This is a genomic window from Laspinema sp. D2d, from assembly GCF_025370755.1.
Taxonomy (GTDB): Bacteria; Cyanobacteriota; Cyanobacteriia; order Cyanobacteriales; family Laspinemataceae; genus Laspinema.
In genome coordinates this window covers 57,672-173,014 of record NZ_JAMXFC010000003.1, presented here as the reverse complement: position 1 = coordinate 173,014, position 115,343 = coordinate 57,672, and the positions used below count along the sequence as shown (strand labels likewise).

Sequence of the window (115,343 nt, the reverse complement as noted above, 5' to 3'; positions counted from 1 at the left end):
TTCGGGTAAAAGTACCTTGATGAAGCTGTTGCAGAGGCTTTATGAACCGACGGGGGGTCGGATTTTACTCGATGGCTATGATGTTTCTAAGGTGGAATTGTATTCCCTGCGGAGTCAAATCGGCGTGGTCCTTCAGGATACCCTCCTGTTTAATGGGACCGTTCAGGACAATATTGCCTTGACTAATCCCGATGCCGCCACCAATGACATTATTGAAGCGGCCAAAATTGGGGTTGCCCATGAGTTTATTATGACCCTGCCTAATGGGTATAACTCCATTGTCGGAGAAAGGGGTTCCTCGTTATCTGGGGGTCAGCGCCAACGGATTGCGATCGCCCGGACGGTCCTCCAAAATCCCCATCTGCTCATTTTGGATGAAGCCACCAGCGCCCTGGACTACAATTCCGAGCGTCTAGTTTGTGAAAACCTAGCCGAAGCCTTTAAGGGTCGCACGGTCTTTTTCATCACCCACCGTCTGACGACTGTTAAAAAAGCTGATGTCATCCTCATGATGGACCAAGGCGCGGTAGTAGAACAAGGCACCCACGATGAATTAATGGCCCTCAAAGGTCTCTACTATTGCCTGTATCAACAACAGGAATCCCAAGTCTAGGAGAAAGGGGCAAAATCAGAGATGAGGGCCAAATCCCCCATCTCCCCCATCCCCCAATTCTCCCCAATCCTCCCCATCCCCATCCCCCAATTCTCCCCATCCCCCATCCTTCGTAAAACCTAGCTCCTAAAACCCATGAAATCAGCAGTTTTCGACCAACCTGTTATTTTAGAACGCCCCCCGATTTGGTCTAGTGTCTTCATCTGGTTAATTATGGGGATGACCGCTTCGGGCGTCGCTTGGGCTGCTTGGGCGCAAATCGATCAATCTGTTCCCACCTCGGGTAAATTAGAACCCCAAGGTGCTGTCGTTGAAGTGAAACCCCCTACCAGTGGTGTGGTGCGCGAAATTCACGTTAAAGGCGGCCAGTTGGTAAAAAAAGGCCAACTCTTGGTAACCTTGGACCCGACCAGTCCAGAAGCGGATGTTGAGTCTCTCAAGCAACAACGAGATGCCTTGATGCGAGAAAACCAGTTTTTTACAGCGGCACTCAGTGGGAATACCGTGGGTGAATCGGGTTCAGAACTGGAAAATCTGACCAAACTCCGAGCCAATTTAATTTCTGAAACTCAATTTTTACAAGCACAACTCAATGGGGCCGCTGTCGCCAGCAATGGAGGGGATTTCGACCTCAATCAACAGCAATTGCTGATCGCTTCTCGAAATGAATCTCAGTCTCGGGAACAATCAGTTTCCTTGCGAGTAGATGAGTTGGAAAAACAACTCAACCAGGTGAACAATCAAATTCCTAACGTTCAAGGTCAAATTGCCATCTCCCAAGGACAATTAGAAACCGCCCGCAGACAATTAGATACTGCGCAGCGGCAATTGCCTAATGTGATTGACCAACTACAGAATGCTAGACAACAATATGTAGCCTCGCAACAACGGCTAGAAAATGCTAAACAAGACCTGCCGAAGGCGCGGGAACGGTTAGAAAATGCCCGTCGCCAATTACCCAGGGCCCTGGAACAACTCGAAACCGCCCGTCGCCAAATTCCTACGGCTCTAGCACAACTGGAAACCGCAAAACAGGGTCTGGCAGTCAATCAAAGTATTATGGGCCGGATTCAACCTGTGGTGGCAGAAGGGGCATTGTCTGAACTGCAAGAAGAGCGCCAGGAACAAGAAATTTTGCGCTCTCAAGCGGAAGTCTCTAACCGGGAAGCGGAATTATTGAGTCGTCAGCAACAACTCGCCGCCCAGGAAGCCCAAATTCTAACCCAGCAAAATGAAATTTCCTCGCGGGAAGCGGAGGTCCTGCGAAGTGAAGATGAGATTGCCCGCCGGGAAGAGGAACTGTTGCGATTTCAAAATGAAATTGGGTCGCGGGAATCAGAAATTTTACGGGCTGAAAATGAGATTGCCGCAAGGGAAGGAGAAATTTTGCGCCTGCAAAATGAAGTGCTGTCTCGTTCTGGAGAGGTCGATCGCCTCTTGAGTGAACAAGAACGGCTGAATGTGGCGATGTCGCGATCGCGTCAAGAGGTCCAAAATACCCGCGCCATTTCCCAGCGCGATGTGTTAACCCGCATCGCCGACAATCAAAAACGAATTGCGGATATCAATGGACAACTCAGCCGCTTAAAACTAGAAAATGACAAGCGAATTTCCCAAATTGATGGACAGTTAGCTAAGGCTAATCTGGAACTCCAATATCAAGAACTCAAGGCTCCGGTTGATGGGTATGTGTTTGATTTGAAACCCAATTCTCCTGGATATGTCACCCTTGCTCAATCCCCGGAAGCGATCTTAAAAATTGTTCCAAATAATGAGTTGGAAGCATCGGTTTACATCCAAAACCAAGATATTGCGATGGTGTTAGATGCTCTGCGGAAGAGTCAAGAAGATGGTCAAGCGGGAGTGCCGGTTGAGATTAGTATTGAAGCCTTCCCAGCTACGGAATATGGTACGGTTCGGGGTGTCCTCACCTCGATTGGTTCGGATGTGTTGCCTCCCGATGAAACTCGACGCTTTTATGCCTTCCCGGCAACGATTACTTTAGATAGTGAAAAGTTTTTGTTGGATAATGGACTGCAAGTCAGTCTCCAGTCTGGTATGGCAGTGCAAGGTAATATTAAAATTGGCAAACGCAGTGTGCTCCAGATTTTCTTGAGCCGGATGACGAATAAGACCCGCAGTATTGAGACGGTTAAATAATGTTCCGTCTAGGAGAAGAAGTGTCAAGTTGAACGGAAGCGGGTGGATGCTTGACACTTCTATTTCGGTTTTTTTTAGGATAACTGTTCTTGGGTGCGATCGCGATAAATCTGGGCGACTTTATCCTCGGGATTTTTGCACAAACACCGTTCAAAGAGTTCCTGAGCTTCCTCCGGTGAGTTCTGGTTGTAATAAAATAAGGCCGTTTCAAAGTCTTGTTTTGTCTCTAGCTTGGAAACTTTCAGGTCTGGGGGGTCGGCATCAAATACTTCATAGACGGTGACTAATTCTGATTTCCCTTTGACTTGCACCGTATCAATTTTACGAATTCCGTAGTGATTAGGATTTTTTAACCGGGAAAAGGTGCGGTCAGAAATTAATAAGGAAACCTGATATTTTTTGGTCAGTCCTTCGATTCGGGAGGCTAAGTTGACGGCATCTCCGATCGCCGTTCCATCCATGCGAGTTTTTCCGCCAACGGTTCCTAACATTAAATCGCCGGTATTGATGCCAATGCCAATTTTAATCGGCTGTTCTCCCAAGGCGAGGCGATCGCGGTTATATTCCCCGAGACTGCGGATCATGGCAATTCCCGCTTGTACGGCATCATCAGCTTCCCCATTAAATAAAGCCATAATTGCATCGCCAATATATTTATCAATAAACCCATTATTGGCGGCGATCGCCGGTTCCATCCGCGACAAATAAGCATTAATAAACTTAAATGTCTCTTCCGGTGTCATTCGTTCACTTAAGGGGGTAAAATCTCGAATATCTGAAAATAAAATTGACATGGATTGATTCACACTATCGCTCAATTTGACATCAATAATGCTTTCTTTATTCAACATTTGTAAGAATTCTCGGGGAACAAATCGACTATAAGCTAAGTTGATATGTGAAAGTCTTAAATGAGTCTTAATCCGGGCCAATAATTCATTTTTGGAAATGGGTTTGGTCAAATAATCATTTGCCCCAGATCCAAACCCTTCAACCAGGACATCAATTTGAGTCTTAGCCGTTAACATCAAAATCGGGACTTCAGTCGCGGGAAACACATCCCGCAATTTTTGACAGACTTCTAACCCCGTCATTTTGGGCATCATCACATCCAGTAATATCAAATCCGGCTTAAACCCACGCTCAATCACCTCTAAGGCATCCAAGCCGTTAGAAGCTTGAGTAATGGCATAATTGTGGAGAGAAAGATGATTGACCAAAACTTGCAAATTAATCGGCTCATCATCCACGATTAAAATTTTAAATTGTTCTGAATTTTCTTCTCCATTTAAGAGAGTTAAAGTCCCCATTGATTCCTCGGGTGAAATCGGTGCTTTACCGGAAGAATCAAAGGCGACTACCTGCCGTTCTTCCTTGATAATTGGAGTGGTAACTGATGGGGAATGGTTGAGTTTCTCATCGGTTGTCTCAACGGGTGCGATCGGTAACGTGAAGGTAAATCGCGACCCCACTCCCACCGTGGATTCTACGGTAATTTCTCCGCAATGTAACTCGACAAGTTGCTTCGTAATCGATAAACCCAATCCCGTGCCCCCATATTCCCGGGCTGTAGAACCATCCGCTTGTTCAAAGGACTCAAAAATTCGCTCTAACTTGTCCGAGGCAATCCCAATTCCCGTATCTGAAACCGTAATCGCTAAATAGTTAGAAGGCTCGGGAGTATCGGCGAGAGATTCGCGTAACTGAGCCGAGACTTCAATGACACCAATGGAGGTAAATTTAATTCCATTGGCAATTAAATTTTGTAAAATTTGCTGCACCCGATTTTCATCCGCTAGAACTAACGGAACATCGGCAGGAATTCCATTGATTAATTGTAAATTTTTTGCTCCAATTAAAGGCTGACAGATAGAGAGGGTAATTTCTGCAATTTCTCTCATGCCAATGGGCTTGAGTTGCAGTTCAATGGTTTTATGTTTTAATTTGGAAAAATCAAGCAGATCATTCACCAGATGGACGAGGCGATATCCACAGTAGACAATCATCCCTAAATTTTTCTCTTGGAGGGACGTAACGGCTCCTGCGGCCCCATCAATGAGGGATTCAGCTAACCCAATAATGCCATTGAGCGGGGTTCGTAATTCGTGAGACGTATTGGCGAGAAACTCATCTTTGAGGCGATCGAGGTGTTTTAAGTCCAAATTCGCTTGTTTGAGGGCCTCTTCACTATTTCTCAGGGCTGTAGTGGCTCGATTGACGGCATCCTGAAGTCTTGCCGGTGCACTAACCAAAATAAACACTAAACCCCCGGCCAACAGCGCTAATATGGAGCCTCCCGTCCATAACCAGCGGGAAAATGGGGCGATCGCAGGCCATCCTTCAGCGGGGATTGCTGCCAACTGCCAGGATCCATTGGGCAGAATTACTGATAACAACACCGGATTTTGCTTAAAAATTTTGGGGTCTCCGAAAAACACCCCGCCAGCAGCCCCTAATCCATCATTCCCCCGGATAGCATACTTCAGTCGGGAATCTGCATCGAACAATCCGGCTTCAGTAAACAGAATATCGCGATCGATAATAATCCCCACCATGCCCCAGTAAGCTCCGCTGCCCGGTTCTCCACCGGGAGGGGTCAAAAATATTGGAGTGCGACTAATAAATGCCAGCCCTTGCGGAACCAGGTCCACAGGTCCCGCCAAAACCGTGCTGCGGGTATTAATCGCCCGCAAAATCGCCTCCCGTTCCGAGGGAATACTCATGGGTTCAAACCCGATCGCCGCCTCATTCCCCGCTAGGGGATACATATGGCTAACAATGGTGTTTTCATACAGGGCAATACTGCGAATTCCCGCTTGTTTGGCGACAATCACCCGCGCTAGGTTGTCAAATTGCTCGGGGTCAATGTTGGAATTGAGGGCGCTAATATAAGCGACTAAACCTCGTTCCAGAAACAACCGCTGGTTTAATCCCTGTTCTAACCGGGCACGGATGGCGCTCACTTCATTCAGGACATTGGCGCGATGTTGCTCTTTCCAGCGCTGTTGTTCAGAATAGTCCAGAAGTCCAACCCCAGCTAACAGCAACGTCACCGTGACTGATGCGGCAAGATAGGGCAGCAGACGAGCTTTCACAGCCAGATTCACAGGTCCTCTACTTAAAAAGGTGTTTGCGAAATATTGATGAAATAATTCCATGAACATACAGGATAAACGCGAAAGCGTTTATGGAAACTACCGACTAGAGGAACGTACACGATCTTGATCCTTGACCCCTTGGGATCAGGAACGCCAATGGCTACCCTGAACCTTCAATTCGATAGCGCCCTCCCTCCAGGTCCCTCTGTGTCCTTGAAAATGACCGGGTTAACACAGTCCCTGGATGGGTCTTTTGAGCCACTCCACCTTAGAGTTTAACGAACTGGAAAATAACTGCTAATTTTTAAACCGCGCGGTTTAAAGGTGAGCAATTCTGATAAATTGACTAACGGCTGAGTTTAAACCAGAAAACTCCCGGTTGCTATCCCTGAGAATTTTTAATGAACATAATTCCCACTGATATTGCTGATGTCGTGATTATCGAACCGAAAGTTTTCGGCGACGATCGCGGTTTTTTCTTGGAAAGTTATAACCAACGCACCTTTGCGGAAAAAACTGGCATCACCGCAGAGTTTGTCCAAGATAACCATTCGCGATCGCGTCAAAATGTCCTGCGCGGTCTACATTACCAAATTCAACAGCCCCAAGGAAAACTACTGCGCGTCGTGGTGGGTGCCGTGTTTGATGTGGCGGTGGACATTCGCAAAGACTCTCCCACCTTTGGACAATGGGCCGGTTGTCTCCTCACTGGCGAAAACCACCGCCAGTTCTGGATTCCACCCGGATTTGCTCACGGTTTTCTGGTGGTGTCGGAAATGGCGGAAGTGTTGTACAAAACCACGGAATATTACGCCCCACAGCATGAACGTTGTATTCTGTGGAATGATCCAGATTTGGGCATCGATTGGCCCTTGAATGGTGCCACGCCGATTTTATCGGAAAAAGATCAAGCGGGTCTGCGTTTGAAAGATGCGGAAGTGTTTGCATGACCCAGATTTTATTAACCGGGATTACGGGTCAATTGGGACAGGAATTGTCTCCCATTCTTCAGGCGGTGGGAGAGGTGACGGGGTGCGATCGCCAAACTCTGGATTTAGCCAACCCCAACTCGATCCGTCAAGTCATGGCAGCGGTTAAACCTCAAGTGGTTGTCAATTGTGCTGCCTATACAGCGGTGGATAAAGCGGAAAGTGAACCGGAACTGGCAATGGCGATTAATGGCACTGGGGTGGGAATTCTGGCGGATGAGTGCCATCAATTGGGGGCGCGGTTGATTCATGTGTCCACGGATTATGTGTTTGATGGTACTCAGTCTCATCCCTATCGCGAAACCGATGCCACCCATGCGATCGGACAATATGGCGCATCCAAACTCGCTGGGGAGGAAGCAATTCGACAGGTGGGAGGAGATGCGATTATCCTCAGAACCGCTTGGGTTTATGGTACCGGGGGTTCTGGTAATTTTGTGAAGACGATGCTGCGCTTGGGGTCCCAACGGGAGGAATTAGGGGTGGTAACGGATCAAGTGGGGAGTCCGACTTGGACTGGGGATTTAGCAGCGGCGATCGCCTCTATGATTCAGTTGGCAATTCCCTCGGGTACTTACCATTACACCAATAGCGGGGTTGCCAGTTGGTACGATTTTGCGATCGCCATCTTTGAAGAAGCCCAGGCCCTGGGTTTTCCCCTACAAATCCAGCGGGTGAAGCCTATTTCTACCGCAGAGTATCCCACTCCCGCCCGTCGTCCTGCCTATTCGGTCCTCTCCCTGGCTAAAATCGCCGCAACTTTGGGAACTTATCCCCCTCACTGGCGACAGGGACTCCGACAAATGCTGCGAGATTTCAGCCGTTAAATTCCCCCTGGGAATTGCACTTTAAACCGCCATTTATCCCCTTCCCTCTGTCTATATTTACCCCTCTTCCCCGAGGGGTTGGATGGGTTGAGAGGGAACTTCTTGCCAGAACAGCAGAACAGCAATCAAACCGGCAATCAACTGAATGCCACCAAAAATGGTCAGAGACACCTCAAATCCAAAGTTGAGTAACTCTCCAAAAATTAAGCTGCCGATCCCAAATCCAGTAAACAAAGTAAAGACTTTGAGTCCCATTGTTTGACCCAAATTATTGTCATCCCCTAAGTCTGTCACAATTCCAACAAATAAAGGATGAGTCAGGTCATAACCCAAGGATAAAACCAAAACCGCTACGGTGGTTACATTGGCAGGAATTTCAAAAATCATGACAATTCCAGCTAAGGCAGACATGACTAACCCTGACGGAATCAGCCAACGACGCCCCCACCGATCCACCGCATGACCAATCAAGGAACTCAATAGCAACCCGGGAATACCGTAGCCTAAAATCGTCAAACCAATGGTTAAAGCATCCATTTGATAGCGTTGGGACAAGTACAATCCCAACCAGGTATAAACACCGGAATGATAGATGCCATTCCACAACACATAAGCATAAGTCCGCTGTCCCCGAAAACTGCTTAAAATCTGACGATATCCCCCAAATATTTGGCGAATAGAGGGGAGGTTTTTTGGGGGGGAAGTGTCAAATAAGTCACCGTAACGATTCATCCGCCAGAGTACGAAAGCGGCTAAAATAGCGGTTCCCACAAAGAGCGATCGCCACCCCACAAACGGTTCCAAAATGGCACCCCCGGCAGAACCGGCGGCCATTCCGCCTTCCATTGCTGCAAAGACTAATCCGAGTTTACTGCCCCTTTGTTCAAAGGGGAATAAATCAGCAATTAATGCAAAAGTCAGGGGAATCACACCACTTGCTCCAATTCCGGTGAGCAACCGCCACATTGCCATTTGTGATGAGGTTTGAGCTGTAGCGGTTAAGGCGGTGCAAATCACAAAAATTGCCAAGGACAAACGAATAACAGGCCATCGTCCAAAGCGATCAGAAATCACCCCGTAGAATAATGCCATCAGGGCGTAAGATAGCATATAAGTGGGGACAATAAACCCGATTTCCTGAACCGGAACATTAAAGACTTCTGCTAAACGGGGAATCAGGGGAGCGATCATGTATCCCTGAAGAAAAATTAAACCCGCAGCGATCGATAATAAGGTAAACAGATTTTTATGCTGTTTCAGACGAATTGTGCGATCGGCTGCTTCAGTATGAGGCCGTTGCTCAAAATTTGGTGGGCGATTTGGCATGAATTTTAGCTCTTTTAACTTCACTACAAGCCCTGAGTATTTGAATTAAAACGTTGAAAAAATAGGCTCACTCCCTCCATGATGGAAGCAGCCGTATTGCACCCGCTCTCACCGGGTTTGACGTCTAAAAGTTAGCAGGGCTTTCAGAAAATTTTGACGATAAAATCGGGTTTTTATGGGAAAGGGTGCAATTTCTTCGAGAAAGGATTCTAAAAGAGTCAAGAAACTATGACAATAATTTTACCATCCGTTGCTTGGCTCTGAAGGGTGCTGGTAATCAGAAATCTTAATATCTTTTATTAGAAAATCTTGTTAAGTTCTAGTTTTAGATTGAAAATTACTTCTTGATTTAGTTTTTATCAATAAGTTTTCTAAGAATAGAAAATTATAATTATCACTCATGATTAAGAGGGTTGAAGTTGGCGATAGGAGCCGATTTCCGCTCTATAGGGCCAATCGCTATCCGAGTTCTGGGGCGATCGCTCCTGAATTGGCTCTTTCCAGCCGAATAACATAAGCCATTCGGTGATATCCTGATGCAGAATAGCCTCAGTGTAGGGAACTTATCCCCCGCACTGGCGACAGGAACTCCGAGACAGACCGCGAGATTTGAGGCGTTTGAGATGAAAGCACTAATTCTTTCTGGTGGAAAAGGTACCCGCCTGCGACCCCTAACCTACTCCGGTGCTAAACAGCTCGTGCCGGTTGCCAATAAGCCGATTCTATGGTATGGCATTGAAGGAATTGTGGCCGCTGGAATTACGGATATTGGCATTATTATCAGTCCAGAAACCGGGGAAGAGGTGAAATCCCTGACCGGAAATGGCGATCGCTTCGGTGCGAAGATTACTTATATTTTGCAGGAACAACCCGCCGGTTTAGCTCATGCGGTAAAAATCGCTCGGCCATTTTTAGGGGATGTTCCGTTTATTATGTATCTCGGAGATAACCTGATCCAAAGGCCCCTGAATCCGTTTTTGGACAAGTTTAAAGAAGAACAATTAGATGCTTTAATCCTACTACGTCCCGTCTTAAATCCCAGCGCATTTGGGGTGGCAAAGGTGGATGAAAAAGGGAAGGTTTTACAATTAGTTGAAAAACCTAAAGACCCGCCGTCTAATTTAGCTTTAGTCGGGATTTACTTTTTTTCGCCCCAGATTCACGAGGCGATCGCCAATATCCAACCCTCCGCCCGAGGAGAGTTGGAAATTACCGATGCCATTCAACGTTTGATCGACTGGGAAACCTTGGTGGAATCCTGTACCCTAGAGGGTTGGTGGTTGGATACCGGGAAAAAAGATGACCTACTTGAAGCCAATCGCATCATTCTGGATACGCAATTAGTGGCCCAAAATCATGCCGAAGTAGATGACCATAGTCACATTATTGGGCGGGTCCAAATAGGGGCGGGAACGAAAGTGATTAACAGTTCCATTCGCGGTCCCGTGATTATTGGCGAAAATTGTTATTTGGAAAATTGCTTCATTGGTCCTTATAGCAGCATCGCCGATCATGTGAAGTTAATCGAAGCGGATTTAGAACATAGTGTGGTGTTGCATAGCGCTCAAATCATGGGCATTCATCAACGATTGGTGGATAGTGTGATTGGAAGACGAGCACAATTGACCGTCGCCCCCCGGCGTCCCAAAGCCCTCCGGTTTATGATTGGTGATGATTCTCAAATTGAATTACCCTAATCGGTCCGGATGAAGGATAAAAGATAAATCAAAATTTGGATAGGTTATCCTTCCTCCCAGTTCAATTGGTCAATCACTCGATGGAATCTCAATCCAGGTGCTTTATTTTGTAACGGTTAATTATTATTCTACCGAGTTAGTTGAGCAATTAATTCAATCCATTGAGGACAGTTCCACCCTGGACTATCAGGTGATTATTGTTAATAATTCACCGGAAGATGACTCAATTTACCAGGTGGAACGCGAGTCTACGGTGATTTTGGAGTCTGGGGAGAATGTCGGATTTGGGGCGGGGTGCAATCTGGGACTGGATTGGGTGTATCAGCAAAACTCCCAAGGGATTGTCTGGTTAATCAATCCGGATACCCTCCTGGGATCAGCAGGATGGGAAAAAGTCCCCAATTTATTTGCCGCGAATCCCGAAGTGTCCATTTTAGGTACAATTGTTTATGAACCCACCGGAACCCTGTGGTTTGCAGGTGGGGTATTTATTCCGAGTCAGGGTGCAATTCTGGAAAAAAACCTGTTGAGTCTGGAGGCGGATCTTGATTATGTCCCTTGTGATTGGGTAACGGGTTGCAGTTTATTAATTAATTTGGGACAGTTTTCGGAATGTCCGACTTTTGACCCCGATTACTTTCTCTATTATGAAGATTTTGATTTTTGCAGACGCTATGCCGCCCAAGGCCATATTATTGGGGTGACGCCCAAATTAAGCCTGATTCATTCTCCGTCTTCCATTGCAGATACCCAGGTTAAACAGAAGTTCAAACACAGCACCTACAGTTATTTAAGAACAATGGAAAAATACAGTCCAAAACGAGTTTTAATGGGTCGATTGTTCCGCTTAATTGCCCATGCCTTCATTCTAATTTTTATTAAGCCGGAGATTGCCTGGGGAAAGTTTGCGGGATTGGCCCAATATTGTCAGCGATCGCCCCTAGTCCAATCTGCACTCTCTGCCCTAAAACTGAGAGGTTCGGATGTTTACTTTGGATAAAACACTCGTGTTCGCTCTTGACCTGTAGTTGGACGTCACGCAAAAAATCCGAGGTGTACGCTCTTGTCTTCCCTGTCCATTAATCTATCATTTTTGATTCCCCAACCCACGGGAATTACCACTTATGCGAATCAAATTGTCCCTTATCTGACCCCTTTGGAGCCGACTTTATTAATCGGGCGGGAATTAGCTCCTTATAATTGTTATTTAGTTCCAGAAGATTTAACCCCAGATTATGGAAAGAAAGGGCATCTAAAGCGGTTGTGGTGGACTCAACAACATCTCCCTAAAATTTATAAAAGCCTGCGATCGCAACTGCTGTTCTCCCCAGTGCCCGAAGCCCCCTTGTTTTCAAGCTGTCGGTCGGTGGTGATGGTTCATGATTTTATTCCCCTGCGCTTTCCCAACAAACGCTCTCCCTTAACCTATTATCATCGCTATTATATTCCCCTAGTCTTGCAGCAAGCGACTCACATTGTCTGCAACTCCATTTCCACGGCCCGGGATATTAGTAATTTTTGTAAAATATCGCCCGATAAAATTACCCCGATTCCCTTGGGATATGATGCGGATAATTTTAAATTTTTAAACTTACCTGTGAGTAATTATTTCCTCTATGTCGGTCGCTGTGACCCTTATAAAAATCTGCATCGATTAATAGAAGCCTTTGCGAGTCTCGCCGAGGGTTCAGAGTATGAATTATGGTTAGCCGGTTCTCCTGATCCGCGCTATACTCCCGCCCTCCAGGAACAGGTCAAAGAGTTAGGATTATCTGAACGAGTGAAATTTCTGGAATATGTCCCTTATGAGAAATTGCCGGTATTGATGAATCAGGCGATCGCCTTGGTCTTTCCTTCCCTGTGGGAGGGATTTGGTTTGCCTGTTTTAGAAGCAATGGCCTGTGGGACCCCGGTAATCACCTCAAATCGGTCTTCGCTGCCGGAAGTAACCGGGGATGCAGGAATCTTAGTTGATCCGTACAATATTCGAGAAATTTCCAGTGCCATGCTGGCAGTGGCCCTGGGTGCAACTACGCGATCGCGCCTCCGGGAACTGGGTCTAGCCCGTGCCAGTCAATTTAGTTGGTCTAAAACCGGAATCTCCACAGGAGAAATTTTAAAAGACTATCTTTAAAAGGATGAATGTCAAGGATGAACAAAATCCCGACAATTCATCCTTGATCATTCATCCGTGATCCTTACTATCTTGAGACTCTTAACCGGCTTAACTCCGGATTTCAGCTTTTTACTCTTGTTTAGTAGGATATTTCTGTGGAAATGCTATTCTCCACAGTGAATCTATATATTGGTGTGTGTGTGGAGTCAATAAATTTATGGTAACAACTCCAGCCTGGACGCAAGGCTCGGGATCAAACGGCTCATCCTTAACCCTCGCCGGGGTGAATGGGTCTAAATCAGTACAAAACCCCAAACCTATTGTGGGTAAAGAGGTCATCAATCGCCTCAGCGTGGTAGAAACGGGAATTTATCTGCCCAATACTCCCTTATTTGGGACCGATGGAATTCGCGGACGAGTGGGAGATTTTCTGAATGCACCCCTCGCCTTGCAGGTCGGATTTTGGGCAGGTCAGGTCCTGAAAGCCCAAAGTGGGACAACGGGTCCAATTATTTTAGGACAAGATTCTCGAAATTCTAGCGATATGTTAGCAATGGCCCTCACTGCGGGGCTAACCTCGGCAGGATTAGAAGTGTGGAATTTGGGCTTATGTCCGACCCCCTGCGTTGCTTACTTAACGAGCGTTTCTGAAGCCATTGGCGGGGTGATGATTTCCGCCAGTCACAATCCCCCGGGGGATAATGGAATTAAGTTTTTTGGATCCGACGGGACGAAACTACCGGCTGTAGTGCAAAAACTGATTGAAGCCGGTATCCGAGGGCAGATGGACTCCGGGAATGGAACTGGGGCCTGGGGACATCAATATTATCGGCCCGAGTTAGTGGCGGATTATGCCAAAGCCTTACAACTCCCGTTGATTTATGGCAATGGAACTGAGGAATTGCCATTACAGGGAATGCGGATTGTTTTAGATTTGGCCTGGGGTGCGGCGGCGATGTTGGCCCCGGAAGTGTTTCAGGCATTGGGGGCGGAAATTATCTGCTTGCACGATCGCCCCGATGGCGATCGGATTAATGTCGGCTGCGGTTCCACCCATCTGGATGTTCTGCAATCCTCGGTCAAGGCTTACAATGCCGATATGGGATTTGCTTTTGATGGTGATGCCGATCGCGTCTTAGGGGTGGATGATAGAGGCCGCCCAATTGATGGGGATTATATTCTATATTTGTGGGGACATACCCTAGAGCAGTCCGGTCAACTCCCGGATTCAACCATTGTTGCTACGGTAATGTCTAACTTAGGCTTTGAACGCGCCTGGGAAAAATTGGGCGGTAAACTCCTGCGAACTCCCGTCGGCGATCAGCACGTCCATGCAGAAATGCTGCGTACCGGGTCCATGTTAGGCGGTGAACAATCGGGTCACATCCTCTGTCGCCACTATGGAGTAACAGGAGATGGCGTCATGACCGCGATTCATCTAGCAACGGTGGTGAGACAAAATGGCGGTTCCCTGGCGCAGATGGTGGATGAAAGTTTTCAAACCTATCCACAACTGTTACGGAATGTGCGGGTAGAAGACCGCGATCGCCGCATGGATTGGGAAAGTTGCGAACCCGTACAAATTGCGATTGATCGCGCAACTACAGCAATGGGGGATCAGGGTCGGATTTTAGTTCGCGCTTCCGGTACGGAACCCTTGATTCGGGTGATGGTGGAAGCCGCAACGGCGGAACTAGCGAATTATTGGACCGACAATTTAGTTCGAGTTGTTGAGCAACATTTGGCCGCTTAGAGTCAAATTATACGGCTAAGTTATATCCTTAAATCGGAATAAATTTAGAAAAGAAGGCGCGAGCGATCGGGTCTTCTTTTCTTTGTTTGGGGAGAATATCGCAGCCGTTGACCCGTTAAAAATAGGTGCTTTGGCAGGCTGTAGGGGCTAGAACACCCAAGGGAAGGGGTGAGTCAGCAGGGGTGCAATTTCTGGCGGAGTAGTTCTGTGATCTGCCAGGTGAGCAGAGCGATCGCCACCCCATGAACCACGATATAGCCGCCTGGGTGGATTTGATGTTATCAATAAGAAGTGATGAGTCGGGTGTGTGTGACTGTCCGTAGAAAGGCCCGCTGGTTCGAGGGTCTAATTCCTGGGGAAGATTCACCATCGGAATATGTTAAAAAGCAAGCAAAAATCTAAGAAAAAGTCCCCAACCAATAAAGAGGCACAAGCGCCTTCTCTAAGCAAAAAAGAACTGGCTGCCCAACAAAAGAAGATTGATTCCGAACGCAAAGCTATGATTCAATCGTTTCAGATCTATGGAGGTCTGGGTGCGGCGATCGGGATCCTACTTTTTTTTGTGGCAGACTTCAAGTTAGCGATCGCTGGGGGAGCTGGGGTTACCGTGTTATTACTGTCCTACAAATACCCCCGTTTAGCAATCTGGGGCTTCCTCCTCTATATGCCATTCTCCGGGACCATTACCTACTGGGTTGGCGGGGGAAATGCCATCTTTCAACTGGCTAAAGATGGGTTTTACATTCCCGGGGCGATCGCCCTGTACCAAGAAGTCAAGCGCAAAAAACTCCCCTTCCTAATTCCCCCCCAACTGGGTCCAGCGCTGAACATTCTATTGTTGGTCTGCCTGATGACTCTGTTGTTTGTCAACAGTGCTCAGCAGTTTGGCCCTCGTCCCGATGGCAAGCCCCTTCCAATGGGACTACTGGGACTGAAAGTCTTCCTCGGCTATATTCCCTTGATCGGGTGCAGTTACTATCTCATCCGTAACAAAAAAGAATTTCTGTGGCTGACGCGCACCCATGTCATTCTGGCCGTGATCTGCTGTGGACTGGGTGTTGTTCAGTATTGGCTCCTCTTCTCGGGTCGTTGCCCGGGTACAAGAGGCTATGTGGGCGCAGATTTATTTAAAGCCACCCTCGATGCTAAATGCTTGGTGGGAGGTTCTCTGGTGTTTAGTCCCGAGGTGAATATGATTCGCTTACCCGGGACCTTTGTCGCCCCCTGGCAGTGGGCTTGGTTCCTCATTGCCAATATCTTTTTTACCTTTGCTTCAGCCTTTAACGAGCCTTCCTTAATCTGGAAGATGCTCAGTTTCCTGGGAATGGTCTTAGTTTTTGTCAATTCAGTGATCTCCGGTCAACGAATTGCTCTAGCGGTTGTCCCCCTTATGACCGTTATTCTGCTGGTCCTCACGGGTCAAATCACCAATCTGAAACGATTTGTTCCCATCGCCATCGGACTCTCAATCATGGGATTTGGAGCGATGGCACTGTTCCCGGATGTAGTTACGGAACGGATCGATAGTTTTGTCAGCCGCTGGAATGCCTCTCCACCCACAGATTTTATCGCCCACCAAGCAGAATTCACCTCAAAAGGACAGGCTGGATTTTTTGGGAATGGTTTAGGCAGAGCCACCAACTCCGCTCGGATGTTCGGAGAGACAAAGCTCATCGAAACCTACTATCCTAAATTACTGTATGAAATTGGCCCGGTGGGAGTCATCGGGTTTCTAATTTTCGTGACGACTCTGACCTATCTTGCCTTTAAAACTTATCGGTCTGTAAAAGATAAAAATCTCCGAGGTTATGGCGCATCCTATTGGGTGTTTATCTTGTTTATCAGCTATAACACTTACTATTATCCTCTCGATGTAGACCCGGTTGCTGTCTATTACTGGGTGTTTGCCGGGTTGCTGTTCAAGTTGCCCGAGCTTGATCGAGAGGTGGCTCAAGAAAAACTCGAAGCTGAGGAACTTGGGTTGCTTGGGGAAAAAGGGTTATCTAAAAAGAAACCGAAAAAGAAATAAACCCCACCCCTAAACCGCCCGTTTCCCTTGCCGATCGCCTTCCACTCCTCTAAACTCTAAACTTTCAACCCTGAACTCCATGTCTTTGCCCTCGATTTCTGTAATTGTTCCAACCTACAACCGGGAAAAGGTCCTCAGAGAGACTCTCACTGATGTCCTCCAACAAGACTACCCGGATTTTGAGGTGCTGGTGGTCGATCAAACCCCCACCCATGAACCGGAAACAGATGCTTATCTGCAATCCCTCGCTGAATCTCATCGCATTCAGTGGTTGCGCCTGGATTGGGCGAGTTTACCCGGTGCGCGCAATTATGCGGTGCGCCGATCGCACGGAGCAATTATTCTATTTCTCGATGATGATGTCCAACTTCCCCCAGGTTTTCTGCACGCTCATGCTCGCAATTATCTGGATAAACCGGAAATTGGGGCGATCGCGGGACGGGTTTTTGATCGCATGAAACTCGCTGACTCTGGTGGCGGTTTAACCATCGAAGATTTACCCCCAGAAGCAATGGATCCGGGAATTGCCTGGTATTATATTGACCTGGTGCATACGGTCAAACCCCAGCAAGTCCTTTCTGTTCGCGGTTGCAATATGTCCTTCCGTCGGGAGATTTTCGACAAGTACGGATTACACTTTGATGAACGTTTCCGAGGTAGCGCCGTGCGGGAAGAGTCAGATTTTTGCTTACGATTACGACAAACCGGATACAAAATCTGGTATGAACCCGAGGCTCACTTAATTCATTTAGGAGAAGAAACCGGCGGCTGTCATGATATTAGCACTCGCTCAATTAGTTATCAAATCACCTTTTATCACAACCATTTTCTCCTGGGATTAAAAAATCTCACCCTCTCCCAATGTCTACGCTTTTTCGCTCGTCTGTTCGACTGTCATGTTCTGGGTCATCCTCCCTGCAATAAAAGTGGTTCGCCCATTAAAACCCTGGTGCGCGGATGGTTTTATACCCTGGGATTTTTCAATGCTGTGGGTACGGTTCTGCAATCCAGTTTTGAGGATGGACAAATTTACAGCCAACAAGATGAACTCGCCCATTCTCAAAAAAACTGACCTATTAATTTATTGTAGATGCTGTGAAAATTCTAGTTGCCAGCCATACTTATATTGTTGATTTAAACCGGGAAAAGTTACGAAAACTGGCCCAACTTGCGCCGGATATTGAGGTGACTGTAGTCGTTCCTCGGCGATGGCGTCCCGGTGGGGTTCAAAATAAACTTATCGAAACCCAATTTCTTGAAGAAGGGTCGTTTCGAGTAATGCCAATTTCTAATTTTAGCCAGAACAATCAAGGACTATTGACCTTTGGTGCTGATTTGATTTCCTTGTTGCGCCAGTGGCGTCCTAATATTATCCAAGTGGAACAGGGTGCAAAGGCGATCGCCTACTCAGAATTTATCACTTTAAATCGATTATTAGGATTAAAAGCTAAAAATCTCTTCTTTACTTGGTGGAATCTACCCTACCAATTAAAATGGCCGGTTTCTGTTTTAGAATCGTATAATTTACGCCATACCGATGGCATTATTGTGGGCAATCAAGATGGGGCAGAAATTTTGCGCGATCGCGGCTATTCTGGTCCCCTGAAAATCATGCCTCAACTTGGGGTCGATGAAACCCTCTTTCGTCCCCATACGCAACCGGAACTCAGGACCAAACTCGCCATTCATCCCGATGAATTTGTCGTGGGTTTTGTCGGTCGGTTTGTGGAAGAAAAAGGATTACTAACCTTACTCCAGTCTTTATCCCATTTAGCGGATAAGCCTTGGAAATTGCTATTATTAGGGCGCGGTCCTTTAAAAGAAACCTTGTTGCAAAAAGCCACAGAATTTAACCTGCAAAACCGGCTCATTTGGATTGAAAGTGTTCCTCATGATGAGGTTCAGCGTTATATTAATTTAATGAATGTTTTGGTTCTTCCATCAGAAACAACCGATAAGTTTAAAACCCTCACTTCTGCGGGCTGGAAAGAACAATTTGGTCATGTGTTAATTGAAGCAATGGCTTGTCAAGTTGCGGTAATTGGCTCAGATTCTGGGGAAATTTCCAATGTGATTCAAGATGCTGGATTAGTTTTTCCCGAAGGAAATGCTGAAGCATTGCAAGATTGCCTATTTCAACTCATGGATAACCCTAGATTTACAGAAGAATTGGCTCATCGGGGTTATCAAAGGGTAATGGAACAGTACACGAATCAGGCGCTTGCTCAACAGCAATTTAAATTTTATCAGACAATTTTAAAAGAGTAAAAATTAGAAAAAGAGTATTTTTATTTTTTGTGCGAAGTTCTTCCGGAAAATGTCAATAATAACTATCAATTTTTATTTATTTTAATTGATGAAAATTTTACAAATTATTCCGTCTATTTCCCTGGTTTATGGAGGGCCGAGTCAAATGGTGTTGGGGTTGTCCTCAGCCCTGGCGCGACAAGGTGCAGAAGTGACGGTATTAACAACTAATTCTAATGGAGATGTAGGACAAGCACCCCTAGATGTTCCCCTAAACTGTCCCGTAGAACAAGATGGGTATCAAATCCGCTATTTTCCTTGTTCTCCCTTTCGGCGTTATAAATTTTCTGTGGATTTATTACGGTGGTTATATCGACAAGGAAATGAGTATGATATTGCTCATTTACACGCCCTATTTTCTCCTGTGATTTCCGGGGCGGCAACTGTGGCAAAATGGCGGAAGATTCCTTATATTTTGCGTCCGTTAGGAACCCTAGATCCGGCAGATTTGCGTAAGAAAAAACAACTTAAGCAGATTTATACAGCCCTATGGGAACGGGGAAATTTATCCGGGGCGGCAGGGATTCATTTTACGAGTGCAGAAGAGGCTAAGATTTCAGAACGGTTTGGAGTGAAAACAAGGGATTTAATCATTCCTTTGGGGGTGAGTTTACCGGGGATGGATGGGAATTTAACAGGGGAGGAACGCCAGCAACGAGGGAAAAAGATTCGAGAGGAATTGGGACTATCCGGTGAACGCCCTTTGGTTTTGTTTTTATCAAGAATTGAACCCAAAAAGGGGTTAGATTTATTGTTACCGGCATTAGAAAAGTTACTCACCGCAGGGTTAGAGTTCGATTTTGTGTTAGCGGGAAGTAATCCCCAAGATCCAGAGTATGAGGAAAAAATTAGAGCCCAAATTGCTGCCTCCCCTTTAGGTGCTTGTACAAGTTTGCCGGGGTTTGTGCGGGGAGATTTTAAAGTATCATTGCTGCAAGCAGCGGATATTTTTGTACTACCCTCTTATTATGAAAACTTTGGGATTGCAGTAGCAGAAGCAATGGCAGCAGGAACGGCAGTTTGTATTTCTCGGGGGGTTTATATCTGGGAAGATGTGCTGGAAGCGGGTGCAGGTTGGGTGGGAGAGGGGACAGTAGAGGAAATCGCGCAATTGCTTTCAGAGGCAGTCTCCAATCCCGAGGAGTGTCAGAAGCGCGGAGAGAAGGGTCAGGCGTATGCGGCGACTCATTACGATTGGGATGCGATCGCCCAACAAACTCTAGCGGCATACAGGGAGATTCTCACCCCAGAATAAGGCGATCGCCCTATTTCGGGGATAAATACCCTCGATAGCTGAAATTTCAGAACGATTGCATTTATTCGCTACACTTGAAAATAAAGAGATTGATCTACAGTCGAGGGTTTGGGGAATGATTCATGTGGAGTAACACTGATTACAGGCAAGCTTTAGGGGTGGCAATTTTGCTGAGTCTCGGGGTAACTCCCCAGGTACAAGCGATCGCACCATCCATGAGAGAGAATTTGGAGATCTCTCAAATCCCAGGGGTAGTTTGGGTGGCGCAGGGAATGGACGAATTCCCGGAAGCTGAACGGTATTATACCGAAGGCGCAAGACTTCAAGATGAGGGGAATTTAGAAGGGGCAGTTGCGTCTTATCAGCAAGCGATTCGCCTAAATCCTAATTTTACTGAAGCGCAAATCAATATGGGAGTTGCCTTAGTCAATCTGGGGCGAATTTCTGAGGCGATCGCCGCTTACCGAAATGCCATTGCTACGAATTCCCAATTACCTGCTGCTCATTATAATTTAGCCAATGCCTTGGCACAACAACAGGAGTTCGATGAGGCGATCGCAGCCTATCGAGAAGCAATTCGTCTCCAGCCTCGGTATGATAAAGCTTATTATAATATGGGCAATATTTTAGTCAATCGCGGCGAACTCCAATCAGCCATATCCGCCTACCAAGAAGCCATTGAAATTAATCCCAATTTTGCCGAAGCTTACGGAAATTTAGGCATGGTTTTATCGGAAGGAGGCAATAAAACTGAAGCAAGTCAAGCTTTACAAACTGCCCGAGATTTATTCCAGAGACAGGGCAATTTTTCCGGAGTGAGTCGCATTGATCGCTTGTTACAACAACTGGGTACTCGTTCTAATTAATTTCAGAGTTGGGGATTTCCTCGCCCAAGGTTGAGCAACCGGGTTTCTTTCCTAAATGGGGGATATAGCGGGTTTCAACGGGATGAAATCCGAACGATCCCCCTAAATCCCCCTTGTCAAGGGGGACTTTGACCGGATAAGTGAACCTCACCTTTGAGAACCGCTATAATCGCAACAAGGGTTGCAGAAATCCGGTTTCTTGATACAGATAAAGGGTGGAGAACCCGGGTTGCTTTCGACCCTCTCGGTGAGTTAGGGAAAATGGGTGCAAAAACCCGGTTTCTTACCGTTGAATTGCTTTTTATTTAATAGCGAATTCGTGGATCGATATAAGCATTCAGCAAATCAATTCCAATACTGGCAATGACCACAATCCCCGCAAAAAAGACGACAATTCCTTGAACCGTTGGATAATCCCGTAAGGAAATTGCTTCATAGAGTCGATTGGCTAATCCCGGCCAAGAAAAGGTCACTTCTGTTAAAATTGCTCCTCCTAAAAGAGCCGCTAAGGTTAATCCCATCACCGTCACTACAGGAATCATGGCATTTTTTAAGGCATGAGCGATCGCAATTCTTGTTTCCGGTATCCCTCTTGCTCTAGCCGCTTCTACATAATCCGCCTGTAACGTTTGCTTCAAATTCACCCGCACAATGCGCTCAAAAATCCCACTAATTAGAATTCCCAAGGTCAACGATGGTAGGGCCAAATAGTGTAAGGTGGTGAAAAAATTCCCTAGATTTCCACTAAATAAACTATCAATCAGGTACAATCCTGTCGGTCCCGAGGGTGGGGTTTGGGTACTGGGAAAACGTGCGCCTACGGGAAACCATCCCAGTTGTACACTAAAAATTAACTGCATAATCATCCCTACCCAAAATGCGGGGAGAGAATAGGTGATGATACCAAACATTCGTCCTCCAACATCCCATCCAGTATTGGGATTAGAGGCGGAAAGTACCCCGACCCCAATGCCGACAATTAAAGCTACAGCCATACTTACCACGGCAATTTCCAAGGTAGCGGGGAAATATTGACCGACGATTTCCCACACGGTTTGTCCTCGGGTGGTGAGGGATGTGCCTAAGTCTAGCCTGAGCAAATCTCCCATGAAACGGATGTATTGTACCCACAAAGGTGCACCTAAGCCGAGTTGTTCTCGCAACCGGATTTTTTCAATTTCCGGCGCTTTTGGGCCTAAAATTGCATCGATGGGGTCGCCTGGGGTGGCACGCAACAGCAAAAAAACTAAGGTGGCGATCGTCCATAGCATCAAGGGTGCTAATAGCAACCGCAAGAGAATATAGGATTGAAGCGCTTTTGAACGGGACATGGGCGATATGTGAGATGCTAGGGTTTAGTAGGGGGTGGAGGGATGAGAAGTTTAGGGAAACTCCAGCATCCCAGCATCCCAGAATGGACGTTATTTTTTCAAGGTTCCAAATGGCACCGCTTGAGTTGATTCGAGGGTCGCGCCTTGGATTCCCTTACGCGCAAAGAGATATTCTTTCCCTTGCCATAGGGGAATAAAGGGCACATCTTCGGAGATAATTTGTTGGAGTTCCGTAAAAATTTGGCGGCGAGTTTCGGGGTTTTGTTCTTGGCGTTCACGCGCAATTAATTGATTGACGCGATCGCTATAGTAAAACGAACCCCACAATTTAGTTTCTCCTTCTTCACATCCGGTTTCAACTGACCCTTTGGCACAAGAAAGAAACGGGTTAATGTAGTTATCCGGGTCGAAAAAGTCCGGCGTCCAATCGAGGATAAACATGGAATAAACCCCTTTATCCAAATTATTGTAAGCGGTAGCCGCTTCAACGCTTTGCAATTGGATTTGAAGTGCTCCCCCTAATTCCTGTTCAGCGACGGCTTTGATGGTAGCGGCGACATCAGCATTAGTCCGGAGATTGGACCGATACCAAAGCTGAAGTTGCAGGGGATTTTCTGGGGTGTAACCGGCTTGGGTGAGGAGTTGTTTGGCTTGGGCAAAATTGCCATCCCCATACTTTTCTTTAAAAACCGGCTGATAATACCGTTCTAAGGTGGTGGGGATTAAGCTATAAAGCGGTTCCATTTGCCCTTGGAAAATCCGCTGTTGTAAGAGGGGACGGTCAATGATTGAGGCGATCGCCTGTCGCACTTCTGGTTTTTTTAATGCCTCATCTTTCATATTCAAAGTTAAGACATAAACCCCATTACTGCGATTAGAAATGACTTGCCAGCCTTCGCCGGGGGCTTGCTTTTCTAAACTGGTAATTTGATCCAGGTCTAATGTGCCATAGGTGAGGTCTACGGCCCCTCGACGGAAGGAGTTATAAACGTTTGCCGGACTGGAAAACTGTTGAATATCAATCCCAGTATTTATGGGTTTTTCTCCCCAGTAATCCTCAAATACATCTAATTTGATAGAATCAGTTCCATAGCTAACCAATTTATAAGGTCCGGTTCCTACAAAGGTATCCGGTTTAAATTGCCCCGCCCCAATTTGATAGGCAGTGGGAGAGACGGCAACTAAACCGGAAAAGGTTAACAAATCACTAAAGGCAGCAAAGGGCTGTTTTAACTTGAGGGTTAATTCATACTCACCACTGGCTGCTACCGATTCAACGATATTAGATAATAAAGATGAGGGAGAACCCCCATTTTCCATGAATCGTTGCAGGGAAAATTTCATGGTTTCGGCATTGAAGGGAGTGCCGTCATGATAAAGCACGCCAGAACGCAGAGGAATGGTATAGGTGACTCCATCAGGGCTGATTTGGGGGAGTGCCGTGGCGAGTTGAGGTTTGAGGGTGGTAGTACCGCTTTCGTAGGTATAGAGGCGATCGCCTAGGTTGTACAGCAACATTCCCGCAGCATTTTCGTAGGCATCCGCAGGGTCGATGGTTCTAATTTTGGCGGTGGTTCCAATGGAGATCCGATTGGGGTCACTACTCTGATTCATTCCCGGGCGATCGCCACAGCTAATCGCCAGAAGACAGCACATCGAAAACAATCCCACAAATTTAGCCCATTTGCGCCAGTGGCGATCGAAGATCGCCCCACGGATGGATCCGGTAATACTGCGATAATTTACTCTAGTGGTCTGATTCGGCTTCAATTTTTCTTCCCCTACAATTGATCAGCTAAAATTAGAAAGTTTCTCAAGTGACAAAAGCGATCGCCCATTAGTTTATTTGCTTTCGGTCAGATTTAAGGGTTCACCGGACAACTTCCCGGTTGCCACCCTCTCTCCTATTTGTTTTCACCTCTGAATAGACTTGAAGTTTAGCATGGATTCTACAATAAACTGGCAGGACAATTTTTCGCCCTAGAGTACCACCCCCATTGGAAAATCCAGGCAACTACCTCAAGAAAAAATCCGGATTTCCTCAGAAGATTGTGGACCCCTCGATTAGGACGGGTTCCCCACCAGCCAATAGGTCAGCATTTCTCCTTTGCCTTTTACAGAAATCAGTCCCCGTTGTTCAAATTCAAATCGGTCTTTTAAGCGTTCATAAACCGCCTCAGTCACCTGAATTTTCCCCGGCAATCCGCTGGATTCCATTCTTGAAGCGGTATTCACCGTATCTCCCCATAAGTCATAGATGAATTTGCTCATGCCAATCACTCCCGCAATGGCAGGACCAATATGAATCCCAATTCTCAGTTCAAAGGTTTGTCCTGTATGCTGATTTAACTGCGCTAACTCCCGTTGCATATCCAGGGCCATTTGAGCCACTTCAAAAATAGCATCCGCACAGGGAACAGGTAATCCCCCGACCACCATATAAGCATCCCCAATGGTTTTAATTTTTTCTAAGTTATGGTGTTTGGCTAACTTGTCAAACTGAGAAAAAATTTTATTTAATAATTCTAATAATTTTTTAGGAGACATATTAGCAGCAAACTCGGTAAATCCGACTAAATCTGCAAAAATGACACTCACTTCTTCAAAATGATCCGCAATGGGATTTTCTCCTTTTTGCAGCCGAGTCGCTATCGGTTGAGGTAAAATATTGAGCAGCAAGGCTTCGGTTTGATTTTGTTGAAACTTCAGCGCTTCCTGGGCTAACTTCCGTTCCGTAATATCGGAAACAATGCCTTCATAATAGAGAATATTTCCGGTACTATCTCTAACGGCACGGGCGGTTTCAGAAATCCAAATAATACTTTTATCTTTACAAAAAACCATTGATTCAAATCCCGACAGTGAATTTTGAGCCGCAATTGACTCGATAAATTCTTGGCGTCGGTCGGGATTAACATAGAGTTGAGTGTTGATGTTTTTAATACTCTGTTGTAATTCCTCCGCAGAAGCATAGCCATAGATTTTTGCCAAGGCCGGATTGACGCTCAAATACTGTCCATCTACCGTGGATTGAAATATCCCAGCTATGGCATTTTCTACGATACTATGATAGCGTTCTTCTGCTATGATTAAGGCTTCTTCTGCTTGCTTGCGATCGCTAATATCTCGGGCTACCACAATTACCGTATCTTCCCGTACCGGCGACACTGCCGCAGAAAACCACATCTCTTGTCCGCGATCGCTTAGACAGTAATCAAAATGCAAAGTTTCTCGCGTCTCTAAGACTTGACCAATCACATTTAACCAGGTTTCTGCTGTATCTGAGTCAAATAATTGTTCAATAGTTTGGCCCACAATATCGGAATCGGGTTGATATAATCGCATCCAATTACTGGGTAAAATATCCAAATTGCTAATATTTCCGTCTGATATACTCACCAGGGTGACAATATCAGTCATCGCCTCAAAAACGGCCCGCATTTTTTCCTCAGCAGACCGCAGTTTTTCTTCTAATAATTTTCGTTCATTAATTTCCGCTTGAAGTTGCAGATTTTGATGAGCCAGGAGTTCAGTCTGTTCTTGCAGTTGCTTTTGCAGTGCCCGTTGAGACAGGTGGGTTTCTAGTCGCGCCAGAATTTCTTCGACTTGGAAGGGTTTGCTAATGTAGTCAATTGCCCCAAATTTAAAAGCTTTTGCTTTATCAAATCCTTCAGTGAGCGCACTTAAAAAGATAATCGGAATATCCTGGGTTTGCGGATTTTCTTTTAAAATTTGGCAGACTTCATATCCATCCATTTCTGGCATCATGATGTCTAGCAAAATCAAATCGGGTTTTTTAATTTCCACAAATTTTAAGGCTAACCCACCATTGGTCACCCCTCTAACGCTATAATTATTTTTTCTTAATAAATTAATTAATACTCTTAAATTAGTCGGTACATCATCGACGATTAATATATCGGCGCTATATTCCGGCTTTTCTGAAAAATTTAGGGGGTTAATTGCTGATGCACCTTGCTCGGCCATAGTATGTACTAAAATAAGATATTATTCCAATCATTGAATCAGCTTTTCAGACTGCTATACTCTTAAAAAGATTAGCTTTCTTTGGTGGAGTCAAACCCCTTCAACAATCACCCTGAAGTTCTCAAACATAGCCGGTTTAACCTTATCTGCCCCAAGGTATCCACCGGGAGCAAACCCGAAGCACCTCCCCTGCGATCAAAGCCCTAATGGCAATGTTACCCCAGCCAGACTTACGCATCCCCTTAAGCCTAGGGGCAGTTCATGAAAGGTCTTGATTTGATCGGGTTGACCTCCCTAGGAATATCATAAATTCTGTCCCGGTTTCCAAAGGATATCTGCTTATCATTGTACTATAGCTACTCTCTATCCATTTGACAATGAATCCCAGAGTGAAAGTCTTATAGGGCAAGCATTCCACCTCGCTATCTCTAGGCCAAAATGATTGAGGGTGGCTATATAGAGCGCTTTAATGATTAGGACAATGTTTAATCTTTCACAACTGGATCTGTGAACCCCTCAAAGCATCACGGATTACCTATTCGCTACCTGCGATTTACATAGGCCCAGAGATAGGGTATGGAGTTTTTACTAGACCTCTTTAAAATTCCGGTTAAATCCCCCCAACCTGTGCTGTTAGATGCCCCTTTCGTCTTTTTTATCAGAGGGAAGCCAGCGGAATAAAGGTGGGATTTAGGGATCATTAAGAGCAGTCTGCTGACTTATTGTCCCATCCAATCGGTCGAGCCACTGCTCATTTCCAAATATTATCATTTGGATTTATTGGGTAACCTGAACTCAATTAACCGATAATTTAATGGCTCGTTAGGATTATTCTGCCTAGGGAGAATCTTGTTCTGAGTAATAATATTGAGCGGGACAACGCCGAGTAGAAAGATTGATGCGATCTCCTCGGGATCGATCAGATTATGCAGCCTGGGGGTAGCCCGGATGAGAGCGCTTTGGAGTGGGCAATCTCCAGTCTTAACGGGACCTGGGTGATGAATTCCTCTAGCCACCTGTCTGAGAATAAAAGCAGCGATCGCCCTCTAAATTTACTACTCCATCTATATCTTAAGGCTGATGTATGTAGGCACAATCCCTTGATAACCTTAACTCAGATAAGGGAGGCCGAGAGGGTGCAAGACCTGCAACCCCCGAATTCCCATCCAATGGAAATTTTAGACCAGGAGAACCATAATATGCCGTCTATCAGCTTAAAATTACCGACTTTGCGTCCCCTCCGCTTTTTGCTGGCCGTCTGTGTGTCTGCCCTACTCTTTTTCACGAGTGCCTTCCCTGCTTATGCCACGACGAGCAGCCCGACGAAAGGTGAGGATCAGATGCTAAAGATTGAGAAGAAATCCCTAGAAGCGATCGGAGATGATCCTTATACCCTCGAAGATGAGATTGATGAAACGAATCCCGGTTTGAATGGCGTTCAAGGGGCTGCAGATCAAGATAAAATGATCTCCCCAGCCGATGCCAAAGCCGATGGTGCAACCTCGTTTATCGATCAGGTTAAGAACTCAGTTGAAAACATCACGGGTAAGGATTAATCTCTAAGGCGAATTTGGGTATAAAATATTCGGAAAAATCCCAAGTTAGTACAAGGTAAATTAGAGTGAGTTAGTTCCTCAAGAGAAAGGTTTTAGACCTTTTCCCTTGAGGGACTAATTTACTTTTTCTAAGGGTTATAAGAACCCGCACCCTGTTCGGGAAGTGTTCGGCTTAGAAAGGGTGAACGTCTGTTTTCTGGATGGGTTGGATATTAACTACAACTGCCAAAGTCGCAGTCGCAACTTGAACAATCCAGGGCGCTCTCTTCAAGGGGACTACAGTCGCTGCAAGTTATTCCCCCACAACAATCCAACAGGTTGAGGCATTCTAGGCTGTCTGTACAGGCATCGCACCCGACTCCTGGGGCTAATTCAGTACCGGCACAATCTCTGAGGCGGTTGGGACTGGAACGCTTGGGCTTTTTTTGAGGTCGATCGCTGGCACAAACTTGGGACCGGAGAAGGTGATGCGCTTCTTTACAGGCGGCAAATCGGTGTTGAGATAGGGCGATCGCCCCGAATAAGCCCCTTTGCGCGACGGCGGTTTTGATGTATTGAGAACAGGAGTCCCCACCGTAGAGGATTCGATGAGCGCAGGAAAAGCCTTTATGGGGGGAGAGGTGTTTTTGATAGCCGCTAATCGAGGCGATCGCGATCGCCCTCAACAATCGCGAATCCAGTAACAGCCGCGAATCCAGTCCATTCGAGTTCATGTTGCCCCAGGGAAAATGGCCCTTATTTTCAGTCCAAGTTTATTCTTTTACCCAGACTTAATTCCAGCATCCGCCAAACCCGACCAATTGTGTCGAAATATTAAGCTCTGTTTCATTTTCTTCACATCTAGGGGGGTAAGCTGACCAGAAGGGATTCGTCCGTGATACCATTGCTTTCCGTAACCGTGACAGATAGGGAGAACTTCTTTGGCACTACGGGTTGCTGTTGTTGGATCGGGACCGGCTGGTTCCTCTGCTGCCGAAACGCTTGCAAAAGCAGGGATTGAGACCTACCTGTTTGAGCGCAAGCTGGATAATGCGAAGCCTTGTGGCGGGGCCATACCCCTATGTATGGTGAGTGAGTTTGATTTGCCCGATCACATCATTGATCGTCGGGTGAGAAAAATGAAAATGATCTCCCCGTCTAATATCGAAGTCGATATCAATTTAGAAAAACAAGAAGAATATATTGGGATGTGTCGCCGGGAAATCCTGGATGGATTCCTGCGCGATCGCGCTGAGAAATTAGGTGCAAACCTGATTAACGGCACTGTTCACAAACTGGATATTCCCACAAACAATACAGATCCCTATGTTTTACACTATGCGGACCATTCCGATGGCTCCGTGGCAGGGACCCAAAAAACCCTAAAAGTGGATCTGGTCATTGGGGCTGACGGGGCGAACTCTCGCGTCGCCAAAGCCATTGATGCCGGGGATTATAACTACGCGATCGCCTTCCAAGAGCGGATTCGCCTCCCGGAAGACAAAATGGCCTATTACAATGACCTGGCCGAAATGTATGTGGGAACCGACGTTTCCCCAGACTTCTATGCCTGGGTCTTCCCCAAATATGATCATGTGGCCGTCGGAACCGGCACCATGAAAGTCAACCAAGCTTTAATCAAAAAGCTGCAAGCTGGTATTCGCACCCGCGCCGCCAAACGGCTAGAAGGGGGCGAAATCATCAAAGTGGAAGCGCACCCCATTCCGGAACACCCGCGTCCGCGTCGAGTGGTAGGTCGTGTCGCCCTCGTTGGAGATGCCGCCGGTACCGTCACAAAATCATCTGGGGAAGGGATTTATTTTGCAGCCAAATCCGCCCGGATGTGTGCCGAAACCATCGTCGAGTTTTCTGAAGGCGGGACCCGCGTTCCAACTGAAGAGGAACTGAAAATTTACCTGAAGCGTTGGGATAAGAAATACGGCATCACCTACGCGGTCCTGGATATTCTGCAACGAGTCTTCTATCGCACCGATGCCACGCGGGAAGCCTTCGTAGAAATGTGTGCCGATATGGATGTTCAGCGCATGACGTTTGACAGCTATCTGTATAAAACCGTCGTTCCCGCCAATCCTTTCGTGCAAATGAAGATTACCGCGAAAACGATTGGTAGTTTGCTCCGGGGTAACGCCTTAGCACCCTAGAACTGCCCAGAACAGGATCCAGCTAGAGCCGATGACTCGGGAAAGTTGGATTCTGTTTGGAGTCATCCTGAAGCTGATCCTGACAATCAGTTTTTCTGGAAATTCCGAGAAAGAGCGCTCTCCCGCGACATTAAGCAGTTTGGGGGAGCGTTTTTCTGTTTTTACGATGGAATCATGAAACGACCTGGATCCCCGAGCAGTATCACCCAAAGGAGTAGAACTTCAGGGAGTTCAGAAAGCCGAAACTCCCCATCCGGTTCTTCCTTCCTTGTGGGGTGAGACTATACGGCTTGTGGGTTTTCGTTAGCCGGTGCAGTGCTGGGTAACTCTAAGCAATAACCGGCACCATAAACCGTTTTAATGTAGCGAGGATGTCGAGGATCGGGTTCGAGTTTCGTCCTTAGATGTCTAACATGAACCCGAATGGTTTCGATATCATCATCGGGGTCATATCCCCAAACTTCTTTGAGAATTTCACTGGGAGAGACCGTTTGTCCGTGACGTTGCAACAGGCAGTGCAACAGTTCAAATTCCAGGTGAGTCAGCTTGACCGTGCGATCGAACCAAATAGCTTCAAACCGTTCGGGGACGAGGGTTAGGGGTCCATAGTTAAGAATCTCCGCGTGTTTGGCAGCCTGGGGAATGCGATCGGTGCGTCGCAACAAGGCTCTCACCCGTGCAAGCATTTCTTCAACTTCAAAGGGTTTAGTCAGGTAATCATCAGCACCTGCATTGAAACCTTCGACCTTATCATGAGTTTGACCTAAAGCTGTCAGCATCAGGACGGGTATATCGGCTGTACGCTCATCACGCCGCAGCCGTTGACATACTGTGAATCCATCCACCCGAGGCAGCATCAGATCGAGCATGATTAAATCGGGGATCAGTTGCAGCGCAAGCGCTTGACCTTTGATGCCATCTTCCGCTTGACTGACTTCATAGCCAGCCATCTCCAGATTGACGGCGACTAATTCCGAGATTGCAGGGTCATCGTCAATGACGAGTATCCGGGGCATGGTTCAAAATTTTGAAAGACTGGGTTGATTACGGTTCATAAAGAACCATGTAGAGAATCGTAAAGATTCCTCTACAAATTATAAGCAAGGATTCTAAAATCTTTCCAAAGAATTATTCCCAGATTTACACGGCTTAGATCCGGGGGTGGGTCCGCGATCGCATTTGACCCATAATTTGTCATCGAAGGGATAATTTTTAAACAAATAAACCCATTTTCCAGGGTTCTCTCTCTGGAATAAAGGTATTTTTCCCTGGCAATCTTCTGGCGATCGCTCCCGGGCGACAATCCGGAGGCTATTCCGGGCTAGAGGTGTGTAAATCCCCAGGGGTATTAAAATTTCTTAACATCCGAAATTCCGCAGGGCCTACTTCCAGAGGAGTAGTCCCAATCTGGGGTAACCACCGTTGAAACGATCGCCCCCCTTCCTCCAGAAACTGCCGCAACGGTTCTAAAGCCGATCGCCGGTAAAATCCACACATCGGATGCCAAAGCGTTCCCTGCTGCGGCACGAGGGCCAGACTTTCCAGGGGTAGATGGGGCAGTTGATCGGCCCACTGTTGGACGATCGCCGGATCTAATAAGGGTAAATCACAGGCTAACAACAACACCCACTCCGCCTCAATCTGACTCAACCCTTCCCACACTGCCCCTAGAGGACCCCGTTGATGCTCCGTTTCTGCCAGCGCCTGTACTGTCCTTCCCGAGATCTGTTCCGGACTCAGCATGGACTCATAGCGGTCCGGCCAAGGGGTGATGTAATAAACGTGGGGTGCACAGTGACAGGCTACTTCACAGACACGCTGGAGTAGGGGCTTCCCTTTCCAAAGGATTTGGGCTTTATCTTCCCCCATGCGGGAACTTTGGCCTCCGGCGAGGACCAAGGCAGCGAGTTGGGGATAGGTTGGAATGGATTCGCTCATCGTTTGCTACGGCATTGGTACAGGGGTAAGAAACCGGGTTTATGCACAAAATCTCTGCTAATGGGTCATAAATTCGGGCAAGAAACCCGGTTTCTGGTCTATTAATCTGGACTCGCAAGGGTTAAGGCAAAAGCGATCGCGAACTCACCGCTTGAGTAATTTCCTGGAGTTTAGCCGCAACTCGACCGCTCTTAAACCCTTCCCGCGCTTGAGCAATACCGCTAATCAGATCCCCAGCAATCCCCGAATGCCACAGATAAAACCCCCCACTCCAAACGGCAGATTCCATTAGTTCACTGGGTTCACCCCGTAGGACTCCTTGCATTTGGGTGGGGAATGCTTCCGATTGGAAGGGGACATTTTCTGGGGTAAATCCGTAGTCCCGAGGATGGAGAAGCAGACGCTGGAACGGCTCGGATTGGGGAGACTCCGACTCGGAGACCGTAGGTAGGGCAACAGTTTCGGAGGGATTGCTATATCCAATAATGGCGGTGCGTTCCCGAGGTAAATCGCAACTGCCTTCTAATCCTTTGACTGTGGTTAAACGGGAGTCCCCGCGTAATTCTAAAGCATCGCGAAACATCAGTTCAGTGGGGGGATGGACGAACCCAGCGACGAGGTGGCGATCGCCTTGATAGGGAGCCCAAATCAGTTCTAAGGTAGCGATCGGCGGTCGTTTTCCTAATTGCTCGCGGTAGGGAACTAGACTCGCAGCTTCGGGAAACTGTTTGGGAAGATACACGAATCCGATTCCGGTTTCTTCTAAAACGGACTGGACTTGTTTGAGTTCGAGGGTTCGCCAGTTTACCCCCAAGGCATCCCAAATTTCTACAAAAGGAATGCCATACTTAGTGGGCATTTGATCCCCGCCGTGGAGGAGAACAGGTTGACCGTAACTGGCGAGGAGGATAGCACTGAGGACTGTGACAGGTGCGGTTCGCGATCGCCCATCGTAGGGACATCCCCAAACCATCACCGGGGACGAGGCGGCGATCGCTCCGAGTTTTGGCCCAATTTCGTCGTAGGCATCCAGCATTCCCGCCAATTCTTCCCCGGTTGGACGCTTGATACGGTGAGCGATCAAAAATGCGCCGATTTGTGCTGGGGTTGCTTCCCCGATTAGCATCATCCGCATTGCATCGGCTGCTTCCGTGCGGGAGAGGTTTTCGCTGGTGTGGGGACCGCTGCCCACTTTTTTGACAAATTCTCTGAACGCTGTACTCATGAGTGAGAGGAGGAGTGAATAAAGGGGGAAAAACGGGGAAAATAGGAGAATCTTGGCCGGGGTGAGGAATTGGTTCAAATGAACCTCAGAGCCATTGAGTAGAAATTCCAGTCCTCAACCCGGTGCAACCTTGATGGGCAAAAAGTCATGAACCAGTTGCCAAAAGTGTTGGATGGGGGGAATTTGGAGGCGATCGCTCGTGGTGACAATAACCACTTGCCGATTCCAACAAGAATCCCCCCCCAATGAAGGGTAAATTCCATTCACAGGGGAGGGGGTGGAAGGGGAATCCAGTTGATCGACTGGGGGTAGAGAGCGAATGGCAACTTTCGGATCGCAACGGGCTTCCACTAAGGCTGATTCAGGCAACAGGGCCACCATATCACCTTCCTGGACGACCCCGCGAAACGCATCCGGAGTATTTAACTCCAATACGGCACGCAAGGTTAGGTTGTATTTAGCAAAGATATCTTGAACTAACCGTTGCATTCCATAGCCATCTTTAAAAACCACTTGAGGATAACGGGCTAATTCTTGCCAGGGTACGGGGTCATATTGAGCCAGGGGATGAGTGGCTGCCATTAACACTTGAATGGACTCATTGTAGAGAATGTCAACGACCATTTCTGAGCTAGAGGTTAATAGGCGATTATTCATGACGATCGCCAGATCCACGAGGCCATCTTTCAGGACTTTTAAAGCGCGATCGCTTCCTAAAGCCGTCACCCGTAACTGAACCTCCGGATACTGCCGACAAAATTTTCGTAAAATAGGCGGTAAATAATAGGCACAAACTGAGTGAATTGCAGCGACACAGAGTTCGGGCTGTTTTCCTTCTAATAAATGGCTCAGTTCTTCTCTTGCGGTGTGCCATTCCTGACAAATTTTGCGGGCATGGGGGAAAAATCGCTCTCCCGGCAAGGTTAATTTAGCCTGAGCGGTACGATGAAATAATTGCAAGCCGAGTTCTGCTTCAAGAGACTGGATTTGACGACTAATTGTAGATTGAGTGACCCCGCATCGACGGGCGGCTTGTTGAAAGCTACCCGTATCAGCAATTGCCATAAAAGCTTGTAACTGCTCTAGGCGCATATATGGAGAGATAAATAAGATTTTTCCGCCTTTTTTATCTTACCTGAAAAACCCCCAAATTTTTCGTACAAATGGATACGAGATTTTCAGGTATTTTCTCTATCCTTGGTTGATCTGGGGATGAATTGCATCGGAGTTCGGGACCATCCCAAGGCGATCGCACCGAACCTGTGAAAAGTCTTCTCAGTGAGACCCCACTCTAATCCCCTCCCCTGGGTTAAGGAGAGGGGACCGGATGCAGAAGGGTTAGGTTTTGATGGGCTAAAAAGTTTCCTACCCCATCCCACGTTGATGGTCAATATTGAATCAGCCCACGCGAGGGGGCTTGATTCTGAGAGATTCTCCGGTTCAGGATGCCGCTCCTTTAAAAAGTAAATGTGGTTCGGAATGTCCCGATAAACACATCACTATTCTCATTATTTTGATTGGGTGCTGTTAACCAAATTAACCCGGGAGTTAGGGAAATATTGGGAGTAATTTGATACTTATACATCCCTTCAATATGAAAGGGAGTATCCTTAGAAAACTCCGGATTTCCAGGTACATCCAGGTCGGTTAAATGGGGTTCAGCCCCGACAATTAAGCTGGCAAAAGAACCGGGAGTTCCTAAATCCGGTAAAACCACCGTAGCCGCATAATTCCAAATATCAGCATCTCCCAATCCAATCAGTCTTGCACTGGTTTTGGCAATCCATCCACCGACAATTAAATTGGGAGTAATTCGCAGGGATGTATTGACACTATAAGAGTTACTAACGACGGGGGTCGCTCTTAAGGAGGGACTGAGGGGATTCAGCGCTGCCGGGGAAAGAGTTCCTAAATTTGTACCCGTTCCACCATAAGCAAAGCGAGGAGCAGAGGTACCTTCATAGGCATGAATATAGGTCAAACCCACCTGAAATCGACTGCCTAAAACAATCTGTCCCAAAGCCGAGTAGTTCCCATCCAATAACCCAGCGCTTGATATGGGAGTTTTGGCTTCACTGGCTAAGTAACCGGCATTAATTTCTAAATTACTGCCTAGAGTATATTTAACCCCTAAACCGGCACCCCCCAGGGTAAAGCGATAAATGGGATTACGTTCGGCGAAGCGGGATATAGCGCCTGTGGCACCGCCACCGGCTTCTAAGAAGGGGTTGAGGGTATTGGCATAAAATTGATGCCCTCCGGCATTGGCGAAAATCCGCACGCTTAACTTATCACCAACGGGAAAGAAATAGTGCAGGCGGTTGAGGGTAACGGTGTTATTGGTCGCCCCATCAAAGGCATAGCGCCCTTCATTCGTCCCTAAGACAGGCTGAAAGGAGTTGCCGATATTGCCCATTTCTAGGCGAGTAAAGAGGTTATCTCGACCTGTAAAACTGGTGACAAAGTTGAGGCGAACCCGATTGCTCAAGACGGTTTCGACGTCAACATCGTCTGTGAAGGCATCGGCGAGGGTGAAAGCGGCTTCACCGGCCAGTTTGGTGGTGGGGGAGAACTGATTGGCTTCGATTTCAACCGTTCGCAGTTCAAGGTTGTCTACGCGATCGCGCAGGGTGGCAAGTTCGGCAGAAAAGTCCTGTGTTAACCGCGTGAGTAGGTCGAGATCCCCGGTGTTGACGTCGAGATCATTGATGCGATCGGTGATGACTTGGAGACAGGCGTTTAAACTGGTGGCAAATTCATAGCGGGTCATCGCCCGATTGCCCTGATAAGTACCATCCCCATATCCCAAGAGACAATTGTACTTGGAGGCTAGGTTTTGGAGGGCTTGAAATGCCCAGTCTGTGGGACTGACGTCGGTGAACTCGGAAACAGAGTTAACTTGTTCTAACGGACCGAAATCTAAATCAGCTTGGGAATAGAACTCAATTTGTTGCAGAAGGTGACTTGCCTCATCCCCCGAATCTTCCCGGGAAGAAGGGCCGATCGCCGAGGGGTCTGAGTCGAGTGGATCTGGGTTGAATTCCCCCGCGACAGGTTCGCTGACTGGGGTAGAGGCAGGATTTAAGGGGACGGGTTCACCCGCAACCGCCCGGATGCCCAGTAAGTTGAACCCTAAAAGGAGTGGGGTAGTCAGGATGAAGATTGACGAGAGTTGAGACATCATGGGTTGCAGATAGTCCTGAAGGTAAGAGGAAATTCGAGGAACGAATCCGACTCGATCCGGTGTTTGCCCGGATTCGCGCCTTTGTTAACTGCATCTTAATCTCCCAACAAATCTCATCCTCAAGCGGTAGGTTTTGTAGCGATCGCTGCAAAAACACCGGGACTTATGCGTAACTCCCCTGAAGCTCATGCAAAATTAACATGACTAAATGCCCCGATCGCAGGGAACAGATCAGGGGTACTCTGAGGGGAATTCCTTGCCCCGAGGGTTTTTCAGAGAATAGGTTTAGGTCAAACTCGGGCCGATCGCCGTTTGTCAAAATTTCCTAGCTTTTGACCCATTCTTCTAAGGCAACTGCCACCCCTTCTTTCAGCGATGGACTGGCACTGGGTTGACAGGAGAGCTCCAGCAGTTTTGGATAAGCTTGATCCGGCGCAATCTGTTTCAAGGCGGCGATCGCATGAAACCGGACCCCCGCCTCGGAGTTCGCTAACAGTTGAATCAAGGGTTCTATACTGGTTTTTTGGCCGAGATAACCCAACGCTGAGGCGATCGCCTGTTCCCTCCGCATCGAGTCTCTGCCGCCTACTTTTGGCTTGCGGTTTAACAGTTCTATCAGCATCTGGGCCGCTTTTGGCTTCAACTGGGGCACTTCAATCCGTCCCAATAAAGAGACAATTTCAGCGATCACTTCGGGACTCGAACTATTCTTTTCTCGGCTAACTAAGGCTTTTTCTAAATATTCCAACGCTTCGGGCGTTCCCATCCAAGCTAACGCACGAACCGCCTGAAGTTGTAAAGGCATGGGAGTAGCGGGGGAGTGGAGAATTTCATCCAGGCAGGTGGCAGCTTTCGGCGTTCCCACCCGTCCCAGGGAAATCGCCGCCTGATGAGTGACCCCGGGGTTAAAGTCCCATAAACGCTCCCGCAGAAGTTCTTCAATTTCTGAAGCGATCGCCCTGTAGATGCCTTGGGTATCGTTTTTATAGGAGGGTCGCATGGCGCATAAGCCTAAGCCGATGGTAGCTTCCCGACGGACAGAGGCATGAAAGTCATGGATGGATTCAACGAGGACCTGGGGGATGCGTGGGTCATCATAGCTATTCAGGGCGGCGATCGCCTCGGAACGGACTTGGGGATCGCGATCGCTCACCACACTCAAGAGGGGTTCAATAATTTGGGGATGGCGGATTTTCCCTAAAGAGCGCACTGCTAATGCTCGGGAGGTAGAATCGGCTAACTGTTTAGTTAAAGCGGCGATCGCCGGTTCTCCCATTTGAGCGAGGGCAGTAGCTGCCATTGAGCTTAATTCTTCGTCTTCTTGGCTATTGAGTAATTCAATCAGGGCGGCGATCGCCTCTGGGTTATTAAACTCCGCCAGGATTCGACCCGCAAACCAGCGCAATTCTACTTCTGCATCAGAATCAGCCAGAATCTCCAATAGGGGGGCGATCGCCTCAGTTCCTAGACGGGGGAATACTTTCGCGACTTCCCATCGTTGTTGAAAATCTCCGTATTCTAAGACTTGATTCGCCAAACTCACGAGGGAAGATATATTCAACTGGGGCGATCGCCCGTTCGGTTCTTCCGTTGAGACAGGTAAAGACTCCACTCTAGTTGTCCCTGGGATTGTGGCTAATTTTTCCAAACATTGGGTCACCAATTGCCAATCTTCTTGTTGTGCGGCTGCGTTAGCTTGTTCTAACAGAGTAGAGAGAGTTAGGGGCATATTGATGGGTGAATTTTGAATTGGGCTAGTTGCAAGGGGTGCCAAAGTTACAAAGGTTCCAGTCTGACTTTGATCCCTTTCAATTTATCCTTGGTGTGGCTGGATGTGCTAGTCAATTTTGGCCTATTGATACCTAAATCGAATTTTTCTTATCCGTAAATTGCATTAGACCTAAAGTTTGGTATCTAATTTTACCAAGTAGCAGTAAGGGATTTGACGCCTTTCCCGAGAATGTCGGTACAGGTTTAGAACCCTGGGACAAGAACCCAGGTTTTCAGCCCAAATCTGTGACCAAGCCAGCAAAACTTTTGTACAGAAACCCGCTTTATAACCCATTTTATATCCCTGGCCTAGCTCATGGGGACCGTCAACCTTAGAACCGGGTTTCTTGACCAGCGAAGCGCCTGCTTTGCCCCTGGCTTGAGAAGTAGAAAACGGGTTTCTGGTTCTCGGGAACTGATTGAAGACCAACGCCCTGGGTTAATGTTTTGCTTAAAACCGGATTAATTTTTCAAAAGGTATCAAATGCTGCTTAAAAATGTTTTAAAAGATGCTAAAAATCTGCCGGGAGCCGGGGTGACGTCGGTGGAACCTTGGGGAGAGTTCTCCTCCGATAGTAATTGCGATCGCATCTTGAAATACCTGCGTGAGAACTAACACTTGACTGGACAAGTTTAGGGATCAAAGTGACCAATATTCTCCAGGGTAAACATTGCATCAAGGGTGCATATAAGATAACCGCTCGAACTAACAAAGCTTACCCCGGATCACGGCTTATAGATAGTAGAAGTGATTGAGGTCAGGTTTATCCTATCGTGAGGGTGATCTCTTCAAATTTGCATCAGTCCTAACTTCCACCTAAACCGGCTATTACATCTCACTGAAAACCGTATTCCTACATAGGGAGAGGTTCAGTTTGGGAGATTTGCTCTGACTCAGACCGATAATAACTTTAAGCGGGTTAAAATAGCTTGTGCCGATTGAGGACGACTGTGCCAGTCGGGTGCCATCAAGTCATCCAGTAACTGGGCGAACTCCAAAGAGAGATCGGGAAGCAAATTACGCCAGATAAGCTGTCCTTCGGGGGTTTCCGGAAAGTCAAGGGGAGTTAATCCTGTTAAACTATATAACCAGGTCCGAGCGATCGCGAAAAAATCTGATTGCAGTTGGGTATCCCCGAGGAGTTGTTCCGGGGGTGCATAACCAGAAGTTCCCACCCGGGTACTTCTACTCTGGCGATCGGCAACACTGCCAAAATCAATCAGGTGCACTTGTCCATCGGGTGTGAGAATCAGATTGCTGGGTTTAATATCGCGGTGTACCAATCCTTCGTGATGAATGGTGCGGATAATCTCCATCAACTGTGCTAACCCCTTGCAAGCAACCGATTCGGAAATAGGACCCTGTGTCTCAATCTGTTCCTCTAGGGTTTTCCCGGCTTTTTTTTCCATCACAAATCCGTGGAGGGATTTGCGATCGCCCAGAGTGAGGATAAAATATCCCCCCGGTTCCACCTGGGGAATCCCCGGATGACGCAACCAGATTAAAACCCGTGCTTCTTGCTTAAACAAGCGGACAAAATCGGGCTGAGTCGTAAATTTAAGGACTTTCATCACCTTGGGGGTTCCCCATTCCTGTTCACCCCAATCCTGGATTTCATAGATATCGCAGGGGTAAGCGGGATTGGGTTCTCGCAAGGGAGTTTTAATCCGATAGCGATCGCTAATCAGTAAGGGAGAACCGCAGTTGCCGCAGTGACTCTCGGTATCAGGATTTTCCCGATGGATGCAGTTGGGATTAATACAATAACTCACAACCCATTTGAGAAGAGGAGTGGTTTCTAAGGAGTGAGGGGAAACTTGGCTCTTTTGCAACGGTGACAGCATTTTTTTTAAAAAAGCGATCTCCTGAAGCCAAATTTCCCCGGTTTGGATTGGAATTTCTAGGCGATCGCCTAGAAGAAACCCGATTTAACCCGCCATGAGGGCAAGCAAATTGCGAAGGTTCGCGCTGGCATATCCCACATCCAATTGGGTTTTATCTTCGAGTTTTGCAGCAATGGCTTCGAGTTGAGTAATCAACTCATCATATCCCCCACTTCGCATCACGAAAAATTGCAACTGATTTTTAATCTGTTGCACCATTTGGGGTTTTTGAGCCGCCGCCGCTTTACCTTTTTTACCGGAAGTTGCGGCTGCACCGAGATTATGTTGGATGAGAATTCTTAAACTTGAGAGTTTTTGAGTTTTCACCAACTGTTTAATTTCTTCACAAGCATTCTCCACTAATTTAGTAGAGACAAACTTCATCATCAAGGGTTGTAAGGTGAAGAAAATATCGCTGGCTGTTTCTTGTTTTTCAATTAAGGCACGGCGATCCAAGGAATCGAGGTTTTTGAGCATATCCGAGAGGGATACGGGTAATAACATATCCTCGCGCAAGCGGGACAGGGTAACCGGAGCCTTGGCGATCGCCAACCAGTACAAAATCTCTTCTTCTGAGGGAGATAACCGCCCGAAATGCTGCTCTAGTAAATGAGTCAGTGTATCTTCGATAAACAACTCGGTTGCTTTCAGGAAAGTGGCGGTATTGCCATTAAAGAATTCTTTAATGGTGGTGGCAACAATTTTATACGCCAAGAGATTATCTCCATAGCGTTTAACCAGTTCCAGCCACTCTTTATCCGTGGGAGGCACGCCTTTATCGGCAAAGATTTCCCGGGCGATTTCGTGGGAATCCATCGGTTGCAGGGTCTGAACTTTTTCCCCATGCAACAAGGCAATTTCAGCGGGTTCTTCCGTGGTAACGAGGACGAAACAGCTTTGATGATTGGTTTCCGCAATCCGCTTGATGAAATCGCGATAATTTTCAAATCCGGGACGATAATTTCCCGCGAGTTCATCACCTTTGAGCAAGGTATCGATATCGTCTAAGATAATCAGGCAGCGATTCTTTTTCAGGAAGTCTAGCAGGCGTAAGATTCTGCCGCTGAGGTCCTCGGGAATATCCGGTTTCTTTTGGGTGGAAAGGGTTTGCAAGAGGTTCCCTAACAAATCTTCGAGTTTGGGACTTGCCGAAAGGGACCGCCACACTACGAATTCAAACTCGCTTTCGAGTTGTTTAGCAATCTGTACAGAAAGGACGGTTTTGCCGATGCCTGTCATGCCCAAAAGGGTGACTAACCGAGAGCTTTCATCGATAATTAATTCTTCTAAGATTTTAAGTTCTTCGGTGCGTCCATAAAACTGGGATACATCCGGGGATTCCCCCCAATCTGGGCGGCGGTTTCCGGTGGAAACAACTTCGGTAGACGGTTCTGCTGCTGCTGGTGCCGGTTCCGCTTTTTTGCTGGAAGTTGCAGCCGGTTCAGCTTTGGCTTTACCTTTGGTTTTGGTAGGTGCCGGTGCTTCGGTTTCTTGGGCTTGGTATTGATAGAATAGCTGATGACGTAATTCGGCCAGCTTGCCCGGACCCCGCCCATAAATGCTAAATTTTCTGTAGACTTCGCCGAGACGTTTACGCACGGCAATGTTGCTGATCCCGAGGATCGTGGCGATCGCGGCGGTGGAATTGCCGTCAAGTGCCATCATCACCGTTTCTAACTCTGCATCGGAAACGCCTCGTTCTTTAGCGACTCCGGTTAAAAATTCGGGGGGAATTTGGTTAGTCAAGGCTTCTAAATCTTTACAAACGATACAACGTTTTTCATTATACTGTGTTTCTACCGATTTGTTGCCTGCTTCTGCGATCAATAGAAAATTTTTTGATTGATAGCGTTTTATACCGATAACGATCGCCCAAGGAGACGATACCCGGACATTGATCGCTGAATTTTCCCCCAGGCGATCAATGTTCTAACCCTTCTCTCCTGGGCATTTGGAGGATTTTCTCCCGATTATGTTAGGTGTTTCTTTCTTTAGCTACTTGACAATATTTTATCCATTATGCTTCAGCACTTTGAATAAAAAATCAAGTGTTTCTTCGATATTTTAATCATCTTGGAAAAAACTTAACCTTAGAGAGATAAAATTTTTTATTTCCTCACCTCCCCTTGAACTCAGCGGTGAGGAAAAAACAGCGAGAAAACATTCTCAGGCCCTAGGACTACTCACTTCAGTGAGGTATTGTTCCTGAGTCAGCAAGGACGTATCGGAAACGGCAAGTATCTACCTGGCTTTGAAAACAACCCAGTAGAGAGCCACTTTTGGTTGATCTTGATCAAGAATAGAATATATACTTACCCCTAAAAGGCAGAAATTTTAACACAAGGAATAGAAAAAATCAACTTAAGAAACAAAACATGACACAATTCGCGATAAAAATGGGCGATCGCGCGATCGTGAGGCATCCCCAACTCCCCCGCCTCAAAGCAAACCGGAGGATAAACTATGCTTTGTGTTTCCCCCAACTCTAGGTATAAAGCTTCTATCTCGGTGACATCATCCCTCACCCTCACTCGGACATTCCCGCCAAAACCCGCAACCGGGACAGATCCAACAAGCGAATCCGCGCCCCCTCAATCTCCAAAACTCCCTCACTGCTGAGTTTTGCAAACACCCGCGAGAGGGTCTCCGGAATCGTCCCCAAAAAAGCCGCCAACTGCCCTTTCGTAATATCCAGTTCCACTTGTGCCAAAGTCCCCTGGGGTGAATCACTTAAATAAAGAAGATAAGCCGCCAAGCGTTGAGGGACATCCTTCAACGATAAATCTTCCACCACATGAGCCAACCAGCGTAGATGACGAGCAAAAATTCCTAACAAAGTTATGGCAATATTGGGATAGGCTTGCATCAAGGCCACCAATGCAGTCCGGGGAAAGAACAACACCTGAGTGGACTCTAGGGCAGCCGCAGAAGCGGGAAAGGGTTGACCATCAAAAGCAGGCACTTCAGCAAAATGCTGACCCGCTACAAAAATTTGCAAAATCTGTTCTTTGCCCAAGGGAGATTGTTTAAATACTTTAACTCGACCGGAAATCACGATGAAAAAACCAACGCTTTCATCCTCTCCTTCCCAAAACAACACCTCTCCTTTCTGATAGGATTGGCCGATCGCAATCTGGGCAAGGGCCTGATGCTGGTCTGGGGGTAAACTCTGAAACAGGGGAGTTTGGGCAAGAAATGCGGGTTTATCAAAAGATTGGTCTTTCAAGACAGGATTCCCAGGACTGGATCAATGCATTGATTTGATTGTACTGGCAAAACTGGCTAATCCAGAATGCGGTTGGGGAACTCCACAAAATAAAATCTTCTATCAGAGATCCCCCCAACCGATTGGCGTTGTTAAGGGGGGCTTGAATAATTCGGCATTACTTCTGCATTAGAAGTTTTTTTATGGAAATCCCTTGAGAAAAACTCACACCCATTGGACTGACCCCTGATCTCTGAATCTTTGCAGGATTGAGGGGGAATTCTTAAAATATGCCTCCGTATGTCTTGCGATTTGACTTAAGTCAAAGACATTCCCCGAGGGCCAACTTAGAGTAGAGATAAGAAGACGAAAGCGACCGAGAGGTAACATCATGTATTGCAGCCAATGCGAACAAACTGCCGGTGGAGAAGCCTGTTATCAATGGGGTGCCTGTGGAAAAAGTCCCGAAGTGGATGCCCTACAAGATTTATTAACCCATTTATTGCGGGGACTGGGACAAGTGGCGATCGCCGCCCGGAAATACGGAATTATTAACCGCGAAGCCGATCGCTTTACCTGCGAAACCCTCTTTTCCACCCTCACCAACGTTAACTTCGACCCGGAAAGTTTTGTTCAATATATCCATCAGGCGATCGCCCTGCGGGATGGATTGAAAGCGCAACTGCAAGCTGTGGTCCCTGATGTCCGTTTTCCCGAAGGTCCCGCCACCTTGGAACCCGCCCCCACCCTTGATGAATTAGTCCAACAAGGGCGAGATGTCGAATATGGATTTATCTCCAAATCTGCCAAAGACGTTGATATTTTCTCCCTCAAACTGACCATTATTTATGGACTCAAAGGCATCGCTGCCTACGCCTACCATGCGCAAGAACTGGGACAGGAAGACGATCGCCTCTATGCCTTCTGTCATGAAGCCTTAGCCGGACTTGACTCAGTGGATTTATCCCTGGAAGACTGGGTACAAATCGCCCTCAAAGTGGGGGAAATCAACCTCTTGGCGATGGAACTTCTCGATGCCGGGAATACGGGAAATTATGGTCATCCCGTCCCCACCCGCGTTCCTCTGGGAACCCAACCGGGTAAAGCGATTCTCGTCTCGGGTCATGACCTTAAGGACCTAGAGGAACTCCTTAAACAAACGGCTAACCAGGGAATTTACGTCTATACCCACGGGGAAATGTTACCCGCGCATGGGTATCCGGGACTCAAGCAGAAATATCCTCATCTGTATGGTCATTATGGGACCGCATGGCAAAATCAAACCCGCGAATTTGCGAAATTCCCTGGGGCGATCGTCATGACCACGAACTGTCTGATGCCTCCCCATAACACCTATATTAATAGAGTGTTCACCTGTGGCCCTGTGGGTTGGCCCGGTCTGGCCCATATTGAAAATCGCGACTTTAGCCCTGCGATCGCCTGTAGCTTATCCATGCCTGGATTTACCGATACGGGAGACCCCCGCCAAGTCACCACCGGATTTGCCCGGAATGCCGTCTTGGGTGTTGCCGATGAGGTGATCGCTGCGGTGAAACGGGGAGATATTCGCCACTTCTTCCTCGTCGGCGGTTGCGATGGGGCCAAACCCAGCCGCAACTATTACACCGAATTCGTGGAAAAAGTCCCTGAAGACTGCGTTGTGCTGACCCTCGCTTGTGGCAAATTCCGGTTCTTTGATAAAGAACTCGGAGACATTGGGGGAATTCCGCGATTGATGGATGTGGGGCAATGTAATGATGCTTATTCCGCCGTGCAAATTACCCTAGCCTTAGCCAATGCATTTGGGGTGGGCGTGAATGAACTGCCGCTTTCGATGATTTTGTCATGGTATGAACAAAAAGCCGTATCGATTTTGCTGACCCTTTTCCATTTGGGAATTAAAAATATTCGCTTAGGGCCAACTCTGCCAGCGTTTATTTCTCCGAATGTGTTCAAGTTACTTTCCCAAACTTACAATCTCAAGGAGATAGGCACGCCCGAGGAAGATTTAGCGGCCTGTTTAGGGACAAAGGTCGAGGGATAATCCGGAATCCAAGGGGTTGAACCCTGTTGTCAATTAGCCCGCCCGTGGCTAAGTTTCTGGAGACTAATCTAGCATTGGTTGGAATTTTTAACCCGCCCGGTTGATAAACCGGGCTTTTTTTTAGGTAAATTTAGGGAGGGTTACCTACGCAAAAATGCCCTCGTGAATTTTTCGAGAAAATGTTACGGTTGGCAAAGTAATCTGGTGGAACTCCGATTCATCCCGATGGGGAAGAGTCGCGAGGCGATCGCTGATTTGACCTCCTTAAATCACGAACCTATGAAAACTACGACTCAGTTAACCGTTGCAGCCGTCGCCTTGTTTACTTGTTCATTTATTAATGTAGCCTCCGTTTCTTATCTCATTAATCGCATGAGTAATGATGGGCGAGTGGTGAATCATACCGGAATCATCCGAGGGGCGGGCCAGAGATTGGTTAAATTAGAACTGGCTGATTCAGAACAAAATGAGTTAATCGAGGAAGTTGAGCGAATCATCCAGGGACTGATTAAAGGCGATCGGGACTTACAACTTCCCCCGGCAACTGATCCAAAATTTTTACAAAAAATGCAGGCTGTTCAAACCGGGTGGTTTACCCTAAAAGCCACTATTCAAGAGCATAGAAACCAACCCCAGGGAGATGCGCTTCTCCTGCAAGAAAGTGAATTATTTTTTGAATTGTCTAATGCTGCCGTCTTTGCTGCGGAAGATTTTGCCAAGGATAAAGTCCAGTTGACTCAAGTCAGTCAAATCACGTTATTTCTATTAAACTTGGCCGTATTAGTGGGGATTTGTTGGGTAACACAGATCCTCCAGTCTCAAATCAAAAAAGCGATTGTAGCGATCGCTTCATCTTCCACAGAAATAGCCGCGATCGTCACCCAACAGGAAGTAGTAGTTTCGATGCAAGCAGCTTCTGTCCATCAAACGACTGCCACCACTACCCATATTCGTCACAGTTCAGAAGCGTCCGCACAGGAGGCGATCGCCGCCAAACAAGCGGCTGCTGCTGTGATGAATTTGGCAGAAGAAGGAAGTCACACCGTGCAACATCTCTTAGGAGAAATGGCAGAAGTCCAACATAATTCCACTGCAATTTCTAATAAAATTCAGGACTTAAAAGAACGCACCCGCCGCATTGAAACCATTTCCCATCTCGTCAGTCGCATCGCTAATCAAACCAACCTTTTAGCCTTAAATGCCGCGATGGAAGCCAAACGGGCGGGAATCGATGGCAAGGGATTTACCATTGTAGCGGCTGAAATTCGACAACTTGCCAACCATAGTAAAAAATCTGCCGAAGAAATTCAACAGTTGATTATCGAGATTCAAACGGCCATGAGTTCAACCTTAGAAGTAACTGAAGCAGGAAATAAAAAAGTAAAAGAATCCGTAGAGAGTATCCAGAAGATGACGGCAGCTTTTCAGTCCGTTGTCGATGCCATTGAAGAAATTTTTACCCGCAGCGCCCGAATTTCTTTGAGTGCGCAGGAACAAGCCAATGCTATTCAGCAAGTGGTTGAAGCAATGGATTCTATTAACAATGGGTCGAAAGAAACCGTAAATGGCATCAGTCAAACCAAACTGGGAATGCAGCAACTCAATCAAGCTGCATTGAGTTTAAAGACAATGGTTTAGAAAGACTTTCAGGGTGCATCTTTAGATTAGACTCGGCTGCCAGAATTAAGACTGCGAACAATCCAGTAACTAATCGACAGGGCAAAAATAGCCACCGCCAAACCCAGTAAAGCAAACTCAGAATATTTTTCTAGGTCAAAAATAATAATTTTTCGGGCCACAGCAACCAGAGACGTCACAATCACCAGTTCAACTTGAACCGTATGCTTTTTCATATAGGCCGTAATATTCTCTAAAATTTCCATAGAAATTAGAATATTCAGGAACAAGCCAAATATTTTAAATAAAGTATTAGTTAAAAAGCCGACGGGTTCAGTAAATATGACGGTAGCTAAAAAGATAATCAAATCACAAAGGGCTACTAAAATGATAATAATCATTAAAATTGACAAAATTTTTGCGATCGCAATCTGAATTTGTTCCGTGAGATGAACAAAATTATCATCTCGAAAACAATTGCTTAATTTGTAATACCCTCTTTTCAATTGTCTCATCGTGTCTCAATTACAAATAAAAGAACGCGGTAAACCAGGGGTGGTCAGCGGAGTATCTCCGCTGGTGACGGGAGTTATTACCTATCCCCCTGCTGATGTTGTTGCCAAAACCTCGGGGCTTAACGCCTGATTGAGTTTACCACTGCGATACCCTTCTAAATCTAAATTAATGTAAATAAATCCAAACTCCTGAAAAGCAGCCACTAAAGCAGGCAAATCCGTGATTAAGACAAATTCCTTGATTTGTTCCGGGGGTAATTCAATTCGGGCGCTGTCACCTTCGGACCGAACTCTGAGATTTTTCAGTCCTAATTTGCGTAAATAACGCTCGGCGCGACCGACTCTTTGAAGCTTTTCTACGGTAATTTCTTCCCCATAAGGAAACCGAGAACTTAAACAGGGTTGGGCGGGTTTATCCCACCAAGGCAAGTCTAAGAATTTCGCCAATTCACGCACTTGAACTTTGGTGAGTCCGACTTCCGCAAGAGGCGATCGCGCCCCTCGTTCTTTCGCCGCTTGAATCCCCGGGCGATAATCATGCAAATCATCCCCATTTACCCCATCCACTACATAAGGATATCCCCGGGATATTGCCAGGGGTTTGAGGGTATCATGGAGTTCACTTTTGCAGAAATAACACCGATTAACCGGATTTGAAGTGTAATTGGGATTCGCCATTTCTTGGGTGGTGACTTCTTCATGAGGAATGCCAATTTCTGCCGCTTGAATCCGCGCATCCTCTAAATCTTCTGGAAGTAGAGAGGGTGAAACTGCCGTAACCGCTAACGCTTTGTCTCCCAGAGTATCATAAGCAATTTTAGCAACTAAGGTACTATCAATACCGCCGGAATAGGCAATTAATGCCCGGTCCATTTCTTGAAAAATTTGTTGAAGTTGTTGGAGTTGTTGCATGAGTGATTCGGTTTTAAAAAACGGTTATTGAGTCAAAACGGAGGTCGGTCCCCTCGGACAAAAAACCCGGTTTATTAACTTAAATTTGTTGCTACTCCCCAAAATTTTGCGAAGAAACCGGGTTTCTAACTTTTATTGGACCGACCTAGAGAGAACGATACAGATTTAAAATTCTCGTCGGGAAAAGATTAAATTGGCGATCGCCAACAGCAGCACGATGTAAAATAAGGCGTAAATGAAATTGAAAATCAAGGTCATAGCATCGGGCAGGATCCCATATACCGCTTGATTTTTGAGGTCTAAGCGGGATAAGTCGGGTAAGATTAAATATAACCCTCGGGTAATCGCTTCTACCGTCGAATTTTTACTCAGTTCACCAGCGGTAACGATATCCTCACTCAGGTGTCCCATGACATAAACGGCAAACGTTAAAAGGGTCGCTAGTAAGGAACTGGTAAAGACACTTAAGGCGATCGCCACCGCCGTGAGTAACGACAGTTCTAAAAATAGATAAAATGCTGCCACAAGCAGACTCACCAGGGGATAGTTTACTTGAGATAAACTCATCAACCCTAAATATAACGCCATCGTCACCGTAATCAGGACCGCCAGTACCCCGCAGAGTCCGAGATGTTTGCCCACGATAAATTCACCGCGAGTAATGGGTTTAGCCAGCAACACAAGAACCGTGCGATTTTCGATTTCATTTTGGATGGGTGCAGTCCCGACAAATGCTGCAACGATTAATCCCAAAAGACCGATCGCCGCAATTCCCAAATCCAGAAGAATTTTGTCCTCAGTGAGAACAGCATATTCTGGGATAAGGCGCATTGCCCCGACAAAAAATAACCCAAACACCATGATAAAATAGAGGACGCGAGCGCGAATCACTTCCCAAAAGACATTGTTTGCGATCGCCAACGTTCTGCCTGGGTTCACCAAGACACCTCCTCGCTTCAATTTCAACTTTTCTCGATTTTGCTATGAGCAAATTTTAAAGGAATAGGGGCTAAAATGCAATAGAAACCTCAAGAGACTTTCCCCAGTCAATCTAGCCCTGAGAATTGCCTCAGTTGTTCTATTTTAATCGAAGCCTTGCCCTAATGAGGGAATAGGTCCGGATTTGCGATCGCTGGCGGGTGCGCATTCCACCTCAGCCCGATCTAACGCTTCTACCGGGGGGCGACTGCTTGTCGGTCCCGGTTGACGAAAAGTCCGCGAGATTTCGCAGGCTTTTTCCAGATAATATTCCTCTGAGACTAAGGGCACCCCGTCAAAAATTGCCAATAAGGTGATGCCAAATCCTCCTTGACGCTGAACCACCGTTCCCCCTAGTTTCCACCATGCGTTTTCTTCAATTTCTGGTAACCTTTTCTTAACCGCATCATCAATATTAATTCGGTTTTCCAGCAATCCCGAAATCACTTGATTTGCTCGCGGCCACTGTTGCCCTTCTATTTGTTCTCGCAGGAACGCTTCCATCTCATTAATCAGGATATTTCCGTGGGGGATTTCCGGCACTTCAATTCCCCGGGCGATCGCAAATGAACTTCGGGTCCAATCTTCTGTTAATAAACTTGGATAATTTATCATCCAGTGATTCATCAAAAATCCAAATTGCAACCATAAACTTATTAAAGCATGAAATAAAAACATCACCGTTAATTCTTTCCGAATTGAGATTGGAGGCCAGCTTGGTAAGAGTTGTCCTCTAAAAAATTTAGGCATAGACCGCACCAAACCAGTCAGTAGCGGCCAAGTCACAATCATCGCTTGATGACGCCAATTTTCATCTAAATCATCAAACAAAATAAGACTGAGTAATAATCCCACAATCCAAGGACCGATCTTGATGCCAAATATTTTTATAGGTCGTTCCCATTGCCACCAAGCCGTTCCCAAAACAAAAAATATCAATCCCCCGGTATGGGTGAAATGATAGGCATTCCATGCCGGAGGAACAAGTAGTGAGGAAAAAGCAGCAAGCAACCAAGAAAATACGCTTAATAAAATAAAGGTTTCCCAACAAAAGGGGCGGGGGGGTCTCAATCTATCAATACAGTATTTGAGCATTTTAGCCAGGTAAAAGGTGAAAGACAGGACTAAGAAGCCCTAAAAAAATATAATACTGATGCCTATTTTTCTGATTTTTTACCGATCTACTTATTGAATAAAAGTGAATAAAACCGCTGGTATTTTCTCAATTTAGATTTTCAATATCTTTTATCCATAAAACAAATAAAATTACGCTATGACTATAGCAATGACCCCATAAAACAGCCATTGCTTGTCTTCGTTCGGGAGCTTTTTTAATTTTTCTGGTCGAATATCTCGAATCATTTTCTAAGTCTGCTTCATATTCTGGCTTAAGCGGATAAGTGGGGTCAATGACTTTGTTAAATAAATTTAAGCTGATCAATTTAATAGCGAAGTTAGCCCAAAACACGATAAACCCAATCAAAAAAACTAAAGAAAGCCCGCCCTCTCCTAATTGATTTAAAAAAACGTAGGTAATCAGTTGAATTTTGAGGGGTGGGGAAAGAAAAGGTTCGATATAAAAGAAGAAGAACCAACCCACACAAGCAGAAATTAAATTAATGGCTAGGGCATATTCAACGCTAGTTTTCCGGCTGACTGGACAACGTGAATAAAATACAGAGGATTCAATGGCAACTGAAATGGTTAAAAAAAAGGTTTGCAGCAAAATTGTGGGCAGAGGAAAAACCATAATGGCTATTGGCTCCTAATCTTGCCTATTCTACCTGATTGGGAGATGGGGAGGATGGGGGATGGGGGAGATGGGGAGGAGGGGGAGGATGGGGAGGATGGGGAGGATGGGGAGGATGGGGAGGATGGGGGAGATGGGGAGGAAACGATCGAAGGCGTGACGTTGAACGGGGGGATAACGATGTCAGTCAATCTCCCGTCTCTCCCCTATCTCCCGTCTCTCCCCTATCTCCCCCATCCTCCCCATCTCCCCCATCCTCCCCATCCTCCCCATCTCCCCATCTCCCCCATCCCCCATCCCCCAATCTCCTTTGAATTAGGGAAAAGGGGACGAGAACTCTGATAATAAGAGGAGAAGGCATTCATAAAATACTGGGAGCTATGACAAGAACTGGCATCGGCATTCGCACGGCTGTTTCCCAAGAGCGCATTGTAGGTCAGATTCATGTTTATGATGGTGCGGGAAAGGGGAAATCTCAGGCGGCCCTTGGAGTCGTGCTGCGTTCGATTGGCTTGGGCATTAATACTCCTCTGCAAAGCAGAGTGCTGCTGTTGCGGTTTCTCAAGGGTCCGGCGCGGCATTATGAAGAAGATGCGGCGATCGAGGCTTTGCAACGGGGTTTTCCACATCTGATTGATCAGGTTCGCACGGGAAGGGCTGAATTTTTTGGACCGGATGAAATTACCCGCTTTGACCGACTGGAAGCGCAACGGGGTTGGGATGTGGCAAAAGGCGCGATCGCCTCGGGTCTCTATTCGGTGGTGGTTTTGGACGAAATTAATCCGGTTCTGGATTTAGGTTTACTCTCTACAGATGAGGTGGTTCGTACTCTTGAGCAAAAACCGGAACATCTGGAAATTATTGCCACGGGGCGATCGGCACCCCCTGCTTTATTGGAGATTGCGGATTTACATTCGGAAATGAAGTCCCACTATCATGCCGGAGGGGTGGAAAATGGCATCGATGGGATTGAAATTTATACAGGGGCTGGCAAGGGTAAGTCTACCAGTGCTTTGGGTAAAGCGTTGCAGGCGATCGGGAAGGGAATCAGTCAGGACCAATCCCATCGGGTGCTGATTGTGCAGTGGTTGAAGGGGGGAAGTGGCTATACGGAAGATGCAGCGATCGCCGCGTTGCGTCACAGTTACCCCAATCTGGTGGATCATCAGCGTTGTGGTGGCGATGCCATTGTCTGGCGGGGTCAGCAGAAAGAAATTGACTATGTAGAGGCAGAACGGGGGTGGGAAATTGCGCGATCGGCGATCGCCTCGGGACTCTATAAAACCATTGTCTTGGATGAACTCAATCCCACCGTTGACCTAGAACTGCTGGAAGTTCAACCCATTGTCGATGCCTTACTCCGCAAACCCAAAGATACGGAAATCATTATCACCGGGCGGTGTCAAAATATTCCCGCCTACTTTGAGTTAGCCAGTGTTCACTCAGAAGTCTTCTGTCACAAACATTATGCTAACCAAGGGGTAGAACTCAAGCGCGGCGTTGATTTCTAAAATTGATAATTGATAATTGATAATTGATAATTGATAATTATCAATTATAGCGGTTTTCGAGCGAATCAAATCCGAACGATCCCTCTGAATCCCCCTTGGCAAGGGGAACTTTGACCGGAGTAGCGTACCTAACTAGCTTAAGAAACGCTATATCAATTATCAATTATCAATTATCCATTATCCATTATCAACTTGCGGTGGCGGTGCGAACCAGCATCACCGTACAATCGCAATTGCGGGCGATCGCCTCGGGGATATTTCCCTTGACCACGGAGTGCAGTAAACCTTCCCGACTGGCCCCCAGGACAATCACATCACATTGGTCTTTTTGGGCCAAATCAATCAGCGCATCCTCAACCGAGTTAGCGCAAAGGGAGGTTGAAATCACCGGACAGGGGACTTGCCGTTCCAGAAAGGCCAGAGCCTGGTCAAGGACCCCCTGATCGGCCCCATAAGTTCCGGGCCCAAACACTTGACAGAGACGAATTTCCGGATTAGCGGTCATCGACACCAATCCGGGCAGTAATTTTACCGTTGCTAACCCACTCGGGCCACCACGAATGGGAACCAGCCACCGTTGAAACGATAGATGAGTCGGCAGAGTGCGTTCTAGTCCCGTTTTCGAGACGGAAATTTTGCCTGAACGCTGGGTTTCGGTCCTCCGTCGCGAGGGGGGAAAGGAGGTTTTACCCATTTTCACCAAAATTGCATCACAAGGGGCTTGACGAATCATGGTATCTGCCACATTTCCAAAAATCCGCCCCGGAGTGCCGGTACTGCCTTTCCATCCCATTAACACCAGGTCGATATGTCGCTCATCAATCGTTTCCAGCATGGCCTGGGCGACATCATGGGCCACCCGAACTTGAGTATGCACGGGGACATTCCAATCCCGGCCCATGCGTTCAGCAAGGCGCAATAACCGCCGAGAGGGAATCGTTGTGACGGCGGTTTCATCGGGGGATTGGTGACGGGAAATGACAATGGTTTGCAGACATTCGAGTTCATAGTTGCGCTGATGGGCGATCGCCACGGCCAAGCGCAGCAATGCGGGGGCCGTCTCTGGATTAGCTAGGGGGACGAGTAAGCGCCCTTGACCTGTGGCGGGCGATCGCGTCTGATAGACCAGATAGGACGGTTCGGGGTGCGGTCCAAATCCTTGTTTTCCCGTGAGGCGATCGCTTTCCGCCCGAATAATATCCGTGCGCGTAATAATCCCCACCAGCTTTCTGCCTTCCGTTACCGGCACCCGACTCAGATTGTAGCGGTTGAGTTGAAAGAGCACTTCCATCAAGGTATCCCGAGGGGAGACTTTCACCGCCTGGGGAGTCATAATCTTTTCTAGGAGGGTATCTGGGGGTAAATTCAGCTTAGAGATTTTTGCCAAATCCGACTGGGCTACCATGCCCACTAATTTTCCCCCATCTAGGACTGGAAATCCGCGATGATGAGAGCGGGAGAAGGCTTGAACCACTTCCTCAATGGAGGTTTCGCGGCTGAGTGTTTCTACTCGACGTTGCATGACATCGGCGGCGCGAATCTCACTTAGAATGGCATTCGGGGTGGCTTCGGCTTTGAGGTCAATCCCATTGAGTTTGAGTAACTTATCGTAAAGAGAACCGCTTTCAGCCATTTCCGCGACGAGGTAAGACACCACAGAACCAATCATCAAGGGGAGGACTAAATTAAAGTCCGTAGTAATCTCAAAAATCATCACCACAGCGGTAATTGGCGCTTTAGAGACAGCACAGAAAAAAGCGCCCATGCCTGCTAGGGCGTAAGTAGTCGGTAATCCGGCACCGAGGATCGAAAATTCCCAAATGCCCACGAGATAGCCTAAAGCGGAACCGAGAATCAGGGAAGGGGCGAATAACCCGCCCGGTGCACCGGATCCAGCCGCAATAATGGTCAGGCAAAAGTGACTCAGGAAGGCGATCGCCAAGGCCCCGGCAGTGGGGGACCCGCTGATCAGGAACTCGCGTAAGCCGCTATTATTGCGAAACAACGGGGGTAACAAGGCGATCGCCACCCCGCAAATTAATCCCGCCAGTCCCATGCGCCAAGGCAGGGGGACTCGGATCACCTTGCGGTTAAATTTAATACTCGCAACAATGCCTTGGGTGAAGAGAGTCCCTAGCAAGCCGGAGAGAATTCCTAAAAGGAGGTAGAAGGGGATTTCCGGGACCGTAAATTGGGCTTGCAAGCCCGTTGTACTTAAATTCAAATCGAGACTTTTTCCCCCTAAAATTCGGGAAACAACCGCCCCAATAAAGGAGGCGAGGATAGCGGGACCGAGGGAGAAAGCCGAAATATCACACAGGAGTTCTTCAACGGCAAACAGCACACCGGCGAGGGGGGCGTTAAATCCAGCAGCTAAACCAGCGGCTGCACCAGCGGCAATCAGTTGGCGTCGGTAATCCGGGGAGGTGGGAAACCAGCGGCCAATTTCAGCCGCGATCGCCGCACCGATTTGCACCGTTGGACCCTGCCGCCCCAAGGTCAAACCAGACCCCACCGTAATCCCTGTACTGACTAATTTAATCACAGCCACTCGTAAATCCAGGGATAAAGGCACCCCAGCCAGGGCCGCCTTAACGTGGGGAATGCCACTTCCTGCCGCTTCCGTGGCACAACGTTCCACAAGAAATCCAGCAACCACCCCGCCGATGAGTCCAATCAGGGGTAACCCAATCCAAGAAGGCAGATTAAACGAGGCATAAATCCGCCATCCCCCCAGCCATCCGACCCCTTGTTTGAGGAAAACCGCCGCCAGTCCAGAGACCAAACCAATTAAACAGGCTTCAAACATGGCAAGCCGTTTTGGTCTCAGGAAAAAAGCTCTAAGCCTTGCCAGTAACCAACTCTGCGAGAAAAGGAACTGGAGCCACATGATCTTGTTTGCTATGAGTATTTAAGTTGGGGAATTTGCATCCCTATCAATTCCCAAGTCGTTGTTGAATTTAGGTTTTGAAAAGATGCGGACTTGATACCCAATCGGGTTGTCTCAAGTCGCTTTTTTCTTTTCTCTTTGAGCCTGCTTAGGCAGGCTTAGTCTGTTTTCCTCCCCACCCGTGAGGGTGTGGATTATGACTTATTCATTTTAAGTAGATTGAAACCCTGCGACCTGGATGCCTTGTTAGCAGAAATTGACCCTAATATTGCGGGAAAACCAAAAAACTAAAAACCTGGAATAGACTCGGAAAAAAATTGTAGGCTCATCCAAATCGAGCGTCAATTTCTGATTCTATAACCCCAGTCAATCCAGGGGGAGCAAAGATCGGGAGAAAGGGGGAGTCCCCCCAGTCGGAAATCATCAAATCTAATAGGTTTTTCCTGTAACCGAGAGGCCCTCTAAAATGAGAGAAGGGGTATAGCAAGCACCATTCCATTCGGCATCCCCCCCGATGTCGATGACCTGCTTGAGAGCAGTATAGACATTTCCAGCTACCATCGTATCCTTGACACGCCCGATAACCTGACCGTTTTTAACCCGGAAACCGAGGTCTACATTAATGGAAAAATCCCCAGAAATTCCCGTTGCACCCCCGAGCATTTGATCGACGATGATCGCCTCATCTAATCCCGCAATCAGTTCGGCTAAAGACTTAGAACCCGGTTGGATTAGCCAGTTAAATAGACCCGGAGTGGGATAACTGCCCAAACCGGGGCGAAATCCGTTTCCAGTGGTGCCGATTCCCAGTAATCCTCCAGTCGTGCGATCGCTGTAGAACTGCTGAAGCACCCCATTTTGAATAAAAATGATCCGTTGGGTCGGGGTTCCTTCATCATCAAAAGGACAACTATAAGGCCCCGCCTCCGGTTCTTGAGAAATGGTTAGAGACTCAGAGACGATCGCCGACCCGAGGCGATCGCTCCAGGGTGAGGATTGCTCCCAGACTCGCTTCCCATTGAGGGCTTCTTGCACGGTTCCCCATAGCATATCCGCCGCTTTGGCCGTAAATAAAATCGGCACCCGACCACTGATCGCCGGAGCATTGTCCTGGCTCCAGCCTAACCGTTGCAAGATTTGGTGAGCTACGCCCCTCGGTTCCAGGCGTCCCCGTTGGGTTTGGCCGTCAGAGACACTCAGAAAATCTTCTGAGCGAATCCAGTCGGCGGAGAGATAGCAACTTAAAGTCGTGTCTTTATAGCTACAATCCAGACCATTGGAGTTAAGCAGGCGGGTGGTTTCGCTATCGCAATCCCATTCTCCATTGCAGAGAATTTCTGGGTAGGCATCGCGAACCAAGGCGATCGCCTCTTTTCCCCAGTCCAGCAACTGTTCCACCGGCACCATTTCCCCTAAATCGGGGTAGGATGCAGAACGGTTTTCCGTCATTTCGATGGTTTCCGGTTGGTTTAAATCACTCAAGGCGATCGCCCGGTCCACCAAGGATTTCGGGTCTACGGGCCCATAAGCGACCGCTAAACCCGGACGTCCATTCTTCCAGAGTCGCAGCGCTGTACCTTCCGATTGAGCACTTTCGAGTTGTTTGAGACGATTTGCCTCAAAATAAACAGGCCGAGAGTGCGATCGCGACTGAAACACCTCCGCCGCCTCGACCCCCGCTTGCTTTGCCAGATCTAAGAGCTGTTCTGGCAGTTCCTCTGCTTGCAAATGTTCAGACCCCATGAGAATTCAAGGATGAAGGATGAAGGGTGAAGGGTGAAACAGCTAGGGTAAAATCAGAAATTTCTTTCCCCAACGGTTCACACTTGTAGAGCGGAACTGGATGTTGCCGACGCGACAAGACTTCACACTTCACAACTTTACGCTAAGTTGAGTTCCTGTAATAGCCAAAATCCGGCAAAAGATTCGGAATTGGGATCCGTCTGAATGGCTAAAAAATGCACCCCTTGGGCTTTATCCTTGGTTTCGGCAAATCCTTGTGCTTCGGCGCGAGTGCTTTTATCCGTTAAATTCGCCAGAATCCAGCGCTCATTAAAACCTGTTTCTAACACCACCTGTCCGGGTTCTTCCAGTTCGGGCTTCAAAAACCCTAACTCTAGTCCTGACATCCATCCCGCTAAGGCTTTCGCCCTGTTTGAGAAGACAATCATCCCGGGAATAATCGTGTCTGTGCTGATCTGGGGCACTAAACTTTTTTCCCCTAAAATGGGAAAGGCTTCTCCAAAATCAATCTCCCATTCCTGCATTTCTGCAAAACTACCGGCTTCTAAGGAGACAAATGCCCAGCGATCGCCCTGTAGCGCATCGGGAAGGCGTTCCGGTTTCGGGGTTTCAAATTGCACCGAAGGGGTTAACCCTGCCCCCTGAAACCCCGGTTCTAGGGGATAAATGGTGTCCATCCGTTCCTGCAACCAACGGTATAGCGCGACGGTCCGCCGGGAGGGTTTGGAGGTGATGCCCAAATCTTTGCAGGCTTTGGTGATCATATTGTTCATCTGGCGACGGAAAAAGCGAATCTGTGTCGGCGGTTTGCCAGCGATAGCGATCGCTTCGTTGATGGCATCTCCTAACCACATCGAATTGACTTCGCTACTGGAACAATATTTTGAAAAGCGCAACAACTCTTCCGTGGAGCAGGTATCGGTCGGACTCTCACAGATGAGCACTTCCCAGCGCTTTTTGCCATTCTCATCGAGAATCGGTTTGGAGTAAAAATCTAGTTCCCACGTTTTGCTCATCGATATTTTGCGCCGTTTTCCCAGCCTACTATCTCTATGAGCGATCGTATCATTAACTGGAGTTGATCTATGATTCATATTGACGGCTCATTTGGAGAAGGTGGGGGTCAGGTCCTCCGGACTGCCCTGAGTCTAGCCACCCTCACGGGAACACCCCTCACCCTCGATCGCATTCGCGCAGGACGTACTAAACCCGGTTTAGCCGCCCAACACCTCACCGGGGTCCGCGCCGCAGCGACCCTCTGCAATGCCAAAGTTTATGGGGACTCCCTCGGGTCCCAATACTTAGAATTCATTCCCCAATCCCCCCCTCAACCGGGTCACTATCGGTTTGATGTCACCACCGCTGGGGCTGTCAGTTTAGTCTTACAGACGATTTTGCTCCCTTTAGCCCTAACTCCTGGGGAATCGCGGATTACCCTCTGCGGGGGGACCCATGTGGCCTTTAGTCCCAGTTTTCCCTACATTCAGGAGGTTTATTTACCGGCGATCGCCCGCATGGGAGTCTCTGCGGAAGTCACCTTAGTCAAATGGGGCTGGTATCCCCGAGGCGGGGGTGAAATCCAACTCCGGGTAACTGGGGGCCAGCCCCTATCCGGACTGAATCTCCAGGACCGGGGCAAATTCCAACAGGTGAGAGGATTAGCCGCCGTCACTGAACTCCCTTCTCACATCCCCCAACGCATCGCCAACCGTGCCGAAAATCGCTTACGCGAGGCCCAAATGAAAGTTCAGGTCCAAACCACCCGGGAAAAAGGAATCGCTCCCGGTGCGGGCCTATTTTTAACGGCGAACTATCGCAATAGCATCGCTGGATTTAGCGCATTAGGGAAACAGGGACTGCCCTCGGATCAAGTCGCCGATCGCGCCTGTGATGCCTTGTTGGACTTTCATCACAGCGGGGCTGCTGTTGATGTCTATCTCGCAGACCAACTCTTATTACCCGCTGCTTTAGCCAGTTCAGAAACTCACTATCATGCCCAAGCTATTTCTTTACATTTAACCACTAATGCCGGAGTCATCGAACAATTTGGTCTTGCCAAAATTGACATTAATCCAGACCAGAATCTGGTTTCAGTTTTTCCGCAATAGCTGACGTTTTCTGCTAGTTGACCTTAACTCAATCTCCTGAAATAATGCACCCTGATTAAATATCCTAAAATTAAACTTAAGCGAGAATTATCACTTAAAAACAGCGAATCAAACTATTCACAGAAACGAACCCTTTAATGGGAGCTACTATTTCCACCCATGAGCGTTGGATTCCCCCTGGATCGGGAATATATTCGTAATCTTCAATCAATTGCACGCGCCCATTAGCAGGAACTCCTCCGAGATACTGAGAAGGACCGGAAACAGCAGAACGAATCGCCAGACCCTGGGGTGTCACCAATCCATTCACTTGGCGGCAAAACTGACCATTGGGAATCTCTGGAGTCTCAGCAACCGGGGATGGGGTGGTAGAAGTCGGTGGGGTTGCAGAGGGTCTGGGTCCGGCACTTCCGGAACAGTAGGCGAGGTTGCCCCCACTATTCGGGGGACCATTGGAAATAAAGCCTTCAACAGGTGCCGTGATTTTAATCCAGATTCGACCATCGGAACCGACTATCGGTTCAGCATCAGCCGCTAAAGTCACGGTGGCATTGGGGTCTACGCCCCCAATTTGGGTTTGACTGGGGTCTGGGGTCCGGTGGACCGCTAAACCCCGACGTTCCATGACGCGACGGCACAGATCCGGGGCTTCTGCCTGTGCCAGTGGAGTGGCGATCGCCTGGGGAAGCGCGATCGTCATGACACTCAGAAGCGCGATCGGGATTGTCCACAGATTTAACAATTTCATGGGTTGGGTTTTGTCTCCAATTCAAACAGGTTCTAGCTTTAATTTTAGCGGTAAATTTTGACTTTCAAGAGAAAGGTTTCAAAATTATACCAGAATTACTCTAGGGAAATTGAAGGCGTAGGCAAAAGGGAAAAGCCTTTAATTTTATAGGGTATTACGGCTCAAATTATTCCCTATTTTAATTGCAATTAGGTAATCTTTTTTGCAGTATTATGAACCTCCTAAAACGACCTAAGTCATTCCTACAAACAGCCAAAAAACCCACTCCAGTTCCCCATCTCCCCCATCCTCCCCATCCTCCCCATCCTCCCCATCCTCCCCATCCTCCCCATCTCCCCCATCTCCCTAATCTCCTATCGACACATAATTAAACTATCCGTAGACACAAACCCGGATACGGGTGTCGTAATTTGTACCCACTCTCGTGCTTCTGAATTGCGATCGCGGAGGATTTGATAATTGGGGACCAGACTAACCCTAGCTCTCGGAGGGACCACACCTAAATAGGCGGCGGAACTGGTGGGTTCAGCGCGAATGACCAATCCATCCGGTGCCTCTCGACCTTCTACTTCACGGCAGAGATTGGCGGTTACGGGAGTCGGATTGAGGGGATTCACAGAAACCCCTCCATTGCAGTAGATTAAGCTTTCCGTCGGGATATAACCGACGATTGGGGATGAAATTTCAATCCAAGTCCGGGGTTCACGATTTTGATCGGGCAGAAGTTGAGCATTTGGTGCGAGTAACACTTGAGCTCCCGGTGCTAATCCACCGCGATTGGTGGCAAATCGGTTGGCATCGGCATGAACACTGATGCCTTGGGGGGCTAGATTGGAGTCAACTCGACGACACAGGGAGGTTGTGCCGAGGTTAGGAGAGGGGGTTTGGTTGGGGAACGGGGTGGCGATTCCGTTACAGGGGACAAAATTGCCCGAACTTCCCGGTTCTCCGTTGGAAACGTACCCGGGCACGGGTGCCGTGATTTCAAACCACACTCGTCCATCAGGACCAGGAATCTGGCGTGCACCGTTAGCAAGGGTGAGGGTGCCATTAAAATCGACCCCACCGATCGCCGGGGAGTTGGGGTTGGGTTGGGACCGAATCGCTAATCCCTGTTGTTCTGTGACTTGCCGACAGAGGGTGCCTGATGCCTGGGCTAGTTGTAAGGGGGATTGCGCGTTGGTGGCGGGGGTGTGGAACCCCGTGGAGGCGATCGCCCAGAGGCTCAACCCTACACCTAGAATTGTCCGATTTTTTAACGGTTTCATTACTATCGTTCTTTCCCTTGCGAAACTTCATTTTAATTTTAGGGAGCGATCGCCACAAATGGGGACCTGTTTTGGCGCTGACTTCCCAACTTTAAAGCGATCGCTTTTGGCCGGATAATGTTTCCACTCGTTGCGATTATCGGTGGGGGTGTCGGAACTTTACACCCCTTGACAAGGGCAATCTTGCCATCTAATCGGCTCCAGATGGCTCTCCAGAATTCTATGTTATAACCCACCTATCTACCCTTTCTTTGACAGGTTTTATGAAGATTGTTAAAAAGGACATCGATTGGGCAGTCTCCGAAGGAATTCTCTCCGCAGAACAAGCAGAATCTCTCTGGAATGCACTCCAAAAGCGGACCAGCAACCGCCCTCAGTTTAATTTTGCCAATGTTGCTTACTATTTTGGGGCCTTCATTGTGCTTTCCGGAATGAGTTGGTTTATGAGTTTAGCTTGGGAGGAATTTGGAGGCAAGGGCTTGGTGTTCTTAGCTTGCTTGTACGCTTTTTTGTTTGTCCTGGCGGGTAAAACCCTCTGGTTTCAGCAAAATTTAAAAATACCCGGTGGACTCCTATTTACTATTGCAGTGTGCATGACTCCCCTGGCTATTTTTGGCCTTCTAAGTCAGGTAGAATCCTGGCCTCTCCCCTATCTTTATGATGATTATTCTACTTATTTTGTTCATGAAAAAGTTATTTTTATTATAATGGAATTAGCCACTATTTTGGGGGCATTGATTACCTTAAAATTTATAAAATTTCCATTTTTAATGACCCCGATTACCTTAGCTTTCGGATTTTTGTCTATTCATGTGACGGCTTTAATTATTTTTTATTATACGGGAGAAAACTGGTGGTATAGCCAAGAAAATTGGGTATTTTTCTGGTTTGGATTGATTGCGTTGATGGTGGCCTATTGGGTGGATGTAAAAACCAGCTACCTTGAAGAAGATTATGCCTTTTGGCTATATTTATTTGGCTTGATGTCGTTTTGGTTTAGTATGACCTTTATGGGAATTGGCTACTCTTGGAACCCTTTTATCTATTTGATAATTAATCTGGGCTTGATTTTGCTATCGGTTTTGTTACATCGCCGGGTTTTTATCGTATTTGGAACTCTGGGGATTTCATATTTATTATATGATTTATCCTATAGAACTTTTCAGGGTTCTTTGTTATTTCCCTTAACCTTAATGGTGTTAGGTCTTTTAGTGATTTATGCGGGGATTCAATATCAGCGGAACGAGGCGGCGATCGCCCGATTGATAGTGGGAAATTTGCCGAGGACTATTCGCGATATTTTACCGCGTCAGCGTTCATAAGAGGCCGTTAAAATCATAAAAATTCCCCTTGTTCTGGGGAGAGCAAGGGGTACAGAACTGCCGCAGCAGCTCTATATCGGGAGGAGCGGTTTGCTGGGATGAGCCTCCGAATATAAAGGTTTGTTTTCCCAGTCTGTATTAGTTCTGGGGAATTTTTTGAGCAGCCGAAGCGGGGAATGAAAGAGGAGAAATAAAATGGAGGGTTCCCCGGGCGATCGCCCCAGAGTTAAATCCAGATTTCTTAATCATTTAATCCCGTTAAACTGTCGGCGTAGGGATTAATAAATTCTGGTTGGAGTAAGGCCGGAGTTGTACCGTTTTTTGAGGGTTTTTCCAGTTTTGCTTCTTGTTGGTAACGAAGCACTGGGAGGTGCATTAATTCTTGTCGATAAATTTGGAAAATGCGGTTTAAGGAAGTGGCTATTCTATCCCAACTGGCTTTTTCTGTCAATTTTTGAGCCACTTGTTTAATCAGTTCGTCCCCTTCGCTATTTTGGACGAAGGCTTGGAGGCGATCGCCATCGGTGACAACGGCGGCTTGGTAAACTTCTCCCTCGCACCACCACAATTCCCACTGACTCAGCAACCAAGTCAGCAAGTAGGTTTCTGCATATTGTTCCGTAACCCAAGTCGAGATTTGCATAAACTCCTTTTTAGTCCATTGAATGGTTCGCGTTGACTTTGGCGATCGCAATCGCTCGTCACTCTATCTAAAACATTCACCCTCCATCCGGTTACTCTCTAAAAAATTTTGCTGAGGGTTTATGATTAGCGAAAATATTTCCTCCTTATTCCTCACCATGAACCTGCCATTTTCTCCTAAAATAATTAATTATTCCCAAGTGATTCACCTGAGTCACCCGATCGCCTCCAATATCCCCCAATGGCCCGGAGATCCTCCCGTTGAGTTCCAAGCGATCGCTAACTTATCTACCGATGGCTATTATTTACGACGCTTTGCAATGGGAGAACATAGCGCGACCCATCTGAATGCACCCAATAGTTTTTATCCCGACGGAGTAGGAATTGAGACTTATACTGCCGAGTCCTTAATCGTCAAAGCCGTGGTGATCAATATCGGTGAGAGGGCCGCCGCGAATCCAGATTATACTCTAACTTGCGCTGATGTCTTGGCCTGGGAAGCCGAACAAGGGGAAATCTCTCCGGGAACGGTGGTTTTATTATATACGGGCTGGCAGCACAAGTGGTCGGACCCAGAAGCCTTTATCAACCAGCAGCACTTTCCCGGTTTTGCACCGGAAACAACCGGATTTTTGCTTGATCGCCGTCAGATTGGCGGGGTGGGGATTGATACACATGGGGTCGATGGGGGACAAGATTTAACCTTTGCCACCAACCGACAAGTGTTGGCAGAACCGCGCATTGTTTTGGAAAATCTCACAAACTTGGACCAGTTGCCGCCCATTGGCACCACCTTGGCGATCGCCCCGTTGCAGTTGGTTCAGGGTTCCGGTTCTCCCGCAACCGTGTTGGCATTTTTGCCTTGAAATGAGCTGGGGTTCTCCGATGGCGTGAGATAAAGTGCGATGCGCGGCAGAGGAGATACTACCCGGTTCACAACATCTCCTCTGGTTTACCCGGTTTGTTGCGATCGAGCCATTTCAATAATGCCTGTTCCAGTTCGGGGGAAAGTTGCACCGGCAAGCTTCCGGACCGAAGGTGCAAATCCCGTTGAGCAAAGGGAATTTCTACCCCGACATGGTGCAGCAAGGAGAAAATCCGGAAATACAAATCGCTTTTAATCCCAAATTGCTGACTGGGTTCTGAAATCCATATAAGCAGTTCAAAATCTAAAGAACTGCTGCCAAACCCTTTGAAAAAAACCCGGGGTGGGGGAACTAGCAAGACATCCGGATGTCCCTTCGCTGCATCTAATAGGGCATTTTCGACCTGGCGGACATCAGAAGTATAGGCGACACCCACCGGCAAATGCAATCGAGAAACGGGGTTGCGGTGGGACCAGTTAATCACTTCGGTTTCCAAAAACCGGGAATTTGGCACAATGATAAAAATCCGGTCTAAGGTTTGGATCGTGGTACTCCGACCCCCAATGCGTTCAACGGTCCCCACATACTGCCCGACTTCGACAAAATCCCCCACTTGAATGCGACGCTCAAAAACGAGGACAATTCCACTGCCAAAGTTTTTGGCGATATCCTGAAACCCGAAACCAATCCCCACACCCAGGGCACTGGCAACGATGGTGAGGGAGGTAATATCCAGTCCCCAGAGTTGCAGAAGGACGATGCTACCGATGATGATCAGGGAGTATTTGGTGACGATGGAGATTGCTTCTTCTGCACCCCGATTCAGTCCCGCAAGACGCAACACCCGCGATCGCAAGGTATTGGTTGCCATTCCTGAGATGGCGACTACCCCAATGAGCATCCCTGTGATGATCGCTAGATCGATGATGCTGTAAGCGCGTTCAGTCAGGGTGATAATGGGGGTGGTAAAGGAGGTAATCAGGACATCGGTGAGGCGGTAGCTCCATTGTCGGGTGAAGGGGAAGAGGTTGGCAATATAAAGAATGGTCCCCCCTGCTAAGACGATGCGGAAGAGTGTCCCCAGGAGGGTGAATAACAAATCCATTGCACCGATGGAGTCAGAGGGTTCTCCTTCGGGGGTTGTGCCGCGAAAGAGATTCTGCAAAGGTTGGCGATACCTTCGCCACATTTGCCTGCATCCGCGATTTAGGACCAAGACGGCGATGATAATGCCAATGGCGTGAATCAGCGATCGCTGGATAAATCGCCCTTCCCGTTCTCGTTTAGCTTGTTCTAGGGCCTCTTGAAGATCCCGCATCCAAACTTCAGCTTGAGCTTGGGGGGTGAAGTTATCCACCGTATCCCCGGCGGTGACGGTAACTAAGAGGCGATCGTTGAGGTAAATGGCGGGTAGTTGATTGGTTTGCCGCACCTCTAGTTCAAAAGGCATGGCCGAATCTGCAACGGATTGAAGCTGAGTTTCAATCACATTGGCGCGAACATCGGCGGGATATTCCCCTGCCCGAGTGACAAAGAAAAGGCGTCTTCCATCCAAAGTCACGGCAGATTGTGCTTGTTGGAGTTCCTGATTGAGCCATTCCGAGCGAAATTGGGCAATGTAGGGTTCCGGTGGGACCGAGGCGATCGCCTCCGGGGACTCTTCCCCTGACGCAACCCAGTTCCAATTTGAAGGGTTTACGGTGGCTCCAGCACTGGGCATCGGAGTTAGGGACAGGAGTCCGATGAGGACCAGCAAGGTGATGATTGTTGCCCCAACCAGGGGTTTAAAATTCCCAATTCGAGAGGGATTAACGGTTCTTCTTGGTTTCACGACGAAGCTCAATGGCTTGATTTTGGACTCACCCGACCTCAAAAGTCGATTTTAGTTGTCCTTATTTTGCCATTCCCTAGAGGAAAATAGACTCGGTTATGCTGGCGTTTTTTGTATTTTAAAGTTGAGACAGGCCCGGGGGATACACCAGAAAACCCGAAAACTCTGTTGCTTTTATTGTTACCACAATTATTTTAAAGTGGAAGAAGCCGCTTCAGGGGTGTAGCAGCCCTTTTTTTGGATCAAATCCCTGATTTGCTGTGGGGAACTGCTACTTTTTTATTCTGTTGAAGGTGCAATACTTTTTTTAAAAAAAGTGCAGTTTAATTAATTCTTAAGATTTCTCAAACCTTGAAGGTTCACCATAAAAAAACCCCCGAAAATGATTTTCAGGAAAATTAATTTACAAAACTGTACGGATTGGGAGTTGCAATCTGAGTATAGAGCTTGAATAAGTACCCGGTTTTATGAGGCGATCCCCTGCATTTCTCATCCCAAAGGGAATGTTGCAGGATGACCCGTTCTGCGAAATTTCGGTTCCCTAGAACGGCATTTAGATTGCAATATTCTTCAGGGATTAACCTGACTGGATCAGGAAATTCCGTAGAAACACGGGAGGGGCAAGATTGATTGCCCAAGATAACCCTGAATGAGGTGAGGGAGGTGATTTCTGCTAGACCCCTGGGGGTTGTTCAGAAGAACACCTGACCACTGGAAGGGTAAGACTTTCAAGAAAGGCGTTGCCCAATGACGAACCCATCAGGGGACGATCTGGGGGCTTTTTTATGCCCAGATTTGGTCTGAATTTAACGCTTTGTCCGACTGAGGAGGCGAACAATGAACATTCAACAGCTTGCAATTGGCACTTTAGCGGCCATTGTTACAGCAGATTTCACCCAAGAGGCTAGTGTTAGTCCGAGTGCAGGTTCTGCCGCACTGGCATCTTCAGCAAGTAACGAAGTCCGCGACCCTCACCCCTTTGGAGAGGAAGCATTACAGCACTATGCTGTAGGTACACCTAGCGATCGGGATAAAACACTGGATCCGAGTCTAAACGACTTGAATCCAAGCGATCGCAGTTTGAGCGCTTCTTTGGAGCCTCAAATGCCATTAACTGACCTAGAAGGACACTGGGCCCGAGAATTTATCGAAGTGCTGCAAGCTCAGGGAATTATTCTCGGCTTCCCCGATGGCAGTTTTCAGCCCGATGCCGCGATGACTCAAGCCCAATTTGCGACAGTGCTGCAACGAGCCTTTCGAGACCGCTATCTGGCGGAGGATGAGGCGTTGAGTGCAGAGGTTCCAGAGGAGAACTGGGCACAAACTGCGATCGCCAGGGCATTGGAAATGGGAGGAATGGGAGGTGAACCAAACCCTGGGTTTGAAGCTAACCAACCCATTCCCCGATTCCAAGTCTTAGTCGCCCTTGTCAATGGCTTAAACTTAAAACCCCCCAAGGACATCCTGGGAAATTTAGAGACTTATTTTTCCGCCGCCGCATCTATTCCCACCGATGCCCAAGATCGTCTCGCCGGGGCGATTCTCCTGTTGGAGAAATTGGAACAGCATCGGCATAGTTATGGAGGGAGCATCCCCAATGACTGGTTTTCTAATCCCGATCGCATCGCTACCCGTGCGGAAGTGGCCGCTTTTATTTACCAGGCCCTAGCGATCGTCGAGGCAGAATCCTCTCCAACTGAGCTTTCCACGGTTTCTAGGTCTCAATCTTTCACCCCCACCGGGGAAAGTCCTGAAATAACTGCATCTCTGTTTCCCTCCGTCCCCGCCGAAAGTGTGGTGACTCTGTTTCCGCCATCTCCGGAACCCGATGAGGCTCCCGATGAGTCCCCGGACAACTTCCATCAGAGCGATCGCCCCGCCGTCGAGTCCCAATTCTCCCTACCCAGTCATCGTTGGGGGATTGGGGGTGAGGGATTTGCCCTGACTGAAGCGGATCTCGAACCTTTCCAGGATCTCGACTCCCAAGCGGTTCCCACAGATAAAACAGTGCCGGTAGGCGATCGCTTTCAACCCACTTGGGAAGGGCGACCCCGCCCCTCCGAAAGTCTCAGTGCCCTGTTACCCCCTCGTCCCGTCACCCCGACCCTATCTGAAACGTCCGCAGACCCCCTAGAAAATAGCATCAGCCTCCGTTTGGAAACCTTACGCGGCAGAATTCAAACGACTCCTGCGCCGGTCCCCGAACTGCCCCCCCTAGCGGCAGCCGGTTCCTACCTTCCCGAACCCGCTGAACTGTTTGAAGGCTATATGTGGCCTGCCCGAGGCGTGTTTACCTCGGGGTTCGGAATGCGCTGGGGACGAATGCACAAAGGAATTGATATTGCCGGACCCATTGGCACGCCGATTATGGCCGCAGCAACGGGTATCGTCACGTTTGCGGGTTGGAATTCTGGGGGATATGGAAACTTAGTGGAAATTGAGCATCCCGATGGCAGTCTCACTCGCTATGCTCACAATCAACGCATTTTGGTCAGCGCGGGTCAGGCGGTGATTCAAGGTCAACTGATTGCGGAAATGGGGAGTACGGGCAATAGTACGGGTCCGCACTTACATTTTGAACTCTATCCTCCCGGGACTGATGCGGCGGATCCGTTGGCCTATCTTCCCGGCGATCGCCAGAAGTTGCGAGTCGATTCTACGGTGGGACAAGCGGTCTATTCGCGGTGAACCGTTAGGGGAAATAGCTTGAAGTTTGGGCGGTTTTCCAGGGTTTCATTGTGATTCAGGACACGGCATCGCCGTGTCCTTTCGTTTGTTTACTCTCACAAGGATGAACTTGAGGGGACCGATAACGCTTTCACGGTTTCAGGATGTCGTCCCAGTTGTCCTGTCATTAATCGTAAGGCTAATTGCTTGACGGGGGGAAGGGTTCGCAATCCCCATAATCCGAGATGACGGAGGATCACTGCGGGTAAGAATTGATTAGAAAAGAGGCGATCGAGCAGGTCCGTAAAGCCCAGAATAGTCAGATTTTCGACTTTTCGCCAGCGTTCATATCGTTTGAGGACTCCCAGGGACCCGATATCTTCTCCCCGGTGATGCGCCTGGGTGAGAATTTCGGCGATCGCCGCTGCATCCCGAATCCCCAAATTTTGTCCCTGTCCCCCCACGGGATGGCAACAATGGGCGGCATCTCCAATTAAAGCAAGGCGGGGTTGCACATAGCGACTACTTTGCATCAGTTGTACGGAAAATACCCGGCGATCGCTAATCGGTTGGACTCGTCCCATTTGTTCCCCGTAGCGTTTCTGGAGTTCCACTAAAAATTCGGCCTCATCCAAGGCAGCTAAAGCTTTGGCTTCTTCATGCGGTGCAGTCCAGACAATATTACAACGATTTTCAGTTAGGGGTAAAATGGCAAAGGGTCCGCTGGGCCAAAATCGTTCGTAAGCAATATTGGCGTGAGGTTTTTCCGGTTTCACTTGGACTGTAATACAGGATTGCCAATATTTCCAACCGCGAGTTTTGATGCCTGCTGCTTCCCGAATCTGCGATCGCGCCCCATCCGCAGCAATTAAGACTCGGGTGCGAATTCGTTGGGTTTCGGGGTTTTCCTCAACCCGCGATCGGACTTCTACCACCACTCCATCAGCTTGGTAGTCTACCCCCAGCACTTCCGCCGGACAATTCCAAGTCACATGAGTACAATCGGTGAGAAAATCCTGCAACGCCGTGAGTAATACCTGATGTTCCCCCACATAACCCAGGGTTTCTCGCCCTAAATCTGCCGGTTGAAAGCGCACCCCTTCTCGTCCAGAATCTGACAGACTAATTTGATTAAATGGGGTAATTTTCGGAAAAATCCGCTCCCACACCCCCACCGCCTGAAAAATTTCCCCGGACAACAGGGACAGAGCATACACTTGATTTCGGGAAGCGGCAACCGAGGGAGGCAATGCCTCAATTAGCACAACTTTTAAACCGGAATCTTTTAAAGAGGCGGCTAAAGTTGTCCCAGCAATTCCACCACCGGCGATCGCCACATCATAATCAAAAGCTGATTCCGATCCGGGAGTGACCGTTGTTTCGCGAGTAAGCTGCTGTAAAGGCATGGTTATCGAGGTTTCTCAAAACAAATAAAGATAGGTCATATTCCTTATCATTGTGCCGCAAATCGCCATTTCAGGCCAGAGGTGTTGGGGATGGGGAGATGGATGGGGAGGATGGGGGAGATGGGGGGGATGGGGGAGATGGGGGGGATGGGGGAGATGGGGGAGATGGGGGAGATGGGGAGGTTGGGGGAGATAAAAACTACAGGTGTTTCTTGCTCTGTTTAACGACTGTAGTCGTTCCTCATGACTTGGCTGTGCCGTCTGTATTGAGACTAGGGTAGTTACAGACCCTGTGTCATAGCTTTGCCGTGACACTACAGGTACTCTACAACCTCCCGATCTCCCCCATCTCCCCCATCTCCCCCATCTCCCCCATCCTCCCCATCCCCCCCATCTCCCCCATCCTCCCCATCCCCCCCATCTCCCCCATCCTCCCCAACCTCCCCCGTCATTCTCTAAAATTGATACTCAATTCCCGTGACGAAATCGACCCGTAAATTAGGATTATCCAGAGAGGGGTTATTTGCATATCTTAAAATCAAGTTGTTATTAAATGACCAGCCTTGAACAATAGGAATTCCTAGAGTAGTGGAAGATTCTATATAATAGTCCTCAAAATCATCAAAGGGTAGCTCGAAGGTTAGGAACTGACGCAGGGTGAGGAAATCAAAATAAACATCTTTATAGCGCATTCGATATTGAGCCACGGGAACATCTAAATCATCCTGGCGGCGGTTGGAGTCTTCATAACGAATGCCTACACCCAACTGCATATCAAAGGAGCGATCGGGACCGGCACGCCAGATGTTAATCCCGGGACCCGTATATAGATTAGTCCGAATATCAATCCCATCGGTTTCATCTCGACGGACTAAGGAACTGATAAAATATTGATAGCGTTCTGTGGCATGATGGCGATATTCTGTATCAATTTGAGCCTGGATTTGATTATCTTTTTCCGGAGAGACTCGACTATTATCATAGTCATTGGTGAAACTGATTTGAAAATTTACTTCATCCGTCGGCCATTGCCGCTCTAGGGCAAAGTTTAAACTGGTTTCACTGGTGATTTTGTCCCCGGAAAAGAAGGATGCACCTAGTCCCAATTGACCTTCCCACCCGGTGGGTTCAAAGGGAAAGAGGGCGGCGGATTCTGCCGATTGATTGCCTAGGGTAATGTCACGACTTTGGGATAAAATTTCTAAGGAGCGATCGGACTCGGCGATCGCGTTGTATGTGAGGGCAATCTCCGCTAATAAGCTGGTTTTTACCCCAGGGTCATCTAGGCGATTTGTGGTTGCTAAGGCGTCGGAGAGTAAGTCCGCAGCAGTTTCGGCTTGTCCCAGGTCAAAATAGGCCCTGGCGATCGCAGTTTTAGCCTGAACCTGCAACGAGTCTGCTTCGATTTCATTGGCGGCGATTAAAGCATCAGCCAAGAGAAGTTGAGCCCGTTCTTCTTGGGAAATCCCGGCAAATTTCAGAGCAATCTCAGTTAATAACCGGGCTTTGGCTTCTGGTTCTTCCAGGGTATTAACGAGTTCTAATGCCTCTTCTAAAATCTGTAAATTTGACTCACCAATTCTGTCTAGGGGTTGATGGAGTTGTCGAACCGTCATTTCCTCCCCAAAATTGGCAGCATTTGGTTTGTTTGTGCTGCTCGCTTCTCGGTTAGGATAAAAAAGGGTGCGGGGTTCTTGTGCCTGCGCCGGTAATATTCCAGTTAAACACCCTAGAAAAATACCCGTCATAACTAATAAGATTGAGCTGCTCAACTTCCTCACTGTACTCATGATTTAAGCAATTTAACAGGCAATTTATTTAAGTGATTCAGGCTATTAATTATATTATTAACCTGCTAATCAGAGGATTAAAATTATAAATTCTCTGATTGGAAGTATTTACAATTTGAACCCGAAGAGAACCGGATAAAAAGCGAAAACCCCGGGGGAGGCGATCGGTGCGGCAACCCACCCCCACCCCATTCCCAAATATTTGTTACCACTAGAGAGTAACCTTTAATAGACTGGAGAACAATCACCATGACTGAACAAAAACGCCCTCAATGGGATGCAGGCAGGTTCTGGAAAACCTTGTCCTATTTTGGAGTAGTCCCGTTTTTGGGGAATATTTCCTGGATCAGAAATCTCCTCACCGGGGGGAAAAGTACCATCAGCACACCGGAAAAATCGGGAGTCATTCTTGTTGCCGGTGCCACGGGAGGCGTGGGGAAGCGGGTGGTGCAAAAACTCCAACAGCGGGGTTACTCTGTTAGAGGGTTAGTCCGGGATCTCAAGCGGGGACGAGAAATGCTGGGGACTGGAGTGGACTTGGTAGATGCGGATATCACCCTTGCTGACAGTTTGAGCGATCGCCTCTTGCAAGATGTCACCGCCGTGATTTGTTGTATCGGAACCCGGGTACAACCCGTGGAAGGGGATACCCCAACCCGAGAAAAATATTATCAGGGGGTCAAATTTTATACACCGGAAGTCTTGGATGTACCTGAAGAAGTGGAATATCGCGGCATTCAAAATTTAGTCGATGCTACGCGTCGTCAACTGGCGACCCTGGGTGCACCCCATGAAAAAGTTATCTTTGATTTCAGCCAACCCACGGACAACCTCAAAGAAATTTGGGGTGCGCTAGATGATATTGTCATGGGTGGAGTCAGCGAAAGTAACGTCCGCCTGGTTAATAAAACAGCTTTGTTTTCTGGGAACGTTTCTACCTCAAATTCGGGTGGATTTGTTTCTATTCGCACCCGCAATTTTAAACCCCCGTTGTATTTATCTACCTATCAAGGGATTGATATTCGCGTTAAAGGTGATGGCAATCGGTATAAATTAATTCTTCGCACTGATCCGAAATGGGATAGTATTTCCTACTGCTATTCCTTTGATACTGTGGCTAATATAGAATTTACGGTTCGCATTCCTTTTTCAGAATTTATCCCGGTTTTTCGGGCTAAAACCTTGACAGATTGCCCGCCTTTAGATATTAGTCAAATTCGCTCGGTGCAAATCATGCTGAGTAAATTTGAGTACGATGGGGAACTGAATCCCAAATTTACACCTGGACCCTTTCAATTGCAAATTCAATCCTTGAAAGCCTATGGCGGTCCAACTTTACCCCGGTTTATTCAAGTGAGTTCGGCAGGGGTGACCCGTCCGGGACGTCCGGGGTTAGACTTAGAGTTAGAACCGCCAGCGGTGAGAATGAATGAGCAACTGGGGGGGATTTTAACTTGGAAATTACGGGGTGAGGATACTATTCGGGCCAGTGGATTACCTTATACGATTATCCGCCCTTGTGCGCTCACGGAAGAACCGGGGGGTGAGGGGTTAATGTTTGAGCAAGGGGATAATATCAAGGGGAAAGTGAGTCGCGAGGATATCGCTGAGTTGTGCGTACAGGCGTTAGAACTCCCGGAAGCCTGTAATATGACCTTTGAGGTGAAAGCCGACCCCGCAGGAAGTCCGGCAGGGGATTGGCGGGGGTTATTTAGCCAGTTAGAGCGCGATCGCCAAGCGGTTAGCTAATTATTTACCCATTGGGACAAGGCATTGCCTTGTCCTGTTTTTGAGATGTAGGAAAGCAAACTGGACTGATACAGATCTGGAGATTGACCTTTACAGGTATAAATGCCTTTAGAGCGGTTTTGCTGCCAGTTATGCGCCGAAAATCGGGTTTTTGTCCCCTGAATCTCATCTTGAAATGCAAGAGCTAGAAAGTGACTCATACAAAGTATCTTAATCTTGTTCTCATACTGATGCTGACCATGCGACTCATGGAGGTACGTTAGTCGCTCTCCTGCGGTTGTAATTTTGCGGGTACAAGACTCTTCGGCCCCAAAAACCCCAGTTTATAAGCTACAGGATGTCTCTCCCCTGATTTTGATGCGCCAAATGTGGGAACGGAAATATCAGGTAATCCGAAGTATTTTTGATAAATCCGCCTTCAGGGGGATGTTTTTCCTTGGGTATAGAACAATGCTGTTTAAAGGAGGTGTCAAAAAAAAACTTAAAAAGACTTCATCCTCAGTGGCTCACCCCATTTATCAAATTGTGGGAGTCAATTTTATTTACTACGTTCGAGGTAGCTACCATGTTTCAAATTGTACAAAGGATGATAGAGTTTGGCGGTCTGGCTCAGGTGCCTGTAGTCACGACGCCAGAACAGTCTTCCGTTTTATTTTCAGGTCCCCAATTTTTTGCAGCTTTAGTTTCTGGGGTCCTCTTAGCCTTTGGTTTTCAACTTTTATTAACAAATCTTTCGGTTGCTGCGGGTATCTCTTACATGGGTAATAGTTCCCGGTCGTCCGGCTCACATTCTGACTCGGGAGATACCCTAGGGGGTACGATTCGGAAAGTAGAAACGGCAGTTGGTATCTGGACTTTGGTCACCGTTAGTATTGCTTTATTTTGCGCTGCATTACTGGCGGTTAAACTCAGCCTGATGGTCAGTGTTGGGTTAGGCGCAATTGTGGGATTGGTGATTTGGGCCACTTATTTCTCGATTTTGGTCTGGGTCAGTTCTACCACGGTAGGCTCGTTAGTCGGTTCGGTGGTTAATGCCGCTACTTCCGGCTTTCAGTCGATTTTGGGAACGGCAACCAGCGCTTTAGGAGCCAAAGCGGCCTCTAATCAGGTGGTAGCAACGGCGGAAGCGGCAGCCGCAGCAGTGCGGCGTGAACTCGGTCAAGCTTTTGATCCCCAGGATATTCGCGAAAATTTAGAAGATTACATTCAGGCTTTAAAACCGGCACAGTTGGATCTCAAAGGGATCCGACAAGAATTTGAAAATTTGCTAAATGAACCCCAACTGCATGAATTAGCGACTCAAGGTACTCTACCGGATGTGGACCGGGAGTCTTTGGTGTCTCTGGTCAGTTCACGCACGGATTTATCAAAGCGGGATATCAATCGCATTGTAGATGAGTTAGAAGCATCCTGGAATCAAACCAAGCAAAAATTGCAACCCCAGAAAGATTGGATGGGGGAATTGGTGACTTATATTAAGGACGCTTCACCGGCAGATTTAATCTCCGATCGCCTAGATAGTAAGCTCGATCGCCTGATTGATGCGATCGGGAATCAGGGTCAGAACAAACAAAACAAGGGAAATCAACAACAACCCGGGATGATGCAGCAGGGGATGATGCTGGCATTTAATACAGCCTTGGGGATGCTGATGGGACGGACCGATGTATCCGATTTCGATTTGGAAAAAATCCTGTCCCAGTTACAGGAAGCCAAACACAAAGTGACCGAAGGAACTGAGAAAGTTACTCGGCAAATTCAGGGTAAACCGGCTGAACCTTACAGTGCCTTACGAGCAGATATTGACAATTACGTCTTCAATAAGTATTCCTGGCAGATGACCCCGGAGACGATTGATCGCGAATTCCGGGATGTGCTGTTTGATCCTGAAGCCGATCCGGGACTGATTCGCCAAGAGTTGGAACGCTTCCGGCGCGGCAATTTTGTGGATATGTTGGCTTCTCGGGGGGTATTTACCCAAAAGCAGATTCAAGAAATCGCCAGTCACTTAGAAGCTGTGCGGTTGCAGGTGTTGTACACCGTGACTCGTGCCGAGGAAGAGCAAAAAGCCCAGGATCTGCGAAATCGGGTGGAACGCTATTTGCGCCATAGTCCCAAGGAAACCCTGAAACCGTCGGATATTGAGCGGGATTTCAAGAAGCTGATTTCCGATTCGACGGCGGATTATCGTGAAATGCGCGATCGCTTGGCACACATTGACCGGGCGATGATGATTGATACCATGCGCGATCGCAACGATCTCACTCGGGATGAAGCGGCAGAAATGCTGGTGGCGTTGGAACAAACCCGGGATCTGGTTTTAGAAGAGTCGAAAGGACTCCAAGAAGCAGCCCAAGCGAATCTGGATCTCCAGTGGAACCATGTTCAGGATTATCTCCGAAATACAGGGAAAGAAGAACTCAATCCCGAAGGTATTAAGCGGGATTTGGGTAAATTATTGGATAACCCTGAAGCCGGTTTTGCGGCGCTGCGATCGCGGTTATCGCACTTTGACCGCGATACTTTGGTGAAGTTGCTCTCCCAACGGCAAGAGTTAAGTGAGGATGAAGTTAACGAGATTGTAGACCGAGTAGAACATACTTGGTACAATGTTTCTCATGCTCCCCAAAAGGTGGCGGACCAGGCGAAGGAACAGTATGATCAAGCGACTTCTGCAATTTCCAATTACCTGCGAAGCACCGGGAAAGACGAACTCAACCCGGAAGGAATTCAGCGGGATTTGCAAACCCTCCTCAAGGATCCTCAAGCCGGTGCGATCGCCATTCGCGATCGCCTGAGTCAAATGGACCGCGATACTTTGGTTCAATTGCTGTCCCAACGGAAAGACTTGAACGAAGAGGATGTCAACCGGATTATTGACGAATTACAGCAAAATATTCGCAAGGTCCTCCGTGCACCGCGCCGACTGGCAACTCGGGTGAAACAACAAGCGTTTGAGTTTGAACAAACCTTTGAAGATTACTTGCGGAATACGGGTAAGGTGGAACTGAACCCTGAAGGCATCAAGCGTGACTTACAATTAATGATCGCCGATCCGCGTCTGGGTGCCAAGAATCTGGGACACCGCCTGGGTCATATTGATCGCACAACGATTGAGGCATTGTTGGCACAACGTTCTGATATTTCAGAACAAGAAGCCAAGGAAATTGTCGGTCGGATTATGTCCGTTCGCGACCAATTCATGCAACAGGTGCAGAATGTTCAAGACCGCATTAAAGCGGTTGTTGATGGCATTTTTGCCCGCATTCGCAACTATCTCAACTCGTTGGATCGTCCGGAACTCAACTACGAAGGACTCAAGCGGGATATTCGCACCTTGTTCGATGATCCGCAAGCGGGATTTGACGCTTTGCGCGATCGCCTCAGTCACTTTGATCGCGATACCCTCGTAGCTGTCATTAGTTCTCGCGATGACATTTCCGAAGCCGATGCCAATCGGATGGTGGATCAAATCGAAGGGGTTCGCAATAATATACTCCGTCGCGCCGAACGGATGCAACTCGAAACCCAACGCCGCATCGAACAGATCAAGCACGAAGCCGAACGCCAAGTAGAAGAAACCCGCAAAGCCGCAGAAGTTGCCGCCTGGTGGTTGTTCTTCACCGCGTTGGTTTCGGGGATTGCTGCTGCCGGTGCTGGTGCTTTGGGTGTGCTTCTGACTGCACGGGTTATGTAATACCATTCCCGGCTGACGCCTTCCTTCTCACCCTTGTAGGGGTAGTACATCAATAGCCTCTACAAATATGAGGGGGACGCACTATAATAGAAAAAAAGCCTCTTTTCTAAGGGGCTTTTTTTTACCTCAAAATTTCACTAAATTCCCTATTGACATCGGATTTTCTTTAGGGTTTAATAGAAAAATAGTAGTCTCTCAATTGAAAAGCAAGAGAGATTATTTACTCATCAATGAACGAATCGGGAGGAAACCTATGTCTGAGTTAGTCGCCATTTCTACTCAAGAATTATGCAAAACCATGACCGGGCATTAACCTAGAGACTTTGAGAATGAATTTTCCATTGGAAACCTCCCTGCGGGTTTCTCGGGATGCCTGGGAATCGACACACCAGACAAATCGAGGAACTCTCAACCATGAACCTAGAACAACTGGGTTGGACTCCATTTTTTGACGAAAGCTTTGCACCCTATCGGCAACAAGGCTATCTACCGGGACGCGTGGCGATCGCCTATAAACATCTCTACGTCATTTACTCCGAAGGCGGGGAATTCTTAGCCGACATTACGGGAAAAATGCGCTATCACGCCACCAGTGAAAACGATTTTCCGGCAGTGGGAGATTGGGTCGCGATGGGATTGCGCGAGGGGGAAAATAAAGCAATAATTCAGGCTATTTTGCCCCGAAAAACTAAGTTTTCTCGCAAAGGTACCGGAGTCAAAACCCGTGAACAAATCGTTGCGACTAATATCGATACGGTCCTATTAATGTCAGGAATGGACCGGGATTTTAACCTGCGGCGCATTGAACGGTATCTGATTTTAGCCTGGGAAAGCGGTGCAAAACCCGTGATTGTGTTGAATAAGGCGGACTTGTGCGATCGCCTGGAAGACTACATCGCTGAGGTAGAAGCAGTGGCGATGGGAGTACCGATTATTCCCCTGAGTGCGATCGCTGGAGTTGGATTAGATGCCTTAACTCCCTACCTGCAACCCGGAAACACCGTTGCCTTACTCGGTTCCTCCGGGGTTGGCAAATCCACCCTCACCAATCAATTACTCGGGACTGCTACTCAAAAAGTGCAGGAAGTGCGCCAAACCGATAGTCGGGGACGGCATACCACCACCCATCGAGAATTGATGATATTACCCTCCGGTGCCATGCTAATTGATACCCCAGGAATGCGGGAAATTCAAACTTGGAACCATCAAGAGGGATTACCGGAAACCTTTGCGGATATCGAAACTTTGGCGCAACAATGCCGATTTCGGGATTGTCAACATGACTCCGAACCCGGTTGTGCCATCCAGGAGGCGATCGCAGAAGGAACGTTGGATTTTGAACGATTTTTCAGTTATCAAAAACTGCAAAGCGAGTTAGCCTATTTGGCCCGAAAACAGGACCAAACTGCTCAATTAGCGGAGAAGAAACGCTGGAAAAAGATTCATAAACAAATCCGGAACTTGAGTAAGGGATAAAACAAAAAAACGGCGGGGGGTTGAACCCCCGCCTAATAACTCAAGTCGGTTAAAACCGACTAACGCAACAACCTTTAGTAAAGGAAAAACGGGGTTTCTGGTTCCTTTGCTATAGATTATTTAGCGATTTAATCGGCATTCTCCTCATCCACATACTCAATTTCATAACCATCGGCATCGATTTCATCGTCATCATCCCGATTAGAACGTCCTACGGAGTTGGCAGAAACCACCGCGCCGAGTTCTAACTGTTCTCGCACCTTCTTTTCAATTTCGTTGGTGATGGGGAGATTTTCTTCCAGATACTTCAGGGAATTATCCCGTCCTTGACCGATATTATCTCCGTTGTAGCTATACCAAGCGCCTTTACGACTAATCACGCCGGTTTCTTCTGCTAGGTCAATCAAGCATCCCATATTAGAAATGCCTTTGCCGAACAAAATATCAAATTCAGCAATCCGGAAAGGCGGCGCGACTTTATTCTTGGCGACTTTAACTTTTGCCCGAATGCCGTATTCTTCCGTGCCTTTTTTCAAGGTTTGAATCCGGCGGATATCCAGACGAACCGAAGCGTAGAATTTGAGCGCATTTCCCCCGGTGGTGGTTTCTGGGTTGCCGTAACCGCCAATTTTTTGCCGTAACTGGTTGAGGAAAATCACCGTACAGCCGGATTTGCCAATATTTCCGGTAATTTTCCGTAAGGCATGACTCATCAACCGCGCTTGTAAACCGATGGTGGGGTCGCCCATTTGTCCCTCGATTTCTGCCCGAGGAACGAGGGCCGCCACGGAGTCAATCACCACCAGGTCCACTGCTGCCGATCGCACTAACTGATCCGCAATTTCTAGCGCCATTTCTCCCGTATCCGGTTGAGACACGAGTAAATTTTCGATATCAACCCCCACTTTCGAGGCATAACTCGGGTCTAGGGCGTGTTCCGCATCCACAAAAGCAGCTAGTCCCCCAGCTTTTTGAACTTCTGCAAGCGCGTGGAGTGCCAGGGTAGTTTTACCGGCACTTTCTGGTCCATAAATCTCAATGACGCGGCCTTTTGGCAACCCGCCACCCAGGGCTAAATCGAGAGTAAGCGCCCCTGATGGAATCGTTTCGACTCTCATCTTGGTGGCATCTCCCAGGCGCATAATCGCCCCTTTGCCAAAGCTTTTCTCAATTTGGGAAAGCACCACTTTTAGGGCCTTGTCTTTTTCAGAATTCGCTGTGCTTGCTGTAGCCATTATCTTAATTTTGGGACTTGCAGATTGGGTATGTTGACTATCTATTCTACATTACTTCAGCTTAGGCTGTGGGGGGGGCATCAAAGGTTAAAATTGTTTTAAAAATGGAGTGGCTTTTCCCCCAGGTGGCCGCCCAGCTCAAAACGCTGTAAAAGTCTTGCTGATTATAGCTTTTATTGTTTAGTCCCTGCTCAAACCCTGAGAACTGTTCATGAATGAGTCGAACGCCTATCAAATGCTGACGGATACGGCCCTATCGGTGGCTGGATTAACCGCCTACATCCAAGAGTTGTTGGAGTTGGATACGCAACTGCGGCAAGTCTGGGTGATGGGAGAGGTTTCGAGTGCCAATCACCATCGCAGTGGGCTGTTTTTCACGTTGCAGGAACCGGATGGGAGTGCGACGATTCGCTGTGTGGTTTGGAATTCGCAGCTTGAAAAATTGGTACAGATGCCACAACGGGGGGAGCAAATTTTGGTGTTAGGCAGTATTCGGATGTATCCGAAGCGGGGTGAGTATCAGCTAACGGTGTGGCAAGGTTTTCCCGCAGGGGAAGGGTTACAGGCCCTGCGCTACCGTCAGTTGCGATCGCGCTTGGAAGCAGAAGGGTTATTTGATGTGGACCGAAAGCGCCGGTTACCGCATCATCCGCAGATTATCGCGGTGGTGACTTCTCCCCAGGCAGCAGCATGGGGGGATATTCAGCGAACGCTCAATCAGCGTTATCCGGGATTGCGGGTGTTGCTGTCTCCGGCAACGGTCCAGGGGGAACAGGCCCCAGCTTCGATCGCCGCTGCGATCGCCCGGGTGGAGAGGGATAGTCGCGCTGAGGTGCTGATTTTGGCCCGGGGTGGGGGGGCGTCGGAGGATTTGGCTTGTTTTAATGATGAACGAGTGGTGAGGGCAATTTCCGAATGTTCGATTCCGGTGATTACGGGAATTGGACATGAACGAGATGAATCTCTGGCTGATTTAGTGGCGGATGTTAGAACGTCTACTCCCACTGCTGCGGCTGAAATTGTAGTTCCAGAATTGGCGAGTTTGTATGCAGAACATCGGTCCCGGGTGGAACGGGTGAAAGCAGCAATGGTTGAGCATATCGCACAGGAAGTAGAAGATATTAATCAGTTGCGATCGCGGTTATATCGGTTACCGTTAGAACGACAACTCAAAGAAGATTGGCAATCTCTGCAATGGTTGCAAAAAAGACTGGTGCAAGCAACGTTACAACAAAGCGATCGGGCGCAGCAGCATTGTGAGTTGTTACGGCAAAAGTTGGGAACGTTGGACCCGCAAAAGGTGTTACAGCGGGGGTATGCGGTGTTGAAGAAAGAGGATGGGGCGATCGCTCGCAGTAGCAGTGAGTTAGTGGCCGGAGAGGAGGCGATCGTGCAACTGGCTCAAGGTCAGGTGAAGGTGCAAATTACGGAAATTTTGGAATAATATTTTATATAAGCCTCTGTTGGGTTTATGGAGGCAGAGCCTCCAATTGTGCATGACTTGGATTCAGCCAAGTCCCGAGGTATATTTGGGGAGTGCAAGCATCTTGCTCGCTTTTTATTTTTCACCTACGTCAAAACCTGATAGATATTCACGGGCTGTTCTCTTCCTTTTAATTGGACACTACCAATACATTGAGTGGGAAATTTTCCCTGAATATAGTGATAGGTTTCTTCCCCAATTAAAATCCGACAAACTCCCCCCTCTAAGGTTTTATCGTAACTTTCCAAGCGGGCGGCGACATTGACCGTATCCCCTAACACAGTATAGTTTAACCGTTGGCGAGAGCCGAGACTCCCGGCGAAGACATTGCCGGTGGATATGCCGACGCGCATAGCGACGGTGGGACGGCCTTGAGCTTGCCATTGCTGATTGAGCGATCGCAATTTTTTCCCCATCGCGATCGCACAAGCAACAGCGGCGATCGCCTCTGCGGCAATTTCATCCGAGTGCGTCCGGGGAATTGGCACCCCAAACACAGCCATAATGGCATCCCCGATAAATTTATCAACAACCCCATCATGCTCTAAGACAATCGCTGCCATCGCTTTCATATACTCATTCAGCCACAGCATTAAGGTTTGGGCATCGGTCTGTTCAGTAATTCGGGTAAACCCTTGCAGGTCGGTAAATAGCACTGTTGCGGTCATTTGCTGCCCTAAAATCTGCCCTTCTTTGAGTAATTCATGACGACTATTCCACACCGCTTGAGCAATTTTGGGGGAAACGTGCTGACCCAACAAATTCATCACCGTTTGACGGTTCTCACTTTCAATATAAGCGGTATAGCCAACCATCGCTACCGCTGAACTGATTAAAGCCAGCAAAGGGGGTACAATCGGTATCCACCATCCCGCTAAAAAGACCAAAAATCCTCCGCCAATCGACCCCCCGGAAACTAAGGCCAGGATCATAATTTTGGAGCGAATTCGTAAGAACCTCCAGCCTAATATTGCACCCACCCCAGACCATATAAAAATCCAGACTCCTTCCACTGGATCAGACCAAACGGAGATAGAGCGTCTTCCCTCTAATGCCCCACTTAATAACTGAGTCACTGCATCGGCATGAACTTCAACCCCCGCTGGGGCGGTGACCCAATTATTGCTATAGGATGTAAAAAATCTATCTTTAAGACTCGCTGCGGTCGAGCCAATTAAGACAACGCGATCGCGAAAAAAATCCGGTGTAACCTGGTTTTCCAAAACATCCGTCATAGACACCGTATCAAAAACATGACAGTGAGGCATCTGATTTCGGCAAAGATGATTACGGGGGTTCGATAAAATTTGAATGCCTCCGGCATCCACGCCTACATAACCCCCATCATTTTCAGTTAAGCGCACAAAAGAGGTTTTTCCCAACCCCAATTTAAACCGTTCGCGGTCTAGTAATTCAAATCCGATTCCCTGGGGTTTTAAATACTCTAAGGCTAATTTTACAGGAAAACTATAAATAGTTTTATCATTTTTATCTTTAAGGGAGAGTAAAATACGCCGAATTCTCCCATCACTGTCTAATAAAATATCGGCTGCCCCCACCTGTCCAAGTTCGTTTAATTGAGCCGGAGGGTTAACGGAATCCCCATGAGCATCTCCAGTTATTTTCTGAATTCCAATTAAATTGGGGGTTGAAGTAAATACCTCAGTGAGCCTGTCCTGTCCCGGTTCTACGGGTAGATCCCGATAAATATCCAGTCCGATCGCGGCAGGTTGATGACTTTTAATGGTTTCAAGTAATTGCGCTAAAACCAGGTCAGAAATCGGCCAAGTTTTAGCGCGTCGGATATCCGCTTCATTAATAACAACAATGGCAATCCGCGAATCGGTGGGTTCTACGGGACGCCAGCGAAAAAATAAGTCAAGGGTAGCCCATTCTAATAGTTGCAAGACGCCCAAACTTCGCAAGACAAGGATTAAAAGTGCGACAGTAGGAGCGGTGATGAATACCCCGCGCCATTCCCATAAAACCTGTTTAATTTTTTTAGCTGTCACCTCGGGAGATTGTCTTATAAAAACTTGGAATAGGGGTACATTTCGATGAGACATTAGCACCGGGAGAGAGGATAAAATAATCGTTCAGATTTTACAGGAAAATTAAATTGACACTGCTGAGATAAGAAACGGACGGGCGGATGACTCCATAGGGCTCAAGGGGATGTCAACCGAACCCTGAAATTATGCAGAACACGGTCCGTTTATTGCTCGGTGGGTAACGGTTGATTTTCCATTTCACAGCATTCTAAAAACGGCTGATTGACCAGAGATTCGAGATTAACAACCTCAGAACTCAACAGTTCATCCCATCCCATTTTTGCTTCTGTAGAAAAATTACTGGGGGACTGCTGCATATCCGCTAACAGTTCCAAGTTTGGATACCAAAAGCCATTTTTTCCATAAATTTCAGCACGTTCTAGGGGAGTTGCAGCATTTTCCAGATCCGCCATTAAGCTTGGACTCACATCCATCGGTTTTAGCCATCCCGAGACGAATAAATCAGCGGCGCGATCGGTCGGATCGCACAGAATACTAAAGTACCACCGATAATACTCCCCACTGTTTAAGGATAGCTCATCTAAGGGAACCGTGAGCTTGATAATCCCAGGGGTATTGGTGAGTGTCACCATCCGCTGATAAAGCTGTTCTGTTCCCGTCTCATCTTGCAGGACAAATTCCCCAGTGAGGGCCGCAGTCGAGGGCAAATAGATAAAAAAGGTGGTGGAATTTCCCGCTACGGTTAACCCAACTCCAGAGGAAGGCATCAAGGCGGTGAGGGGTTCCGAGGGAATCTCGCGATCGACGGGACATTTACCGCGAATTCCATTGTTAATCGGAAGTCCTCGCGAAGGCGGTTCTACTAGAGGCGGCTGATAAAACCTTGTGCCTCCTGCGGAACCCTGTAAGGGAGAGGGTTCATCCTTTGGCGGATCCAGGGGATCCCCTTGGGTGAGGAGTTCCCCGCCTTGGGTTGCTGTGGGGATTTCTCCGGCGGTGGTGCTTGCCTGTAGCGGTGTGGACAAGCGAGAGACAATGGCGATCGCCATCAAGACGGCGAACCCAACGGGACTTAGAGATAGAGGGGACTTTTGCCCAGGCATAATACAACGCTCTCCTGTATGAATGAATTAAATTTTAAGAGGGGAATTTCTGCTTTTATGTCTTAGTCTGTCATTCAAGTTGTTTTGTTCTCTAAAAAGAAAGGGTAACAGGGATTTGGCTTAACATCCCGCCTCTCCACTCATTAACGAGGAGAAAGCGATCGCGCCGAAAAAATCGCTTACTTCCCGATGAATCGGCATTGAAGATATGCCATAAGGGGGAAGCAATGGAGGGACGATTGTGGATCACAATGTAAGGCAGTACCGTTGACCCTTGAGCATCTAATTATGTTAAAACACAACCTAATGAAAGTAAATCTGAGGAGGACGGCTTACCTAGGGGGGTTTCTCTTAGGCGCGATGATGGCGATCGCTTCCCCGAGTTTCGCACAAGAGGAGATGCCGGTATCTCAACCCTCACCAGCAACGGAAGAGACTGTCCCGAGGTTGATTGAACCGTTTTTTGCTGATGTTATTGTGCAAGGCAGGCCGATTTTTCAAATCGGCAGTGTGGGAAATCTCACCGCACGTGAACGCGCACAGATTATCAACCGACGCATCAGCAGTTTAATGGGTCAATCTGAAACTTTAGACTCGATTACTGTTCAGTATAATCAGGTCGCAAATTATGCAACGTTGCAAGTCAATAACCGCGTGATTATGACAGTAATCGAGCAGGATGCGGAGGATTTTGGGGTTGAAAATGCTCAAGTTTTAGCCAATCAGTGGGCGGAGGAATTAAACCAAGCTTTTGATCGTCCTCCCCTGGCGATCGATGTCGCCCAACGCCTCAATGCCACGGTGCGGAATTTACTTCAAGATGCAATTGGTAACTTACCCTCGCTAGTGGGAGCATTAATTGTCATCTTATTAACTTGGGGGTTGGCTATTGCTGTCCGTCGGATTGCCTATAGTTGGGCGCAAAAAACCGAAGGCGATCACAGTACAGAACTGTTGATTTCCCGATTGGGTTATGGGGCGATTTGGGGCATCGGTTGGGTGATTGCCTTGGGCGTTTTAGGGCTAGATTTTGCCGCTTTACTGGGAGCATTAGGACTCACCAGTGTGGCGATCGGGTTTAGTTTGAAAGATGTTTTAAGTAACTATATTGCCGGGGTGATTCTGCTGGCGGTTCGTCCCTTCCGGATTGGGGACCAGATTGCGATCAGTGATTATGAAGGCACAGTCACCGAAGTGCAACTCCGTGCCACTACAATCAGAACTTATGATGGACGGCTGATTTATATTCCAAATCAAGAAGTCTTTTCATCCAGTATTACGAACAATACCGCTTCACCTCGGCGACGCACTTCGGTAATAGTTGGTATTGATTATGAAGCTGACATCAACCAGGCCAAAGCCGCAATTTTAAAAGCCCTATCCGAACTCGACTTAGTAGAACCCAGCCCAGCACCAGAAGTCCTCGTTCAGGAATTGGCAGCTAGTACGATTAATTTAGAAATTCGCTTTTGGGTAGATTCCCGACGAGCAGAGTTTTTGGAAATGACCTCTCAGGGCGCGCAAAGAATTAAAGAGGCATTAGACCAGGCAAATGTTGAAATGCCGACGGAAATTTATACTCTAACTTTTCGGAATTTACCTCCCTCAATTCAGCCCTCCCGACCCCAAGGCTAAAGGCCGGAAATCCCTGATACAAGACCACCTAGTAACCCAATAAGAGAACGAAACCAAGGGAGGTTTCGGTTGTGTTTTACTCAGGATTCCCCCAGGGAGATTGAGAGTGATGATGTCCGGGAGGGTTACCGGGAGAGGGAGCGAATACCTATCTCCAGACTGATTTAAAGCTAAGAATTATCGGTTATAACTAACTCATAATAATACGACAGTTTTTACTCGATTTGGAGATGAAATCATGAGAAAATTTACTCACTCGAACTTACCCGCAGCATTTGTAAGTTTATTGGCGATCGCTGGAGGATTACTAACGGGAACGACCCAAACCCTTTCCGCCTCAACGCCCTCCTGGCAACAGGCACAGGCACAGGCAACCCAAAGTTTCTGCCGTCGCACCCTCGCCCCTTCGGGGTTAATTATCCGCCAAGGACCAAATCCAGGCAGTCCCCAGGTAGGATTTGTTCCCTATAACGAACAAGTGACCTTAGTCCAAGGATTTCAAGGTATCCAAGGACCCGACGGACGCCAATGGGTGGAAATTGCCGCCCCCGTGCAGGGATATATATCCAATGGAAATGGTAATACCAGTAATTTGGGCTATTGTATCGAACAAGTGGGAACAACTCCGGTACCGAGTACCGGACCAACCCCGGTTAGCTTATGCCGAGAAGTCAATGGCGATCGCGCACCCCGAGGTTTAGCCATTCGCGAAAACCCATCCCGCCTTTCCGCCTATAAAGGCGGCGTTGATGCGGCTGCACGAGTCACCTTAGTTGAAAATTATCAACTCGTCCGAGATATCAATGGAGAACCCCGAGATTGGGTTCAAATTACTTTCCCGATTAATGGTTATATTTCCGCTGACAGTTTAACCCTCTGTCCCCAAAGTTAATAGGGGTTAATTGCCATAAATAATCCCTCTTTTGTCTAAACAAAGAGGGATTATTTTAAGGATTGAATCTGGATAAAATTAAGCCAGGACTTACACAATCCCCAAATTATTCTAACAAGGCAACTGCTTCGGGCAGCGGTTGATACATGGGACTAGAAAACGGCTGGAACCCTTGGCAATCAACGATGAGATGACATAGTAACCGCATGGGCAAAAAGGCCGGTGGTGGATTAACTCGCTCTACGGTAATCGTTACGGCATGAGGATTCTGGTGGAAAACATCAAAGATATCCTCTCGCAAATATCTGGGACAGTAACCGACTAAATGAGCATCTTCAGTCCGTAACATCAAGGCAAGGCGATCAAATTCGTTTTGGAAGTCATGCATCAAGAATAGGCGATCGCCCACTTGTAGAGTCAGAATGCGATCGGCACTGGTAGCGGGTAAATAACGTAATCCATGTGTAAAAAAGTAGAGATGATACCGTCCGCGATCGTCTAATTCCGGATAGGGAAACAGGGCAAACTGATCGGTAACCTTGGTCCCCCCACTGCGAGAAAGCATTGCCATTGGATCATATTCTGATTCGGGCAAATTTAACCAACTCATATAATCGGGATAATCAGGACGGGATGGTTTTAAAATTCGATTCGAGAAAAAGGGAAAGATCTCAGTAGATTCATAGACTTTTTCTAAGCTGGGAAAAGAGAACAATCCTTCAAACCCCGATTTCTCCCGAGCCTCTTTTACGCCTTGTAGATAACGAAATTGATAAAACTCTCCCGAATAAGTTAATTGGGCAATCACGAACCAAGCCCGACTCACTGGATCTTGCCAAGCAATCAACAATTTTTTAAACATAGCCCCTCTTTTACAGCATTTTATGGACTCAGGAGGTACAAGCCTCGAAATAGTGATTTCCTTGTCAAGTCTTGAATATAGAAACGATTCGTACCTCCGCAGACTAAAAACTATCTAGCTTCATTAGTCTCATTTTATTACAAGTTAAGATTTCTTGAGAAAAAGAAATTGCAATGGGAGTAATTCTCTCTCCGGGAATTTTATCAAACAGTGTATTAATATCGGCTGTTGACACAGTAGACAACTGCTCTAACCAAATTAAAGCAGCATTAGCATATTGTTTTTTAGCTTCACCAAAGGCATCAAAAGTTTTCATGGGGTATTTGTCTTCTGGATCTGCATAAAGTGCGGACCTACATTTATTGACATAAGCAGTAACAGCGTGATTATTGAGTTTCTGTTGCCGGTTAGGGTCCAGTAATTCCCGTCCGAGACTGGATGCGTGGTCATAACTAGGGGCTAAATAGCTGATGGGTTGACCCGTTGCCGGTTCGGGGGACTCGATAATTCCCCAGTTTTCGTGATGCCGATCGCTATTTCCGATCCAAGCATCTAACAGTAAATAGCCAATAAAAGTCTCTACGGCTGTCTCGATTCCTGCTGGGGGAGTCCAATTAATCGGACGTTTCACCTGAGTTTTGTGAATGGCATTGAGTACCACATTCAGAGTATGTGCTGATACTTTAGAATCAAATTTTGGATATTCCGGCATCATTCGAGCCAGAATTTCATTACCCAAGGTGAGTCTTCCACTTTCCGGGAGAAATGAGGGGGAAACTGTCCCCCGACTACCGTTCCAGCTTGCTAACTCAATCTCAGCATGAGGCAATCCCAGTAATTTACACAATTCAGCCGATATTTTTTCTGACCAATCTTCTCCCGTATTGGGACGAGATTGTTTATAGAGACAATTACCCAATTCAGGATGGTTAAACCAAAATTTATATTTAGTCCCTAGTTGTTCTAGTTCTTGAGTAGCATTTTCTGGAATTTTAAATATAGGAAAGAAGTCGAACATTAATTTAGCTTTATAAATTATATTTATCAAGGTAACGTAAAGCCTGATCACCTTATTTTATATTGTAGCAGAGCAATTAGAAAACCCGAATAATGGTGAAATGGAGTGATTCAATGATCCTCTTAATGGGATTCGGGATTGCCTCTAATTTTACCAATTTTTATGTTTAAGCCAGATCTTTTGTCTCTATACCCCCTCCAAACTATCCTACTCGGAGGCTAACCGAGTGAGCCATTGATCGGCCTCTTTATACTTGCGAAACTTCTTCTCGTCTTGGCGAAATTCTGGGGTATGCACATTCAAGCGTCCATTTACCCATTTCCCTTCATGCTGTTTATGAAGCAATTCGTGATACAAGACGAACTCCACTACATATTGCGGAACCCGATCGCTATCTAAGCTAATACTCAATACCACGCGATCGCGTCCGCGTTCATAATGCCCGAATTTGCGGGTGGTAAAGGACCCATTCCAGCTTAGGCGCGGTTTGACCATTTTCCCCCCAAAATACTCTCGGTTGAGGGTGTGAAATAGGCGATCGAGGTTGTAGCATTTTCCTTGGGGATTCTCGGCTTCGGTATCCGCTATCAAATCTAGTTCTAATACTACTTCGCTGTATTCTTCGGAAAGAGCATACTCTTTAATTCCTTGACTATCTTCTTGATTTTTACCGACAAAGGCTAATCGAACTAGGGCGGCTAAAATCTCATCATTGGCATTAATAAAGGCTTCATTGATTTGGGCTTTTGCCTCTAATGGGCCGATTTTTCCTTTGTACAAATGGGTCATATTTGTAAACGCGATCGCAATGGTTTTGCAGGGATGTTGCATTCGAGTCCACAGCATTTCTTCTGCCTGCTGCTGGGTGCGTCTTGTGGCACTCAAATGGCGTTCTAAATTCGCTTCGTCGGTTAAAAATTTTATCCAAGCATAAGTCTGCCTAGACCTTTTATTTAATTGGGCTGGGGTGGCATTCTGTTGAGTGCAGATTCCGTCGATTGTGCCTACGGTTTCTTGAAGACTCTTGAGCAGTTGCTGTTTTTGTGAATGGCTATTTTGCGGATGAGCGACGATGGAGGCGATCGCGGCTAAAACCTGTTGTTGTTGATTACGAATATTTTTGAGGCGAATTGGTTCTACAGAGACTGAGGGGCTATGCTGGGATGCAACGGGCAGGTTGGATAAGTCGATTTGTGCCAGGAACTCATAGGCTTTGCGCGAGGGCGTCGGGAGTTGGGAGGGACTGATATTGGCATTGGCACAGATTTGGTTAATCTGGGCGAGGGTTTCCTGGATGAATTCCTGAAAACTGAGCAGGCGACTACGGGGGACTCCTTCCTGTAACTGACTTCTGGCGATTTGCGCTGCTTTGACGATTCCCTGAATCCGAATCATGCCGTTTCCTCCTGGGGCGATCCCCGTGGCGATTCTTGCTTGAGGGTAACAGCAAAGGGATGGCTGCTGCAAATTCTCCATCGGGAGTGATCCCCAGAAGAATACTCCTGCTCATCAAGAGAGAAGTTTTAGAGTTAAATCAGTTATTGCCAATTCATAATTACGGATAAAAAATTGATGAATTGCAGTATTTTTAAGGTTAAATTGGCTACTTTATACCCTGAAACCCTTATGTAGTAAGGGTTTTTAGATGCAAAACTTCAAATATTAACACAATATTAAGATTGATCCCCAATAATGTAACAAAAGGTTAATATCAAAGAGAGGGTTGCACTCAGCGCAGCCCACGGCGGCGGTAATTCTATAAAAAAGAGGCTCTGAACAATGGCTCAACTCCAGGCTCCCGAAACAGCTATAGGTAACACTACCGATATTCTTTGCTGCTACGTTAACATTACAAGCAAAATTCAGATTATCCGAATCTGTAATATTGCTAATTGGTATTTTGAACGAGTGATGTTTCCCGGACAACGGCTCTTATTTAAGGCCCCTAAGCAGTCCCTGTTAGAAGTGCATACGGGCGGAACGGCAGGGGCGATTCTCTCGGATACGATTCCCTGCGATCGCCTGATTTGTGACGAATAGAAACAGGTTTAACTTGGCATTTTTTAAAAAAAATCCAACACTGAATCCTCAAGGGGTTCCTCGATAAAAGATATCGAATTTAAAACCTGAAATATTGCTGAGATGGATAACCACAGATTTTACTGATTTTCACTGATTAATTCAAGGGAAGTTAGGGTAATCTGTGGTTAAATGTTTTTAAAGGGATGGGTGATGAGTGAACTTCGGGCTTTGATTTTTGATGTAGATGGGACTCTGGCTGAAACTGAACGAGATGCTCATCGTCCCGCGTTTAACCAAGCATTTTTGGAGGCGGGATTAGATTGGGAGTGGTCGGTAGAGTTGTATGGAGAATTACTAGAAATTGGTGGAGGGAAGGAACGCATCCGCCATTATGTGCAGCAGTATCAGTCCGATTTTCCGATTCCTAATCAGGATTTAGATCAGTTTGTTATCACGCTGCATGAGATTAAAAATAAGTATTTTGGTCAATTGGTGGTGGATAGAATTCCCTTACGTCCTGGGGTGATGCGGTTAATCCAGGAAGCAAAACGGGAGGGAGTGCGTTTGGCGATCGCCACGACTTCTGATCCCCATAATGTAGAGGCGTTGTTAAAAAGTGCGATCGCGCCGGATGGTCCGAGTTGGTTTGAAGTGATTGCTGCGGGAGATATGGTGCGGGTTAAAAAACCGGAACCAGATGTCTACCAATATGCACTCCAAGCTTTAAGTTTACAACCAGAGGATTGCTTGGCGATCGAGGATTCTCATCAAGGTTTATTAGCGGCTCAAGCTGCGGGGTTAAAAACAGTAATTACGGTTAATAATTATACTCGCAATCAAGATTTTTCCGGGGCAGAATTGGTCCTCAATTCTCTCGGGGAACCCGATGAACCCTTCACGGTTTTATCGGGGAATGTGGGTGAGGCGACTTATTTTGATTTGGCATTGGCGCGACAGTTGCATCAGAGGGGGTAAGTGTTTTGTCTCGTTAGCAGCACGCGCAATCAGAAACAACGGAAGTCGTTACGACGAATAATTGTAAAGAAGGGAGGGGCGATTCGAGAATCGCCTCCAAAAATGGGTTAAAGGGAATCAATGTTTCGGGCAGTTTCTGATAGTTTAGCTTCTCGTTGACCTTGCGATCGCGCTTGAATACAGAGTAATCCGATGGGAGTCGAGAGGATATCCGCTAGGGTGGCTTTTTTGGTAATTGCTTTTAAGGTATTTAGGGGTAACTCTTTTAAAACCCAGCGAGTTAATCGATACAGATATTCCCGTTGGTCAAGTTCTCTCATCAAATCAATCCCGTGGAGTTCATGTAAGTAACGATTAGATTTGCCATATCTGCGCCATTGACTTTGTAATGCTTTCAAGGTGGTCCGATGGCGATGTTTAACGATCGCAGTTGGGGCAAATTCTAATTTCCATTCGGTTTCTTTAAGAATTCGCCAGCAGATATCCGCATCCCCGCCGGTTGTTAGATAACTACGAAATAGCCCGATTTCGCTAAAAATAGACCGGCGAATACCCAAATTAGCAGTTTGTCCATAGGGACAAAAGGGATGTGCTAAGGTATGTTTTTGAGAGAGGGTTTCTTCCCGTTCCGCATATTGTTCCAAAATGTTATTTCCCGGCAAGGCAGCAATTTCTCCGACGACAATGCCAATTTGGGGGTTAACAAAGGGCTGAATTAAGGAAAATAACCAGTTAGGTTCGGGACGACAATCGGCATCGGTAAAAGCGATGAATTCCCCTGTGGCAGTGCGGATTCCGATATTACGGGCGGCGTAGGAACTTTGGATTTGCGGTTCGCTTAAGGGACGCAGGGTAATTTCTGGGCTGTTTTGAACTGCATTTTGTAGGAGAGTTGGGGTGCGATCGCTGCTATTATTATCCACCAGAATATACTCTACTTTCTCCGGGGGATAGGTTTGCGATCGCAGGCAGTCTATCAAGTCTGGTAAATCTTTTTCGCCATTATAAATCGGCACCACGACGGATACCTGGGGCAAAAATGAGGGAGGCATCGGTTGGGATATAGGTTGAGGGTTCATCAGAATTTATAATAGAATAATTTTAACTAATTTTAAATGATTTTAAATGACAATGGCGCACAATTGTGCGCCATTGCAGGGGAGTTATTCCGCCGATGCAGAACAGGAATTAACCTAATGTCAGACCGAGGATAGCCAGAACTCCACAAATCATATAAAATGTAGCGACGATTTGTAATTCTGACCAGCCACTCAGTTCTAAATGATGATGAATTGGAGCCATTTTAAATAACCGTTTGCCAACCCCATCCGGTCCTTTGGTGGCTTTATAATAAAGTACCTGGGCAATCACCGAGAGGGATTCCACAAAGAATAGTCCACTGATGATAAATAAAGCCCAAAGACTATCACTGGTAAGGGCAACAGCAGCTAAGGCTCCGCCCAAGGCAAGGGAACCCGTATCCCCCATAAAGACTCGCGCTGGGTTGCGATTATAGGCGACAAAACCCAGACAGCTACCACTAATGCAGGCACAGAAAATTGCTAAACTAGGATGGGTGGGGGCGACTAACGCACCTAATCCTAGAAAGGCAACTGCCCCAGTTCCTCCCATCAGTCCATCCACGCCATCGGTTAAATTTGTCGCATTACTTTCCGCAACCAGGACGAATTCGGCTAGGACCCAGAAGAAGAAACCTAGGGGTAAAATGATGCCAAAGGGGAGAGTAATTGTAGTAATGGTTGAGGGTTGAGTTAAGGCTAATCCCAAACAAAAGAGAGCGCCGAAACCGAATTGTAAGGCCAATTTCATTTTTGGAGAAATGCCTTTATTCGACTTGCGCCGGAGAATTTGCCAGTCATCCAACCACCCAATAAACCCATAACTGAGGGTGAGAGCGATCGCCGCGATCGCCTCCGGTGCAAACTCCGACCAAATCAGTGCCACCAGGGTTGCCACGGGAATAAAAAACACCCCGCCCATTGTTGGAGTGCCTGCTTTTTTCAAATGACTTTGAGGACCATCCTCTCGAATCACTTGTCCAGTTTTGAGGCGTTGCAGGGCGGGAACCACCCAGTACCCAACCGCAACAGTTGCCAAAGTACAGATAAACAGGGGTAGGGTCAAGGTTTCACCGAAATTGGCGATTCTCCCACTCAACCCATCCAGGATGAGCGATGCCCCAGTCACGGCAACGGTTAAGAGCCAAAATAAACGAGTTCCTGACAGGTTCAACCACTGAACCGATCGCATTTTTGCGTCCACTGATTTAATATCCTCACTCCACACAGACTGTTACTCCAAGCTCGGCGATCGCTTCTCCGGTGAATCTTGATTAAAATGCTTCAAAACCGAAAAACAGGTTCCAACAGGAAGGTTGTACGCCAAGAGACCTCTCCCCAAACCCCTCCCCTACGAGGGGAGGGGCTTTGATGCTCCCCTTTTTCTTGCGCCAAGGGCTTTTCCGGCTTCCCCTTCCCTACAAGGGAAGGGGGTTGGGGGGTTAGGTCTCTTCCTCTCCATCAAAACACCGGAGAAGTTTAGTCTTCCTCGACTAACTCATTGTCATCATCATCGTCATCGTAGGTGTTATCTTCCACAGACATGAGTGCAGCAATTTCTTCTTCATCAATGGCATACTCATTCTCTTTTTCTTCCCGGGCAATCAAGCGACCATTGGATTCTAGCCAATCAAGGATAGACGTTTCTTGTTGCAAAGGAATCACATCAGCAATTTTATAACGAGATTCTTCGCGTAGAGACGGGTTGTACATCTAAAACTCCTGAAAGTAAAGTCGCTCAAACTTAACGAGATTGGGCAAACTGTGTGGGTAGGGGGTGTTCTGGGGAGTGTTCCCTTCCTATTCAGAAGGGTGGAGACTCCGGCAGTGTAGACCCTTGTCAACCCTTGTCCACAGCTTCTGGGAAGCAGAGACGACCGGCTGACCCGCAACAGTACCCCTTGATAATTTTATCGGAAATCGAGTCATTCCCCCGGTTTTGGAGAGAGAAAGAATAGACCTCTTACCCAAATCCGGCTTGATCCCCCCAACCCCGGTTAAAAACGCCAATCGGCTTTTTAGAATTTTGTAAGAAGTCTAATTAATATCCCCTGCATTCGCAACAGAATCGCCGCCATAATGGTAGAAGCTGCTGAGTTGAACTTGAGGAAGTCTGAATGATTGGTAAAACGGAATTATTAGAGGCGATCGCCGGGAAAAATCGCGGAATACTCGCCACCCCCTCCCAAAAACAAGCCATTCTCGCAGCGGTTTCCCAACTGGAGGACCGCAACCCCACCCCCCGTCCTGTGGAAGCGACGGATCTCTTAGCGGGAAATTGGCGACTGCTGTACACCACTAGCGAGGAACTCCTCCGTCTCGATCGCTTTCCCCTAGCAAGTTTAGGCCAAATTTATCAATGTGTGCGTCCCACTCAAGGCAAAATTTATAATATTGCCGAAATTTCTGGATTGCCCTACTTAGATAGTTTAGTCAGCGTAGCGGCTCGATTTGAAGCGGTTTCTGAGCGGCGAGTTGAGGTAAAATTTGAGCGAGCTGTTGCCGGATTGCAGAGTCTAATTGGGTATCAATCCCCTGACGCCTTCATTAACCAAATTGAAACGGGCAAAAAATTTCTCGCCCTGGATTTCCAAATTCCCACCGGAGAACAACAAGGGTGGTTAGATATCACCTATCTCGATCGCGACTTACGGATTGGAAGAGGAAATAAAGATAGTGTTTTTGTATTAACCCAATCATGATGACGACCAACGCCACCCGAGAAGATTTTCCCATCACGAGCCAAAATCGCCTCTCCCAAGGCCAACTGAATATGCTGCAAACTTGCCCGCGCAAGTTTCAATATACTTATCTCGAACATCTCTCTTCCCCCGTCACCCCGGACCAACGAGAAAAAATGCTCTGGGGGAGTCGGTTTCACCTGTTAATGCAGCAACGGGAACTCGGGTTACCTGTGGATCTGTTGTTGCAAGCGGATGAACAGATGCAACGGTGTTATACGGGGTTACTGGAGGCTGCACCTGACCTATTTCAACCGGAGTCCCCTGAAAATCGCCAATTTCGGGCAGCGGAACATCGGCGCATTATGAATTATCAAGGGTATTTATTCACGGTTATTTATGATTTAATCATTGCCGATGCCACCGGCGCTCAAATCTTGGATTGGAAAACCTATCCTCTGCCCAAAAAAGACCGCACCCTAGCCGAGAACTGGCAAACGCGCTTGTATCCGTTTGTGTTAGCGGAAACTAGCGATTATGCACCGGAAGATATTACGATGACCTATTGGTTTGTGCAATCTGCCGAAACGGGGGCTGATCGCCCGTCTAAGTGCGAGTCTTGGACGTTCTACTACAATCGCGCCAAACATCAAGAAACGGCCCAACATCTCACTCACTTGTTAAATCAGTTAAAAACCTGGACTCAAGACTATGAAAGCCGGAAGCCATTTCCCCAAGTTGCGGTAACGGAGGGAGTCTGTTACCCTTGTCCCTTTCTCACTCGCTGTCAGCGTGGCAGCGATTCTGGGTCCCGGGTCAATCAGGGCGATCGCCTGACGGCTTTGGCTGAGATTGAAGAAGTAGAACTCTAATCCTACCGGGAAACTGGAAAATGATCACGAAATCAGCCTTGTTCCCTAGGGTTAGGCGGTTTCAATAGCGAACCGTTCATCACCCTTTTAGGATCGGGAATGACAAGTTCCAGGAGTATCCCAGCGATCGCCGGGGGGAGTGGGAGTCGGTGCCGTAGTGAGAATGAGTTGACCATTGGGGGCGATCGCCCAAGTATTGGCCTCGACTAAGGGAGGAGTCCGGGGAATCGGGGTACGGCTGAACCCCTGGGAAGTTAAATCCGAATCGCTTTCGAGGGTTCCTAAGTCCTCCAGGATGCGATCGCCATTGAAGGGGTCCGTCGGAGTGGGGGGTAATCCTCCGCGTCCTGTAACAATAAACTCACTTTCCGAGGCCCTCTTAGTACCACAGCCCTCAAAGACCAGATTTGCCAGGTTGAGCATTTCTGAAGGGAGAGCAATTAACCCTTGGGTCGGTTGGAGATCCGGGGTTTTGACTGAGACCACTCCATCGATACCTTGGCTAGAACTGGCGCTAATTTGACTCTCGGGGCTCTCAAACAGGGCTTGGGTGAAGATTTGGATGTTCCCCCCCCTGCCTTGTACGGCATTGGCTCTAATTCGACTATTTTCCAGTAAGGCGATCGCATCGGTGATGACGGCCACATTGCCCCCATCTCCAGTTCCTAGGGCTTCAGCGGAAATAGCAGACCCTTGTCGTACAGTCAGGAGATCGTTTACCTGTAATTGAACATTACCCCCTCGACCGGAGGCGGCAATTCCCAACAAAACCCCATTCTTCAGACTCAAGAGTTCACTGGCAATGTTCAGATTACCGGCCTCCCCCGTCCCTTGCGCGCTGACGGTAATGCCACTATTTTCGAGGATCAGCGATCGGGTATCAATTTGCAAGAATCCGGCATCACCCATTCCTTGAGTAGAGGTTTCCAAGGCACTTTGGTCTTGCAGTTCCACGGATGCGGATGCGGCAATTCCCAAAAACCCTGCATTTCCCTCACCTGCGGCAATAGTGGAAACAAGGGATTGATTTTGGAGGCTTAATTGACCTGTTTGAATTTGCACATATCCAGCACTTCCCGAACCTTCACTGGTGGAAATGATCAAGGATTGGTTTTGGAGTTGGACGGACTCCGAGGCGTTGATCTGAATATTTCCCCCAGAACCCGAGGCGATCGTGGAAGCGATGATGTCTGCTTGGTCTCGTAAGCGTAAGTCACCTGTATCAATAAAGATATCACCGGCTTGACCACTACCGGCAGTTCCCGTGAGTAAATAAGCGCCTTGGAGAGACATCAGATCCCTAGCGCGGACCCTCAGCGTTCCCCCAGTTCCCTGAGTGAGGGTACTGGTGGCGATGTGAGCGCCGTTGCTCAGGTTGAGTCTCCCCGTTTCTAAAGTGAGAGTACCCGCGTTACCGGAACCGGAACTTGCCGTAAATAATCCATCCTGAATTTGATCGGCTTCAAATCGTTCTTCTACAACCGCTTGGGCTAAATTAAAGGTTCCACTGCCGATGAGTTCTACAAAGTCCGTGGCTTGAATCGTCAGGTTGCCTCCGTCGCCGGTTCCCAAAGTTGAGGTAGAGATGAGTGCCCCATCTCTCACAATCAGCGATCGCGTGTTGAGGGTCAAATTGCCCGCCCGTCCCCCAGCTTGAGTTTGGGTTTCGATCGTGCTGAGATATTTGCCATCGGCACTGCCGCCGCTGACCTCTATTTCTGAGGCTGTTACGGTGATGATTCCCCCGGGAACGAGGGCGTAGGTGGTGGCCGCAATCTGCGCGCCCTCACGAACGCTAAGTCGCCCGGTTTCAATCTGGATATGTCCGGCAGGTTGAGTGGCGTTGACGTAAGCACTAGCAAAGATGCCACTGTTAAACCCCCCTACGGAACTGGTTCCCCCTGCCTCGATGGAGTCCGATACTGTGAGAGTAATGGTTCCTCCTAGACCTGCACCAAAGGTCGAGGCGGCGATCGCCCCGCCATTTTCAAGGGTGAGGGTTTGTGCTGTCAGGGTGAGATCCCCGGCATCCCCATTCCCTAAATTATCGGCAAACAGTTCGGATTCAACGAGGTGGACCCTGCCACTGTTAACGGTCATATTGCCTCCCTTGCCATCGCCAAAGGTGGCGGTAGACATAAAGGCGGAGTCGGTGAGTTGTAAAGAGGGGGTATGAAGCGTGAGATTGCCTCCATTCCCGGGACCAAAGGTGAGAGAAAAGATGCCGGTTCCGATGTCTTCGGGACGCTTGATTTGTTGGTTAAATAGGCGATCAAGGGTTTGGTTAAAACTGTTATCCCCGGTCATGACTACTGCATCGGTGGCCTGGATGGTGAGTTGGCCTCCGGTGCCCCAGCCAAAGGTAGAGGCAGAAATCAAGGCGTGATCGCTCACTTGCAGGCGGTCTGTGGTAATTTCGATGCCTCTGCCGCTTCCGTTCCCCAAGGTATCGGCTAAAATTTGGGATTGGTCGGTGAGGGTGAGTTCGCGACTGGCGATGCGGATTTGTCCTCCCGCTTCTCCACTCACATCGACCAAAGCACGGGATGAAAGGGCGATCATTTGGGCAGTGAGGTCAATTGTACCACTGGGTGCGGTCAGTTGTGCACCGGATATCGCCAAGTTGTCCCCGACTAAGGCTAACTGTTGTCCGGTGGGGACTTCTAGGCGAGTCCCATTGAGGGTAATGTTTCCCGGGTTGTTTCCCCGTTGCAATCCCAGGGGGGAACTCACGGTTAATAACGGGGAGGTATCTCCGGGATGGGCGGGAAATTCGGTGCGATCGCTAAATTGGATCCGGTCCCCGGCACTGGCAACAAATGAACCTCCTATATTTAATTGAGCATTCGCCCCGAATAGGATTCCATTAGGGTTTAATAAAAATAGATTAGCCCTGCCATTGGCTTGAAGAATTCCATCGATATTCGAGGGGTTAATTCCCGTAATTCGGGTGAAGATATTTTGAAAGGTACTGTCTTGATTAAAATAGGCGGTCCCCCCAGTTGGCACGCTAAATTCCCGCAAACTATGGAAGAGATTGGACCCGGCAGGAGTACCCCCCGTAATCACCAGGCGATCGCCCTCTGGGGTGACGATAGTATTGATGGGAAGGGTGGTATCGGGAACAATTTGAGCGCTGCTGGGATAGGCAAGTAGACCAAGGGAAAAGGGTAAAAGCAACCAGGGGATTTGCCAGGGGGGGTTGGGTTTAACCTGCCGAATTAGAGACAACATTTTGACACAAAAGTGACAGGCCGGATATTACACTCTAGCGTATCACAAGTTGGGGATAAACTGTAAAAATAGTGCATATTTTGGGGGGTGGCTAGAACCCTAGTCAACGCTCCAATTCCAGGGAGGACTGACACCAGGTTTTTGGTGCTGATGTGGTGCTAGAGCGACCCTAAAGCATTCTGACCTAAAGAGTGTGAGCCAGATGTGAGGACACCACCCCCAGGCAACACCCGGAACCCGGTCAGAATCATGATAATATTAGTAGAATCATCTAACTTTATAAGTAGGAAACCTTTGATGAATTCTGAAATTCCCCTTTCTGAAGAAAACCCGAGTGAGGCTAGTTTAGAACCCCGGGACTCCCGACCGGAAATTTATCCCGGGGAAGTTTTTGCAAATGTGGCTGATTTTGATACGGGCATTCGCCAATTATTACCGATTTATGATGATTTATTGGCGGCGTTACTGCGCTGCATTCCTATTACCAGTAAACATATTTTAGAACTCGGGTGTGGGACCGGAGAACTGAGCCTTAAACTGTTAGCTCATTGTCCGGAGGCGGAGTTAGTGGCGGTAGATTATTCCCCGCGAATGTTGAACAGGTGTCAGGATAAAATTGAAGCGGCAGGCTATGGGGAACGGGTGCGTTGGATCGAGGCGGATTTTGGAAATTTGGCAAGCTTAAATGTGCGAATTGCACCGCATCAGGGGTTTGATGTCTGTGCCTCTTCGTTAGCCATTCATCATCTTAGCGATCCGGTCAAATTAAAGCTGTTTAAATGGGTTCGGCAAAATCTGTCCCCAGGGGGATGTTTTTGGAATGCTGACCCCGTATTATCAGAAACTTCAGCATTAGAGGCGATTTATCAGGCAGTCAGAGAGGAGGGGGTCAAGGCACAGGGAATCAGTCTGGAAAATGTGCGGGCTAAATGTGGTAAATCCATTCCCCAAGGCTACTCGGGTCCCGATCGCTTGGCAACGGTGTTAGAACAGGTAGATCTGTTGAAATCTGCCGATTTTGCCACGGTAGCTATCCCTTGGAAACACTATGGACTAGCGGTTTTTGGGGGAAGTTGTGGAGGGATTTAGGATGACGCAGGAGGTAGGATTGATGAGATGAAAAGCCAGTTTGCCCAGGGGAAGCAGAAACCTGGCACTGATCCCCCAGTTTATCCCGAGGAAACTCTGAGTCGGAGTCAGTCCTAGAGGGGAGGAAAACCGCTATAATTGCCACAGTAGGCAGGTGGCAATGGGGACTTAACTCCGGTCACTCCTGTTGTGAAAGATTGCTCTCGATTTGATCACGCGGTCCCCTATGGAGAGAGTAATCTAGCGAAAGCAATCATGGGGTCTTAATTCACAAGGCTCGTGTCCCCCTAGCGAGGAAATCAATGTTGGAACCATCACGCTCCCGGATTCGGCGCTATAGTTTTGCTGTGGCAGCGGTAGTCGTGTCTTTGATCCTGAAGTTATTAATTTCTTCAGAACTCATGACAAACAACCCGTTTTTGTTGTTTAGCGCGACGGTGGCGGTGAGTGCGTGGTATGGAGGACTTCAGGCGGGATTACTAGCTACCCTTTTAGCTGCTGCTTGCGGGGAATATTTCTTTTTGGTGCCGTTTTATTCGTTCGGACAACATAACCCCGGTCAAACTTTAGCTTTGGGGGTATTTCTGATAGAAGGATTCGCCCTTAGTTTGCTGATTTCGGCACTGTACAACTCCCGACAAAAGGCGGAATTATATGCGCAGGGGTTAGAAAATACCCAGGAACAATTCCGACAAATTGCTGAAAATATTGATCGCCTGATCTGGATGACGGACATCCAGAAAACGGAAGTATTTTATGTCAGTCCTCAATATGAACAGATGTGGGGGCGATCGCTAGAGAGTCTCTATCAGCAACCCTCGTCATTTTTGGAAGGAGTGCATCCCGAGGACCGCGATCGCGTCAGAACCGCCTTAGCCAAACAGTCAAGCGGGGAATATCATGAAGAATATCGCACGATTCATCCCAATGGAACCATTCGTTGGGTGCGATCGCGGGCGTTTCCCATTCGCGATAATCGCACAGGAGAGGTGTATCGAGTTGCGGGAATCGTTGAAGATATCACCGAACGCAAGCAGATAGAACAGGAGTTTTTATACGCCAATGAGCGGTATCAACGGGCTTCAACGGCGGTCAATTGTGTGATTTATGACTGGAATTTAGAAAGTCAGCAGGTGGTTCGCAGTGAAAGCCTCAGCCAATTCTTAGGCTATCCCTTAGCCGAGGAGGGACAAGATACTACCTGGTGGCTTTCTCTAATCCATCCCGATGACTTAGAACCGGCTTTTCTTGCCATGCAGAAGGCATTAGAAGAACATACTCGGTTTGATATAGAATACCGCATTCGGCATCAAGATGGCCGATATTTGAATGTATCCGATCGCGGGGGAATTCTGCGGGATGAATCCGGGAAAGCAGTTCGGGTGATTGGGACCACTATCGATATCAGCGATCGCAAAAAAACCGAAACCGAATTACAACAACGAGAAGAACTTTTCCGAACTTCGGTAGAAAACCTCTTAGACTGTTTTGGAATCTATACATCCGTGCGAGATGAATCGGGGGAAATTATAGACTTTCGCATTGAATATGTCAATGCCGCAGCCTGTACCAGCAATGGATTATCTCGGGAAGAACAAATCGGGAAAAGAGTTTGCGATTTATTTCCCGGATACCGAACCAGCGGACTCTTTGACGAATATTGCCAAGTGGTTGAAACCAGAAAACCCTTGGTCAAAGATTCCTTTGTAAACGAACAACTCACTACCGCCACAGGACGTCCGAAAGCCTTTGATATCCGAGGGGTGGCATTTGGAGATGGATTTCTAGCAACCTGGCACGATATTAGCGAACGCAAACAAGTTGAAAATGAACTCTACCGACGGGAACGAGAATTTACAGCCTTGGCTGAAAATTCACCCGATATTATTGCTCGGTTGGACCGAAAAATGCGTCCTTTGTATGTAAACCGAGCCATCTCACGAGTGCTGGGGCGATCGCCTGAAGAGTTTCTTCGCACCAGTAACCCAGAACTCGCCGTTCCCGGAATCTTGTCGCCTGAGTGCCAAGGGGCAATTGCCCAAGTCTTTGCCACCGGACAGGAAGGGGAAATTGAAGGGGACTTAATTGATGTCAACGGGTTGACGCGCTCTTATCAGTCTCGCTTAGTTCCGGAATTTGATCGGGATGGCCGAGTAGAATCGGTCTTATCTCTCAGTCGTGATATCACAGAATATAAAATAGCCCAGGCTACATCTGAGCGGAACCAGGAACGACTACGACTCGCTTTGGAATCGGCCAAATTAGGCTTGTGGGATTACGATTTGGAGTCGCAAAACATTTCCGTATCCCTGCGATGTTTTGAAATCTTTGGACTGGACCTACCCTCGACGGTGATTAAATATGCTCGGTTCGTTCAATGTTTGCATCCCGAGGACCGGGACCGGGTAAATCGGGCGGTACAACGTGCGATTAACGATCAGGCAGATTATGACATCGAGTATCGAATTATCCGAACGGACGAATCCCTGCGGTGGATTGCCGCCAAAGGTCGAGCCTTTTACGATGACAAGGGGACTGCAGTTCGGATGGGGGGAGTGCTGCTGGATATCACGGAACGGAAAAAGGCAGAAGAAGAACGCGATCGCCTGCTCAAACAATTAGAATTTGAGCAACAACTGTTAAAAGCAGTCCTGCAACAAATGCCCGCTGGTGCGATCGTTGCTGAAGCCCCTTCTGGGAAAGTTCTGCTGAGTAACAAACAAGCGCAAGCGATTTTGATAGGTGCGATCGCCGAAGACAAAAATTTAGAAGAGGACCGCTTGTTCCAAGGCATTCATCCTGATGGACGACCCTATCATCAACAAGAATTACCCATGTCTCGCGCCATTACCTTGGGTGAGACGATCATTGATGACGAAATCGAAATTCCCCTGACTAATGGGCACTCTCAGATTTTGTGCCTGAGTGCTAAACCCGTGAAAAATTTAGCGGGACGAATTGTCGCAGGGGTCGTGATGTTCTACGATATTAGCGATCGCAAGTTAGCCGAACGCCAGCGCGAGGAGTTGCTCTTGCGCGAACAAGAAGCCCGGAGGCAAGCAGAAGCCGCCAGTCGCATGAAAGACGAATTTTTGGCAATTGTCTCACACGAGTTGCGATCGCCCTTAAATGCGATTTTAGGCTGGTCTCGCCTGCTGCGTCGCCGCAAACTCAACCCGGAAAAAATGGCTCAGGCCCTGGAATCCATCGAACGCAATGCCGAAATGCAAACCCAGTTAATTGAAGACCTCCTGGACATTTCACGCATCATTCGCGGCAAAATTCGCCTCTACCTGCGTCCGTTGCAATTAACCCCGGCGATCGAAGCCGCGATCAATACCGTGCGTCCTACCGCAGAGATTAAAAAAATCAAGCTTATAACTACCCTTGATCCAGGAGTGGGATTGGTTTCCGGAGATGGCGATCGCCTCCAACAAGTCATCTGGAATCTGCTCTCCAATGCCGTAAAATTCACGCCAGAAGGCGGACGCGTGGAGATTTGTTTAGAACGGGTGGAAAACTCAATACAAATCCGGATTAGTGATACGGGAATCGGCATCGAACCGGAATTTCTCCCTTATATGTTTGAACGGTTTCGGCAGGCGGATAGTAAAACCACGCGATCTCATGGGGGATTAGGATTGGGGTTGGCGATCGTCCGCAACCTCGTCGAACTGCATGGCGGCCAGATTTTTGCTCAGAGTCCGGGACTGGGAAAAGGGTCTACCTTTGTGGTCCAACTTCCCCGTTTACAGGATACAAGTGAGGGGATAGAGGAACAAGGTTTAGAGTCGTCATCGGTGGAATGCGATCAATCCTTCTCAGAACTCGCCGGGTTAAAAATCTTAGTCGTGGATGATGAATTTGATACTCGGGAGTTTTTAATCACCGCTTTAGAACAATATGGGGCTGAAGTTTTTGCCGCTGCCTCCACTGCCGAGGCGATCGCTTTAATCCAAAAAATGCAACCGCAAATTCTGCTTAGTGATATCGGAATGCCCGGAGAAGATGGCTATAGCTTAATTCGCCAAATCCGCACCTTACCCCCAGAACAAGGCGGAAAAATTCCCGCTGCCGCCCTCACCGCTTATACTCGCACTGAGGACCGTATTCTCGCCCTCGCCGCTGGATTTCAGATGCATATTCCTAAACCTATTGACCCCAGACATTTGATAGAAGTTGTCGGACAACTGAGGAAAAAATAATCAGGCGGAATCGGAGTTTTAAAGGTTTCTAAAAACAAAAACCCGCAGGTTCAAGCCCGGAGACATACGGACAAAGCCTGCCTAAGCCCGCTAAGAGAGATAACCCGATTGGGTATCATACTTTTTAATTCTGTGACTTTTCATCCTCAATATCCCCTGGATTTTTCCCCATTAATAAATAAGTCGTCATTTCTCCCTTACCCTTAATCAATACTTTTCCCCGTTCCTGAAATAGATACTCCCCTTTTAAAAACTGATAGGTTTCCCGAGTGACTTGAATCGCCCCTGGAATCCCGTGAGATTCCATTCTTGAGGCCAGATTCACCGTATCTCCCCATAAATCATAAATAAATTTTTTAATGCCAATTACTCCGGCAATCACTGGACCCGTAGCGATGCCAATACGGATGCGAAAATTCTGCCCAGTTTTCTGATTAAATGTGGCGATCGCCCGTTGCATATCTAACGCCATATCCGCAATAGCTTGAGCATGATCATCCCGAGGTTCGGGTAATCCTGAAACGACCATATAAGCATCCCCTATTGTTTTAATTTTCTCCAATTGATGCAACTCTGCCAAAGCATCAAACTCCGAGAAAATTTGATTGAGTAATTCCACTAATTCCCAGGGGGAAATATGGGAAGAAAGTTCCGTAAACCCGACAATATCCGCAAACAAAACTGAAACATTGGTATAACTATCCGCCAAATTTTTGGGGTTTTGTTTCAACCGAGTCGCAATGGAATGAGGTAAAACATTTAATAATAAACTTTCCGACAATTTTTGTTCTTCTTCCAGTTGAGCATAAGCCTCTTCTAAATCCCAGCGGGCTTTAAACTCTGCTTTTTGTAATTGTTCATATAAATAAACAGACAAATTACCAATGAAACAGACCCAAAAGAAATATAAAATTACAACAGGGGGATCTAACCAACCCGGGCTACTTAAGGTAACACCCAATGCAGTATTCACCCCAAAAAAGTATAAAAACACCCCCAATTGTGCCACAAGATGGAGATACCAACGCACCGGAGTAAATGTAGCTTGACCGAAAAACATAATCGTCCAAACCAAGATATCGGGTTGAGCAACTCCAGACAAAATATCCTGAACTTGGGGAACAATTGTGACCGACCAATAAAAAGCGAGAAAGACTAAACTTGGATAGCGGCGACCTAATTTGCTATGCTGAAGTAACAGGCATAACAGTAAACTGAGTTCAATGCTCACCTGCGATCGTAACCATTCCGGCTCAAATGCCCCAGGACGGAACAACCAATTGCTCACCTGTAGCAGACTGGAACTCAAAAACGCCATCAATCCAATCCACAAACCCACATCCAGACGCTTGCGCATGAAACGGTCCCGCCATGCCTCATATTCAGCATCATGGGAGGCATTGGCAGAGAGGGGAGATTTGAAGACCTTGGTCAGCAGAGACGCTACCGGGTTGTTTTCAAGAAAGTCATGCTGCATGGGTGTTTGCCATCCGGTTGAGGGACTTGAATGCCAATCGGTTCTCCTGAGTGTGCCACATTTTGCGCCCAGTGATTAATCTCTGAGTGTAGCATTATTTTGAAGTGACCCTGAATCGGCGATTCGAGGTGGAGGATTCTACAGGAAAATCAACAGGATTCGGGAAACAAATCACCCAAACCTCGGGCTTAAATTGAGGTCAAAGGAAGGGAAAGAGATCCGGATTTAGGAAAGGGACTGGGATTGCCAATACAAACAAATGCCGCCCAATATTTAACTCTAGCAAAGGGTTGAAAATCATCCGGTTCTGTAGTTAATTCCTGTAACTGTTTCGCACTGCCATAACTATGCTGTGCCACCGCATCAATTGCCTCTTCTGTTAACCATTGAGGACGGATTTTACCAATAGTAATCTGCTGTAAATAGCGTTGTGCCTCCTCCAATGCCTCAGTGCGACCCAAATCCGTCTCAAACAAATTGTGATAAAATCGTTCCATTAAAATTGCCGTGGGTACATCGGGAACACTCCACAGACTCATCACCACGGTTTCTGCACCCGCCACAATAAAAGAGCGTCGTAATCCCAGCACCCCCTCACCAATGGTCTGATCTCCCAAAGCTGTATTACAAGCCGATAGCACCACCAACCGAGTCCCGGTTAAATCCACCTGAAACGCACCCTGTGCCGTCAACACCCCCTCCTCCGCCAGTTCCGGTAAAATGCCCCCTTGCCGCGCCGTATTCGCCCCAGCCAAGGCTAAACCGGCTCGCGTCATCGGGTCCTGGAACTCTGCCCGGTATCGACTGCGAACCGATAACGGCATCCCTGGCTTTGTCTCACTTCCCATAATTTGTGGGAACATTCCCCAGTCTGGGGGAGTTTGGTGAATGGGGAGAAAATAACCATGAGTGGCGATATGGACAATTTTGGGCGATCGGCACCGAGACAGCAAAGATTTCACCGCCTGGGCTTCTGTATAGAGGGGAACGCCCAATAATTCAGCTATCAACTCCCCTTCAATTTGCGTCCCTGGCAACGGTTTGAAGACCTCCTCTTGGTGCGGTTGGGGAGTTTTCTGCGGTAGCGAACTCCCCTCCATCTGCAAATTATAATCGGGATTGGCAATCACTAACGAGTCCGTATAGTCCACGGGAATCGGGAACTCAAACCGCAACAAATCTCGCCCTACACTCAGATAGCGCAACCGATACTCATCCATCAAATAGGCAATTCCCTCCTGGGACAAAATCCCAAAAGGCAGGGTGTTCAATTCTCCATCGGGGGCAATATATACTGTCTGCTGGTCTTGCAGATAGGGTTTCAGGGGGACAATCAGCTTTTGATACAATTCCTGCCCTTCCGAGGAGGTGTAGATCCGAAGGAGAACCGGGTCAGGTGCTTTCTCCACAGGGGTGTTGTCCTTCCTAGAGTATCTCACTAGGTCGCGATCTGGGTGAGACTGTTCCTTCCTAGAAACCGACTCGCGGAATGTCTGACAGAGGCGATCAATCTCCTCCGCTTCCCCTAAATCAATCATTTTCACCCCTGCCGCCTCTCCTGCGGGCAACACAAACGCCAGATATCGCGCTGGAAACCGTTGTTTATCCCCATGCGCTTTCACTGCCTTGAAATTAATCACATTAAATCGCACAAACTCCACCAGAGTTGACCCCTCGGGGAGAGCTTGGGCGATCGCCTCCCGACTGGCATCATTCAAGTGCATTTGTAGGTTCATCTCCGGCATTTGACGACTCAGCGATCGTTCCACCTCCTCTCGTTCCTGAGTGACCCTTGCCAATTCTGCCCGATAACCGGACAACTGTTCCCCAGATTGATTCTGCATCTGGGTCGTCAAAAAGCTCACTTGCTGAATCAATTGACGCAATTTCTCAAATTCCGGCATCAGGTGCGGGTAACGTCCGGAAAAGATGAGCGATCGCAGCAACAAACCCGCCTCCGTCGCCAACCCCTTGCGCCGCAACACCAAATCCAACGCCGCTTGTTTCGCCGTTACATTCTCCGGCAAATATTGGGTAATTAGAGAGAGAAATCTCTCTAACTGCCAATAGTTTTGCTGCATATATTCCAGGCGTTGCCTGTCACTGCTGATAGATAAGATTTCACCAATGGTCCGGTTTTGAATTTGGTTCGCCTTCTGCATCAGTCGGAATGCTTCTTGAGGGCGATCAGTTGCCGCCGTGAGTATAGTCACATTCTGCAAAATAGCGGCATAGTCGGGATGATTCTCACCCAACTGCACTCTCCTAATCTCCATCGCTTGCCGGTAAAGGGGTTCAGCATCGCTCAACCGCCCCATGTTTTGGTACAGTCCCGCCAAATTGTTCAAACTGGTGGCATAGTCGGGATGATTCTCACCCAACTGCACTCTCCAAATCTCCATTGCTTGCAGGTAAAGGGGTTCTGCATCGCTCAACCGCCCCATTGCATAGTACAGTCCCGCCAAATTGTTCAAACTGGTGGCATAGTCGGGATGATTCTCACCCAACTGCACTCTCCAAATCTCCATTGCTTGCAGGTAAAGGGGTTCTGCATCGCTCAACCGCCCCATGTCTTGGTACAGTAGCGCCAAATTGTTCAAACTGCTGGCATAGTCGGGATGATTCTCACCCAACTGCACTCTCCTAATCTCCATTGCTTGCAGGTAAAGGGGTTCTGCATCGCTCAACCGCCCCATGTCTTGGTACAGTCCCGCCAAATTGTTCAAACTGTTAGCATAGCTGGGATGATTCTCACCCAACTGCACTCTCTTAATCTCCATCGCTTGTCGGTAAAGGGGTTCGGCATCCGTAAACCGCCCCATTGCTCTGTACAGTAGCGCCAAATTGTTCAAACTGCTGGCATAGTTGGGATGATTCTCACCCAATTGCACTCTCAAAATCTCCATTGCTTGCCGGTAAAGGGATTCAGCATCGCTCAACCGCCCCATTGCATAGTACAGTCCCGCCAAATTGTTCAAACTGCTGGCATAGCTGGGATGATTCTCACTCAACTGCACTCTCAAAATCTCCATTGCTTGCCGGTAAAGGGGTTCAGCATCGCTCAACCGCCCCATTGCATAGTACAGTGACGCCAAATTGTTCAAGAGTGTGGCATAGTTATGATTATTCGTGCCGAAAGCCAATTTTCCCAGTTCACACGCTTGTTGAGCCAATTGAATCCCTTGCTCGTAGTGACCGTTTTCATAGGCTCTTACTGCCTTGTTACCCAAGGATCTAACTTGCTCAACCAGATTATCAAACATCAGTCAACCTCCAATACTTGTGTAAACCAATATTCTGTTAGCTCAAAATTTGGCCTATTCCCTTGTCTAATATTCCCGAATCCAACCCCGACTAACCTAAATCTCTGTCTCCGGACCGAGGGGCGCATCTCGATAAATATGAGCGCCGATAGGTCCAAAAAATCATCAAGGCATCGGATAAAATTGTGCAAGTGGCATCAACCTCTGGGGTTTTCTCTGATGGATGTGACCCATTTTATCCCTTGGATTCATTGCCCGATGCTCAAGGGTTATGAATGGGAACTGTGGGTGGGCATCAATGTTTAAAAAACAGGAGATATTATCATGAACCCCTTATCTCTCGAAAAATTTCACCACTCTTTAGAGGTTTGCAAATCTTTAAAAACCATTCAAGGTCAGTGTTCCACTCTTCCTTGTGAAGCCCTCCATTTGCTCTGCGAAGTTGCCCAGGACCCATGCGAGTTACTGGATTTGTGCCAACAGCATGATCACGAGATAAAACCCGCACTCACGGCGATCGCTGACTATGCTGCCAGTGTGGATAACTGGAAAGCGGGTGATTGTCCCTTTGGGGTGAAAGACCATTGTAATATTTTGCACTTTCTCCTGAATGTCCACACCAAACAATTTGAGTTTTTTAGAGGCCGGGAAACCTTTACTCCGGAAATAATCTGTGAATTTATTCAGGATTGGAAAGGCATTGATTTGACTCCTTTAATTGCATCTCGGGAAAAAACATTCGTTGCCTAATCTGCGGTTAGGAACGGTGGCATCAACCGACGGAGATTTAAACACCCGCCGGTTTTTTGGGTGACTCCATCGCTATAAATTGGAACCGATGCCAATTCTATCCATTCCCCTAAATTACTCCACCACCTCAAATTTCTTAGAAAATACTCGGGCATTCCACTGCCGTCCCACCTCCTGAAATATCTCCCGCAATCGTTCATCAGTGACGAGAATATCTGCCGGTTCAGAATCTGGATTCACCCAGGATAACTTGACCGGATGCTCAGTCAGAATTGCCAGGAAATACTCGTTTCCCATCTCCTGATATTGCAAAGAACTCGCTAACGCCTTGATACCAGGAATATGCAGCTTTTTATCCGGCGTAACCTGGGTTTCTACAGAAAATGCCAGAGACGGACAAAGGCAATACCGCTTACCGGATACCCCCTGATTAATCAAGAGCAAATGACCCTGATGCGGGAAATCCACCAGTAATGCATATTCTTCCCCTTTGCGAATCGTCGCTTTCGCCACATTCACCACCAAATCCCGGTCCACCTTTTTTGGATCAATCATCTGCAATTCTGCCATCGCAGAAGTCGCCATTTCCTTCGCCAACTCCCACCCCCGTCGAGGAAATTCTATTTCCCACAACCACTGATAAATGATTTCCCAAGGCGCTTTGGAATCGGGAGGTTGCTCTTTACCACCTATTGTTCCTTGCAACAAGTCAAGCGCTATCCCATCCGCTGCCATCTTGTCGCCAAATCGGTCTTTTATTTTGGTAATCACTTCCCCTAACGTTCCCGGCATATTCGTACTGGGAAAGATAATATTCAGTTCATCCTCAATGGTTGTGGCTAGGCGGGCATTCTTTTTACGTTTGTTGAGGGGATAAAAGCGCAAGCGACAGCATAATCGCTGCCTGTCGCTGCCATTCGGCTTAATTACTTGGTCTACAAAGTCGTTGAGGAATCTTTCTTGTAAAGAGTTGGCTGGTGTAATGGCTATCATTTTATCTCTCCTGTGGGGTGAATCGGCTCCTCCCTGGAAGGGCCGAGTTTATTCCTGTTTCTACTCTACCCTAGTTAGGGGATGATGTCTCATTAAATCAGGAAAATATCCCGGTTTTTATTTGTTTTTATTTGAATTTATTTGCTTGGATTTGAATTGATTTACCGCTATTAAAATCTATTAATTTTATAAAAACCCGCAAACCTACTATTTGATTTTATTTGTTCCCCCTAGACTTCTATTTTACCAATCCATTTAATGGGGATATAGCCGTTTGGAATTAAAACCATGAAAAACAAAATCCCCCTAGACCCCAAAGTTTGGCAACTGATGGAATGCGTTATCCCGAATTTAATAGGACTGTATATTGATAGTTATTGCGGTTGTGGTTTGAGCGTTATTTGCTTATTGTGGCACTGGACTGGAGACAAAACCGATCGCACTTCAACCCCGCGTCAAAAGGCGATCGCCTTGTTGCCGGTGGCGATCGCCTTTTGTGTACTGAAAGGACTGGGTTCGGTCCCTGGTGAACCGGGTTCTGTGAATCCGGGAGGGGGGACATTAAACCTGGTGTCGTTAATCGCCGTCGTCCCTCCCAAGACAAAACCGGATTTTCTTGATACTGTAGAGTTTTAAACCGTCACTGGGAGGGAAAAATTTGAAAAAGAAGCGCGATCGCCGTCCTTTCATCCTGCCACTGTTGGCGCTACCGTTTCTCGCTGCATCCCTGTTGTCAGGATGCGGGACGAACCCCCCCCGCCAAACCCAACAACCGGAGGTCCTCCGCTTACTCTACTGGCAAGCGCCAACCATTCTCAATCCTCATCTATCTATCGGGTTCAAGGATTGGGAAGCGAGTCGAATCACTTTAGAACCCCTGGCAACGTTCAATAATCAGGGGGATTTAATCCCCGTTTTGGCGGCAGAAGTTCCCACCGTGGAAAATGGCGGAGTAGCGGCAGATGGTTTATCGGTAACCTGGAAACTCAAACCAGATATACAATGGTCCGATGGCACTCCCTTCACTGCTGCCGATGTGGTGTTTACTTATGAATTTATCTCCAATCCCGAAACTGCTTCGGGAAATTCTTCCAATTATGATGCGATCGCCTCAGTGGAAGCAGTTGACCCCCTAACTGTTAAAGTTAATTTTAAGGCGGTTACTCCCGGTTGGTTTTTGCCTTTTGTCGGGTCCGAAGGGATGATTTTACCCCAACATATTTTTGCTGATTATACCGGCGCAAATTCTCGACAAGCACCGGGTAATTTATTACCTGTGGGAACGGGTCCTTATCGCGTCGTGGAATTTCGACCCGGGGATACGGTGGTTTATGAAGCTAATCCCTATTTCCGAGAAGCAGAAACCCTCTATTTTCAGCGAATCGAACTCAAAGGCGGTGGAGATTCTACCTCTGCAGCGAGGGCGGTTTTACAAACGGGAGATGCAGATTATGCCTATGGTTTGCAAGTTGAACCCCAAGTGTTAGAACAATTAGAAGCGGGGGGACAAGGACAAGTGATGGCAATTTTTGGTCCGTTAAGCGAACGGATTCAACTGAATCAAACTGACCCCAATAGCGCCACGGCAGCAGGCGATCGCTCTAGTTTAGAATTTCCCCATCCCTTTTTGAGCGATCGGCAAGTTAGGCAGGCATTCAACCTGGCGATCGATCGCGACACTATTTCTCAGCAACTCTATGGTGTTACTGGCACTCCCACCCCTAATTTTCTAGTCTCTCCCGAAACCTATCTTTCTCCCAATACCCAATATGAATTTAATTTGGAAAAAGCAGCAACGTTACTAGAACAAGCAGGGTGGCGCGATACTAATAATAATGGTATCCGAGATAAAAATGGAGCAGAAATGCGCGTTCTGTTTCAAACTTCGGTTAACCCGGTTCGTCAGAAAACCCAGGAAATCATCAAACAAAATTTCCGAACCATCGGTGTAGAAATGGAAATTAAAAGTATTGATGCCAGTATCTTCTTCTCCGGTGATCCATCAAATACTGATTCCCTGAATCGCTTTTATGCTGATTTACAAATGGTGACTACTGGCAACACCTCCCCCGACCCCACCCGCTATCTTCAAACCTTCACGTGTGGAGAAATTGCGCGTCCTGAAAATAGTTGGTCAGGTAGCAATACCTCGCGCTATTGCAATCCGGAATATGACAAATTTTGGCAACGTTCTACCACCGAACTCAACCCGAAAACTCGGGGGGAATTATTCATCCAAATGAATGATTTATTAGTGAAGGACGTGGCAGTGATTCCTTTAGTCCATCGCGCCGATGCGATCGCCGTGAGCAATAATTTAGAAGGAGTCGAATTAACCTCCTGGGATCGAGTCGTTTGGAATATCCACCAATGGCGGCGGAAATAGCAATCCCTGGGGGTTTGAACTGAACCCCTGTCGGTTGCTTAAAACTCCTTAATTCTTGCGCCTATGAAAACCTATTTGTTGAAACGCCTACTGATTTCTATTCCTACCTTAATTGCCATTAGTCTCGTCATTTTTACCATTCTAGCGTTAGCACCTGGAGACCCATTAGGAGAATTTGCCACTAATCCAGCAATCACCGCCGAAGTGCGAGAAAATCTTCGCCGTTCCTTTGGATTGGACCAACCCATTCATATCCGATATCTAAAATGGAGTTTTGCCTTTTTTACCGGAGATATGGGATACTCCTTTACCAGTCGTAGTCCCGTTATCGATTTAATTCTACAACGGTTACCCACCACCTTATGGGTCGTCGGTTCTGCTTATCTTTTCGGCATATTCATCGCCTTTCCCTTCGGCATTATTTCCGCCCTCAATCGCTACTCTCTAGTAGACAAACTTGCCACAATTTTTGCTTTTTTATGGTTTTCTCTCCCCACCTTTTTTACCGGGATTCTCTTTATCATTATTTTTAGCGTTAAACTCAACTGGTTTCCCTTTATCTATAATAGCACCTTAACGGTAACCGATTGGAATAGTTTTATCGCCCAATTTAAACAGTCTATTATGCCAATTTCTGTGTTGGGACTGTATCAAGCAGCGATTTTAATGCGGTTTATCCGGTCCTCGATTTTAGAACAACTCTATCAGCAATATGTCCGAACCGCCTACGCCAAAGGGTTATCCAAATTTAGGGTCATCCAACGGCACGTTTTAAGAAATGCGTTGATTCCCGTCGTCACCCTAGTTGCCCTCGATATTCCAGCGGTATTTACCGGCGCATTAGTCACAGAACAGGTGTTTCGAGTCCCAGGAATCGGTTCTCTGTTAATTGAGTCCATTTATCGGAGTGATACGCCCGTAGTCATGGCAATTACGTTTATTTATGCGGTGTTAATTGTAATTTTTAATTTAATTGCAGATTTCCTGTATGCCCTCTTAGACCCTAGGGTGAACTATCATCAATAATCACCCGGTTAATTTCTCATCCACTAATTTAGTTTTAAATATGTCCAATGCGAATCCCATTCAAGCCGAAATTTTGCCAAGCTTTACGCCTAATTTAGGCAAAAAAGCATGGCAGCGATTTTATCAGGATAAAATGGCGGTTTTAGGTGCGATCGCCCTTACCATTATCCTCCTCTGCGTTATCTTTGGTCCCTTCTTCTACACCACCGCCATTGATGAAATTGATTTCAGTCGGTCCTCAATGGGTCCAAGTTGGAATCATCC

84 protein-coding genes and 1 pseudogene (2 of these 85 cut by a window edge) are annotated in these 115,343 nt (G+C 47.6%); 41 read left to right on the top strand and 44 right to left on the bottom strand.

What is annotated here, in order from left to right:
* Positions 1-613, top strand: the final stretch of a protein-coding gene (locus tag NG796_RS03375; RefSeq protein ID WP_261204508.1) for a peptidase domain-containing ABC transporter. 2,435 nt of this gene lie to the left of the window's left edge; 613 of the gene's 3,048 nt are visible here — the last part of the coding sequence; the start codon falls outside the window, past its left edge; its stop codon occupies positions 611-613.
* A gap of 135 nt (positions 614-748) precedes the next feature.
* On the top strand, positions 749-2,773 hold the full coding sequence (locus NG796_RS03370; protein WP_261204507.1) for an HlyD family efflux transporter periplasmic adaptor subunit: 2,025 nt from the start codon (positions 749-751) through the stop codon (positions 2,771-2,773).
* A gap of 74 nt (positions 2,774-2,847) precedes the next feature.
* Here NG796_RS03370 and NG796_RS03365 read toward each other — a convergent pair whose 3' ends face one another.
* Complete coding sequence (locus tag NG796_RS03365; protein ID WP_317619265.1) at positions 2,848-5,880, bottom strand: ATP-binding protein; 3,033 nt, start codon at positions 5,878-5,880, stop codon at positions 2,848-2,850.
* A 392-nt stretch (positions 5,881-6,272) separates the two neighbouring features.
* Between NG796_RS03365 and rfbC the strand changes: the two genes are divergently transcribed.
* Positions 6,273-6,821, top strand: coding sequence for a dTDP-4-dehydrorhamnose 3,5-epimerase (gene rfbC, locus NG796_RS03360; RefSeq protein ID WP_261204505.1), 549 nt, complete (start codon positions 6,273-6,275; stop codon positions 6,819-6,821).
* Positions 6,818-7,687 carry a dTDP-4-dehydrorhamnose reductase gene (gene rfbD, locus NG796_RS03355; protein WP_261204504.1) on the top strand — a complete coding sequence of 290 codons (870 nt, stop codon included), beginning with the start codon at positions 6,818-6,820 and terminating at the stop codon, positions 7,685-7,687. Before rfbC ends, rfbD begins: the two co-directional genes overlap by 4 nt.
* A gap of 57 nt (positions 7,688-7,744) precedes the next feature.
* Here rfbD and NG796_RS03350 read toward each other — a convergent pair whose 3' ends face one another.
* Positions 7,745-9,013: an MFS transporter gene (locus NG796_RS03350; RefSeq protein ID WP_261204503.1), complete on the bottom strand. Its 1,269-nt coding sequence runs from the start codon at positions 9,011-9,013 to the stop codon at positions 7,745-7,747.
* A 623-nt stretch (positions 9,014-9,636) separates the two neighbouring features.
* On the opposite strand from NG796_RS03350, the gene NG796_RS03345 reads away from it, so the two are divergent.
* From NG796_RS03345 to NG796_RS03305, 9 genes are all read left to right on the top strand, one after another.
* A complete protein-coding gene (locus tag NG796_RS03345) occupies positions 9,637-10,710 on the top strand; it encodes a glucose-1-phosphate thymidylyltransferase (RefSeq protein ID WP_261204502.1) in 1,074 nt (357 codons plus the stop codon).
* Positions 10,711-10,807: 97 nt separating this feature from the next.
* The gene (locus NG796_RS03340; protein WP_261204501.1) at positions 10,808-11,710 is read left to right on the top strand and encodes a glycosyltransferase; all 903 of its coding nucleotides are present in this window, start codon (positions 10,808-10,810) and stop codon (positions 11,708-11,710) included.
* Positions 11,711-11,773: 63 nt separating this feature from the next.
* A complete protein-coding gene (locus NG796_RS03335) occupies positions 11,774-12,844 on the top strand; it encodes a glycosyltransferase family 4 protein (protein WP_261204500.1) in 1,071 nt (356 codons plus the stop codon).
* A 199-nt stretch (positions 12,845-13,043) separates the two neighbouring features.
* On the top strand, positions 13,044-14,579 hold the full coding sequence (gene glmM, locus NG796_RS03330) for a phosphoglucosamine mutase (protein WP_261204499.1): 1,536 nt from the start codon (positions 13,044-13,046) through the stop codon (positions 14,577-14,579).
* 376 nt (positions 14,580-14,955) lie between these two features.
* Positions 14,956-16,608: a hormogonium polysaccharide biosynthesis protein HpsL gene (gene hpsL / locus NG796_RS03325; RefSeq protein ID WP_261204498.1), complete on the top strand. Its 1,653-nt coding sequence runs from the start codon at positions 14,956-14,958 to the stop codon at positions 16,606-16,608.
* Between the two features lie 79 nt (positions 16,609-16,687).
* On the top strand, positions 16,688-17,680 hold the full coding sequence (gene hpsN / locus NG796_RS03320; RefSeq protein ID WP_261204497.1) for a hormogonium polysaccharide biosynthesis glycosyltransferase HpsN: 993 nt from the start codon (positions 16,688-16,690) through the stop codon (positions 17,678-17,680).
* A 23-nt stretch (positions 17,681-17,703) separates the two neighbouring features.
* Positions 17,704-18,876, top strand: coding sequence for a hormogonium polysaccharide biosynthesis glycosyltransferase HpsO (gene hpsO / locus NG796_RS03315; RefSeq protein ID WP_261204496.1), 1,173 nt, complete (start codon positions 17,704-17,706; stop codon positions 18,874-18,876).
* An 88-nt stretch (positions 18,877-18,964) separates the two neighbouring features.
* On the top strand, positions 18,965-20,170 hold the full coding sequence (gene hpsP, locus NG796_RS03310; protein WP_261204495.1) for a hormogonium polysaccharide biosynthesis glycosyltransferase HpsP: 1,206 nt from the start codon (positions 18,965-18,967) through the stop codon (positions 20,168-20,170).
* 122 nt (positions 20,171-20,292) lie between these two features.
* Positions 20,293-21,036, top strand: a complete 744-nt coding sequence (locus NG796_RS03305) for a tetratricopeptide repeat protein (protein WP_261204494.1) — start codon at positions 20,293-20,295, stop codon at positions 21,034-21,036.
* A 305-nt stretch (positions 21,037-21,341) separates the two neighbouring features.
* On the opposite strand, the gene NG796_RS03300 is transcribed toward NG796_RS03305, so the two are convergent.
* From NG796_RS03300 to NG796_RS03290, 3 genes are all read right to left on the bottom strand, one after another.
* Positions 21,342-22,367 (bottom strand): ABC transporter permease, encoded by a 1,026-nt coding sequence (locus tag NG796_RS03300; protein WP_261204493.1) that lies wholly within the window; start codon positions 22,365-22,367, stop codon positions 21,342-21,344.
* 90 nt (positions 22,368-22,457) lie between these two features.
* A complete protein-coding gene (locus NG796_RS03295; protein ID WP_261204492.1) occupies positions 22,458-24,137 on the bottom strand; it encodes an ABC transporter substrate-binding protein in 1,680 nt (559 codons plus the stop codon).
* 294 nt (positions 24,138-24,431) lie between these two features.
* Complete coding sequence (locus tag NG796_RS03290) at positions 24,432-26,354, bottom strand: adenylate/guanylate cyclase domain-containing protein (protein ID WP_261204491.1); 1,923 nt, start codon at positions 26,352-26,354, stop codon at positions 24,432-24,434.
* 1,136 nt (positions 26,355-27,490) lie between these two features.
* Between NG796_RS03290 and NG796_RS03285 the strand changes: the two genes are divergently transcribed.
* Positions 27,491-27,910, top strand: coding sequence for a low temperature-induced protein (locus NG796_RS03285; RefSeq protein WP_261204490.1), 420 nt, complete (start codon positions 27,491-27,493; stop codon positions 27,908-27,910).
* Between the two features lie 212 nt (positions 27,911-28,122).
* On the opposite strand, the gene yidD is transcribed toward NG796_RS03285, so the two are convergent.
* A complete protein-coding gene (yidD, locus tag NG796_RS03280) occupies positions 28,123-28,623 on the bottom strand; it encodes a membrane protein insertion efficiency factor YidD (RefSeq protein WP_261204489.1) in 501 nt (166 codons plus the stop codon).
* A gap of 207 nt (positions 28,624-28,830) precedes the next feature.
* Here yidD and chlP point away from each other — a divergent pair, with 207 nt between their 5' ends.
* Positions 28,831-30,051, top strand: a complete 1,221-nt coding sequence (gene chlP / locus NG796_RS03275; RefSeq protein WP_254567100.1) for a geranylgeranyl reductase — start codon at positions 28,831-28,833, stop codon at positions 30,049-30,051.
* Positions 30,052-30,332: 281 nt separating this feature from the next.
* Here the strand turns inward: chlP and NG796_RS03270 are convergent, their stop codons facing one another.
* The 6 genes from NG796_RS03270 to NG796_RS03245 form a co-directional block, all read right to left on the bottom strand.
* Entirely contained in the window at positions 30,333-31,067 is a 735-nt protein-coding gene (locus tag NG796_RS03270) for a response regulator transcription factor (protein WP_254567101.1), read from the bottom strand.
* A 295-nt stretch (positions 31,068-31,362) separates the two neighbouring features.
* Entirely contained in the window at positions 31,363-31,989 is a 627-nt protein-coding gene (locus tag NG796_RS03265; RefSeq protein WP_261204488.1) for a molybdenum cofactor guanylyltransferase, read from the bottom strand.
* Positions 31,990-32,110: 121 nt separating this feature from the next.
* The gene (locus NG796_RS03260; protein ID WP_261204487.1) at positions 32,111-33,214 is read right to left on the bottom strand and encodes an anthranilate phosphoribosyltransferase family protein; all 1,104 of its coding nucleotides are present in this window, start codon (positions 33,212-33,214) and stop codon (positions 32,111-32,113) included.
* A 114-nt stretch (positions 33,215-33,328) separates the two neighbouring features.
* Entirely contained in the window at positions 33,329-34,306 is a 978-nt protein-coding gene (locus tag NG796_RS03255; protein ID WP_261204486.1) for a LysR family transcriptional regulator, read from the bottom strand.
* Positions 34,307-34,670: 364 nt separating this feature from the next.
* Positions 34,671-36,398 carry an iron uptake porin gene (locus tag NG796_RS03250; protein WP_261204485.1) on the bottom strand — a complete coding sequence of 576 codons (1,728 nt, stop codon included), beginning with the start codon at positions 36,396-36,398 and terminating at the stop codon, positions 34,671-34,673.
* Positions 36,399-36,723: 325 nt separating this feature from the next.
* Complete coding sequence (locus tag NG796_RS03245; protein WP_261204484.1) at positions 36,724-38,127, bottom strand: HEAT repeat domain-containing protein; 1,404 nt, start codon at positions 38,125-38,127, stop codon at positions 36,724-36,726.
* A gap of 525 nt (positions 38,128-38,652) precedes the next feature.
* Between NG796_RS03245 and NG796_RS03240 the strand changes: the two genes are divergently transcribed.
* On the top strand, positions 38,653-38,784 hold the full coding sequence (locus NG796_RS03240) for a hypothetical protein (protein ID WP_261204483.1): 132 nt from the start codon (positions 38,653-38,655) through the stop codon (positions 38,782-38,784).
* Positions 38,785-39,062: 278 nt separating this feature from the next.
* On the opposite strand, the gene NG796_RS03235 is transcribed toward NG796_RS03240, so the two are convergent.
* The 4 genes from NG796_RS03235 to NG796_RS03220 all read right to left on the bottom strand — a co-directional run bounded on the left by NG796_RS03235 (position 39,063) and on the right by NG796_RS03220 (position 43,278).
* A complete protein-coding gene (locus NG796_RS03235) occupies positions 39,063-39,941 on the bottom strand; it encodes a serine/threonine protein kinase (protein ID WP_261204482.1) in 879 nt (292 codons plus the stop codon).
* A 156-nt stretch (positions 39,942-40,097) separates the two neighbouring features.
* Positions 40,098-41,879, bottom strand: a complete 1,782-nt coding sequence (locus NG796_RS03230; RefSeq protein WP_261204481.1) for an NB-ARC domain-containing protein — start codon at positions 41,877-41,879, stop codon at positions 40,098-40,100.
* 491 nt (positions 41,880-42,370) lie between these two features.
* Complete coding sequence (locus NG796_RS03225) at positions 42,371-42,583, bottom strand: hypothetical protein (RefSeq protein ID WP_261204480.1); 213 nt, start codon at positions 42,581-42,583, stop codon at positions 42,371-42,373.
* The gene (locus NG796_RS03220) at positions 42,580-43,278 is read right to left on the bottom strand and encodes a Crp/Fnr family transcriptional regulator (protein ID WP_261204479.1); all 699 of its coding nucleotides are present in this window, start codon (positions 43,276-43,278) and stop codon (positions 42,580-42,582) included. Before NG796_RS03220 ends, NG796_RS03225 begins: the two co-directional genes overlap by 4 nt.
* Before the next feature lie 370 nt (positions 43,279-43,648).
* Here NG796_RS03220 and hcp point away from each other — a divergent pair, with 370 nt between their 5' ends.
* Both hcp and NG796_RS03210 read left to right on the top strand, forming a co-directional pair.
* Positions 43,649-45,301: a hydroxylamine reductase gene (hcp, locus tag NG796_RS03215; RefSeq protein WP_261204478.1), complete on the top strand. Its 1,653-nt coding sequence runs from the start codon at positions 43,649-43,651 to the stop codon at positions 45,299-45,301.
* Between the two features lie 162 nt (positions 45,302-45,463).
* Entirely contained in the window at positions 45,464-46,939 is a 1,476-nt protein-coding gene (locus NG796_RS03210; protein WP_261204477.1) for a methyl-accepting chemotaxis protein, read from the top strand.
* A 26-nt stretch (positions 46,940-46,965) separates the two neighbouring features.
* On the opposite strand, the gene NG796_RS03205 is transcribed toward NG796_RS03210, so the two are convergent.
* The 5 genes from NG796_RS03205 to fraC all read right to left on the bottom strand — a co-directional run bounded on the left by NG796_RS03205 (position 46,966) and on the right by fraC (position 51,073).
* Positions 46,966-47,433: a phosphate-starvation-inducible PsiE family protein gene (locus NG796_RS03205; protein WP_261204476.1), complete on the bottom strand. Its 468-nt coding sequence runs from the start codon at positions 47,431-47,433 to the stop codon at positions 46,966-46,968.
* Positions 47,434-47,514: 81 nt separating this feature from the next.
* Complete coding sequence (gene larE, locus NG796_RS03200; RefSeq protein ID WP_261204475.1) at positions 47,515-48,345, bottom strand: ATP-dependent sacrificial sulfur transferase LarE; 831 nt, start codon at positions 48,343-48,345, stop codon at positions 47,515-47,517.
* Positions 48,346-48,510: 165 nt separating this feature from the next.
* Positions 48,511-49,284, bottom strand: a complete 774-nt coding sequence (locus NG796_RS03195; RefSeq protein WP_261204474.1) for an ABC transporter permease — start codon at positions 49,282-49,284, stop codon at positions 48,511-48,513.
* A gap of 144 nt (positions 49,285-49,428) precedes the next feature.
* On the bottom strand, positions 49,429-50,418 hold the full coding sequence (locus tag NG796_RS03190) for a DUF5357 domain-containing protein (RefSeq protein WP_261204473.1): 990 nt from the start codon (positions 50,416-50,418) through the stop codon (positions 49,429-49,431).
* Positions 50,419-50,545: 127 nt separating this feature from the next.
* A complete protein-coding gene (fraC, locus tag NG796_RS03185) occupies positions 50,546-51,073 on the bottom strand; it encodes a filament integrity protein FraC (protein WP_411268787.1) in 528 nt (175 codons plus the stop codon).
* A gap of 54 nt (positions 51,074-51,127) precedes the next feature.
* Here fraC and NG796_RS03180 point away from each other — a divergent pair, with 54 nt between their 5' ends.
* Both NG796_RS03180 and NG796_RS03175 read left to right on the top strand, forming a co-directional pair.
* Positions 51,128-51,415, top strand: a complete 288-nt coding sequence (locus tag NG796_RS03180; protein ID WP_261204471.1) for a hypothetical protein — start codon at positions 51,128-51,130, stop codon at positions 51,413-51,415.
* Positions 51,416-51,453: 38 nt separating this feature from the next.
* The gene (locus NG796_RS03175; protein WP_261204470.1) at positions 51,454-52,584 is read left to right on the top strand and encodes a cob(I)yrinic acid a,c-diamide adenosyltransferase; all 1,131 of its coding nucleotides are present in this window, start codon (positions 51,454-51,456) and stop codon (positions 52,582-52,584) included.
* A 187-nt stretch (positions 52,585-52,771) separates the two neighbouring features.
* Here the strand turns inward: NG796_RS03175 and NG796_RS03170 are convergent, their stop codons facing one another.
* The 3 genes from NG796_RS03170 to NG796_RS03160 all read right to left on the bottom strand — a co-directional run bounded on the left by NG796_RS03170 (position 52,772) and on the right by NG796_RS03160 (position 58,233).
* On the bottom strand, positions 52,772-55,393 hold the full coding sequence (locus tag NG796_RS03170; RefSeq protein WP_317619264.1) for a chloride channel protein: 2,622 nt from the start codon (positions 55,391-55,393) through the stop codon (positions 52,772-52,774).
* A gap of 510 nt (positions 55,394-55,903) precedes the next feature.
* The gene (locus NG796_RS03165) at positions 55,904-57,217 is read right to left on the bottom strand and encodes a TldD/PmbA family protein (protein ID WP_261204468.1); all 1,314 of its coding nucleotides are present in this window, start codon (positions 57,215-57,217) and stop codon (positions 55,904-55,906) included.
* A gap of 137 nt (positions 57,218-57,354) precedes the next feature.
* Entirely contained in the window at positions 57,355-58,233 is an 879-nt protein-coding gene (locus NG796_RS03160; RefSeq protein WP_261204576.1) for a Tab2/Atab2 family RNA-binding protein, read from the bottom strand.
* Positions 58,234-58,302: 69 nt separating this feature from the next.
* Here NG796_RS03160 and rtcA point away from each other — a divergent pair, with 69 nt between their 5' ends.
* Positions 58,303-59,325, top strand: coding sequence for an RNA 3'-terminal phosphate cyclase (gene rtcA, locus NG796_RS03155; RefSeq protein ID WP_261204467.1), 1,023 nt, complete (start codon positions 58,303-58,305; stop codon positions 59,323-59,325).
* Positions 59,326-59,419: 94 nt separating this feature from the next.
* On the opposite strand, the gene NG796_RS03150 is transcribed toward rtcA, so the two are convergent.
* Positions 59,420-60,073 carry an SH3 domain-containing protein gene (locus tag NG796_RS03150; RefSeq protein ID WP_261204466.1) on the bottom strand — a complete coding sequence of 218 codons (654 nt, stop codon included), beginning with the start codon at positions 60,071-60,073 and terminating at the stop codon, positions 59,420-59,422.
* A 353-nt stretch (positions 60,074-60,426) separates the two neighbouring features.
* Complete coding sequence (locus NG796_RS03145; protein ID WP_261204465.1) at positions 60,427-61,341, bottom strand: SH3 domain-containing protein; 915 nt, start codon at positions 61,339-61,341, stop codon at positions 60,427-60,429.
* 263 nt (positions 61,342-61,604) lie between these two features.
* Between NG796_RS03145 and NG796_RS03140 the strand changes: the two genes are divergently transcribed.
* Positions 61,605-62,663: a DUF2157 domain-containing protein gene (locus NG796_RS03140; RefSeq protein ID WP_261204464.1), complete on the top strand. Its 1,059-nt coding sequence runs from the start codon at positions 61,605-61,607 to the stop codon at positions 62,661-62,663.
* A gap of 241 nt (positions 62,664-62,904) precedes the next feature.
* Here NG796_RS03140 and NG796_RS03135 read toward each other — a convergent pair whose 3' ends face one another.
* Positions 62,905-63,306: a hypothetical protein gene (locus NG796_RS03135; RefSeq protein ID WP_261204463.1), complete on the bottom strand. Its 402-nt coding sequence runs from the start codon at positions 63,304-63,306 to the stop codon at positions 62,905-62,907.
* Positions 63,307-63,427: 121 nt separating this feature from the next.
* On the opposite strand from NG796_RS03135, the gene NG796_RS03130 reads away from it, so the two are divergent.
* Positions 63,428-64,171: a cyclase family protein gene (locus NG796_RS03130; RefSeq protein WP_317619263.1), complete on the top strand. Its 744-nt coding sequence runs from the start codon at positions 63,428-63,430 to the stop codon at positions 64,169-64,171.
* Positions 64,172-64,238: 67 nt separating this feature from the next.
* Here the strand turns inward: NG796_RS03130 and NG796_RS03125 are convergent, their stop codons facing one another.
* Positions 64,239-66,002 (bottom strand): mechanosensitive ion channel family protein, encoded by a 1,764-nt coding sequence (locus NG796_RS03125; protein WP_261204462.1) that lies wholly within the window; start codon positions 66,000-66,002, stop codon positions 64,239-64,241.
* Positions 66,003-66,839: 837 nt separating this feature from the next.
* On the opposite strand from NG796_RS03125, the gene NG796_RS03120 reads away from it, so the two are divergent.
* Complete coding sequence (locus NG796_RS03120) at positions 66,840-68,690, top strand: peptidoglycan DD-metalloendopeptidase family protein (protein ID WP_261204461.1); 1,851 nt, start codon at positions 66,840-66,842, stop codon at positions 68,688-68,690.
* A gap of 95 nt (positions 68,691-68,785) precedes the next feature.
* On the opposite strand, the gene NG796_RS03115 is transcribed toward NG796_RS03120, so the two are convergent.
* Both NG796_RS03115 and NG796_RS03110 read right to left on the bottom strand, forming a co-directional pair.
* A complete protein-coding gene (locus tag NG796_RS03115; protein ID WP_261204460.1) occupies positions 68,786-70,075 on the bottom strand; it encodes an FAD-dependent hydroxylase in 1,290 nt (429 codons plus the stop codon).
* A gap of 455 nt (positions 70,076-70,530) precedes the next feature.
* Positions 70,531-71,691: a DUF481 domain-containing protein gene (locus NG796_RS03110; RefSeq protein ID WP_261204459.1), complete on the bottom strand. Its 1,161-nt coding sequence runs from the start codon at positions 71,689-71,691 to the stop codon at positions 70,531-70,533.
* Between the two features lie 423 nt (positions 71,692-72,114).
* Here NG796_RS03110 and NG796_RS03105 point away from each other — a divergent pair, with 423 nt between their 5' ends.
* On the top strand, positions 72,115-73,614 hold the full coding sequence (locus NG796_RS03105; protein ID WP_261204458.1) for a CIA30 family protein: 1,500 nt from the start codon (positions 72,115-72,117) through the stop codon (positions 73,612-73,614).
* Here NG796_RS03105 and NG796_RS03100 read toward each other — a convergent pair.
* Positions 73,611-73,814 carry a hypothetical protein gene (locus NG796_RS03100; protein WP_261204457.1) on the bottom strand — a complete coding sequence of 68 codons (204 nt, stop codon included), beginning with the start codon at positions 73,812-73,814 and terminating at the stop codon, positions 73,611-73,613. The genes NG796_RS03105 and NG796_RS03100 overlap by 4 nt on opposite strands.
* Before the next feature lie 365 nt (positions 73,815-74,179).
* On the opposite strand from NG796_RS03100, the gene NG796_RS03095 reads away from it, so the two are divergent.
* Both NG796_RS03095 and rsgA read left to right on the top strand, forming a co-directional pair.
* A complete protein-coding gene (locus tag NG796_RS03095) occupies positions 74,180-77,311 on the top strand; it encodes an MFS transporter (RefSeq protein WP_261204456.1) in 3,132 nt (1,043 codons plus the stop codon).
* Positions 77,312-77,725: 414 nt separating this feature from the next.
* Positions 77,726-78,787, top strand: a complete 1,062-nt coding sequence (gene rsgA / locus NG796_RS03090) for a ribosome small subunit-dependent GTPase A (RefSeq protein WP_261204455.1) — start codon at positions 77,726-77,728, stop codon at positions 78,785-78,787.
* A gap of 128 nt (positions 78,788-78,915) precedes the next feature.
* On the opposite strand, the gene recA is transcribed toward rsgA, so the two are convergent.
* Positions 78,916-80,022 (bottom strand): recombinase RecA, encoded by a 1,107-nt coding sequence (gene recA / locus NG796_RS03085; protein WP_261204454.1) that lies wholly within the window; start codon positions 80,020-80,022, stop codon positions 78,916-78,918.
* A 211-nt stretch (positions 80,023-80,233) separates the two neighbouring features.
* On the opposite strand from recA, the gene xseA reads away from it, so the two are divergent.
* Entirely contained in the window at positions 80,234-81,466 is a 1,233-nt protein-coding gene (gene xseA / locus NG796_RS03080) for an exodeoxyribonuclease VII large subunit (RefSeq protein WP_261204453.1), read from the top strand.
* Between the two features lie 125 nt (positions 81,467-81,591).
* Here the strand turns inward: xseA and NG796_RS03075 are convergent, their stop codons facing one another.
* Together NG796_RS03075 and NG796_RS03070 are read right to left on the bottom strand one after the other, a co-directional pair.
* Positions 81,592-83,517, bottom strand: a complete 1,926-nt coding sequence (locus NG796_RS03075; protein ID WP_261204452.1) for an adenylate/guanylate cyclase domain-containing protein — start codon at positions 83,515-83,517, stop codon at positions 81,592-81,594.
* A 203-nt stretch (positions 83,518-83,720) separates the two neighbouring features.
* Entirely contained in the window at positions 83,721-84,620 is a 900-nt protein-coding gene (locus NG796_RS03070) for a DUF928 domain-containing protein (RefSeq protein ID WP_261204451.1), read from the bottom strand.
* A 306-nt stretch (positions 84,621-84,926) separates the two neighbouring features.
* Between NG796_RS03070 and NG796_RS03065 the strand changes: the two genes are divergently transcribed.
* Both NG796_RS03065 and NG796_RS03060 read left to right on the top strand, forming a co-directional pair.
* Complete coding sequence (locus tag NG796_RS03065; protein WP_261204450.1) at positions 84,927-86,255, top strand: mechanosensitive ion channel family protein; 1,329 nt, start codon at positions 84,927-84,929, stop codon at positions 86,253-86,255.
* Between the two features lie 238 nt (positions 86,256-86,493).
* Positions 86,494-87,147: an SH3 domain-containing protein gene (locus NG796_RS03060; protein ID WP_261204449.1), complete on the top strand. Its 654-nt coding sequence runs from the start codon at positions 86,494-86,496 to the stop codon at positions 87,145-87,147.
* Positions 87,148-87,253: 106 nt separating this feature from the next.
* Here NG796_RS03060 and NG796_RS03055 read toward each other — a convergent pair whose 3' ends face one another.
* The 3 genes from NG796_RS03055 to NG796_RS03045 form a co-directional block, all read right to left on the bottom strand.
* The gene (locus tag NG796_RS03055) at positions 87,254-88,009 is read right to left on the bottom strand and encodes an HIRAN domain-containing protein (RefSeq protein WP_261204448.1); all 756 of its coding nucleotides are present in this window, start codon (positions 88,007-88,009) and stop codon (positions 87,254-87,256) included.
* A gap of 103 nt (positions 88,010-88,112) precedes the next feature.
* Positions 88,113-89,027: a hypothetical protein gene (locus NG796_RS03050; protein WP_261204447.1), complete on the bottom strand. Its 915-nt coding sequence runs from the start codon at positions 89,025-89,027 to the stop codon at positions 88,113-88,115.
* 207 nt (positions 89,028-89,234) lie between these two features.
* Entirely contained in the window at positions 89,235-90,503 is a 1,269-nt protein-coding gene (locus NG796_RS03045; protein ID WP_261204446.1) for a M48 family peptidase, read from the bottom strand.
* A gap of 303 nt (positions 90,504-90,806) precedes the next feature.
* Between NG796_RS03045 and NG796_RS03040 the strand changes: the two are divergent.
* Together NG796_RS03040 and NG796_RS03035 are read left to right on the top strand one after the other, a co-directional pair.
* A pseudogene (locus tag NG796_RS03040) lies at positions 90,807-91,064 on the top strand (DUF1830 domain-containing protein); the annotation flags it as partial.
* Positions 91,065-91,259: 195 nt separating this feature from the next.
* A complete protein-coding gene (locus NG796_RS03035; RefSeq protein WP_261204445.1) occupies positions 91,260-92,024 on the top strand; it encodes an HAD family hydrolase in 765 nt (254 codons plus the stop codon).
* Positions 92,025-92,131: 107 nt separating this feature from the next.
* Here NG796_RS03035 and NG796_RS03030 read toward each other — a convergent pair whose 3' ends face one another.
* The 3 genes from NG796_RS03030 to NG796_RS03020 form a co-directional block, all read right to left on the bottom strand.
* Positions 92,132-93,103, bottom strand: coding sequence for a glycosyltransferase (locus tag NG796_RS03030; protein ID WP_261204444.1), 972 nt, complete (start codon positions 93,101-93,103; stop codon positions 92,132-92,134).
* Positions 93,104-93,212: 109 nt separating this feature from the next.
* Positions 93,213-94,295 carry a phospho-N-acetylmuramoyl-pentapeptide-transferase gene (mraY, locus tag NG796_RS03025; RefSeq protein WP_261204574.1) on the bottom strand — a complete coding sequence of 361 codons (1,083 nt, stop codon included), beginning with the start codon at positions 94,293-94,295 and terminating at the stop codon, positions 93,213-93,215.
* A gap of 287 nt (positions 94,296-94,582) precedes the next feature.
* A complete protein-coding gene (locus tag NG796_RS03020) occupies positions 94,583-94,816 on the bottom strand; it encodes a DUF3134 domain-containing protein (protein ID WP_261204443.1) in 234 nt (77 codons plus the stop codon).
* A gap of 404 nt (positions 94,817-95,220) precedes the next feature.
* Between NG796_RS03020 and NG796_RS03015 the strand changes: the two genes are divergently transcribed.
* Both NG796_RS03015 and NG796_RS03010 read left to right on the top strand, forming a co-directional pair.
* A complete protein-coding gene (locus NG796_RS03015) occupies positions 95,221-95,805 on the top strand; it encodes a PAP/fibrillin family protein (protein ID WP_261204442.1) in 585 nt (194 codons plus the stop codon).
* Positions 95,802-96,656: a PD-(D/E)XK nuclease family protein gene (locus NG796_RS03010; RefSeq protein ID WP_261204441.1), complete on the top strand. Its 855-nt coding sequence runs from the start codon at positions 95,802-95,804 to the stop codon at positions 96,654-96,656. Before NG796_RS03015 ends, NG796_RS03010 begins: the two co-directional genes overlap by 4 nt.
* An 87-nt stretch (positions 96,657-96,743) precedes the next feature.
* On the opposite strand, the gene NG796_RS03005 is transcribed toward NG796_RS03010, so the two are convergent.
* Positions 96,744-99,890 (bottom strand): filamentous hemagglutinin N-terminal domain-containing protein, encoded by a 3,147-nt coding sequence (locus NG796_RS03005; RefSeq protein WP_261204440.1) that lies wholly within the window; start codon positions 99,888-99,890, stop codon positions 96,744-96,746.
* 297 nt (positions 99,891-100,187) lie between these two features.
* On the opposite strand from NG796_RS03005, the gene NG796_RS03000 reads away from it, so the two are divergent.
* Both NG796_RS03000 and NG796_RS02995 read left to right on the top strand, forming a co-directional pair.
* Positions 100,188-100,979 carry a class I SAM-dependent methyltransferase gene (locus NG796_RS03000; RefSeq protein WP_261204439.1) on the top strand — a complete coding sequence of 264 codons (792 nt, stop codon included), beginning with the start codon at positions 100,188-100,190 and terminating at the stop codon, positions 100,977-100,979.
* A 302-nt stretch (positions 100,980-101,281) separates the two neighbouring features.
* Complete coding sequence (locus NG796_RS02995) at positions 101,282-105,184, top strand: PAS domain-containing protein (RefSeq protein ID WP_261204438.1); 3,903 nt, start codon at positions 101,282-101,284, stop codon at positions 105,182-105,184.
* A 124-nt stretch (positions 105,185-105,308) separates the two neighbouring features.
* Here the strand turns inward: NG796_RS02995 and NG796_RS02990 are convergent, their stop codons facing one another.
* Positions 105,309-106,661 (bottom strand): adenylate/guanylate cyclase domain-containing protein, encoded by a 1,353-nt coding sequence (locus tag NG796_RS02990; RefSeq protein WP_261204437.1) that lies wholly within the window; start codon positions 106,659-106,661, stop codon positions 105,309-105,311.
* A 188-nt stretch (positions 106,662-106,849) separates the two neighbouring features.
* Complete coding sequence (locus NG796_RS02985) at positions 106,850-109,924, bottom strand: CHAT domain-containing tetratricopeptide repeat protein (protein ID WP_261204436.1); 3,075 nt, start codon at positions 109,922-109,924, stop codon at positions 106,850-106,852.
* 324 nt (positions 109,925-110,248) lie between these two features.
* Between NG796_RS02985 and NG796_RS02980 the strand changes: the two genes are divergently transcribed.
* Positions 110,249-110,674, top strand: coding sequence for a hypothetical protein (locus NG796_RS02980; RefSeq protein ID WP_261204435.1), 426 nt, complete (start codon positions 110,249-110,251; stop codon positions 110,672-110,674).
* Between the two features lie 114 nt (positions 110,675-110,788).
* On the opposite strand, the gene NG796_RS02975 is transcribed toward NG796_RS02980, so the two are convergent.
* A complete protein-coding gene (locus NG796_RS02975; RefSeq protein WP_261204434.1) occupies positions 110,789-111,667 on the bottom strand; it encodes a DUF4384 domain-containing protein in 879 nt (292 codons plus the stop codon).
* Between the two features lie 288 nt (positions 111,668-111,955).
* On the opposite strand from NG796_RS02975, the gene NG796_RS02970 reads away from it, so the two are divergent.
* The 4 genes from NG796_RS02970 to NG796_RS02955 all read left to right on the top strand — a co-directional run.
* Positions 111,956-112,303, top strand: a complete 348-nt coding sequence (locus tag NG796_RS02970; protein ID WP_261204433.1) for a hypothetical protein — start codon at positions 111,956-111,958, stop codon at positions 112,301-112,303.
* Positions 112,304-112,325: 22 nt separating this feature from the next.
* Entirely contained in the window at positions 112,326-114,053 is a 1,728-nt protein-coding gene (locus NG796_RS02965; RefSeq protein WP_261204432.1) for a peptide ABC transporter substrate-binding protein, read from the top strand.
* Between the two features lie 63 nt (positions 114,054-114,116).
* Positions 114,117-115,079, top strand: a complete 963-nt coding sequence (locus NG796_RS02960; RefSeq protein ID WP_261204431.1) for an ABC transporter permease — start codon at positions 114,117-114,119, stop codon at positions 115,077-115,079.
* Between the two features lie 40 nt (positions 115,080-115,119).
* Positions 115,120-115,343, top strand: partial view of an ABC transporter permease gene (locus NG796_RS02955; protein WP_261204430.1) — the 5' end (the start) only. Its footprint extends 700 nt past the window's final position; the window shows 224 of its 924 coding nt (coding positions 1-224); its start codon is at positions 115,120-115,122; its stop codon lies off the right edge, out of view.

Excerpts from the sequence above, each read along its gene's own strand:
- NG796_RS03370 (WP_261204507.1), top strand. The coding sequence starts at position 749 with ATGAAATCAGCAGTTTTCGACCAACCTGTTATTTTAGAACGCCCCCCG.
- rfbC (WP_261204505.1), top strand. The coding sequence starts at position 6,273 with ATGAACATAATTCCCACTGATATTGCTGATGTCGTGATTATCGAACCG.
- rfbD (WP_261204504.1), top strand. The coding sequence starts at position 6,818 with ATGACCCAGATTTTATTAACCGGGATTACGGGTCAATTGGGACAGGAA.
- NG796_RS03350 (WP_261204503.1), bottom strand. The coding sequence starts at position 9,013 with ATGCCAAATCGCCCACCAAATTTTGAGCAACGGCCTCATACTGAAGCA.
- NG796_RS03345 (WP_261204502.1), top strand. The coding sequence starts at position 9,637 with ATGAAAGCACTAATTCTTTCTGGTGGAAAAGGTACCCGCCTGCGACCC.
- glmM (WP_261204499.1), top strand. The coding sequence starts at position 13,044 with ATGGTAACAACTCCAGCCTGGACGCAAGGCTCGGGATCAAACGGCTCA.
- hpsL (WP_261204498.1), top strand. The coding sequence starts at position 14,956 with ATGTTAAAAAGCAAGCAAAAATCTAAGAAAAAGTCCCCAACCAATAAA.
- hpsN (WP_261204497.1), top strand. The coding sequence starts at position 16,688 with ATGTCTTTGCCCTCGATTTCTGTAATTGTTCCAACCTACAACCGGGAA.
- hpsP (WP_261204495.1), top strand. The coding sequence starts at position 18,965 with ATGAAAATTTTACAAATTATTCCGTCTATTTCCCTGGTTTATGGAGGG.
- NG796_RS03305 (WP_261204494.1), top strand. The coding sequence starts at position 20,293 with ATGTGGAGTAACACTGATTACAGGCAAGCTTTAGGGGTGGCAATTTTG.
- NG796_RS03300 (WP_261204493.1), bottom strand. The coding sequence starts at position 22,367 with ATGTCCCGTTCAAAAGCGCTTCAATCCTATATTCTCTTGCGGTTGCTA.
- NG796_RS03290 (WP_261204491.1), bottom strand. The coding sequence starts at position 26,354 with ATGGCCGAGCAAGGTGCATCAGCAATTAACCCCCTAAATTTTTCAGAA.
- yidD (WP_261204489.1), bottom strand. The coding sequence starts at position 28,623 with ATGAACTCGAATGGACTGGATTCGCGGCTGTTACTGGATTCGCGATTG.
- NG796_RS03270 (WP_254567101.1), bottom strand. The coding sequence starts at position 31,067 with ATGCCCCGGATACTCGTCATTGACGATGACCCTGCAATCTCGGAATTA.
- NG796_RS03265 (WP_261204488.1), bottom strand. The coding sequence starts at position 31,989 with ATGAGCGAATCCATTCCAACCTATCCCCAACTCGCTGCCTTGGTCCTC.
- NG796_RS03260 (WP_261204487.1), bottom strand. The coding sequence starts at position 33,214 with ATGAGTACAGCGTTCAGAGAATTTGTCAAAAAAGTGGGCAGCGGTCCC.
- NG796_RS03255 (WP_261204486.1), bottom strand. The coding sequence starts at position 34,306 with ATGCGCCTAGAGCAGTTACAAGCTTTTATGGCAATTGCTGATACGGGT.
- NG796_RS03250 (WP_261204485.1), bottom strand. The coding sequence starts at position 36,398 with ATGATGTCTCAACTCTCGTCAATCTTCATCCTGACTACCCCACTCCTT.
- NG796_RS03245 (WP_261204484.1), bottom strand. The coding sequence starts at position 38,127 with ATGCCCCTAACTCTCTCTACTCTGTTAGAACAAGCTAACGCAGCCGCA.
- NG796_RS03240 (WP_261204483.1), top strand. The coding sequence starts at position 38,653 with ATGCTGCTTAAAAATGTTTTAAAAGATGCTAAAAATCTGCCGGGAGCC.
- hcp (WP_261204478.1), top strand. The coding sequence starts at position 43,649 with ATGTATTGCAGCCAATGCGAACAAACTGCCGGTGGAGAAGCCTGTTAT.
- NG796_RS03205 (WP_261204476.1), bottom strand. The coding sequence starts at position 47,433 with ATGAGACAATTGAAAAGAGGGTATTACAAATTAAGCAATTGTTTTCGA.
- larE (WP_261204475.1), bottom strand. The coding sequence starts at position 48,345 with ATGCAACAACTCCAACAACTTCAACAAATTTTTCAAGAAATGGACCGG.
- NG796_RS03190 (WP_261204473.1), bottom strand. The coding sequence starts at position 50,418 with ATGCTCAAATACTGTATTGATAGATTGAGACCCCCCCGCCCCTTTTGT.
- fraC (WP_411268787.1), bottom strand. The coding sequence starts at position 51,073 with ATGGTTTTTCCTCTGCCCACAATTTTGCTGCAAACCTTTTTTTTAACC.
- NG796_RS03180 (WP_261204471.1), top strand. The coding sequence starts at position 51,128 with ATGGGGGATGGGGGAGATGGGGAGGAGGGGGAGGATGGGGAGGATGGG.
- NG796_RS03175 (WP_261204470.1), top strand. The coding sequence starts at position 51,454 with ATGACAAGAACTGGCATCGGCATTCGCACGGCTGTTTCCCAAGAGCGC.
- NG796_RS03170 (WP_317619264.1), bottom strand. The coding sequence starts at position 55,393 with ATGTTTGAAGCCTGTTTAATTGGTTTGGTCTCTGGACTGGCGGCGGTT.
- NG796_RS03165 (WP_261204468.1), bottom strand. The coding sequence starts at position 57,217 with ATGGGGTCTGAACATTTGCAAGCAGAGGAACTGCCAGAACAGCTCTTA.
- NG796_RS03160 (WP_261204576.1), bottom strand. The coding sequence starts at position 58,233 with ATGAGCAAAACGTGGGAACTAGATTTTTACTCCAAACCGATTCTCGAT.
- rtcA (WP_261204467.1), top strand. The coding sequence starts at position 58,303 with ATGATTCATATTGACGGCTCATTTGGAGAAGGTGGGGGTCAGGTCCTC.
- NG796_RS03150 (WP_261204466.1), bottom strand. The coding sequence starts at position 60,073 with ATGAAATTGTTAAATCTGTGGACAATCCCGATCGCGCTTCTGAGTGTC.
- NG796_RS03145 (WP_261204465.1), bottom strand. The coding sequence starts at position 61,341 with ATGAAACCGTTAAAAAATCGGACAATTCTAGGTGTAGGGTTGAGCCTC.
- NG796_RS03140 (WP_261204464.1), top strand. The coding sequence starts at position 61,605 with ATGAAGATTGTTAAAAAGGACATCGATTGGGCAGTCTCCGAAGGAATT.
- NG796_RS03135 (WP_261204463.1), bottom strand. The coding sequence starts at position 63,306 with ATGCAAATCTCGACTTGGGTTACGGAACAATATGCAGAAACCTACTTG.
- NG796_RS03130 (WP_317619263.1), top strand. The coding sequence starts at position 63,428 with ATGATTAGCGAAAATATTTCCTCCTTATTCCTCACCATGAACCTGCCA.
- NG796_RS03120 (WP_261204461.1), top strand. The coding sequence starts at position 66,840 with ATGAACATTCAACAGCTTGCAATTGGCACTTTAGCGGCCATTGTTACA.
- NG796_RS03115 (WP_261204460.1), bottom strand. The coding sequence starts at position 70,075 with ATGCCTTTACAGCAGCTTACTCGCGAAACAACGGTCACTCCCGGATCG.
- NG796_RS03110 (WP_261204459.1), bottom strand. The coding sequence starts at position 71,691 with ATGACGGTTCGACAACTCCATCAACCCCTAGACAGAATTGGTGAGTCA.
- NG796_RS03105 (WP_261204458.1), top strand. The coding sequence starts at position 72,115 with ATGACTGAACAAAAACGCCCTCAATGGGATGCAGGCAGGTTCTGGAAA.
- NG796_RS03100 (WP_261204457.1), bottom strand. The coding sequence starts at position 73,814 with ATGAGTCACTTTCTAGCTCTTGCATTTCAAGATGAGATTCAGGGGACA.
- NG796_RS03095 (WP_261204456.1), top strand. The coding sequence starts at position 74,180 with ATGTTTCAAATTGTACAAAGGATGATAGAGTTTGGCGGTCTGGCTCAG.
- rsgA (WP_261204455.1), top strand. The coding sequence starts at position 77,726 with ATGAACCTAGAACAACTGGGTTGGACTCCATTTTTTGACGAAAGCTTT.
- recA (WP_261204454.1), bottom strand. The coding sequence starts at position 80,022 with ATGGCTACAGCAAGCACAGCGAATTCTGAAAAAGACAAGGCCCTAAAA.
- xseA (WP_261204453.1), top strand. The coding sequence starts at position 80,234 with ATGAATGAGTCGAACGCCTATCAAATGCTGACGGATACGGCCCTATCG.
- NG796_RS03070 (WP_261204451.1), bottom strand. The coding sequence starts at position 84,620 with ATGCCTGGGCAAAAGTCCCCTCTATCTCTAAGTCCCGTTGGGTTCGCC.
- NG796_RS03065 (WP_261204450.1), top strand. The coding sequence starts at position 84,927 with ATGAAAGTAAATCTGAGGAGGACGGCTTACCTAGGGGGGTTTCTCTTA.
- NG796_RS03060 (WP_261204449.1), top strand. The coding sequence starts at position 86,494 with ATGAGAAAATTTACTCACTCGAACTTACCCGCAGCATTTGTAAGTTTA.
- NG796_RS03055 (WP_261204448.1), bottom strand. The coding sequence starts at position 88,009 with ATGTTTAAAAAATTGTTGATTGCTTGGCAAGATCCAGTGAGTCGGGCT.
- NG796_RS03050 (WP_261204447.1), bottom strand. The coding sequence starts at position 89,027 with ATGTTCGACTTCTTTCCTATATTTAAAATTCCAGAAAATGCTACTCAA.
- NG796_RS03045 (WP_261204446.1), bottom strand. The coding sequence starts at position 90,503 with ATGGAGAATTTGCAGCAGCCATCCCTTTGCTGTTACCCTCAAGCAAGA.
- NG796_RS03035 (WP_261204445.1), top strand. The coding sequence starts at position 91,260 with ATGAGTGAACTTCGGGCTTTGATTTTTGATGTAGATGGGACTCTGGCT.
- NG796_RS03030 (WP_261204444.1), bottom strand. The coding sequence starts at position 93,103 with ATGAACCCTCAACCTATATCCCAACCGATGCCTCCCTCATTTTTGCCC.
- mraY (WP_261204574.1), bottom strand. The coding sequence starts at position 94,295 with ATGCGATCGGTTCAGTGGTTGAACCTGTCAGGAACTCGTTTATTTTGG.
- NG796_RS03020 (WP_261204443.1), bottom strand. The coding sequence starts at position 94,816 with ATGTACAACCCGTCTCTACGCGAAGAATCTCGTTATAAAATTGCTGAT.
- NG796_RS03015 (WP_261204442.1), top strand. The coding sequence starts at position 95,221 with ATGATTGGTAAAACGGAATTATTAGAGGCGATCGCCGGGAAAAATCGC.
- NG796_RS03010 (WP_261204441.1), top strand. The coding sequence starts at position 95,802 with ATGATGACGACCAACGCCACCCGAGAAGATTTTCCCATCACGAGCCAA.
- NG796_RS03005 (WP_261204440.1), bottom strand. The coding sequence starts at position 99,890 with ATGTTGTCTCTAATTCGGCAGGTTAAACCCAACCCCCCCTGGCAAATC.
- NG796_RS03000 (WP_261204439.1), top strand. The coding sequence starts at position 100,188 with ATGAATTCTGAAATTCCCCTTTCTGAAGAAAACCCGAGTGAGGCTAGT.
- NG796_RS02995 (WP_261204438.1), top strand. The coding sequence starts at position 101,282 with ATGTTGGAACCATCACGCTCCCGGATTCGGCGCTATAGTTTTGCTGTG.
- NG796_RS02990 (WP_261204437.1), bottom strand. The coding sequence starts at position 106,661 with ATGCAGCATGACTTTCTTGAAAACAACCCGGTAGCGTCTCTGCTGACC.
- NG796_RS02985 (WP_261204436.1), bottom strand. The coding sequence starts at position 109,924 with ATGTTTGATAATCTGGTTGAGCAAGTTAGATCCTTGGGTAACAAGGCA.
- NG796_RS02980 (WP_261204435.1), top strand. The coding sequence starts at position 110,249 with ATGAACCCCTTATCTCTCGAAAAATTTCACCACTCTTTAGAGGTTTGC.
- NG796_RS02975 (WP_261204434.1), bottom strand. The coding sequence starts at position 111,667 with ATGATAGCCATTACACCAGCCAACTCTTTACAAGAAAGATTCCTCAAC.
- NG796_RS02970 (WP_261204433.1), top strand. The coding sequence starts at position 111,956 with ATGAAAAACAAAATCCCCCTAGACCCCAAAGTTTGGCAACTGATGGAA.
- NG796_RS02960 (WP_261204431.1), top strand. The coding sequence starts at position 114,117 with ATGAAAACCTATTTGTTGAAACGCCTACTGATTTCTATTCCTACCTTA.